Source organism: Candidatus Pelagibacter sp. PS_06, from assembly GCF_059418045.1.
On record NZ_CM182078.1, the window covers coordinates 403,701 to 517,671 of the forward strand.

Sequence of the window (113,971 nt, forward strand, 5' to 3'; positions counted from 1 at the left end):
CCTTTGATAATTGTCAGAGACAAAGATCTTAATATTAGGGTATTTCATAATGTCTGCAGCCACAGAGGGTTTAAGCTAATAGATAAACCATGTACTTTAAAAAATGTAATTCGATGCCCTTATCATTCCTGGGCATATGACTTTAAAGGAAATTTGGTCGCCACACCTCATATAGGAGGTTTAAATGTTCATAGCTCAGATCAATTTGAAAAGAATCGTAGCAATCTAAAAGAGGTCAGATCTAAAATATGGATGGATATTATTTTTGTAAATATTAATGCAAATGAAATTGAGTTTGAAGATTATATCAAACCACTTGAACAAAGATGGTCAAAATTTATTAATCAGGAAGATCAAAAATTATTAATTCATTCTAAAGATTATGGTTCTTTTGATTTAGAGGTTAAATGTAATTGGAAATTTGCTATAGAAAACTATTGTGAAAGTTATCATTTACCAACTATTCATCCAGAATTAAACAAAGTATCAAATATTAATGATCATTATCATATTCAAGGTTTACCTAATCGATTTGCAGGACAAGGAAGTGAGAAATACGAGCAACCTGTAAAAGGTAATAATAAATTTGATACATTTAAAAACTGGGAAAAAAGTTCACTTAAAAACTCTGAATATATCGCGTTGTTTCCTAATGTAATGATTGGTTTGCACTTAGATCATTTTTATGTTTTTTGGTTGGAACCACTTACAATTAATAAAACTAGAGAACATATGGAAATGTATTATATTGGAGATAAAAGTGCTAATGGAGAAGAACTTAAAGAATTGAGAAAACAAAATGCAAGATTTTGGAAAGATGTAATGTTAGAGGACATTAGTGCAATTGAAGGAATGCAAAAGGGAAGAGGCTCTCCTGTTTATAATGGAGGAAACTTTTCACCAGTGATGGATCAACCAACTCATCAATTTCATAAATGGGTAGCAAATAGTTTATTATAAAGATGAAAATTATTTTAATAATGGGCCTGCCAGGATCTGGCAAAACAACTCTAGCAAATGAACTTGCCCCAATGCTTAATGCTAAAAGATTAAATGCTGATGAAGTTAGAAAAGAAGCCAATGATTGGGATTTTTCTGAAGAGGGAAGAAAAAGACAAGCAAAAAGAATGGCAAATTTTGCTATTAAGCTAAAAGAAGAAGGAAATTTTGTTGTAGCAGATTTTGTTTGTCCAACACCTGAAGCAAGAGCTTTGTTTCCGGCAGATTTTGTTATTTGGGTAGATACAATTAAAGAAGGAAGGTTTGATGACACCAACAAAATGTTTGTAAAACCAGATAAATTTAATTTTCAGGTTACCTCTCAAGATGCAGTTCTATGGGCGCCAAAGATCCTTTTAGAAATAGAAAAAAAATAAGTTTTTTTTATTTTATTTTTGACCAAAATTACATTTTCTTAAAATACAAACAAAAATTGAAGCTGTGGCTAACATAATTAAAGCATAAGCTGCAGTTGGAACCATATAAACAATATTGTCAAATAATTGAGTTCCAACAAAAACTGCTAATGTTCCATTTTGTAAACCACACTCAAGAGAAATGGCTCTTTGTTGAGCTACACCAGATGCAAAAAATTTAGCAACATAAAATCCTACAATCATCATTACTACATTCAAGATTAAAGCTATTGTTCCTGCTCTAGTTAAAAAGCTTACGATATTATTCCACTCTTCAATATAAATTGCGGCAAAAACAACAAAAAATAAGGCTATCGAAGATCTTTGTATTATCTTCAAATTTCTTATCATTAAATCGCCTGTTAAATGTCTAATAATCATTCCAATAATTACTGGAACTGTGACTACAAAAAACATTTTTAAAGAGATCCCTATCATTGAAATTTCCTTAGCCACATAAGAGATTTCAAATAAATCTATTGCAAGAGCAACTATGATTGGAACAGAAATAATACTAACCAAACTCATAAATGCTGTAAGGGTTACTGAAAGAGCAACATCACCATCTGCAAAATTTGTTAAAACATTTGAAGTTACACCTCCAGGTGCAGCAGCAATCAACATTACTCCTAAAGCCATTTCAGTTGGAACTTTTAAAATAATAATAAGTAGATAAGCAACTAAAGGTAAAACAAATAACTGACAAACAAAACCAATAAAAAAATCTTTTGGATTTTTAATTACTCTTGAAAAATCACTTAACGTTAAGGAAGCACCCAGGCCTAGCATAATGATAGCTAATGCTATTGGAGCTATTGATGTTACTATTCCCATAATTTACCGATCTTAATTAGTGCTTATTAAATTAATTTGGTTAAATACTCTGTGCAAAAAAGAACTCAACGAGATCATATTTTTATCTTGTAATTTTTTAATTATTTTAAATTGTTTGGTTTTTATGTTCATTGAAAAAGAATAAAGTTTTTTCTTATCTTTATTTAAAAATTTATTTTTAATTAAAAATTCTAATTTTCTAACAACTGTTGCTCGAGGAATTCCTGTTATATCTGATATAGAAAACGCATTTATTCCTACTTGATTATTTTTTTTAACTTCTTTGAAAAATATTTCTCTATCAAAGTCTTTATTTTTAAAATTTTTATTTTGCACAGTATTTATTAATACAATAAATCCTACACATATAGTTTCTAAATCTAGAGTTTTAGTGTCTGTTTTCCAACGATTAGTAAAAACAAATAAAAACTTATAAAAATGATACCAGCAAAAAGAAAAATTTTCTTTAATTGAGTTTGAAATTTCACTTACATTAAAAGCTTTATTGGATATTTTTTCAGATGCTAATATTTCACTAAACTTACTCACCAAGATGCTAAATTCTTCTAAAGTTTTTTTGGCTTGTGTTGTAACGTAAGCAGATCTTTCTATAAATATTTTTTTTCCAGTTTTTTTAATTACTCTTTCTTTTTCTAATGCTTCGATCTTTCGTCTTACACTTTCTTTGGGTATCAAAAGATCTCTTGAGATATCACTAATATTAATTTTTGGAATTTCTAATGATTTATCTTTATAGAATGTGTCGTAATCAATTATTATTCCATTTTTCCTAAACAATATTAAATCTTTATTAATGAGATAAATTAAAATTATAAATTTTTCGATATTTCTATACTCACTATATGATCGGATAAGCCAATTGGTAACTAATGAGAAATATGCAGGTGCTAATTTACTAAAATTTTTATTAATAATTTCAAAAATTTTGTCTTCGTTTATTTCGTTAGATATACTTGGTATTGATTTCATGATTGCTAGTAAATTCATGATTTTAATAAACCCATTTTGGTCACTTATCAAGATATCAATTTAAATACTTTAAATGAGGCTATAGCTAGCTTATTTTATTCATTTTGGGCACCAACACAGTTGTATTTATCCCAATTTCATTAATCTGCTAAGGTGAAAAAAATTCTCAAGACATCATTTTTTGTATTTAGCTTTTTAGCATTATTTTATTCTAATGCTTTTGCTTTTTTAGAATTTAAACAAGAAAAAGATATTTCTTCAGACACTTCAGATATTAGAGGAATAACTTTTAAACCAGATGGTACAATAATGTATGTCACTACTGATGAAACAAAACCTACAGTCATACAATATTCTTTAAGTTCTGCATTTGATATTAGTACCGCTACTAAAATTTCAGAAAATGATTTAGAAGGCGAGGGAGATGATTTTGACAAACCTCATGCAATAGAATTTAAACCAGATGGAAAAGTAATGTATGTTATCCGAAGTGAGTCAGGCAAGGTAGGTGTGCAACAGTTTAACCTTTCAACCGCTTGGGACACAAGCACAATCAGTTATGCCACAAGAAAAATTATAAATGGAGCTGGAGATTGTAGTACCAATGTTCAAGCAAGAGCCCTAGCTTTTAAACCTGATGGAACTCGTATGTTTGTCTCTCAAGAAGGTGCTGAAGTTGTTAGTCAATATGATTTAACTACAGCATGGGATGTTTCGAGTGCAACAAATAATGTGTGTTCAAATAGTTTTGGAGGGGAAGAGTCTGATATGAGAAATATACAATTTAATTCAGATGGAACCATAATGTATCTCGGTGGAAGTAACGGACATGATATTAATAAGTATAATCTGCCTACTGCATGGGATGTAAGTACAATTACACATGTAACTAGTTATTCAATTGTTTCACAAACTGGTAAGATGAGAGGATTTAAATTTACATCTAACTTTACAAAACTATATGTAACGGGAGATAAAGGCAGTGGCACGGGAACAAATGTTGTTTATGAGTATAATCTAGCTTGTGCGGGCACAATTACTTGTATTGATGCCTCAAATAATAATGATGTTAAAGCAATCATAGAAGCTAATGTAGAATTATCAAAACGTATAATTAAAAACAATACTCTTCCAATCTTTCATCGAATTGAGTGGTTAAGAAGACATAAAAATAAAGACAATCTATCAAATCTTAATGCAGAAATTGATTTCACAAATGAAAAAATATCAAAATTAGTTAGTGCTCTTAAAAATTCTAAAAAAGAAATTGATAGAAGTTATGATAGTGAGGATTGGTTTAAATGGAGCGAAGGTAGAGTTAGTTTAGGTAAAAACAAATCTATAAATTCATCATCAAGAGATTTTCACAGTTATGGTATCTCAGTCGGTGCAGATAAAATTAAAGATGATGACAGAGATGCCATGCATGGATACGTTTTTCAGTATGCAAACGATAATGTTGATATTGGAAGTAGTGGAACAAAATTAGAGACTGATGCTTATAGTTTTGCCTTATATGATACTAAACTTAGAGAGGATCATGTTTTTACAGATGCTCTAATTGGAGTTAGTTTACTAGATATAGATCAAAAAAGGGTTATTTATGGCAATACTTTACATGGTAATAGAGAAGGTCAACAGATCTATGGATCATTTAATTTTGGAAAAAGAATTGTTGATGAAGATTTAAATATCAATCCAGGAATTAAATTAGATTTAGGATACACTAAACTTAAAGCATTTAGAGAAAGAACTGTTGTTGGAGATAGTTTAGCTGATGCATTACTTTATAAAGAGCAAAATATTAAATCAGCATTAATAACACTCGGTGTCCTTTTAGATAAAACGGATAAAGATAAAGAAGAAGATGAAATCATTAATCACCATGGTCGATTAGAGTATATTGCCGATCTAAGCCCATCATCAGATGCAGAATTTTATTATCTAAATAGTCAAAGTACAGTTTACAATTATAATGTAGACAACAAATCCAAACACAATTTTCGAATAGGTTATGGTTTTGATATAACTTCCATATCAGGCTGGTCATTAGTTGGAAATTTTGAAAGATTTAAAGCTAATGGAAGAGGTTATAGTAATGAAATTTATTTATCAGTAGGTTATGTTCCAATTGATGAAATGAAATTTATGTTTAATGTGAGTAATTTTGAAAACACCAGTTTATCATTAACCAATAACATAAATGGATTTGATTTAAAGATGAGTTCTAATTACAATTTTTTAAGTGATATACCTGACTATGGTGCAAAAATAGAAATTTCAAATAAATTTTAATTTAACAATTATTCTATAACTTCAATTTCATTAATAATGCTTACAATTTTTCCACCTTTAAGGACGGCGTTCACTCTTGCGCATTCATAGTATGCAAAGGAGCTCTCTTCTGCTGTTTGTCTCATTTCCAAACACCTAGATTTATTCTTAGTTAATAAATGTTCATATAATTCTGGTGGGTCGCCCAAGTACATCATAAGACCAATTACTTCACCTTCTTTTTCAAAATCTGCTTTTTCTTCTATAGCTGCTACTCTGTCATCAACACCAATTTCAAAATGCAACAAAGCCTTTATAAAAAATAAAAGCTAAAGCTAAGTAGAAAACTATTTTTATTTTACTCACTAAAATTTACTTAATAGAGATAAGTTGACATTATGGTTTTCTTGATTTGAAAAATTATTTTCTAAATCAAATTCTAAATCAAACACACCCAGTGCTTTAGAAATTTTAAAGCTCGAAGTCATTTCTTCATCAAGACCAAGTGCAAACTCTGTTTCTTTTCTATATAAAAAGCCTGCTGATAATGTAAATTTATTAATATAACCATGACCCTTGATTTGCTGTCTTTCGTAATCAGTACTAATTGTTAACCCTTGGTCATGCTTAAAATCTAAACCAAGTCCTGCTGTGTATATATCTCTATTTTTGTTATCAGCTTGATATTCAAAACTTTCACTGTTTGATACGTAGCTTGTTACCACCTTAGAGCTTGAGGCAAACTCTTTACTGTATTCAAGATTAATTCTAGATCTTACAGTTGAATTTTCTAGATCAAAATCTTGGTCTATTAATACTCCTAAAGAAGCCATTAAAGATTTAATGTCTTGATCATTATAACTAAGTGCTGCAATGCCACTTTCTGTATAACCATTAAGTGCTGTATAACTTCCATCGATACGACCTGTTGGAGTAATAATTAAATCACCATTTTCATACTCTCTTCCAAAATTAAGTGAACCAAAAACCTGCTTACCTTCACGGTCACCAATATTTATGTCGGTATTTCCTTCATATTTTCTTACAATATCACTATCTAAATAACTAACTCCAAAAACGTGTTTTAAAAAATTACTGTTTTCTAAACTATTAATTCCATAAACAGATAAACTTAATGCATTTGTATCAACTTTAGAACCAAAGGTTCCAACATCAACATCAGTGCTACCCACTCTTAAAGCAACTCCTAATATTTGGTCATCATCCATTTTTGTATCAACTCCCACGGTTATACCAAGGCTATCAATATCTTGAGCAGAACTTAAGGAGCTCTCACCAATTTTTCCAAAACTAATGCTACCTTCAGACCATACCTCCCAATCATCAGGTAAAATTTGATCTAATTTTTGAAGTGGGTTTAATTTAGCTTGTGCAGAACTTAAAACATTATTGGATACTTTCTTTAATAATTCATTTTGAAAGTTTAACTCTATATTTTGTGCACTTGCGTTGTAGTATTTATTCGCTCTTAAAATAGATAATCTTTTTAAAGCAGACTGACTTGAGTCTTTAGCAAAATTTTTAGCAGTATTAATTTGTGCATCAACTACACCCCTTACATCTTTATTTTTTTGTGGTGCGTCACACGTTGATGAACTAGTAACTTTAAAAGGACAAGTTAAGCTATACTCTCGAACTTCATCACCATTCCAATTTATGTGATACATTTTTGTTCCAGAACCATTGAAAGCTATGCCACTTAAGTATTCAGCACTGGAATGAGTTGGTGAGAATGTACCAGTTAATGTTGCGCTTGAGCTTGATATATCGAAAGCAGTAGATAAAGCGTATTCATCAATTTTATTATCAGTGTTAGAGCTACCTCTTGATTTTACTACAAACATTTTTGATCCATCAGCATTGAAGCCTAGTCCTTGATGAAAATTACTACTTGTTGCATTAGTAAGTGTGTTGGTTAAAGTTTTAGTATCAGGGTTATATGGTGTTGAAAGATTATATTCTTCTACCCGCTTATTTGTCTGATTCAAAACAAACATTTTTGTTCCATCATTATTAAAAGCTAATCCTCTTGGATCACCACCAATTTCAGTATGATCGCTATCTGCTGCAGTGATCGATCCAATATCATAGGGTGTACTTAAAGACCATCTATCAATCCCATTACGACCATTTTGAGTTCCTAAAATAAAAATTACAGTTCCATCTGAATTAAATTTTACATCTTCTGGTTTACTCTCTCGTGCTCCGATTGCCACAGACTTTTCTAAAGTTGCTGAAGTAATATCAAAAGCTGTCGTTAGATTATATTGTAATATTTTAGCAGCACCAATTCCTGTAATATACATTTTGGTACCATCAGGTTTAAATGTTATCCCAGTAGCGCTTCCTTCATCGCTGCTGATATCAAGATTAGCAATAAATGTAGGTTCAGCTAAAGAGAGTGATGAGAAAAAAAATCCAAATAAAATAATAATTATTTTTAGTTTAAGAGCACTTTTTATAATTAATTTTTTACTTTTTTTTATTAAATTAAGCATCTTGATTTATTAAAATTTATATATTTGAATTTATGGTGAAGATTATTTTATCTTCGATAAAACGCACGCCCATAGTAGAATTTCTGCCCGGTTTGAGCACAAACTAGAATAGGTTAAGTAATATTATAAATTTTATATGTTAATTTACACTATGCGATTTATTTTAAGAAAATTAGCTGTTGGTTTACTTGTGTCATCATTTTTTATTTTGATGCAAGCACAAGCTGGAATAGTTGAACTGATAAATAAACAATTTAAAGACCTGAGTATTAAATTGTCAGCAACATTTTAATCTTATGAAATTTATAAAAAACTTTATTCTAATTTTATTATTTATATTTCCTATCACCAATTCGTTTGGAGAAGCAACCCTTACACACGTGCAAACTATAATATTTGATGATCAGTCAAGTGCAAAAAGTCAAATTAGAGGTGTAGCTGGTATTGAATTTAACAAAGATGGAACAAAACTTTTTATGAGTTCCACTCAGGCACAAGAAACTGCAAAGGATACTGTTCTTGTTTCTGAATTTAATTTAAGTACACCTTACGATATAAGCTCAAGAACTTATGCAGGTGATAGTGAAAGATGTGCAATGAGTGAAGTTCCAATTGATGGTGTCCGAGCTGTATATGATTTAGAATTAAGTCATGATGGAACAAAATTATTTGTTGCGAGCAGAACGCGTAGTAATAGTGCTGATAGTGATAACCTTTTTAGATATGATTTAACTACACCTTATGATATTTCTACTTGTCAGTTTGCACAAGAGACTGACCTTGATACCATTGCTAATTTAAGTGGTAGTGCAGCTGGAGATTTTTCAGGGGTTGATGAAAGTTATGAAGGACATGAAAACATTAGGCTTCAAGGTTTTGAATTTAACAACACCGGTACGAAATTATTTTTGAGTTGGTTTGCTAATGATAGTTCTGCTAAATTATTAGAGTACACACTTTCAACCCCGTACGACACAACTTCAATTCAACTTGTAACAACGGCCGGAATTGAGATGGGTACAGGTACTACTGCTGATGTAATCAACTCAGCAGGAATTAGGTTTAGCGCTAATGGAAAAAGAATCTTTATTATTAGTCACAACACTAATAATGAAGGCATTAGTCAGATTTCCCTTACAAATGCTTTTGATACTTCATCATTTGTTATGGATGGTAAATTTAATCTCAGAACTGCATCTCAAACAAATCTTCAGCCTAGAGGAGTTGCATTTAGCTCAAGTGGTTTAAAATTATACATTGGAAACGATTATGGGCAAGATAGTTTTGATCAGATAATGGAATATGATTTAGTCTGTCCATTTACTATTTTTTCTGGATCATGCCCTTCGATTACAGAAAATAATGAAAGAACAGGAATAGCCATTGCACAAATAGAAGTTGCAACAAGAACTATAGAACACTCAACGGACACTGCTTTAAATAGATTGAAGTGGATTAGAAGAAATAAAGATAGTCAAAACTTAACTAATCTTAATTTAGATTTTAATTTTACCAATCAAATGCTTGCCTCTCTTACTAAAGTTGTAAAAACCTCAGCTACTACAAAGAAAAAAGAGGAAAAACAACAAGATGTATTTTATTGGAGTGAAGGAAGTATTGCAGTTGGCAGAGTAGGAGAGACAAATGTTTCTTCATTTAAAAATGTTAAAACTAATGCAATTACAGTTGGAGCAGATAAATTTACTAATAATAATGGCATAAGAGGACTAGCCTTTAGATTTGGTAAAAATGATATTGATGTTGGAACAGCTGGAAGCAATTTAGATACAGATACTTATAATTTAACCCATTATACCTCATCCCCAATTGAAGATGATACAAAATTTATAGACACAATTATTGGAGTAGGTGTTCTTAACTCGGATATTTTATCAGTGCTTGATGGTCAACGTGTAACCGCTGATAGAAAAGGTAGACAAATATATGGAACAATTAAATTAAAAGATGAGATCAAGAAAAATAATTTAATCCTCATTCCTTCAGCACAAATAGATCTTGGTTACACTTTATTAAATGATTATCAGGAAAGTGGCTCTTCTGCCATGAAATATGAAAAGCAAAGTATACAATCAAGGAATGCAAGGCTTTCAATTGCAGCAGTTGATGAATTAGAGAATGATAAATATAAAATTAGAAAGCATGGAAAATTAGAATACAAAGCAAATTTACGTCGGTCTTCAAATATAAAATATTCTTATGTCTCTGATGCAACAAGTGGTGAATTTGATACCAAGCTAAATTCAGGTGCTTTACACAATTTAAATGGTGAAGTTGGTATAGATATAATTTTACCTGATAGTTTTAGCATCTTTTTAATCTATGAAAGAAATCAAGCATTAGGAGTAGGGCATACTGATAAAATATATTTAGCGATAGGATATCTTCCTAATAGAAAAACTAATTATGCTTTTAAATTAGTAGGCTCAGAAAATTTAGGATCTGAATTTAAGATAAGTAAAAATATCAATGATTTTGAAATTGATTTTAAATTAAACAATCAAGATGTTTTAAAACCAAATATAATTGATGAAGCAATGATTAGTTTAAAGAAAATCTTTTAGTTTATATTTTTAATAAATTCTAAAAGCTTAATAAAATCATTATAAAATTTACTAAATTAACGCCCGGTTTGAGCACTAACAAAGATATGTTAGTTAATAAAATAAAATTTATAGGCTATTTTCCACTATGGGATTTTTTTTAAGAAAACTAGCTAGATATATTTATAGCTTCTTTTTTTTGACCATCTTTTTTAGTTCAAAAATAGTTTATTCAGGAGAGGTTACTATGCCTACATCATTAACTGCTGATACAACTGATTTTGTTTTATTATCTAGTTCTGGTGTTACCCCAAGTATTTCAGGGTATACAGGAACTCTTTTAGTTTCTGCTACTGCTTCTGCTGGGAACATCAAAATAACAAGTACTTCAAATACTGATCAGGCTAATGGTTATTGTGGCTACACTAGTGATGGAAGTAGTGCACCTGTTCAATGTACCGGCTCCTCTCTTACCGAAATAGGATTTAGAGGAACTCAAGCTTACATTAATAATGCATTAGCTACACTCTCATTTAAAGGAGATGGCTCAACAGGGACAACAATAATTGTTTCTGTTACTCCGGCTGGTAATAATTATAACCCAGCTAATGGTCATTATTATCAGTTAGTACCTAGTAGTTCTGTTGAATGGGCAGCAGCAAAAACTGCAGCTGAAGCTTCAACATATGAGGGTTTAACTGGATACCTAGTAACCGTTACTTCTGAATCAGAAAATAATTTTTTAAAATCTAAAATTTCAACAAATACTTGGATGGGTGCTTCTGATAATTCAACATATACATCCACCTCTTATAGTACAGGTCAACCAACTGAAGGTACTTGGCAGTGGGTATCGGGTCCTGAAAATGGAAAAACCTTTCATTGTCAAGTTGAGGTTCTTCTTGGAAATGGCAATGTAAAAGCTCCAGCTGCATCAAATGAATGCTCAGTTGCAACAGGTTATTCCTATGAAGATTGGAAAAATGGTGAACCAAATGATCATCCTGGCGAGGGTGGAGGGGATGAAGATTGTGCCCACTTATATGGTAATGGCGTTGGGTGGAATGACTTGCCATGTGATGACGAAGGTGTAGACGCTTATATTATTGAATATGGAGGGACAGCTGGAGAAACTGCTACTGCTTCAGGTCTAACTACGCTGTCAATTAATTCAACTGAGTCAGATGATTACAATGTATTTGACGATAAAGAATTAGTTGGGATAGTTGAAGGACAATCAGAAAGTGCAAAAAGGTTTATTTATAGCTCAACTTATCCTGTTTTAGAGAGGATGGAATGGCATCGAACCACAAAAAAAAATGACAATATTAAATTTCAAGATCTTGGCATAAGTCTTGATATGACAAGTAAAGGTACCTATCCATATGCAAAATTATTAGATGCATATCTTTTAAAAGGTGATGTTGATAAGGAACAAAAACTTTCTAACAAGAATATTAAAAAATTTGTAAGTGAACTGCCTCTTTCACAATATTTAAAAAATGAATATGGAACATTTCCTCAAGAGTGGAAAGTTTGGAGCTCTGGATACTTTAAAAAAGGTAAAATCAAACTTAAATCAGGTAGCGTAAACCAAAAGTTCGACTCAGATGCCTTAACACTTGGAATAGATAGAATTATTAAGAAAAATACTCTTTTTGGTATAGCCATTAGATTGCAAGATGAAGATACCGATGTAGGAAAATTAGGTACTAAAATTAAGTCTAATGCAAAAAGTGCAACATTATATTCAAGCTGGCATAACAATAAATCAACATTTATTGATGGTTTGGTAGGTTATGGATATATTGAAAATGATCTTACAAGAATAGAGGAAGCTAATACTTCCAATACTTTAACCGGAAATAGAGATATTAAGCAATATTTTGCTTCAATTAAATTGAACAAAATATTTGATAAAGATAACTTTACATCATTATTTTATGGAAGAGTTGATTATGGATTGTCTAAATTAGAAAGCTTTTCAGAGTCAGGCAATATTCAGGCATTAAAATTCGAAGAACAAAAATTAAAAAATAGATCTATTTCAATTGGTGCTTTAACAAAATATAAAAAAAAAATTAAGAAAGGGTATTTTTTACCCTATGGTAGAATTGAATTTTTTGAAAATTTAACTCCTAATTCAGAAGCTCAGGCATCATATATTTCTGATCCTAACACCAAATACAATTATACTGTAAAAAAAAACTATTTAAATTCTGTAAAATTAGAATTAGGCTTTGAGTTAAATTTAATTGATAGTTGGTATCTTTCAACTTCTATCAGAAGATTAATCAAAAATAATAAAGATTATGAGAATGAGTTTGCAATTAAAGTAAGTAAACCATTTTAACAATATCTATAATCTTTAATTATTTATTCAATGACTTTAATTTCAAAATTTATTAATTTAAATAAATCAAATAAAGTCTTTTAATTTAATTTTTTAAGAATAAACTCAACTGTAAAGGAGTAAATATGAGTTATCAATGGGACAATAAAAAACCAACTGCACAAATGCTAGGAAGATGGCAGCCTTTTCATGATGGCCATTATACTTTGTTTAAAGAAATTATTAAAAAAACGGGCCAAGTTTGCATTCAAATTAGAGATGTACAAGGTGTTGATGATAATCCCTTTGATTTTGAGACAGTTAAAAAAAATATAGAAGAAAAATTAAACCCTGAATTTAAAGGTCAATTTAAAATAATGATGGTGCCCAATATTACCAACATTTGTTATGGACGCGGCGTTGGTTACAAAATTGAAGAAATAGAATTATCAAAAGAAGTTCAGGAAATTTCTGCCACAAAAATAAGAGCAAAAATGAGAGAAGAAGGCAAATTAAAATAAACCTTAATGAGTAGCAATATTAAGATTAAAAAAATTAACAGTGAGATATCTTCAATTATTATTGACGAGCAAAAAACTTATAATTCATTATCGTTTAAAAATTTAACTGATTTACTTAAAGCTTTTAAAAAACTCGATGCTGACAAAAAAATAAAAGTTATTATTTTAGAAGGTGCTGGCAAAGGCTTTAGCGCTGGACACAATTTAAAAGAAGTTAGAGGTTTAAAAAAAAGAGATAAGTACCAAAAGTTATTTAATCTTTGCTCTAAAGTAATGCTCCAAATTGTTGAAGGAAGAAAGCCAGTTATTGCTAAAGTTCATGGAGCTGCGTTTGCTGCAGGATGTCAACTAGTTGCAAGTTGTGATTTAGCTTACAGCACCAATGAAGCATTATTTGCTACCCCAGGTGTTAATATAGGATTGTTTTGTAGTACTCCGATGGTTGCTGTTAGTAGAAAAATTCATAGAAAACCAATGATGAAAATGTTGTTAACTGGAGAACCCATTAAAGCAAACTATGCAAAAGAAATTGGATTAATTAATAACTGTTATTCAAAATCAAAATTAAATAATGAAGTTTTAAAAGTTGCAAAAACTATTGCCTCAAAATCAAATTTAACAATTAAGATCGGTAAACAAGCTTTTTATAAACAATTAGAAATGCCATTAAATAAAGCTTATGCATATACTAGTAAAATGATGACAATCAATATGATGGCTATGGATGCTAAAGAAGGAATTTCTGCTTTTTTAGAAAAACGAAAACCAAATTGGAAACATAAATGATGAAAAACAAAAAAAATATTTTAATTATTATTTTTGTTATTTTGGGTATGTATTTTGCTTTAAGTTTTAAAGATCATAATTTCAAAAGAGCTGTTGATGCTTGCCTTGCTGGAAGTCAAAAATTATCAGAATCAAAAATTACAGATTTAGACAAAGCTCGTAAATTTTGTGAAGATCAGATTAAAAAGAATAAATAATTCATGTCTGAGATTAAAGATATTCTCTCAAAAAATAAAACTATTGCAATGATAGGTGTGAGCAAAGATCCTACTAAACCATCGACTATAGTAATGAAATATATGCAAAAATATGGATTTAAAGTTATTCCAGTTAATCCGAGAGCAAAAGGAGAAAAAATCTTAGGAGAAGAGGTATATGAAAAAATAACAGATATCAAAGAACCAGTTGATATAGTTGATGTATTTAGACCTTCAAAAGAAGCATACGGCATAGCAGAGGATACAGTAAAAATTGGTGCAAAAGTTTTATGGTTACAACTTGGTATAAGGGATGAAAAGGCCAAAGACTTAATGAAAAAAAATAATATTGAGTATATTGAAAATAAATGCACAAAGATGGAATATCAAAAATATTTTTTAGGAAAGGTGCAAGCTTTTCCAGTTTTGAGTAATTAATGAATATAGTAAATTTTACACCAATAACTGCTACTTTTGGCGGGATGATAATAGGCCTAGCAGTAGTTATTTTTTTTTTATTTAATGGAAGATTAGTAGGAATAAGTGGAATAGCTGCCAATGCATTGTCAGAAAAAAATAATAGATTTGATAATTTGTTGTTTTTAATTGGTTTAGTAATAGGCCCCATACTTTATACAGTTTTTACTAACAAACAGATCAATATCACAATTTCAAATTCACTAATCTTGTTAATTTGTGCTGGCTTACTAGTTGGAATGGGAACTAGAGTTAGTGGAGGATGCACTAGTGGTCATGGAATAAGTGGTATTGGAAGATTTTCTTTAAGATCTATTATTGCAACCATAACATTTATGATTGTTGGAATATTAACTGTGTTAATCAAAAATTATATATGAATAAATTGATTTCTCTACTTGCAGGTATAATTTTTGGTACTGGATTAGTTATTTCAGAAATGATTAATCCCGAAAAAGTTTTAAGTTTTTTAGATGTATTCGGAAATTGGGATCCATCATTAGCTTTTGTAATGATAGGAGCTCTAATTATTTCTTCACCATTATTCCATTTAATAAAAAATAATAAAAAACCTTTGCTTGCTGATAGTTTTAATTATTCAAAAAATAAAGATATAAATAAACGACTAATTATAGGAGCTGCTTTATTTGGAGCAGGTTGGGGACTTGGAGGACTTTGTCCTGGTCCAGCTATATCATCTATTGCATTATTGAATATAAACTCTATTACATTTGTTGTTGCTATGTTTGTTGGTTTTTATTTGGTAAAATTTTTTAAATTAAGTTCTTAAGATATATTTAAAATTTATGAGTAAAATTTTTTTAGTTTTTGGTCATTATAATCAAAATTCTTTTAACGCTGCAATTCGAGATATTTTTAAAAAAACAGCCGAAGAAAAAGGACATTCAGTCGATGTTGTAGATTTATATAAAGATAAATTTAACCCAGTGTTTGCTGGAGAAAAACCAGATGATGAAGTTCTTGATCATAGAAAAAGAATTGAGAATTGTGAGACAATTGTTTTAATTGCACCCATTTGGAATTTTAGAATGCCAGCAATAGTTGAGGGATGGATAGATAAAGTGCTTTCTCCTCCTTGGGCTTACACTTTTAAAAAATTAGTTGGAAATTATGGTTATCCAATTGGAAATCTAAAAGATAAAAAAGCCATTATTTTTTGCACCTATGGATCACCAAGGCTAGCAATAACCACTTTCTTTTTAAATCTACCGATTAGAAGATTAAAAAGAGGGGTGTTTCACATGTGTGGCATATATAACATTGTCTATAGAAGATATTTTGCAGTACCCTTTGTTAGCGATGCAAAGAGAAAAGAATTTTTAGATGATGTTAAAAAAACTGCAAACAATATTTAAAGCCCTAATTATCTATTCAATTCTTTTATCTTCATCAACCGCAGAAATCCTAAAACCTAGTAGTAATATAAGGCCATCAGAAGTGGTTAAAATTCAACTAAATGGACTTAAAAAAAATGATTTAGATTTTAAAGATAGTGGCATAGAGCAAACCTGGAATTTTGCTCACCCTAACAATAAAAAAGTTACTGGCCCTTTACCCAACTTTAAAAGAATGATTAAGGGAGACGCATATCAAATGATGTTAGATCACATAAGCCACACTATAACAGAGCTTGGAAGTAGTGATAATTGGGCTCAATTTGAGGTGATAATATTAGATAAGAATAAGATCTATCATAAGTTCAATTGGCAAGTCGAAAAGTACACTCTTGATGGATTGTTAAAGGATTGTTGGTTGACCACTATGGTCTCAAACCCGATCCCACTAGGGAGTTCAATTTAATTATCCACAGATACAATTTTGTTTCGTTATTTCAAAAAATTTAGTAGGAATCGCGAATGAAAACAAAAACTAAAGTCGTTGTAGTTGGTGGTGGAGTTGTAGGAGTTAGTGCTCTTTACCATTTAGCAAAAAAAGGTTGGTCAGATGTTGTTCTTGTTGAAAGAAAAGAATTAACTTCTGGATCTACTTGGCATGCAGCAGGATTATTACCTTTATTTAATATGAGTTATTCAGTTGGACAACTTCATAAATACGCGGTTGATCTTTATAAAAAACTAGAGGAAGAAACTGGAAAAAATGTTGGCTTTAGTGTTGTATCAAATATTCGTTTAGCAAGTACCAAAGATAGAATGGATGAGTATCATCAGTACGCTGGTGTTGCCCAAACTATTGGCGTTGATGTTAAATTTTTAACTCCTGATCAAGTAAAAGAAATTTGGCCTTTGTGCCATACAGAAGATTTAGTTGGTGCAATCCAACACCCAGAAGATGGTTATATTCAGCCTGCTGATTTAACACAAGCAATGGCTACGGGTGCAAGAAATCTAGGTGCAGAGATTTATAGAAACACAAGTGTACTTTCAATGAAACAAACTAAAGATGGTTGGGTTGTTGAAACTGACAAAGGTTCTATAGAGTGCGAACATATTATTTCTTGTTCAGGAAACTTTGCAAGACAAACTGGTAAAATGGTAGGCTTAGATATTCCTGTTATTCCAGTTGAACATCAATACATTGTAACTGAACCACATCCTGAAATTCAAAAAAGAAAAAAAGATGGCTTACCAGAAATGGGAGTTCTAAGAGATAGTGATAATAGATGGTACATGAGAGAAGAAGCAGGTGGATTAATTTTAGGTCCATACGAAGATGGTGCACCAGCTTGTTATGTTAATGGTCCTTCAAAAGATTCAGAATATGAATTGTTTCAAGAAGATTTAGATAGATTAGCACCACACATAGAAGGAGCAATTCACCGTGTTCCTGCGTTTGGAGAAGTTGGCGTTAAAAAAGTTTATAACGGTGCAATTTGTTATACACCAGACGGTAATCCAATTGTCGGACCTGCATGGGGATTAAAAAACTTTTGGATTAACGAAGGACACAGCTTTGGAATTACTGCAGCAGGTGGAGCAGGATGGCAATTAGCTGAATGGATTGTTGATGGTGAACCAACTATTGATATGCTTGGAGTTGAGCCTAGACGTTATGGAGATTACGCAACTAAGTCTTATTTAAAAGCTAAAAATGAAGAAGCGTATAGTCATGTGTTTATTACACATTACCCTGATGAAGAGAGACCAGCTGCAAGACCTTTACGAACTTCACCTTGTTATGAGAGAATGAGAGATTTAGGTGCAGTTTTTGGACAAAAATTTGGTTGGGAAAGACCTAATTTTTTTGCAACAGACGGCATGGAACAAAAAGACGATTGGTCTTTTAGAAGATCTAAGTGGTTTGATGCTATTAAGAAAGAGTGTCAAAATGTAAAAGATAATGTCGGCCTTTTAGATATGACAGCGTTTGCAAAATGCAGAATTAAAGGTCCTAAGGCTGAAGAATTTTTAGATCATCTAGTTGCAAATAAACTTCCAAAAAAAATTGGAAGAATTGGTTTGTGTCATGCGCTTAATACTAAAGGTGGGGTTCATTCAGAATTTACAATTATGAGGGAGTCTGAAAATAGTTTCTATTTAGTTTCTGCTGGAGCAAACTTACGATTAGATCATGACTGGATTAAAAAATGGATGCCAAATGAAGGTGTTACTTTTGAAGATCTAACTAACAGCACAGGTGTACTAGTTGTTGCGGGTCCTAAATCAAGAGAGTTGTTACAAAAGGTATCTGCTGATGATTTTTCAAATGAAAATTTTAAATGGTTAACTGCACAAAATGTTGATGTTGGATATGCTCCTGTTAATGCCATGAGAGTAAACTTTGTTGGAGAATTAGGTTGGGAACTTCACCATCCAATTGAATATCAAAATCATATTTTTGACAAGTTAATGGAAGCTGGAAAAGGCTTAGGTATTAAACCTTTTGGTATAAGAGCAATGAATAGCTTAAGACTAGAAAAATCGTATAAACTAGTTGGTACTGAACTTTCAATTGAATATTCGCCTTACGAATCTGGGTTAGATAGATTTGTTCATCCTAATAAAGGAAGTTTTATTGGATTAGAGGCCCTTAATAAGTGGAGAGAAAAAGGTTTTGATAACAAGCTTATTACTCTTGAAATTCATAACACTAAAGATGCTGATGTTTTAGGAAATAACCCAATTTATAAAGATAAAAAGGTTGTTGGAAGGGCAACAGGAGGTGAATTTGGTTTTAGATTAGATAAATCAATTGCCCTTGCTATGGTTAAACCAGAGCATGCTAATGTAGGCGACAAATTACAAGTTGATATTTTAGGTGAAATGTATGAGGCTACTGTATTAGAAGAGAGTCCATACGATTCTGAAAATAATTTATTGAGAGCTTAATGAAAATCTTAGTCGCCGTTAAAAGAGTTATTGATTACAACGTTCAAATAAGAGTTAAAGAAGATGGAACAGGTGTTGTTACTGACAATGTTAAAATGTCAACAAATCCACCAGATGATAATGCAATCGAAGAGGCAGTAAAGATTAAAGAAAGTGGAAAAGCAACAGAAGTAATTGCTGTAACTGTTGGTGAAGAAAAAGCTCAGGAAACTGTAAGAAAAGCTTTAGCGGTTGGAGCTGATAGAGGAATTCATGTTAAAGCGGAAGGTGTAATAGAACCCATTGCTGTATCAAAAATTTTACAAAAAATTGTTGAGAAAGAAAAACCAGATTTAGTCTTCATGGGTAAACAAGCGATTGACGATGATTGCAATCAAACAGGACAAATGTTGAGTGCATTATTAAATTGGCCTCAAGCAACTTTTGCCTCAAAAATTGAAGTGAAAGATGGAAAACTTGAAGTAGTTAGAGAAATTGATGAAGGTTTAGAAACTATCGAAATCAATACTCCAGCAATAGTAACTTGTGACCTAAGATTAAATGAGCCAAGATATGCCTCACTACCAAATATAATGAAAGCGAAGAAAAAACCTATTGAGCAAATGAATGCATCAGATCTAGGAGTTGATACAGCACCTAAAATACAACAGATAAAAGTTGAAGAACCCCCTAAGCGTAAAGCTGGAATTAAGGTTTCAAGTGTTGCTGAACTAGTTCAAAAATTAAAAAATGAAGCAAAGGTAATCTAATGTCAGTATTATTAATAGCAGAGCATAACAATAAAGAGCTAAAATCGTTTACTTTAAATGCCGTAACGGCAGCTTCTCAAATAGATAGCGACGTTCATGCATTAGTTATTGGAAATAATTGTGGGGATGCTGCAAAAGCTGCCTCAGAACTACCCTTGGTTAAAAAAGTAATCACAGTTGAAGCTGCTTATTACGAAAATTTTTTAGCAGAAAATTTTGCTCCAGCTGTTACAAAACTTGCAGATAATTATTCACATATAGTTTGTTCAGCAAATACATTTGGTAAAAATTTAATGCCAAGAATAGCTGCTAAATTAGATACATCACAAGTTAGTGATATTATTAAAGTAGAATCTCAAGACACTTTTGTTAGACCTATTTATGCAGGAAATGCTTTTGCAACCGTTAAAAGTTCTGATGCAAAAAAATGTATTACTATTAGACCAACTTCTTTTGATCCATGTGAAAGCTCTGGGGGATCAGCACCAATTGAAACTGCTGAAGCAGGAGAAGAGTTTTCGTTAACAAAATTTGTTAAACGAGAAGAGGTCAAATCAGATAGACCCGAGCTTGGCACAGCAAGAATAGTAGTATCAGGTGGAAGAGGGATGCAAAGTGGAGATAACTTTAAATTAATTACTTCTATTGCAGATAAATTAAATGCAGCAATAGGAGCTTCAAGAGCAGCGGTTGATGCGGGATATATTAGTAATGACCACCAAGTTGGCCAAACAGGTAAAGTTGTTGTGCCAGATTTATATATTGCGGTTGGAATTTCAGGAGCTATTCAGCATTTAGCAGGTATGAAAGAAAGTAAAGTAATTGTTGCAATTAATAAAGATGGTGAAGCACCAATTTTTAGTGTTGCAGATTATGGTTTAGAAGCAGATCTGTTTGAAGCTTTGCCACAGTTCTTAGAAGAGCTGAACAAATTAAACACTATACAAAAATAATTCTTAAAGATAAAAATATCATATGGCTAGAGAGTCGATGGAATATGATGTTGTAATAATTGGAGGTGGTCCTTCTGGATTATCTACAGCTATTAAACTTAAACAACTTGATCCAAACTTAAATGTTTGTCTATTAGAAAAAGCCTCAGAAATTGGTGCTCATATTTTAAGTGGGAATGTTTTTGAAACACGAGCATTAGATGAACTTTTACCCAATTGGAAAGAGCTTAATTCACCGATTAAAACCAAAGTTTCAAAAGAAAAATTTTTATTTTTAGGAAAAACTAAATCATTAAGTTGGCCAACCTGGCTACTTCCTAAGGTTCAGCAAAATCATAACAATTATATAATTAGTTTAGCAAATTTATGTAGATGGCTAGCAGAACAAGCTGAAGCCTTGGGTGTTGAAATTTTTCCAGGATTTCCTGCAAGTGAAATTTTATATAACGAAGATGGATCGGTAAAAGGTGTTGCAACGCAAGATATGGGTATTGATAAAGATGGAAATCAAAAAGATAGTTTTGAGCCTGGGATAGAATTATTAGGAAAAGTAACTGTATTTGCAGAAGGTTGTAGAGGTCACTTAGGAAAACAATTAATTGAAAAATTTAATCTCTCAAAGAATAAAGACCCTCAACAGTATGGAATTGGTTTTAAAGAAATTTGGGAGATAGAAGAAAAAAATCATGAAGAAGGAATGGTAATGCATACTGCTGGATGGCCATTAGATAACAATACTTATGGAGGCAGCTTCATGTACCATGCTGAAAATAAGCAAGTATTTTTAGGATATGTTATTGGCTTAGATTACAAAAACCCACATCTTTCTCCATACGATGAGTTTCAACGATTTAAAATTCATCCTGCAATTAAAAAAATTATTGAAGGTGGAAAAAGAATTTCTTATGGAGCGCGTGCATTAATTGAAGGAGGTCTTCAAAGTTTACCTCAAATGTTCATGCCTGGAGCATTACTGGTTGGTTGTGATGCAGGAACGTTAAATATGCCAAAAATTAAAGGTTCTCATACGGCAATGAAAAGTGGAATGATTGCTGCTGAAGTAATAATTAAAAATATTAAAGAAAAAAAAAGTTTATCAATTTATGAAGAGGAATTTAAAAAGAGCTGGGTTTATGAAGAGCTTCATGCGGCTCGTAATGTAAAACCTAGTTTTAGCTGGGGTTTATTACTTGGAATAATATTTACTGGAATTGATCAAATTTTATTTAAAGGAAAGCTGCCTTTTACTTTAAAACACAAACATGCTGATCACGAAACATTAAAACCAGCAAATGAAATGCCTAAAATAGAATACCCAAAATATGATAATGTTATAACTTTTGATAAAACAAGCTCTGTTTATCTTACCGGTACAAACCATGCTGAAAATCAACCAGTTCATTTAAAGCTTAAAGATCCTAATTTACCAATTAGTTACACTTTAGAGAAATTTGATGAACCTGCTCAAAGATATTGTCCAGCAGGAGTTTATGAGGTTCAAAAAGAAAATGATCAAAATAAATTTGTAATTAATTCCCAAAATTGTATTCACTGTAAAACTTGCGACATCAAAGAGCCTTCGCAAAACATTACTTGGGTTACACCAGAAGGTAGTGGTGGACCCAAATATGGAAATATGTAAATTAAGATAAATCTATTGCAAACTTTTTTAAAGTTTCAATAGGCATGTGTTTTAAAGTATTTTTATGAGTCCTCTTTAAAAATATTGGACAACCTTTTCCAGCATCAACTGCTTTTGCATACCAGCTTGCACAAACACACCATCCGTCTCCATCTTTTAAACCAGGAAACCCAAATTCTGGATGCGGTGTAATTAAGTCATTACCTGCAATTTTTAACCATTCTAAAAATTCAGTTGTTACTTTTGCACAAACTGTATGAATACCATGATCATTTTCATCTGTATTACAACAACCATCACGGTACCAACCTGTTAAAGGATTGTTGGAGCACTCTTCTAGATCTTCACCTAGAACATTTTTTTGTTTTTCACTCATTTAGATTTTTGTTGGGTTAGGTTGACCTTTATAAACTTCTTCTGGATCAAACTTTTTTTCTTTTTCTAAAAATTTCATTTCTATTTCTCGACCATTATCAATTGGTCCCATTGGGATTGATCTATAAAAACAAGATCTATATCCAACATGGCAACTTGCACCATCACCTATATCAACAGTCATCCAAATTGAATCTTGATCATCATCAATTCTTAGTTCAGTTACTTTCTGAGTAAAACCACTAGTTTTGCCTTTGTGCCAGATAGCCTTTCTAGATCTACTAAAATAATGAGCTTCTTTGGTTTCAATGGTTTTTTTAAAAGCTTCAACGTTCATATACCCATGCATTAATACGTCTTTTGTTTTAGAACACATGGTAATTACAGGGATTAGTCCATCATTATCAAACTTAGGCGATAGAAGATTTCCTTCTTCTATTTCTAGGACATTTTCTCTCTTTTTGAACATATGGATTGATTATTTAGCATAAATCTAGATATATTAAATATTTTAAAAATGAGTATTTACTGTATAAAAAGGCGCTATGAAATTAGTTAAAGACAATGAAGGTAAAATATTAGATGCAAACAATGTTTCTGATAAAGAAGCTGAAGAAGCATTCAAGACTATTTTAACTTGGTTGGGCGAAGACCCGACCAGAGAAGGTTTATTGGAAACTCCAAAAAGAGTAATGAAGGCCTATAAAGAATATTTTGCTGGCTACAAAGTTGATCCAAGTAAGATTTTAGATAAAACTTTTGGAGATGTAGATGGTTATGACGACATGGTAATTCAAAAAAATATTTCTATTCAAAGTCATTGTGAACACCATATGGCTCCAATTATTGGTAAAGCTCATGTAGCATATATACCAAAAGAAAGAGTTGTTGGATTAAGTAAACTTGCTAGAGTTGTGGAAGTATTTTCAAAAAGGTTACAAACACAAGAAAGACTAACAATGCAAGTTGCTAAGACATTAATGGAGTCATTAGATGCAAAAGGTGTAGCAGTAACAATCGACTCAACTCACCAATGTATGACAATGAGAGGAATTAAAAAAGAACAAGCATCGACTGTTACAAACTACTATTTGGGACAATTTAAAGAAGATCTAAGTTTTCAAAATAGATATTTAAGATTCATAAGTATCACAAAAGATTAAAGTGTCAGATCAATTCAAAGCATTAATTATCAATCAAGAAGGTGATAATTTTACTAGAGAAGTAAAATCAATTGATAAAAGCTTTTTAAAACATGGCGATGTAACTATTAAAGTAGATTATTCAGATCTTAATTTTAAAGATGGAATGATTCTAAAGAATGGTGGAAGATTAGTTAAAGAGTTTCCTCATATTCCAGGAATAGATTTTTCAGGTACTGTTTTAGAAAGTGAAAACTTAAAATTCAAAGAAGGTGATGAAGTAATTTTAACAGGCTTTAGAGTTGGCGAAGTTTTCTTTGGTGGATATTCACAAATAGCAAAAGTTAATGCAGATTTTTTAGTTAAGAAACCTAAAGATCTAACGAGTAAACAAGCAATGATATTAGGTACAGCTGGATTTACTTCTTTAATGAGTGCTTTTGCAATTCAAGCAAGAGAAAGTATTTTATTGGGTGAAAAAGTTAACGATGTGTTGGTAACAGGTGCTACAGGTGGTGTAGGTAGTGTAGCGGTTATGGCCTTATCAAAACTAGGTTACAATGTTACTGCTGTTACAGGAAAAGATTCTAAATCTGATTACTTAAAGTCACTAGGTGCTAAAAATGTTGTAAATAGGTCTGAATTTGACAAGGACCCAAGATTAATTGATAAAGGTTTATGGGATGGTGTAGTCGATACTGTCGGTGGAAAAATTTTAGCAAACGCAATAGTTCAAACAAAACCGAGTGGTATTATTGCAGTTTGTGGGAATGCAAATAATAATGAACTTAATACAAGCGTAATCCCTTTTATGTTAAGAGGAATTAAACTTTGGGGAATGGACTCTGCAAATTGCAGTATTAAAAGAAGAGAATTTATATGGTCAGAAGCTTCTAAATTAATTGATTTTGATTTACTTGAAAAATCAATTTTAACAGTTAGCTTAGAAGAATTGATTGAAACTTATCCAAAAATTTTAAAAGGTGAAATTTCTGGTAGAGTTATAGTTGATTTAAACAAATAATGGATTGGGATAAATTAAAAATTTTTCATGCAGTAGCTGAAGCAGGTAGTTTTACTAATGCAACAGTCAATCTAAATCTAAGTCAATCTGCAATTAGTCGACAAATTCAATCACTAGAGCAAGATCTAAAAGTTCAATTATTTGAAAGACATGCTAGAGGATTAACTCTTACTGAAAATGGTGAATATGTCTTTAAAACAGCACATGAGGTAATCAGCAAACTAAAAGAAGTTGAAACATCATTAGGAGACCAAAAAAATAAACCAACAGGAAAATTAACTATTACAACTGTTAGAAGTTTTGGCACACACTGGCTAACACCTAGAATTCAAGAGTTTATGAGATTAAACCCTGAAATAGAAATTGAATTAGTATTTGATGACAAAGAATTAGATTTAAGCACACGACAAGCTGATATTGGTATTTTTATGAGAAGACCAAAACAATTAAATTATATTCAAAAAAAATTAGTTGATATTAAATATTATGTTTATGGATCTAATAAATATTTGGAAAAATTTGGAATGCCAAAAACAATTGCTGATTTAAACAAACATAATTTTATTTCTTTTGGAAAAGGTGCGCCGTCTCCAGTTTATAATCCAGATTGGGCATTAAAACTTGGAATGCATGATGGTAAAAAAAGAAAAACTGTTATGAAAGTAAATAGTGTTATGGGTCTACTTTTAGCGGTAGAATCTGGAGTGGGGCTAGCTGCTTTACCAGAGTATTTGGTGTCAAATTCATCAAATGTAATTAAAGTATTACCTAAATCTGAAGGACCGATTACAGAGTCTCATTTTGTTTACCCTCAATCACTTAAAAATACCGCTAGAGTTCAAGCTTTTAGAAATTTCTTGTTTAGTAAAATTGGTGACTGGAAATAAAAAGTTTCCTAACTAATTTTTATCTTTCATATAAAAAAACCTTTACAACTGCGACAATATATGCGATTGATAATCATTCGCAATGAGAATAATTCTCAGTCGCAAATCAATAAGGGTAAAGAAAAGGATAAAATGAAAAAAAAAAGTTTATTAGTACTAGCTTTGGTTTTCTTTACCAATATGGTTTTTGCAGCTGAAGTTAATGTATTTAGTGCAAGACATTACGACTCAGATATTCAGCTTTATGAAAAATTTACTAAAAAAACAGGCATAAAAGTAAACGTTGTATCGGGAAAAGATAAAGCTCTTCAAAAAAGAATAATAGAAGAAGGAGCTGACTCTAAAGCAGACATTTATATTACTGCAGATGCAGGAAGATTAGGCGCATTTGATGCTAAAGGAATGTTTCAAAATTCAATGACTTCAACTATCAAGGCCGCTGTTCCAAAAAACTTTAGATCTAAAAACTGGACTGGAATAGCTAAGAGAGCAAGAATTATGTATTACTCTCCAGAAAGAGTTAATGCCAATGAGTTAAATGGAATGACTTACGAAGGTCTTGCAGATCCTAAATGGAAAGGCAGAGTTGTTATAAGAAAATCAAATAATATTTATAATCAATCACTTGTTGCTTCAATAGTAAAAAATAATGGAAAAAAAGCTACTTGTGAATGGTCAAAAGGTGTTGTTGCTAATATGGCAAGAGACTCAAAAGGAAATGACAGAGCTCAAATATTAGCAGTTGCAGCAGGAGAGGCTGATTTAGCTGTAGCTAATACTTATTACTTGGCATTAATGTTGTCTGGAAAAAAAGGAGCAGAACAACAAGCAGCTGCTAAAAAAGTATTGCCATTTTTCCCAAATCAAGGTGATAGAGGAACTCATATGAATATTAGCGGAGGTGGAGTATTAAAAAATGCACCAAATCCAGAAAATGCAAAAAAACTTCTTGAGTTTTTATTAACAAAAGAAGCACAAGAGCATATTGTTAATAACACATTTGAGTATCCAATGATTGATGGTGTTGAACCACATGATCTTGTTAAACAAATGGGTCTTGGCTTTAAACAAGATTTGAATACTAAAGTTATTAATTATGGAAAAAATCAAGCAATAGCATTGGAGTGCATGCTTGCTGCTAAGTGGAAATAAATAATAATGGAAAAAAATTTATTTAATTTTGATAAAAATAATTCTTCCAATGTAAATGGTTCTCAAGTGGGTCAGATAACATGTGAACCATGTGCAAATGAATGTAAAAAAATTGAAATTAAAATAAATAATAGAAAATTATCTGATATTAAAAACGAAGAGATTGATCGTCTCATAAGTGTTTTTAACAAAGTGGATTAATTTTCAAAAAAAAGTGAACATAATTTAATAGTCTTTACCCTTCTATTAATTATGTTCACTTAATTATAAAGGGTAAGTATGTATTTAAGAAAAATAAATATTTGGTATTTAAGTTCTTTTTTAATTTCAGTTGTTGTAGCAATACCAATTGTTACTGTATTTTCTAGCTTTTTTGATAGCACTGGTGAATATTCTTCTATTATCAAGAATACATTTCTTTACGATTATATATTTAATTCTTTAACTCTTTTATCTGGGGTATTATTTTTAACTTTTATAATTGGAGTGTCGAGTGCTTACTTAGTTTCCTTTTATAAGTTTACAGGATCAAATTTTTTTAAATGGGCATTAATCCTATCTTTTGCAGTGCCAGCTTACATTTACGCTTATTCATTAACAGCTTTTTTTGAAAATTATGGAACAGCCTTTTCAATTTTAAAAAATCTATTTGGAGATGGTGATTATAACTCCCAAATACCTAAGTTTGATGGAATGTTGGGAGCGATAGTTGCAATTTCGTTTTCATTATTTGGGTATGTCTATGTGTTAACAAGAGCTTCTTTCCACCATCAATCTCAAAATTTAATAGAACTTGGAAGAAATCTTGGTTTTAGTAAACAAAAATCTTTTTTTAAAATAATTTTACCTTCTGCAAGACCTGCAATAGTTGCTGGATTATCACTTGTTGCAATGGAAACTTTATCTGATTTTGGTGCAGTATCATTTTTTGGAATATCCACTCTTACTACTGGAATTTATAATGCATGGATTTCATTTGATGATCTTGCTTTAGCAAATCAGCTATCTTTTTATCTGTTAATTTTTATACTTGGATTGTTTGTATTAGAAAATCTATCTAGAAGAAAAGCTCAATATCATTCTCCAACCAAAGGGGGATTTAAAAAGAAATCATTAACTACTTTAAGAGGTTATAAATCTTTATTAGCTTTTTCTTTTTGTTTTTTAATTTTTTTTGTAAGTTTTTTATTTCCTGTTCTTCAAATGCTTTATTGGACAATTGTTTTTCCAAAGCATTTAATTGATTTAGATCTAATTAATTTATTTTCCAATACTATAATCTTAGTTTTATTATCAAGTATTGTTTTAATTAGTTTTGCCTTTATTTCTAATTATGGAAATAGATTGTCTAAAAGTAAATTTTTAGAAATGTTAACTACTTTTTCAATATCAGGTTATGCTATTCCTGGGATTATTTTAGCTGTAGCATTTATTACTTTTATCTCTTGGTTTGATAAAAACATTATTAGTTTCTTCGATCTAAAAAATATAAAATCAATTTTTATTGGATCTATTTTAGGTCTGGTTATAGTTTATTTTATTAGGTTTTATTCACTTGCAAATAATGGAATTAAATCAGGTTATTTAAAAATAAGTTATTCAATTGATGAAAGTGCTTATTTACTTGGTTACTCAAAATTAAAAACTTTTAAGAATATTCATATACCTTATTTAAAAAATTCTATTCTATTGATAGGCATTTTGATCTCTATCGAAATTATTAAAGAGTTACCCATAACATTAATAATGAGACCGTTTAATTTTGAAACTTTTGCAACTCAAGCCTATATTTATGCTTCTCAAGATTTATTAGAAGCTGCTGCAGCTCCCTCGTTATTTCTTATTCTTATTGCAAGTTTCTTTATTTTAATTACATCTAGATATATTCTTAAGGATTAATTGATTTATGGCACAAAACTTTTTAGAAATCGAAAATGTTACTTTTGCTGCTAGTGATAAAAATAAAGTCAATAATGTTACGCTTAATATAGAGAATGAAGGAGATATTGTTTGTCTGCTGGGCCCATCAGGTATTGGTAAGACAACTATATTAAGAACTGTAGCTGGTTTAGAAAAAATTCAATCAGGAAGAATTTCTTTAAAAAATAAAACTTTATCTTCTAAAGATGTGCATGTTGAACCTGAGAACAGAAATATTTCTCTAGCATTTCAGGATAATTCATTATTCCCACACTACAATGTACTTCAAAATATTCAATTCGGAGCAGAAAGAAATAAGAAAAAGAAAAAAAGCTTAACCATTAATGAAGTTATTCAATTTCTTCATTTAGATCATGTCAAAGATAAATTTCCCCATCAAATTAGTTCTGGAGAAGCTCAAAGAGCAGCGTTAGCAAGAGCATTACTTTCTAAACCAGATTTACTTTTGTTAGATGAGCCTCTATCAAATGTGGATCAAAGTTTTAAAGAAGAAATTCAAGTTAAACTAAAACAAGTTTTAACTGATTTAAAAATTACTACTATTATAGTTACACACGATTCTTATGAGGCATTTTATCTTGGAAGCAAATGTGGAATAATTTTAGATAGCCAATTAAAACAATATGATGACCCTTATAACGTTTATCATTTTCCAAATTCTGTAGAAGTAGTGAATTTTTTAAATAGAGGGATTTTAATTCCAGCAAAAGTTACAGGTGAAAATAGTTTAGAAAATAAAGATCTTGGAACTATAAATGGGAATTTCACCAAACATTATCCAAAAGGTTCTGATGTTCAGTTATTATTACAGCCAGAAGATCTTGAGCATGATGATCAGAGTAATTTGAAGCTAGAGGTTGTAGATAGAAAATTTAGAGGTACCAACTTTATCTACACTTTAAAGACTGGTAGCAATTTATTGATACCAGTTTTTGTACACTCTCATCATATGCATCAACATGAAGTGGATGAAAAATTTGGTATTAAAAGACCAATTAATATTGATCACATAGTTTGTTTTTAATAAAAGAAGCTGATGCTTTCAAAAAAACAATTATTTACCAAGGGGATGATGGATATTTCTCCACACATGTTATCCGTAATTCCTTTTGGTATTATTTGTGGTGCAATTGGAGTTGAACTTGGCTTTAGTCCATATTTAGTCTATGCAATGTCATTTATTATTTTTGGAGGAGCTTCACAAATTGTATTTCTGCAGGTACTTTCAGGAGGGGCATCCAGTTTAGTTGCTGTTACATCAGTTGGAATTATCAACTCAAGACATTTATTGTATGGTGCGGTTTTATCAGAATATTTAGAAAAATTATCTTTTTTAAAGAAGTTATTAATTTCTTACATCGTTGTAGACCAGGGTTTTGCAGAATCTAATAAATTTTTTAAAAAAAATAAATCTGAACAACATCTACATTACCATTTAATTGGAACAGGTTGTACCATGTGGATTTGTTGGCAAGTTGCAACATTATCAGGAATTATTTTGGGATCATTTTTACCAGCGGAACTTGGGCTAAAATTTACAATACCACTTACTTTTATAGCAATTGTTGTACAAGATTTAAAAAAGATTGATCATTTAATTGTTATGATCACTTGTGGCTTAAGTTCTTTATTATTTTTTGATGCACCATTTAAGTCTTACATAATTATTGCCCCAGTCATTGCACTTTTTGTAGCCTCAATAATAACGAGGTTAAAAAAATGACCTGGGTATCAATTATCATTGCAGGAATATTAACTTATTTGACTAGAATGACTATGATTGCTTTAGTTGATAGAGAAATGCTTGGAGATAAGATTAAAGCAGTATTGGAATATGTTCCTTCAGCAGTATTTCCTGCAATAATATTTCCAGCAATTTTTATCAATGATTATGGGGCATTTATAGAAATGAATGATCCTAAAATTTTTGGAGCTATTGTTGCAATTATTGTTGGTTATTTTTCCAAAAATATTATTGCAACTATTTTATCTGGATTGATTTCTTATTGGTTTTTAATATTTGTTGTATTTAGTTAGCACCTAATTGAATATTCTTACTAACATTGTTATCCATCATTTCAGGTTTAGATAGATTAAGGTTGGACATAATTTCAATATATTCATCAACGTTCTTTACTTGCAATCTAGGATTAAATTTTTTTTCTTTTTCAATAGTACTTACTTTTTCACCATTATAATCATGACCAGGGTAAAGAAGTGTTTCTTCTGGCAATTTTAAAAGTTTATCAAATATAGAATGATAAGAGTCTTTTGAATTTCCATTTTGAAAATCTGTTCTGCCAGTTCCATTAATTAAAAGCGCGTCACCTGAAAAAAGATAATTATCTAACAAAAAACTATAGCTTTCTGCTGTATGTCCTGGTGTATAAATAGATCTAATGTTTAAACCATCAATATTTATTAGTTCATTATCCTTTACTTTGATTTCAACTGCATCAGCGGGGGTATGCTCTCCCATAAGTGTGGCACAATTTGTGACTTGTTTTAATTTAGAGGCACCCGTTACATGATCGGCATGAATGTGAGTATCAATGACTTTTACAAGTTTTAGATCAAGATCTCTTAACAGCTGAATATAATCATTAACATTTTCTAAAACTGGATCAATTATTACAGCTTCGCGACCTTTTGCCGAAGCAATTAAATAAGTATAAGTTGAAGTTTTTTTATCAAATACTTGTTTAAAGATCATTTAATATTAGTATCAAATTATTATGAATACCTCCACATTTGATTGGACTTGTAAGCACACTTGGAAAACAAGTGCAAAAAATACTATGTGGTGTGTGATTGGTTGTTCCATTGGAGATTTTGGTACAATCTTATTTTTTCAATTATCAAACATCTCATTTCCAATTTTGGGTATAATGATTTTAGCAATTATTAATGGCTTAATTACTAGTATTATTTTGGAAACTTTTATTTTGATGAAACAAAATATTGAATTTAAAAATGCACTTAAAACTGCAATGGGCATGAGTTTTATTTCGATGATAAGTATGGAAATAACAATGAATATTACAGACTATCTGCTAACAGGTGGGGCCTTGTTAACATGGTGGGTGATACCAATCATGTTAATAGTAGGTTTTTTAACACCTTGGCCATATAACTATTGGCGATTGAAAAAATTTGGAATTGCTTGTCACTAACATCACAAAAAAAATTTTAAACTAATGCCTAATAAAAATTTAATTATATTAACTATTTGCCAAGTTTTTTCATTTACGGCACCACCAATTACAGTTTTTATAAGTGGGATTGTTGGGTTAAAAATTTCTCCAATAGCTTCATTAGCAACACTTCCAACATCGTTATCAATTGTTGGTACAGCCGTATTTTCATTTTTTGCAGCAAAAATAATGAGTAAAATTGGAAGAAAAAAAGGTTTTATATTGTCATCAACGTACTCGAGTTTAGCATCATTACTTGGTGCTTATTCAATTTATACAGAAAATTTTGTTCTGTTTTGTATATCGTGTTTTGTAATTGGTACTGGGATTGCTTTTACCCATCAGTATAGATTTGCAGCAGCAGAAACAGTTAACAAAAATGAAAGTTCTAGAGCTATTTCTATATTGTTACTTGCAACAATTCTTTCGGCTTTAATAGGTCCTAATGTTGCAAACTTTACAAAAGATATAATTTCAGATCATCTTTACACAGGATCTTATATTTCTTTAGCTGTACTAACTATTATACCAGTTTTTTTATTATTTTTTTACAGAACAGACAAGAATCCAAAACCTAAAGAGAGTGCCAATGGCAATCAAAGATCCTATTTTGAATTAGTACAAAATCCAATAATTCTTCAAGCAATTGTTACCGCTGCGTTTGCATATTCAATAATGTCATTCATTATGACTGCAACTCCAATTAGTATGTATAAAATGCATGGATTTACATTAGGCTCAACAAGCATTGTTATTCAATCCCATATAATAGGAATGTTTTTACCATCTTTGATTACAGGAACATTAATAAAAAAATACGGACATTCTAAAATAATTTATTCTGGAACTTTAATTTATTTAATTTGTATCTTTTTAAGTTTTTATGATCAAACATTCATAAATTATTTAATCGCACTTGTATTATTAGGTATTGGATGGAATTTTTTATTTATAGGAGGAACTAGTTTGTTGGTACTCTGTTACAAAGAAAGTGAGAAATTTAAAGTACAAGGTTTTAATGATGTATTAGTTTTTTCAATACAGTCCATAGCAAGTCTTACTGCAGGTTATTCAATTTTAAAATTTAGCTGGAATGAAATTAATTTAGCATGCATCCCTCTAGTTATATTGATTATATTAGTTTCGATAAGATCAGATATATATCAAAAAAAATTAGCTGTTTCTAAATCTTAGGTAGATTTTATCTAAATAGTAAAAAAGAGAAATAGCTCTTAAAATCATAAAGATACAAAGTGAAATCCAAATCCCATTATTAAAAATTAATTTTGTTAAAATTATTGAAATTATTAAATAACTCAAAACTGAAAACACCATTGCATTTCTTAATTCCTTAGTTTGAGAAGCACCAATAAAGATGCCGTCAAATTGATAGCAAAAAGATGAGATTAAAGGCAAAATGATTAACCAAATTACATAGGATGAGCTTAGCTCTCTTATCTCTTCTAAATCAGACATAAGGTTTATTACATACTCATATGCAAAAAAGTAGATTATTGAAATTATTAATCCAGATATAGAGCTTAATATAAATGAATTTTTAACAATATTTTTAAAAAGACTTAGATCTTTTTTACCTAATGAATATCCTACTATTCCTTCAGTAGAAAATGCATATGCATCCAGTATAAAAGCCGATAGAAAAACAAGATTTATTAGTATGGCGTTTGCTGCAACATAATCCTCCCCAATTTGAGTACCGAGATAAGTAAACCATAAAAAAGAAAAAGTTAGCAATACTGTTCTTATAAAAATATTTAAATTTATATTAAAAATATTATTGATCTTTCTTAAATTAAATATTTGCTCAAAATCAATTTGAATTTTAGTAAATTTAGATAAATAGTAGAACGTATAAATCAAAAAAATTGTTGAAGTTATTAAGGCTGAAAACAAAGTACCATAAGCCACACCTTTAATATTTAGATTAAATATTGTGACGAGAACAATGCTTATTAAGATATTTAATATAGAGAAAAATCCAACTGCAAAGCTAGAAGTCTTAGTTTTTTGTAAGCCAATAAATAATCCAGTTATTATATATAAAGTTAATTCACCTGGCGCTGAATAAACTCTAATTCTAAAATATTGCTTATAAATATCTCTAGTAATTTCAGATAAATCAAAAACTTTTAAGCTTAAATTTAATATAAAATTTTGAAGTAAAATTATTATTATTGAAATGAATGTGACAAATAAAAGATTTCGAATAACAATATTTAAGATTTCTGAATAATCATTTCTTCCATTCGCTTGAGACACCATTCCAACTGTACCCATTCTTAAAAATCCAAAACTCCAAAAAATCATTGAAAATAGATTTGCTGCAACCGATGTTGCTGATAGGTAGGAGAGATTTCCTAAATTTCCCATTAAAGCAGTATCTATAATGCCAACCATTGGAACTGCTAGATTGGCAAAAAATATGGGTATTGATAATTTTAAGATGTATTGAATTGAGGATTTTTGCATTAGTTTAACTTTAATACTTTATTTAAATAAATTTACTAATGATTTAAATACATAATATGGCTCCTTTAAAAAATTGGGATAACAAAACTTGGTTATCATCTAAAAAATATATTAACTCTTTTAATAGATTTTTATTAAAGCAAATAAAGCTAAATAAAAATTCTAGAATTTTAGATATTGGCTGTGGAAGAGGAAAAATCTTAGATGATTTATCAAATAAACTAAAATTATTAAACAAACCTATTGGCTTAGATATAGAAAACCATAAAGACAAAAGTAAAAAGATAATTTTTAAAAAAATTGATGCACTATCTTATGTGTCAAAAACAACAATTACTTTTGATTTAATATTAATAAAACAAACAATTCATTTATTGAAAAAAAAACAAGCCATAAAACTATTATCTATTTGTAAAAACAAACTAAATCCTAATGGAAAAATTATCATTTTAAGTCTAGATCCTAACAAAAATGAAATACCCACATTTCAACTAATGAACAAAAAGCTGAATATTTCATTAAAAAAAGATGAAAAACTATTCAATTTGATTTTAAAAAATCAAAATAAGTTCGTTATTAAAAAATTCACTTTTGATGTGAAAATTTCAAAAAAAAAATATCTTCATATGATCAAAAAAAGATATATTTCCACTTTACTTAATTTCAATGATAAACAATTAGAAAATGGTTTAAATGAAATTAAAAAAGATTATGGAAAAGTATTAAAATTTAAAGATAGATTAATTACTTTTATTATAAAAAAATAATTAAAGCATCTTCTTTAATAAATTATCATCAAAAAATAATTTATGAACAATTACTGCAAGTATATGAATTATAATCAGACCTATTAGTACATAGTTTGAAACAACATGAATGTCATAAAATAATTCACCTAACTCAAAATTGTCTTGAATTTGAATTTTTTTATAAAAGATTGTCAGTGTCTCACCATTAAATAATTTTTTTAAAATCCCAGATATAGTGATTGATAGAATTGTCACATACAATAACACATGATTTAGTTTGGCTAAAAATTTTTGACCTGTAAAAACGCTTGGTCCAAGCTTAGGAGTTGGATTTAATGACTTATAAAGTAATCTTAAAATTACTAAGTAAAATATAGATAAACCAATGGTGATATGAATATTTTCTAAATTTATTCTTTCAGTTCCAAAATCTAAATCTACTAAATAAAATCCAAGAGGAATTTGCACAAAGAGTAGTAGAGCACTTATCCAGTGTAATAATTTTGAAATTAAACCATACTCTGCTAAAGTATTTCTAACATGCATAGTTCAATTAAACATATTGTTAAGAATATTGGAATTAGTTTATTTCTAATAATTTCAATACTTATTAGTACTCATGCGAATTCAGAACAATCAGCTGAGGAAATTATAAAAAATAGAAAAGCTTTATTCAGCAAAAACTATAGTACAGCTAAAAAAGTTCAATTTTTGTCTTCAAAAAGTGAATTTGATGATGCAAAGAAACTAATGTTAGAAATGAGTGAAAATTACAAAACCTTAATTGAGTTGTTTCCTGAAAATACTAAAGAGGGATTTAAAACTGAAGTAACACCTTTAATATGGGAGGAAAAAGATAAATTTAATTCTTTGATGAAAAAATCTTCAAATGACATGATTGAACTTGCATCAATTATTGAAGAGACAGATAATATTAGAGGTGTAATTGGAAAACTAATGTGGGGTAATTGCAAAGCCTGTCATTCAATGTATAGAGTAGAACATTAAATTTCTTAAATTTTAAACTTACATAATAATGATACCCCTAAAAATCAAAGAACACCTAGATAATTATATTCATCAAGAAGTTTATGTTCAAATAGCTGTGATTAAAGGTAAGGAAAAAGTATCCACTAAAGCTGCAATTGAAGGTTATTTTAATTCAAATCATTTTAGAGATTTGTCTGAAGGAAGACCTTATGATCATTTTATTGATGGACTGAATGATAAATGTTTAATCAAGTTATTAAATTCACCCATGAAAGATAAAGTAACTGATGATGAGGTAATAAATGGACTTCAAAAAAAACTTAAAGAGCTAAATAATGAAGAGTTAGAAAATACTTTTTGGGAAATTGAAACTGGTGAGTTTGTTAACAACAATCAGATTAAAGATCTTGAGCAAGAAAGAGATCAAATGATTGAAAGTTTAAATCTTAATAATAAAGATAACGTACACAAAGTTTTAATGGATTTTTGTAAAAAATATGAAGAATTATGCATTATTAAATATCCTGACGCACCACTTCCATTGGAGATATTGAAATCTACTGGTTCCTAATCATTGGATAAACTTTAGGATTTAGGTATTTTAAATTTGTAATCATTATTAATGCTAAGGTAACCAATCCAATACTCAATCCTAAGTTAAATAAAACTTTAAAATCAAAAGCCCAGACTAATTCAAAAATATTCTCCATAATAAATTTAGAGGCAGTTACCGCAAAAAAGGTTGCTATCAATATTACAGAATTAAAGATTATTAAAAATTCGATTAAGGAAGATAAAATAACTTCTTTTTTTGAAAACCCTAAAATTTTAAATACTAAATTTTGATATTCTTTAACTTTTCCTTGAACCATAATAGCGCTAGAAATAACAATTAATCCTATAATAATAGTGACTGCTGAAATAAGAGTAACTGCTATGAAAACTTTGTTCAAAACATCGGTTACTTTATTCAAATAATCTGCAATCTTAATCATGGATAAACTAGGTAATACATCTAACATTGAAGTCTCATCAAACTTTTCAATTGTTTCAAATTTTGCAGTTGCTAAATATTCATGAGGAATATTATTTGCAAATTGAGGATTAAATAACATAGCAAAATTAATACTGAGATCACGATAATCAACCGCTCTAAAATTAACTATCTCTCCATCAATTTCTCTACCATAAATATTTAGCGTGAATACATCGCCTAATTTAATATTTAAATTTTTTGCAACTTCATCATCTAAAGAAATTTGAAGTTGGTTAGGTTTGGTAATATCCCACCATTTACCTTCAGTTAATGGATTATCTTCTGGAACTTCATCTACCCATGAAGATCTTCTATCACTACCAATTACCCAGTAACTATCATTGTCAGGTTTTATATAAGTATTTGGATTAATCCCGTTAATCTTAATAATCCCAGATGACACCATCGGCACTACTTCAATTTTTGCATTAGCATCCATATTAAGTATGTTTTTTTCAAAAATTTCTTTTTCTCCCTTTTGAATACCAACAAAAAAATAATCAGGAGCAATATCAGGTATGGATTTTGCAATTTCTCTTTGAAAATTAGTACCAACTAACGCTAGTGTAAGCAGTAAAGTAACTCCTAAACCTAAAGACATAATTGTAATTGGAGTAATACTTTTTGTCTGGGTTATATTTTTAATGGATACTTTTAAAGATATATTGGAAGTAGATTTAAATTTTTTTAAAAAATAAATGATTATTTTTGAAAGTAGAAAAAAAACTATTAAACAAACAAAAAAAGCAACAAAATATCCAAGACTATAAATAGGTCTTTCAGATCCAAAACTAAATAATAATACCAAAATTGATAATAAGATTAGGCTTAAAGCTGTAGATTTTTTTGAATAATAAAATTCTAAATTTTGAAAAACATTTCTAAATAAATTTGAGGCTTTTACTTGATCGATTGAACTAATGGTTGGGATTGAAAAAATAATAAGAACTAATAACCCAACTAAAAATATTTTAATAAAATTTATAATCGAAAATACTGGGGAAACATTTAGCCCTAATCCATCAGATAAATATTGATCGACAAAAGGTACAATTAAAAAACTTGAGCCATAAGCAAAAGTTGTGATCACCAAAAGTAAGATAAATAATTGAAGATAATAGAGTGTTTTAATATTACCTGAATAAAATCCAACTGCTTTTCTAACTGCAATAGACATATTGTTTTGATTAATAAAAGAGAGAAGAGTATTTGCTATCCCAATTCCTGCAATCAACATTGCACTAATTGAAACTAGTGATAAGAACTGTGAAAAATTGTTGATTATTCTCTTTAATCCACTTGCAGAATTCTCAGGATACCTAAGTTTAACTTTTTGATCATCTTTAAATATATTCTCTATTTTTTTTTCTATTTTACCAGCATCATCTGTTTCATTGAATTTTATTTTGTATTCATAATTTAAAAAGCTGCCAATTCCATTAAGTTTCAAAATTTCTAATGTTTGATCTCCTGCAAGTGCCCAATCACCAAAAGCAACAAACCCACTGACATCAGGGACGGATTTTACAATTCCTATAATTGTAAATAATTGATTTTGAACTTTAATTTTTTCATTAATTTTTAAGTTTAAATTTTTTGATAAACTTTCATTTATTAACAAAGTATTGGGTTCATTATGCATTCTATCAAATGCGCCAGCAGGCTCATAATCAACAGAGCCATATAAAGGATATTTAGTATCTACAGTTTTAATTCTAGTAAACAGAGATTTGTTTTTGTCTCTACCAATGGTTGAGATCATTGTACTAAATTCAATCATTTGAGAAACGGTTGCAAACTCTTTAACTTGATTGACTAGTTTAAGACTTCCTTCATTACGATTATAGTCAATTTCAAGGTCGCCACCTAACAGGGCTTTAGCATTATCATTTAATTCTTTTTTTAAACTATCTTCAATGGTGAAGATGGCACTTAAAATGAAAAGACTGATAAAAAGAGTTACAATAATACTAGTTAATTTTTTATAATTTCTGCTTAAATCTTTTAAAGCATACTTAATAATTAGATTAAATTCAGACGGATTATTTAATTTTTCCATCTTTAATTCTAATTTTTCTTTTAGCTTTGTTAGCTAATTTTGGATCATGAGTTACCATAATGAGTGAGGAACCTTCTTCTTTCACGTATTTAAATAATATATCGGAAATCATTACTGAATTTTCAGTATCTAGATTTCCAGTAGGCTCATCCGCTAAGATTAATTCTGGTTTCATCGCAATCGCTCTTGCTATCGCAACTCTTTGTTGTTCTCCGCCAGATAGTTGGCTTGGTAAATTATTAAATCGATGATTAAGTCCAAATCGATCTAATAATAGTTTTGCTTCTTTTTCTGGGTTTTTGAATTTATTCAGTTCAAGAGTTAAGGCTACATTTTCAACTGCTGTGTAATTGGGGATTAAATAAAATGACTGAAATATAATTCCAATATTTTTTCTTCTAATTTCTGAGACTTCATCTTCGCTTAATTTTGTAATCTCATGATTTTGAAAAAAAATTTTTCCAGAAGTAGCTTTTTCTAAGCCTCCAATTAACATAATAAGACTGGTTTTTCCTGATCCACTTTCACCAACAATAGATATTGTCTCTTTTTTCTTAGTAGTTAAGTTAACATCTTTTAAAACTCTGATATTATCTTTACCTGTTTGGTATTTAAGATTTACTTTATTTAATTTAAGAAGAATGCTCATGAATAAAAGTTTTATTATTAAAATAATCGTACTCTGTCTAGTCACCATAAAGGTAAGTGCAATAGAAAAAGTAATTTTGTTTGGAGATAGTTTAATGGCTGGCTATGGATTGCCTAAGGAACAACATTTATCAGTAGTTTTACAAAATAGTTTAGAGGTAGAAGGACATAAAATTAAAATCATCAATGGCAGTGTTTCAGGGAGTACATCAGCAGGTGGATTAAATATAGCTGAGTGGACATTATCCCAATCTAATATCGATCTAATGATCTTATGTCTTGGAGCTAACGATATGTTAAGAGGCATTAATCCTAAGGAAACTAAAAATAATTTAGAAGAAATAATTCAAATCGCAAAAAACAAAAAAATAAAAATAATCATTACAGGAATGATTGCACCTACTTCGTATGGTTCTGAATATAAGGAATCTTTTGATAAAATTTTCTTTAACTTATCTAAAGAATATAATTTGCAATTAATTCCATTTCTACTTGAAGGTGTAGCACAAAAACCTGAATTTAATTTAAGTGACGGCATGCATCCAAATGACCAAGGCACAATTATCATTGGTAACACACTAAAAAAAGCTATCTTAAAAAATCTATAAAGACTTAATATTATTTTTTTGTTATCGTTTTTTCATGAAAAAGATTCTATCTATTATTATTTTATTTCTTTCAACCTCACCCTTAATTGCAAATGATAGAAATATTGAGTTGGATAAATTATTCTTAGAATTAAAAAAAAACATTCCATCTTTATCATCAGGAATAGCCCAACAAATTTGGATGTTATGGAGTACTCATCCTACAGATCAAAAATTGACATCTCTTTTAGATGAAGGATCAAGGTTAGTTCAAGATCAACAATTAAATAGAGCGATCGATGTTTTTTCAGAAGCGATTGAATTAGATCCAGCTTGGGCTGAGGCTTGGAATAAAAGAGCAACAGTATTTTATATGGTTGGAGAATTTCAAAAATCCCAAGATGATATTGATAAAGTTTTAGAATTAGAAGAAAGACATTTTGGAGCTTTAGCAGGGCAAGGAATGGTCAATATAAAGTTAAAGAATTACGATAAAGCAAAGAGAAGCTACCAAAAAGCTCAAGAAATTTACCCTGCAATGAAATCATCCAAGGTAATGATTGAACAAATTGAAGAGTTAATTAAAAGACAATCAATTTAATTAATTAAAAATTTTAAAATCAATCACTAGATGAAAAAAACCACACCTCCGTCTAAGGCAATGTTGACGCTTGCAAGATCTTTAAGTTTTAATGCTCAGAACTATATTCCAAAAGGTGGGGTATCCTTTTCTTTATTTAAGGTAGAAATTTTATCAGGATTAACAGTTGCATTAGCATTGGTGCCAGAAGCGATAGCTTTTGCTTTTGTTGCAGGAGTTGCACCTTTATCTGGTTTGTATGCTGCATTTATTGTTGGATTAATTACTGCTGTATTTGGTGGAAGACCTGGAATGATATCAGGTGCAACAGGTGCTCTTGCTGTAGTGATGGTCTCATTGGTAACTGAACATGGTGCTGAATATTTATTTGCAACGGTTGTTTTAATGGGAGTTTTACAATTATTAGCTGGTGTTTTTAAACTAGGAAAATTTATAAGAATGGTACCTGAGCCTGTGATGTTAGGTTTTGTCAATGGACTAGCAATCGTAATTGGCATTTCTCAACTAAGTCAGTTTAAAACTATAAATGATCTTGGACAATCAGTTTGGATATCAGGAGATATATTACTTTATTCTATTGTTTTTGTTTTACTTACTATGTTTATCATTTGGTTCTTGCCCAAGCTTACAAAAGTAGTTCCATCAACTTTAGTTGCAATACTTTTAACAACAGTATTAGTTCTTGCTCTTAAAATTGATATTCCAAGCGTTGGAGATTTAGCTAGCGTTAAAGGAGGATTGCCTTATTTTTCAATTCCAAATGTTCCATTAAATCTTGATACATTAAAAATTATTTTTCCCTATGCATTTATCTTAGCATCGATTGGATTAATAGAGAGCTTGTTAACTTTAAACTTAGTAGGAGAGATTACTAATAAAAGAGGTGGGGCCAGCCAAGAATGCTTAGCTCAAGGATTTGCAAATTCAGTAACTGGTTTTTTTGGAGGAATGGGTGGTTGCGCCATGATTGGTCAATCAATGATCAATGTAAGATCAGGTGGTAGAACGCGTTTAGCTGGTATTGCCGCTGCAGTATTTTTATTAATTTTTATTTTATATACCTCAAATTATATAGAGATGATCCCTATTGCAGCTTTAGTAGGGGTAATGTTTATGGTGGTGATTGGAACTTTTGCATGGAATTCAATTAAGTTTTTAATGATGGTGCCAAAAAGTGACGCCCTAGTCACGGTGCTTGTAACGGTTGTAACAGTGTTAGAAGATTTAGCAGTTGCAGTGATTGTAGGGGTTATTGTGTCAGCTTTAGTTTATGCATGGAAAACTGCTTCAAGAATTAGAGCTATCGAGAGACCTTCAAAAACAGATAAGGGTGCTAAAGTTTATGAAATTGAAGGACCTCTGTTTTTTAGTTCAGCTAATAGTTTTTTAGAATTATTTACTCCTGAACAAGATCCAAAGTTAGTGATTGTTGATTTTGCAAAGTCTAGAGTAATCGATCAGTCTGCATTAAAAGCAATTGAAGATGTTGCTCATAAATATAATAGTTTTGGAAAAAAAATTAAATTAAGACATTTAACTAAAGATTGCCATAAGCTTTTGAGTAAAACAGGTCAGTTGGTAGTTGATAGTGATGACGATCCTGATTACAGTTTAGCTGTTGATTATGGAGTTAAATTGAAAATATTTGGTAAATAAAACTCACTATTAGTTATGAGTATTCAATACGATGTAATTATAATAGGAGCGGGTGCAGCTGGCATGATGAGTGCTATTGAAGCTGGCAAGCGTGGTCGTAAAGTCTTGTTAGTTGATCATTATAAAAAAATAGGCGAGAAGATTAGAATTTCTGGAGGAGGTAGATGTAATTTTACTAATATCAACACTAATCCAAGCAAATTTCTCTCTCAAAACCCAAAGTTTGTAAGATCAGCTCTAAGTCAATATACCCAAAACGATTTTATCAATTTAATAAATAAGTATGAGATTAAATTTCATGAAAAAAAATTAGGACAATTATTTTGCGATCATAGTGCTCAACAAATTGTTGAAATGCTACTTAAAGAATGTGAGTTGGCAAATGTAACTGTTTTAAAAGAATTTATTATAAAGAATGTTGATAAAGATAATGATCAGTATCTTGTATCAACGGAAAATGAAGAATATTCATGCCAATCTTTAATTGTTGCAACTGGTGGATTATCAGTTCCTAAAATTGGTGCGACTTCATTTGGTTATGAGGTTGCTAAGAAATTTGATCACAACATTATTGAAACCTTACCTGCTTTAGTGCCCTTAACGTTTAATGAAAAGATATTAGAAATCTGTAAAGAGTTAACTGGTCTTTCTGTTGAAGCGATAGTCTCATTTAATAAAGTTTTATTTCAAGAAGGAATGTTATTTACGCATAGAGGTTTAAGTGGTCCTTCTATTTTACAAATTTCATCTTACTGGAAACAGGGTGATAATATTAAAGTTAATCTTTCACCAAAATTAAATGTTTACGATTTATTAGAAGAAAAAAGAAAGTTAAATCCAAAATTTGATATCTTAAATATCGTAAGTGAAATTTTACCCAAAAGATTAGCTCAAATTATTTGCAACGAAAATAAAGTAACTGGAAATATTTCTGAATTATCTAATAAAATATTAAAACAACTAAGTGAGAATATAAATTCTTGGTTAATCAATCCAACAGGATCAGAAGGGTACAGAACAGCAGAAGTCACTTTAGGTGGGGTTAATACTAAAGAATTATCATCAAAAACAATGATGTCTAATAAACACAAAAATTTATTCTTTATTGGTGAAGTAGTTGATGTAACTGGACATTTAGGTGGGTATAATTTTCAATGGGCTTGGTCTTCTGGTTATGTTGCGGGCCAATATGCTTAAAACCACCGTATCGACTTAATCTATTCTATTTGCTAAAATAAAACTATGTGTGGAAGATATGTGGTTAAAAATCCGGTTACTAAAACTAGCAAATTAGTTAAATCTGCAATTCAAGTAGAAGATACCGAAAATTATAACGCTCATCCGTATCAAAAGCTTCCAGTTATTAAAAAATATAAAAATGGGAACACATTAGAATCTCTTAAATGGGGCTTAATTCCAGGTTGGGCTAAAGATAAAGATTTTAAAGCTTTAATTAATGCAAGATTAGAGACCATTGATGAAAAAGTTTCATTTAAAAAACTAATTAAGAACAATAGATGTGTTGCAGTAGCCGATGGTTTTTATGAATGGAAAAGAGAAGAAAAAGAGAAAACTCCTCATTATTTTACAAGAAAAGATACTAAAACAATATTCTTTGCAGGTATTTATGAAGAGGATCAATTTTGTTTAATTACAGAAGAAGCAAAAGATAACAATACTGAAATACATCACCGTCAACCAGTTATCATTAATCAAACAGATGTTAATCGATATTTAAATTTAGAGTTACAAGGTTCAGTATTTTTAAAGGAATGCAGTAAACCAGATCTTATTTTTCATGAAGTTTCAAAAGATGTTAATAAACCTACCAATAACAGTACTTCATTGGTTCAAGCTGTTTAGAAAATTAGACACTTGTTACAAGTTTAAGTACTCTTAAATAAATGAACAATTTATATCATTCAGATATTTATAAATTTGATACTCCAGTCAGTAGTTACTGGGAAGATAATTCAAACGAAAATTTACAAATAGATAAACTTACAAAAGATACTAATTCAGAAATTGTAGTGATCGGTGGAGGATACACTGGATTACTTTGTGCAATTAATTTAATAGAAAATCATAACTTAGATGTGATTTTAGTTGAAGCTGGAAAAATAGGTTGGGGTGCATCTTCAAGGAATGCTGGATTTAACTGCTTACCTCCAAGCAAGATGTCTTTTAAAAAAATGCAATCTATTTATGGGGTAGATGAGACAAAAAAGTTTTTTAAAAATTCAGTAGAGGGCTCAAACCACACTAAAGATATCATTAAAGAATATAATATTGATTGTGATGTAACCGGAGACAGTAACTATGTCGTTGCTCATCATAAAAATAAATTTGAGCAAATTAAAGAACAAGCTGAGGTTTATAAATCTGAGTTTGGTATTGAAACTAAAATTTATTCAAAAGAAGAATTTAATGAAATTGGACATGTAGGAACTGAACAATATGGAGCATTTTCATATAAACCAGGATTTGCAATCAATCCTCTTAAATTTGTAAATGGTATTGCAAAATATGCTTTATCAAAAAAATTAAAAATATTTGAACACACTAAAGTTGATAAAATAGACAAAGAAAATGGATCTTATATCTTAAAAACTAAAGAAGGATTTATTCGATCTAAGAAAATAGTAGTTGCAACGAATGGTTTTTATCAAGAAGGGTTAATTCCTCAAATGGATGGAAGAGTACTTCCTGTCATTTCAAATGTAATAGTAACTAGAAAACTTAATGAGGATGAACTGAATGCTCATAACTTTAAAACATTTTCACCCATCTCTAACACTAAAAACCTTTTGTATTATTATAGAAAGTTGCCTGATAACCGAATTTTATTTGGAACCAGAGGAGATTTAACAGGAAGCGACCAGTCAAATTTAGCAATGTCCATAAAAATGGAAAAGTTTTTAAAAGATATTTTTCCGAAGTGGTCCAATGTTACAATTGATTATAACTGGCGTGGGTTAATTGCCTTATCTCAAAAGCTTGCCCCATCTATTGGCAAAATTGAAAATGAAGAGATATATTATGGATTTGGCTATAACGGGGTAGGGGTTAGCGCAGCCCCTTGGACTGGAAAACAATTATCTAAGCTAGTTTTTTCATCCAACAGTAAAGATCTTAATATCTCAAAGATTTATAAAGGATTACCTAAAAGGTTTATTTTTCCTCAATTAAGGACATTTTATTTTAGATTAGCTGTGTGGTTTTATGCAATTAAAGACAAGTTAAACATTTGATATATTGATTTATATTAATAAAAATTATCTAAGATAAAGAATTAACAGTAAACAGGAGAAAAAATGTTAAAAGTATATTTAGCGGGTGAAATTCACACTAATTGGCGTGAAGAAATAATTGAAAATTGTAAAAAACAAAATTTAGATATTCAATTTTCATCTCCTGTAACTGATCACCCGTCATCAGATGATTGCGGTGTTGAAATATTAGGCGCTGAAGAAAAAAATTTTTGGAAAGATAGAAAAGGTGCCAATATCAATTCAATTAGAACCAAAAAGTCTATTAAAGACAGTGATGTGGTCGTTGTAAAATTTGGCGAAAAATACAAACAATGGAATGCAGCTTTTGATGCAGGATATGCATCTGCATTAAATAAATCAATTATTGTTATACAAAATGAAGATCATCAGCATGCTTTAAAAGAAATAGATGCTGCAGCCTCAGCTGTTGCCTCAGATCAAATGCAGGTGGTAAGAATATTAAAGTATGTTTTAGAGGGAACTTTAAAATAAAAATTTTTGATCTTAATTAATATAATTTTAATATGACTGAATTTATAAACTTGTTCTTTAATCAGTATTTAAGAATATTTGTTGGGGTAATATTAGTAGGTTTGATCTGCTTTTCTTTATATTATTCTTATAAAGATAAAATTAAAAAACTTTTTGGGATTAATCATGACAATAAAAGTTAATAAAAATTTAGAAGAACAAGTTACTTATCTCCAGCAAGAATTATCAGACTTAAGTAATGAGCTTTATTCTCAACAAAAAGAGATTAAAGTTCTTAAAAAAGAAATTACTGATTTAAATAAGAGAATTATAGAAATGGATGGGGAGATTGCATCAGGGGTCATTAAAGAAGATAAAAAACCACCTCATTATTAATATTAATGAGCACAGATAATAATTCAAAAGGAATTGTTTTAATCCTTATCGCTATGAGCTTGTTTTCAATGCAAGATGCATTGATCAAGTTTATATTTGAGCAATCTGCTCTTTATGAAATATTCTTTTGGTAATGAGGGGTTGAGAATGTTTCAATATTCATTTAAAATATAGATTATGCTAACTTATATTATTCCATTCATTATCTTGATTTTAGTTGTGGTATTTATCCACGAATATGGTCATTATTATTTTGCAAGAAGATATGGGGTAGGGGTCACTGATTTTTCTATAGGATTTGGTAAAGAAATATTTGGTTGGAATGATAAATCAGGTACCAGGTGGAAGATCTGTTGGATCCCACTTGGAGGATACGTCAAGTTTTTTGGAGATAGAAATGTATTTTCACAAGCTGATCATGAAAAAATATTAAAACAATACAATAAAGAAGACCAAAAAAAGTTATTTGTTATAAAACCCTTATATCAAAGAGCTTTAATAGTATTTGGTGGGCCTTTAGCTAATTTCATATTAGCGATAGCAATATTCTTTTGTATTTATACTTTTGTAGGTAAAGATTTTACCCCAGCAATGATCACTAAAGTTCAAAAAGATAGTCCAGCTATGGTTGGTGGACTTCAAGATAATGATATTATTTTAGAAATTGATGGCAGTAAAGTTGAAAGCATTATGGATGTTGCAAAATTTATCACAACATCAACAGGGGACATAATCGATTTTAAAGTTGAACGATTGGATCAAGAATATTTAATAAAAGTTAAACCTAATATTGTCTTTAGTGAAGATAATCTAGGCAATATGATTAATAAAAGAATGGTCGGCATTCAACTTGGAGCAGTTAATAATGAAATTAACCATGTAAAATTAGGACCTGCTCAAGCAATAATTCATTCATTTAAAGAAGTGTATTTTGTTAGCGCTTCTTCTCTAAAATACATAGGAAGTATGATTAAAGGGAGTGGGGACACTTCTCAATTAGGAGGCCCTATTCGAATTGCAAAAATTACAGGACAAGTTGCTGAAATTGGTATCTTACCTTTTATCTCAATAATGGCTTATATTTCAATAAGCCTTGGTTTAATTAACTTATTTCCAATACCAATGTTGGATGGAGGACACTTAATGTTTTATGCATTTGAGAAGGTTTTAGGACGTCCTTTATCACAGAAAATGCAGGAAGGTTTTTTTCGAATCGGAATGTTTTTGTTGATATCATTGATGTTTTTTACAACCTTTAATGACCTAAAAGACCTAGGTTTATTCAATTAATTTAATATTTCTAGAAGTCTAAAAGATAAGTAAAATCAACACTTATTTATCTTTATACAAGATATTGTATCTAAAAAAAATTTAGACACTAAAAAAAAGCTTGATTTATCAACCTTTATAATAAATATGAATATTAACCAACATAACCGGAGCTAAAATGAACAAAAAACAATTAATTGCACAGCTTTCAGGCTCTCTAAATTTGAGTAAAGCCGATGCTGAAAGAACATTTGATACAATTACCAACACTATTTTAGATGCACTAAAAGGTGATGATTCAGTAAAAATTGCTGGATTTGGTACTTATAAAGTGGCTAAGAGAAAAGCTAGAGTTGGAAGAAACCCGAGAACAGGTGAGCAAATTCAAATCGCCGCTTCTCAAAAAGTAAAATTCTTACCAGCAAAAGCTTTAAAAGAAGTATTCAATAAATAATTATTTTTTTTAACAGCCCTAACGTCTTTAAAAAACGTTTAGGGCTGTTACTATATGCAAAAACTGCATACCCATTTTTCCTAATCAGCGTTAGTTTTTAAAATTAATAAAATTATAAGTTATCTCTACAACAGGAGGTCTTATGACTAAATTAATAAAGAGAATAACTGCACCATTACTAAGTTTAGTGTTTTTACTAAACATGAGTAGTGCAGGTATGGCAGAGACAACAGTGTCTGCTGAAGTGGGGTTTATTTTTAATACTCTATTATTTTTAATTTGTGGTTTCCTTGTCATGTTCATGGCGGCAGGTTTTGCAATGCTAGAATCTGGTATGGTAACTTCAAAAAGTGTTTCAGTAATTTGTGCAAAGAACATTGGGCTTTACGCAATTGCTGGAATTATGTTTTGGCTAGTTGGTTACAACTTAGCTTATGGTATTCCAGAAGGTGGATATATTGGAACATTCACACCATGGTCAGATGCAAGTGCAATTGATACTGGTTATGCAGATGGTTCTGATTGGTTTTTCCAAATGGTATTCTGTGCAACAACAGTTTCAATTTGCTCAGGTGCTATGGCAGAAAGAATCAAGTTATGGCCGTTCTTCTTATTTGCGGCTATTTTAGCTGGAGTAATTTATCCAATCGTAATGGGTTGGCAGTGGGGTGGAGGCTGGTTAGCTGAAATCGGTTTCTCTGACTTTGCTGGTTCAACTTTAGTTCACTCAACAGGTGGTGCAGCTGCATTAGCAGGTATTATTTTGTTAGGTGCTAGATCTGGAAGATTTGACAATAAAGGTCAACCAAAAGCGTTACAACCATTTGCGGCATCTTCTATTCCTTTAGTAACAATAGGTGTGTTTATCCTATGGTTAGGTTGGTTTGGATTTAATGGTGGATCTCAATTAGCATTAGGAACTTTTGATGATGCGGTTGCGATTTCAACAATTTTTATCAATACAAATCTTGCAGCTTGTGGTGGTGTATTAGCAGCAGGTGTGATTACAAGATTAATGTTTGGTAAAACAGACGTAATTCAAATGTTAAACGGAGCAATTGGTGGCTTAGTAGCTATCACCGCAGAACCTTTAGCACCATCACCATTTGCAGCAATTTTAATTGGAGCAATTGGTGGATTGATCGTAGTGTTTGGAACTAAATTATTATTTAATTTTAAATTAGATGATGTTGTAGGTGCAATACCAGCTCACTTATTTGCTGGAATTTGGGGTACACTTGCAGTTCCACTAACTAATACTGATGCAAATTTTAGTGCTCAGCTAATTGGTGTGCTTTCAATTAACATTTTTGTATTTGTGGTGTCTTACATCGTGTGGTCGATAATGAAGGGCTTATTTGGTATCAGATTAAGCAAAGAAGCTGAAATTAAAGGTACTGACGTTACTGAAACAGGTGTAATTGCTTACGCGATACGAGACTAATTGTATGCAATAAAGAGGCTCTTCGATCTCCATATTGTTATCTCATTGGAGAGCCTCTAAAAAAGAATAACTATCTCTCTCCTATAGTTACAAAAGGCCCCTTTTTGGGGCCTTTTTTTTATACACATGTTCTATCGTCATAACTCTTTTGATTAATCAGCAATTCTTAAAATAAAAAACTTTAATAAAAGTACCATCATAACAAGGAGAGATAATGATTAATTTATTTAAAAATTTAACAATTAGTTCTGTAATCTTTTTCAGCATTACAGGTTTAGCCTCAGCAGAAACTACTATATCAGCTGAAGGACAATATATTTTTAACACTCTAGGTTTTTATTTAGGTGGTGTATTAGTTGCATTTATGGCTGCAGGATTTTGTATGCTTGAGTGCGGTTTAGTAACGACTAAAAGTGTATCAACAATTGCTGCAAAAAATATTGGTAAATTTGCTATAGCGTCAATTGTATTTTTTCTATGCGGTTATAATCTTGCATATGGAATACCTGAGGGTGGGTACATAGGAACATTCAAAATTTGGAGCGATGCTTCAGAAATTGGAACTGGTTATTCAGATTATTCTGATTGGTTTTATCAAGCAATGTTTGTTTGTGCGACGGTATCTATAGTATCTGGTGCTGTTGCAGAAAGAATTAAAATTTGGCCATTCTTTATTTTCTCAGCAATTATGGCTGCATTTATTTATCCAATCTCTATGGGTTGGCAGTGGGGTGGTGGTTGGTTAGCTACTGCTGGTTTTTCTGATTTTGCTGGATCTACTTTAGTTCATGCTTGCGGTGGTGCTGCAGCATTAGCAGGAGTAATAGTTTTAGGTGCAAGAGCTGGTAGATTTGGAAAAAAAGGAGAAACTAAATCTTTAGTTCCTTTTGCTGCTTCTAGCATTCCTTTAGTTACACTTGGAACATTTTTATTATGGTTTGGCTGGTTTGGTTTTAATGGTTTCAGTCAATTAGCAGTTGGAACTTTTGATGATGTTACAGCAATTAGTAAAATTGCAGTTAACACTCATTTAGCAGGTGCAGCTGGAACAGTAACTGCAGCGTTAGTTACTCGATTAATTGGTGGTAAAACAGATATCATTATGATGCTAAATGGTGCTTTAGCTGGTCTTGTTGCAATAACTGCTGAACCTTTAAACCCAAGTCCAATCCTTGCAATGGTAATTGGTTCTATCGGAGCCATCATAATGTACTTTGGAACTAAGTTTCTAGAGTCGAAACACATAGATGATGTAGTCGGTGCAATCCCAGTTCATATGTTTGCAGGTATTTTTGGAACAATGGTTGTTCCAATTTCAAATCCAGACACAACATTTGGAACACAGTTTACAGGTGTACTAGCAGTTTGTGTATTTAGTTTTGTACTTTCTTATATAGTTTTTAAAACGCTCAAAGAAACTATTGGCTTAAGAATTAGTGCTCAAGCAGAAAAACTTGGAACTGATGTTGCTGAAGTTGGTGTTAAAGCTTACGCGATCAGAGACTAAAAAATTATCTCTCTATAACGTTAAAGGTCCCTTAGAAATAAGGGGCCTTTTTTATTTTTGTGAAAGGTTTTTAAGGAATTCCAAGACTTCTTTTGCGTGATCCTTAACTTTAACGTTGTCCCAAATCTTTATAATTTTACCCTTTTTATCTATTAAAAAAGTAGTTCTAAGGACGCCCATAAATTCTCTGCCCATAAACTTTTTTTTACCCCAAACTTTATATTTCTTAAGAACTTTTAGCTCTTCATCAGCCAATAAATCAAATTTTATCTTATATTTATCCCTAAATTTATCATGACTTTTTAAATTATCTTTAGAAACTCCATATACTTCACATTCTAATTTTTTAAATTTAGTAAGTGATTTATTAAAATCATTAGTTTCAATAGTGCATCCTGGGGTGTCGTCTTTTGGATAAAAGTAAATAACAATATATTTACCTATTGAATTTTTTATTGAGTAATCATCTTTTGAAGTTGATGGAAGTTTAAAATTTGGAGCTTTAGTGTTAATTTTTAACATAATTGTCTAGCAATATAATGTTTTTGATATAATTTAAAATAAAAATTATGACTATAAAATCAATTCAAACTTTAGTTTCAGAAGCGATGCAAGAAATAAAAACAATTAATGCTAATGAAGCTTTAAAAATGGTTGAAGATAACAATTGCAATTTAATTGATATCAGAGATGCTCGTGAATTAGAAAGCACTGGTAAAGTAGAAAATTCAGTTCACATACCTAGAGGAATGTTAGAAATTTATTTGGATCCTAACAGTGCTTTGTTTCAACAAGGTGTTTTAGATCAAAATAAAGAAATGGTTTTATTTTGTGCTGGTGGTGTAAGATCTGCTTTAGCAGTTAAAGCTTTAAAAAATATGGGATATGAAAAAATATCACATATAGAAGGTGGTTTTGGCTCAATTAGTCAAAGCAAATTTAAAATAGTTTAATTTAATTCTTCAAGAGCATATTCAAGACGATCTTGTCCCCAAAAAATTTTATTATTAACAATAAACGTCGGTGCGCCGAATACTTCTTTTTTAAAAGCATCACTAGTTAATTCTTTTAATTCATCTTTTGTTGATTGTTGTTTAATTTTCTCAAAAAAGATTTTACTATCTATTTCTAAGTTTTCTAACAATTTTAAAAATTCTTTCTCAGATGATAAATTTAAATTATCTTTCCAATAAGCATCAAAAAAAACATTTAAGTATTTATCTTTTTGATTATCATTAACTGATAAATAGCCACGCATTATTGAAAGAGAATTAATTGGAAATTTTGAATTCCATATAAAAGAAATATCATTTTTTTTTGAAACTAATTCACAATCATTTTGCATATTTTTCATCTTATATTTATTAAATGCAGGAGCGCTTATTCCTGCTAGATTATGAAGTCCACCTAATAAAATAGGTTTGTAATTAAAAATAACTTTTTTATTTTCTTTAATTTTTTGTATTTTTTTGTGAGCTATGTAAGAATAAGGGCTTATTATATCAAAATAAAAATCAACATAACTACTCATACAAATTCATTCTTTTTGCGTAGAAAATTCTAATAATCCAATAAAAAAATAAACCAATTGGCCCAATTAAATAAGTAACGATCAAAGGGATTGCTACCAAGATTTTATGTATGTAAAATTTTTGAGAGTCTTTAACGATCCACCCACCTATAAATAAATTGATTGCAATAAAATGAGTCCAAAAAAGCATCAAATATAAATGATCCTCAAACAATATAGAAAGTTCATCCAACCCTAGATATAACGTAAAATTACCAACAAAATCGTAACCAAGTAAATAAGATTTATATAAAACAAAAATATAAGCACCACTTAAAATAAATATTGGAAATATTGAGGCTACAAAAATTCTAGCTAAATGAGACTGTGGAAAAAAAATTAGTATAAACCAAAAAGGTAATACACCTATATTGATCCACATATAAAGTGTCTCAATAGTAAAATAAGTATAAATTTGTTCGATCATTTATATATATTATATAAAATCTACCCATGATTCCTATAAGAAATAGAAAAAAAACACTCCAAGTAACAGTGGAAGAGATGAGAAACTTTGCATTTGCTTATGTTGAAAAATACGCACCTTCAAAACAACAGTTAAAAACTTATTTACTTAAAAAATATATGAAACTCTCTTCTTCTGATGTTAAAAAAAAAGACGTCAATAAATTGATTGATATTGTTTTATCAGATCTAGAAAAAAATAAATTTATAAATGATCAATTTTATTCTGAAAGCAAAGCAAAAAGTATGATCCAAAGAGGAAATTCTATTAATAAAATCAGAAATTATTTAATAGGAAAAGGAATTCATGGTGAATTTATAAAAGATACTGTTGATAAGATCAAAGAAGATAACTCTGACCAAGATTTTTTCTCTGCTATAAAAATTTGTAAGAAAAAAAGAATAGGGCCAGCAAGAGCTGAAGATAATAGAACATTATTTTATAAGAAAGATATATCTTTATTAGCACGAAACGGATTTGATTTTGAAACCTCAAGAAAAGTAATGGATATAGAAAAAGATGAATACCTTAAAATAATCAATCTACTTTAGTTTTTTTATCTTTTTCGTCTTCAACTAAATTATTAATTTTTTGTCTTACATAGTTTTTAACAAATACAAAAACTAATAAGCCAAAAATTGAAACGGAAACTATTATAATAAGTATAATTCTTAACTGCTCATCCATTATAATATATTTTTACTCTTTAAAATTAAGCTTGGGTTTTTTAAATCTTTTTTCCCATAAAGTATTTCATCTCCATTAAAATCAGTAACAGTACCACCCGAATGTATTAATATTGCATGACCTGCTGCTATATCCCATTCATAAGCTCTTGGTTCAGCAACATAGCCATCATATTCACTTGCTGCAACCACACAAAACTTAAGTGAACTTTTCATTCTCACATTTTCAACCACACCAATATCTTGATAGATTTTTTGAATTTCAGGTTTAATTTTATTTGAGTAAGAAATAAATTTAATTGGTCTAGTAACAGTATCCTTTTCATTTAGTTTTGTTGTTTTTCCGTCACTTAATTCATAAGCATCACCTTCACCATAAGAATAAAACATTCTTTTTTTGGCAGGAGCATAAATTAATCCTGCAGCAGGTTTATTGTTAATAATTAATCCAGCGTTAATTGTGAACTCTTCTAAGTTATTAATATAATCGTATGTTCCATCTATAGGATCAACCAACCAAAAATCTTTTAATTTAGTATTATCTTTATTGTCAGATGTTTCTTCTGATATACTTGGTATATTTGGTGTAATTTCAGATATTTTTTTTGTTATAAACTTATTAACTTCAAGATCACCATTACTCACAGGTGTGTTGTCAGATTTAATTTCTTTTTTTAATCCTTTTTCTCTTAGGGAAATTGATAGGTCTCCAGCTTTTAAAAAAGGATCAATTAATTTTTCTACTATTATTTTAATATTCATTTCAAATTTATTTAATTCGTTTTAATTCAACATTTTTAGCATGAATTACTTTTTTCCCAGCATTTTCAAAATTAACTGTTACTTTGTCATTGATTATGGATTGAACCTGTCCAATACCCCAGTCTTTATTGTTTGGATTAGTGACTTTGTCACCTGGTTCGTAATCTAAAATCATTTAATTTAACTTATATTGTAAATAAGTATAAATACCACCTTATGAATAAAGAATTAAACTCTATTGGAATTAATAAAAAACCCGAGGATACTACAGTAGTAGTAGCCATGTCTGGTGGAGTAGACTCTTCAACTGTAGCCGGGATTATGAAAAATGAAGGTTATAAGGTTATAGGAATAACTTTAAAACTTTATGATGATGGAAAAGAAGTAGCTAAATCTAAACAGTGTTGTTCTGGACAAGACATCATGGATGCAAAACGTGTTGCTCATAAACTAGGAATTGAGCATAAAATTTTATATTATCAAGATAAGTTTAAACAAGGTGTAATAGATAACTTTGTTAATAGTTATTTAAATGGGGAAACCCCAATACCATGTGTTCAATGCAACCAAACTGTAAAATTTAAAGATTTATTTGAAGTTTCTAAAGATCTCAAAGCTGATGCATTAGTAACGGGTCATTATGTAAAAAATATTACTGCAAATAACTCCAACAATATGTACAGAGCAATTGATGAAAATAGAGATCAAAGTTATTTTTTATTCAATACAACTCGTGAACAATTAGATTATTTAAGATTTCCGTTAGGGGGAATGTTGAAGAACAAAACAAGAGAAATTGCAAAAGAGTTAGATTTAAATGTTGCTGATAAACCAGATAGCCAAGACATTTGTTTTGTACCCAATGGAGATTATGCATCAGTGATTAGAAAATTTAGACCAGACTCTTTTCAAAAAGGAAATATTAAGAATTTGGAAGGTAAAGTAATCGGTGTTCATGATGGAATTATTAATTTTACAATTGGTCAAAGAAAAGGGATTAAAGTTTCAGATAAAGAGCCTTTGTATGTTCTAAAAATAAATTCAGAAAATAATGAAATAATAGTTGGGCCAAAAGAAAATCTTGGAAAAAAAAACATATCCCTTAAAGATCTAAATTTATTAACTGACAAAAAAGATCTAGATAAAAATATTTTTGTAAAAGTGAGATCTACCGGAAATCTTCTTGAAGCAAAAGTTGAAGTAAAAGCTGATAATACAGCTCAAGTAAATTTACTTACTCCCGAAGATGGTATTTCACCAGGACAAGCATGCGTATTCTACAGCAAAGACCAATATGGCCATAAAGTTCTTGGGGGTGGGTGGATTAAAGAATAGAAGAATTATTTCTTCTTATTTTTTCTCTTAGCTCTTCTCTTTTTAGAGCCTTGTTTTCTTCTACCTCTATGTTTCTTCGGGTAACTCATTCAGTCCTATTTATTAATTTATTGACGTTTTTTACGGGATATAGCATTGTCTTCTTAACATATCAAATTTTATTATGAGCAATTCTTTTAAAACCTTTTTAAAGCACACGGCAAAAGACTTTCATAATCAGTCTGTTAATCCACCAATTGTACGAGCTTCAACGATTATTTTTAAATCGATGCAAGATATTAGAAAAACACAAGATAAAGCAAAAAAAAACCCCACAGGAGGACACTTTGATTATGGAAGACAAGGAACTTCAACTACTCATATTTTACAACAAATTTTATCCAAACTAGAGGAAAGTTATTTTACTTTTTTAACACCAACAGGTTTTGGAGCTGTTTTTCTTGCAATTTTTAGCGTCACAAGACCTGGTGATGAAATTGTAGTAGCTGATCCAGTTTACAGTCCAACTCGATTACTTTCACAAGATTTTTTAAAAGAATTTAATATTAAAACAACTTTTTATGATCCACATGATCTTAAAACATTAGAAAAAGCTATTACAAAAAAAACTAAATTAATTTTTGTTGAAAATCCAGGAAGTAATACTTTTGATTTTCAAGATTTAGGCAAAATTATCTCTATTGCAAAAAAAAATAAAATTTTAACTGCAATTGATAATACATGGGGAACTCCATATTTTTTAAAACCTATTAAGCTTGGGTTTGACATGTCGATTGTGTCGGCTACAAAATATTATTCTGGACACTCTGATGTTATGGGAGGAAGTTTAGCAGTTAACAAAAAAGTTTTCGCAAAAGTAAAAGCAGCAGAAAGAGTGACGGGTTTAAGGTTAGGACCCGACGATGCTTATTTAATAACAAGAGGATTAAGAACTTTAGATGTTAGGTTGGATAGACATAGGGAGAATGCAAAAAAAGTTGCAGGGTTTTTATCCAAATTTAAAAATATTACGTTGTTATATCCATATAAAAAAGATTCTTATAATTTTAGAATGTGGAAAAAATATTATTCTGGAGCTTCAGGTTTGATGGGTTTAAGAATTAAAGCTAAAAGTGAAAAAGTGGTTGTTAAATTTGTCAATAATTTAAAATTATTTGGACACGGTTACAGCTGGGGAGGGTTTGAAAGTTTGGCATTGCACCAAAATGTAAGAGAACAAGGAAATAGAAAATATCTCAAGTTAGAAAAAAATGAACATATTGTTAGATTACATATAGGTTTAGAGGATCCTAGCGACCTTATCGCTGATATAAAGCAATCACTAAAACATTTAAAGTGATCTTTAAATGTCATCTGAAAAATTTATTAAAAATAAAACCGTCTTAGTCACTCTGATTTCAGCCTGCGCAATTGTAATTGTGTCTCTTGGAATTAGACAAACGTTTGGGATGTTTTATTTTGATTTTTCAACTGACTTAGGAATTACTCTTTCACAATTTGGATTTGCACTAGGTCTGCAAATGCTTCTTTGGGGAGTTTTTGGTCCTTGGTTTGGTGTCATTACAGACAAGTATGGTGGACATATAGCTGTATCTATTGGTTTTGTTTTTTACTTAGCAGGTATCTTATTACTTTATTCACAGTACAATACAGGACTATATTTTGTAACTGCAATAGGTGTGTTAATTGGTGTTGCACTTGGAGCAACAGCAATAAGTATTCCAGTTTCAGTTGTCGCCAAACATTTTCCCCAATCTAATAGAACTTTAGCAATGGGAATTGTTACAGCTTCAGGCTCGTTTGGATATTTTATATCACCAATATTTGTAAGATACTCACTAGTAGAAAATGGGTGGGAAAATACTCTTTTAATTTTTGCAGCATTTATTGTTATAGGATTAATTTTAGCTTTCTTTCTAACCACGCCAAAAAATGTTGTTGGAGGGAAAATAAATGACAACCAAACAGCTTTAGAAGCCTTAAAAGAAGCTTTTGATAATAAAAGTTTTATTTATTTAACCCTAGGATTCTTTGTTTGTGGATGGCATATAACATTAGTTGCAACACATATACCCGTTTATATAAGTGATAGGGGCTTACCCGAATGGTGTACAGTAACAATCTTATCAATGATTGGTTTATTTAATATATTTGGAACATTAACATCGGGATATTTAGCTCAAAAATTTAGCAAAAAAATAATTCTTAGTATAATTTATTTTGCAAGAGGCCTGGTAATTGCTATATTTATTTTTCTACCACCTAGCCCAATCATAGCTATATTTTTTGGTATGGCTTTTGGTTTTCTTTGGCTTTCAACGGTTCCTCCTACCATGGGGTTAGTGGGCTTTATATTTGGCACAAAATATATAGGACTATTATATGGTATTGTTTTTTTGAGTCATCAAGTTGGTTCTTTTTTTGGAGCATACCTTGGAGGAGTATTTCATGATTTATATGGTTCATATGATTATGCTTGGTACATATCTATTGCTTTATCAGTCTTTGCAGGCTTGATACATCTACCCATAATAGAAAAACAAGTTCCAAGACTTCAAACAGCTTAGAAAATTGATTAGAGAAAATTACTTAGATAGAATTAATAATTCAAATAAACCTTTTGTAATTTACAAAAAAAAAAAAGGTTTTGACCTTTATACTGATTTCTCAAAAAAAATAATTTTGAATAATAGAAATATTAAAGATTTTTTAGATACAAAATTTAAGCTTAAAAAAAATTATAAAAATACAGATTTATTAATAGGTTTCTTTGGGTACGAACTATTGAATAATCTTATTGGGATTAAATTACCAAAACAAAAAAGTATAAATTTTCCTAAAGGTATTTTTTATAAGCCAGAATCTAAAATAAGCTTAAAAGAAGACCTTGTTTATAAATCAAATAAAACCAGTAAAATAGCTAAAAGTTTTAAGATAAATATAAACCAGACTGCATACACAAAAATTTTTAATAAGTTTAAGAAAAAGATAAGATCAGGAGAAACTTATCAGATTAAAATATGTACAAAATATAAGAATAAATCAAAAATAGATCCTTTAGATTTTTTTTGTAGACTTGCTAAATCTAATTTAGCACCTGAAGCTTTTATGATTAAAGATAAAAACTTTTCAATTATCAGTTGCTCCCCTGAAAATTTAATTACAAAAAATGGTATGAATATATCAACCAAACCAATAGCCGGTACCTTGAGAAAGACATCAAAAATCAATAATAAAAAAGCTTTAACTTTTTTTAGAACCAATATTAAAGAGACCAAAGAGCACAACATGATTGTTGATATGGAAAGAAATGATCTTTCAAGAATATGCCAGCCAGGAACTGTAAAATTAAAAAAAGAAAAAACAGTTGAGGAATATAAAGACTTATATCATTACGTAAGTTTAATTACTGGCAAACTAAATAAAGGTGTAAAAAATATTGAAATTATAAAAGCAATGATGCCTGGTGGTTCTGTTATTGGATGTCCTAAAATAAGTACTCTTAATCTTTTAAACAAACAGGAAAAAGAGAATAGAAATATTTATACAGGTAGCTTTGGTTATATAAAATTTAATGGTGACATGAAGTTCAATATTATTATTAGATCAATTTTAAATTATAAAAATATATCTGAAATTTCAGTCGCATCAGGTGTTGTAATTGACAGTAATGCAAAACACGAATTTAACGAGAACTTTATTAAAGCTAAAGCATTAATAGATTTATTTAAATGATATATGTTATAGATCATAAAGACTCATTTACACACAATGTGGTGCATCAATTATCTTTATTTGATAAAGTAGAATGTGATGATTTTTCAAAGATTAATAAATCAAAATTAAATAAAGCATCTACGATTGTTTTTTCACCAGGTCCTGGATCACCAAAGAATTATCCATTATCTTCAAAAATTTACAAACAATTTAAAGGTAAAAAAAAAATAATTGGAATTTGTCTTGGTTTTCAACAAATACTATTTAGTGAAGGAGCTAGTATAATTGAACAAAATAAAATTTATCATGGATTTCAATCTGAAGTACTAGTTAATAAATCTAGTAAGTTGTTTATTGCTGGTAATAAATTTAAAGTGGGTAGATATCATTCTCTAAAACTAAAAGAACCTTTTAATGCAGAAAATTTTGACATAACGATGAGATGTGTTATTTCAGGAGCCGCAATGTCATTTGAAAATAATGTTGATAAAATATATGGATTTCAATTTCACCCAGAATCATTTCTTACTATAAATGGTAAAATACTTATTAAAAAAATCTTATCGACTTAAAGACCTCAAGGAAATTAAATTCAACGATTTATGGGGCGGCCATGGTGTATTTACTACAATGTGGATTTATGGAGCTCCACCAAAAATTCTCTTTTTAAAAGATCATATTAATAATTTAGTTAAATCCACTAAATCTTATTCAATTGTAAAACCAACTATCAAATCTGATATATTAAGATCAATTAAAGACAACGTAAATTTAACAAAAAAATATAATCATTTGTTAAGAATAGCACTTAATAAAAACACTTTATCAATTTCACTTAGAAAACGTATTAAGCCAAATTTAAATTTTGATTTAAAATTAGTTAAATTAAAAAGACAAAAACCTGAGTTTAAAAATTTAAAATATAAAGAAATTTTAAAACATTTGTCAAAACTTGATAATTCAAGATCAGACATTGGATTGTGTTCAAATAATAAGATTTTTGAAACTGGAACTTCTAATTTACTTTTTATAAAAGATAATAAATTCTTTTCACCAAAAGAGAAATTTTATAAGGGAATTACTTACAAATTTTTTAAATCAAAAATAAAAAAAATTTATAAAAAAGATATCTTAGTTAATTCTTTAAAAGAGTTTGATGAAATTCTTTTAATTGGATCTGGAAAAGGTGTTGCTTCAGTACAAACCATTAATCAAATAAAGTGGAAAAGAAAAAGTCTAAAATTTTACAATATTCTTTCTCAACATTATAAATCTGCTGTAAATAAGTGTGCTAAATATAGATAAATATAATGAGAGATCCTAATAACCCATGTTTATTTTGTAACTCTAAAGCTAGTGGTATAGCTCATGAGAATAATTTAGCTTATGCAAGTTATGATACTTATCCTGTTTCAGAACAACATTGTTTAATTATACCTAAAAGACATGTGGCAGATTATTTTGAATTATCTGATGATGAGATCATCGCATGCAATGATTTGATTAAAATTGTAAAACAAGAGGTTCTTAAAAAAGATAAAAATGTAAAAGCATTTAACATTGGAACCAATGCTGGAAAAATAGCCGGTCAATCAATCATGCATTGTCATATTCATTTGATTCCAAGAAGAGAAGGTGATGTTGACAACCCCCAAGGTGGTGTTAGATCGGTAATACCTAAAAAACAGCATTATAAACGTAAAATATAAATTATAGGTTGTGATTAAAGACACATTGACCAATAGTTAGGGTTGAACTATAGAATTAAGTAGATTAGAAAACTTTCTAATTTTACTATAAAATTTTACATAAGGGTAACATGTTGCAAACAAATCCATTTTCTATTTTAGCTGAGACCGTATCACCATTCGCTATGCAATCTTTTATTTTAGCAATGATTGCATTAATTGCGCTAGGTACAATCATCCAAATGATACATCATAAAAATTTGACGTATTTTTTAAATAATGCAAAAAAAGCGAAGCTTCAGGCAACTAGAGAAATAGGAGCGGGTGAAAAGGTATCCATAATTGCAAAAACAACTGTTGTAGATATCGGAACTACAGCTGAACTTGGATTTGGAAAGCGAAGATTATCTCATGTACTTGGAATGTATGGAACAATTATATTCTGGGTTTCTTCAGCAGTGTTAGTATTTTGTTATACAGGTGCTGATAAATCATCATCATCTATGTGGTCAATGTTATGGCATGTTGGTGCTATTTTGACATGCGTTGGTGGATATTGGTTCTGGTTTTTCTTAAGGGTTGATGTTTCGGCAGAAGCTCATCCTTGGTATAGAATAATTAAAGCAGATTTATTTGTGTTAGCATTATTAGCATGCTCAACTTTTGGACTTGCTTGGTCATATACCCAATCTAGTGGTCAGACAGAACTTTCTTTCTTATTTTTAGCTTTATTTGTTGTTTCAAATTTAGTTTTATTTGGAGGAGTTTACTGGTCAAAATTTGCACACATGTTTTACAAACCTGGAGCTGCAATACAAAAAAATCTAGCTGAAGCTGATGGTTCAAGAGATAACTTGCCACCACCAGCAGATGCACCTGAACAGTTTGGTTTAGGAATTAAAAGAGAACAACCTAAACATTATTAATTATGAAAATTTTAAATAAGGAGAGAAAATAATATGTCAACATTTGTATACATGACTAGATGTGATGGCTGTGGTCATTGCGTAGATATTTGCCCATCAGATATAATGCACATTGATGAAAATATTAGACGTGCAAAAAACATTGAACCAAATTTTTGTTGGGAATGTTATTCTTGTGTAAAAGCTTGTCCTAATCACGCTATTGACGTTAGAGGTTATGCTGATTTTGCTCCAATGGGTCATAGTGTTAGAGTAAGAAGAGAAGAGGAAAAAGGAACCATTTCTTGGAAGATTAAATTTAGAAATGGAACTACTAAAGATTTTGTATCTCCAATTACCACAAAACCATGGGGAAAATTTATTCCAAAACTTGCTGATGGTGACAAACCTAATCAAGGTGAAATTAATTCTCAAAGATTGTATACTGAGCCTGAAGGACTTAATATTGATGGTGAGTTGCCAGTTGTTCCAAAAGACTCATTTAAAAAAGGAGTTTACTACTAATGGCAAAGCATAAAACACATTACGAAGATTGCGATGTACTAGTTGTTGGTGGTGGTATGGCGGGAACAGGTGCTACTTTTGAAGCTAGACACTGGGGTAGAGACATGAAGATTATTTGTGTTGAAAAAGCAAATATCGATAGAAGTGGTGCAGTTGCTCAAGGTCTTTACGCTATTAACTGTTATATGGGAATGCAGTGGGGTGAAAACCAACCTGAAGACCATGTAAGATATGCAAGAAATGACTTAATGGGAATGGTTAGAGAAGATTTAGGTTACGATATGGCTCGTCACGTTGATTCAACAGTTCACATGTTTGATGAGTGGGGCCTTCCAATGATGAAAAATGAGGAAACTGGCAGATACTTAAGAGAAGGTAAGTGGCAGATTATGATTCATGGAGAGAGCTACAAACCTATCGTTGCAGAGGCTGCAAAAAAATCAGCTGATAAAATTTACAATAGAATTATGATCACTCATCTACTTATGGATGAGTCTCAAGAAAATAGAGTGGGTGGTGCTGTTGGATTTAATATGAGAACTGGTGACTTCCATGTATTTAGAGCAAAAGCTGTTATAGTTGCAGCTGGTGGTGCTTCTCACATTTTCAAACCAAGAGCAGTTGGTGAAGGAATGGGAAGAACTTGGTATGCCCCTTGGAGTAATGGTTCAGCTTATGCATTACCGATTGCTGCTGGAGCAAAAATGACACAAATGGAAAATAGAATTGTGTTATGTAGATTTAAAGATGGATATGGTCCTGTTGGGGCATATTTCTTACACTTAAAAACTTATACCCAAAATGCTAATGGTGAAAACTATGAGAAAAAATGGTACGATCAAACCAAAGAGCTTGTGGGTGAATATATTGATCATCATCCAACTCCAACTTGTTTAAGAAATCATGCTTTTATTCAAGAAACGATGGCTGGTGGCGGACCAATTCACATGGTTACTACTGAAGCTTTCCAAGACCCTCATTTAGAAACTGTTGGTTGGGAAAATTTCTTAGGTATGACAGTTGGTCAAGCAGTTGTTTGGGCATCTCAAAATATTGATCCAAAATATACAAATCCAGAATTAACCACATCCGAACCATATGTAATGGGTTCTCATGCTACATGTTCAGGAGCTTGGGTAAGTGGTCCTGAAGATTTATCCCCACCAGAATATTTCTGGGGATATAACAGAATGCTTACAATTGATGGATTGTTTGGAGCAGGTGATACTGTTGGTGGAAGTGCTCACAAATTTTCATCAGGTTCATTTACCGAAGGTAGACTAGCTGCAAAAGCTGCAGTTAAATATATTGAAGATAAAAAAGCCGAAGGTTTAAAAGTAACTGATAAACAATGCGAAGATTTTAAAGCTAAAGTTTATAAACCACTTGAAACATATACAGTCGGTCAAAATGAAATTACTGGGGGAACGGTTTCTCCAAGTTATATTTCACCAATTCAAGGTTTACAACGTCTTCAGAGAATTATGGATGAATATGTAGGTGGAATAGCAACAAATTACATGACCAATGCTAACATGCTAAAAAGAGGTTTAGAACTTTTAGCTTGGTTAGAGGAAGATCTTGAAAATGTTGGAGCCGAAGATTATCACCAATTAATGAGAGCTTGGGAGCTTAAACACAGAGCTTTAACTTCTCAGTGTGTAACAGAACATACTATGTTTAGAGAAGAAACTAGATGGCCAGGCTATTATTATAGAGGAGATCATATGAAACTTGATGATGACAACTGGCATTGTTTAACAGTTTCAAGACGAGACCCTAAAACTGGTAAGTTTAGTATGGAGAAAGTTCCTGTCTACCATATAGTGGATGAGAACGAGAAGAAAAAAGCTTCTTAATAAAATATCAGGTCAACTTAATGGATATATTGTCAAAGACAGACGATGAGGTTTATCAAATAGCCAAACCTATCTGGGATAATTTGGTTAAATCATCAAATTTGAAAGATTATGGTGGTTTTACCAAAGATTTTTCAACTCAAATGTTGTTTGGAGCCAATGAAGTAGAACTTGGTAAGCAATGGGCTAACAATAAAATAATAACTAATTTAAAAGAAACATTCGATCCATTTGGCTGTCTTAGAAGAGGAGTTCATGTCACTGTCTTAATCAAACAGACCAATAAAGAAATCTCAGGAGAATTTCTTGGTAGACTTGTTTTAGGTGAAGAAGATGGCGTAGTAAAAGTCTTTGGAGCAACCATTTATTAATAAAAAATAAATAATCTAAAAATTAAGAATAATGTTTGACAAATATTTGTACGGGTGTAATGACGCAGTTAATGCAACTTTCAAACATAAAAATCATAAATAAGATTATTGAGTTAAAAACTGTTTTGATAAAAACAGGTATATTTATGAGCCTTGCAGCTTATTGGGGTGTTATTTTAGTTGGAACTTTTATCACATTTAGCTAAGCTTTTTTTAGATAAAGTTAATTTTTTTTATGGAAGTATTTTTACCAATAGCACAAGTTTTTGTTAATCCAATCGAGATACTTTTATTAAGTGCTATAGTTGGAATTCTTTCAGGATTGTTTGGAGTTGGTGGAGGTTTCTTAATGACACCATTCTTAATTTTTTTAGGCGTACCACCAGCATATGCTGTTGCAAATGAAGCTAACAATATTTTAGCCACATCTGTATCAGGATCTACAACTCATTATTTAAAAAATACTTTAGATTACAAAATGGGATTTATGATTGTTATTGGTGGAACAATAGGAACATCATTAGGAATTTTAACTTTCACATATTTTAAAGATTTAGGAAAAATAGATACAGTAATTTCATTAGCTTATATGTATATACTTGCAATAATAGGAACATTAATGCTTGTCGAAAGTCTTAGGGAGATAGATAGGGCTAAAAGAAATATTGTAATTAAAAAAAAATTACATGTTCATTATTGGATACATGGACTTCCGCTAAGAATGAGATTTCCAAAATCAAAATTATATGAAAGTATTTTTACTCCAATTTTAATTGGTTTATTAGTCGGTTTTATAGCTGCTATAATGGGAATAGGAGGTGCTTTTATTTTAGTACCAGCGATGATTTATATTATAAAGATGCCGACAAGACTAGTTCCAGGAACATCCTTGTTTGTAACTATTTTTGTAAGTGTCATTGTAACATTTTTGCACTCATTTAATTATGGTTCAATAGATCTATTGTTAGTAGCGATGTTAGTCGTGGGGTCTATTATTGGTGTTCAAATTGGACAAAAACTAGGTGAAAAAATTGACAGCTCAGGACTAAGAGCGTTATTAGCTATCTTACTATTAATAGTTGGTATAGCAATTGCCTACGAAACTTTTTTTGCTGAAGAATCTATTGTAGAGATATCAAGTGTATCTAATTCAGATTTAAACTTTTTCTCAAAATTTATTAAAGAATTTTCAAACGATATGCCATTCTTTTATGGATTATTTTCAATTATGTTTGCTATTCTTTTAGGTGTGGGTGCAGCTTTTATTAGAAAGTTTTTTTCTAATTTTAAGAAAAAAATTTTACTTAAGTCTTAACTTAGAAAATTGATATAAAATTCAATAGATATAATACTAACAACACCAACTGTTGCCATCCCAATAAATCCAACTAAAAATGGTTTGTAACCCATACTTTTTAATTCTTTTAAATTAGTAGATAGTCCTATTGCTGCCATTGCCATCGTTAAAAATATTTTTGAAGAGGATTTAATTGCTGTTATTGTATCAAGCCATAAATCATTATTTGTACTTAAAAAAAATTGGTCTCCAACATTTCTAAAAATTATCATACCTACAAAACCCAAAACAAAATAAGGAAATATAGCTATTATAGAATAATCTTTTTTAACAGTATTACTTCTGTTGTATAAAAACGCAAATAAAGGGATCATAATAACAAGAAAGGTATTTCTTATTAACTTTGTAACCGTTGCTACGTTTAATGTCTCCGGGCTATTGAATTGTTGATCATAAATAAGACCAGCAGCAGCTACTTGTGATGTTTCGTGTATAGATGTTCCTAAAAATAGCCCAATAAATAAAGGCTCAGCATCAAAATAATAATTTGCGAAGTAAGGATATATAAGCATTGATAAAATTCCAAATAATGTGATGTTTGCAATTGCATAAGAAATCTCATTTTTTTTTGCTCCAATCACAGGTGCTGTTGCCATTATAGCCGTTGTACCACAAACAGTTCCACCAATTGATATAAGATAAGCCATTCTTGTTGGTATCTTAAATTTTCTAACCAAAAGTTTTACAACTATTAAAACACTGACTATACAAATAATAATTAGTGGTATCGCCACTGTACCAAATTCTAAAAACTCAAATGGTTTCAATTGAATACCAAGACATATTATTCCAAGTTTTAGGATATATTTTTGTGTAAAATCTAAACCTTTTACAAAGTTGTCTCTCATTTGAAATATGTTTCCAAAAAACATACCAATTAAAATAGCAATCATTGCTGTAGATATTGGGCTTTTATCATAACCCAAAAGCTCAATGCCAATAATGTTATTAAAACCTTGGGAAAGTGTATAGAGAACAAATGCCAAAACAATACCAGGTATTACTACCAGGTATTGTTTGTAATTCATTAAAGTTAGATTTGATTAAGCACTTCTGTAAAGTTTAGTCATCACAAATTCTTTATGACCTAAAGCTTCAGCACAAGTTAATCTTCCATTTGCTACTCTTAGAGTAGTTTTAATTAATTCATCTCCTGCTTGAGACATATTCATTTCACGAGTTAATATTTTTGAAACATCGCAATCAATATGTTCACCCATACCTTTAACAGTTAATGGATTTGCAGTTAGTTTAACAACTGGTTCAATTGGATTACCAACAATATTACCTTGACCTGTTGGAAATAAATGAATGTTAAAACCTGCTGCAGCTTGAAGTGTTACACATTCTGCTGCTGCAGAAGAGGTATCCATAAAGTATAAACCTTTACCTTTAGTTGGTTCTTCTGCTGGCTCTAAAACATCAATAAATTTACAATTACCTATTTTTTGGAAATTTCCAAAAGCTTTTTCTTCAATAGTAGTCAATCCACCTGCAATATTTCCAGCTGTTGGCTGACTTTCTGAAAGATCATCTGTTGCTTCTTTTAAAATAAAATCATTATAAGAATTCCAAGTTTTCATGAATTTATCAGAAGCCTCAGGAGTTGCACCTCTAGTTGCACAAACATGTTCAGCACCTGTTAATTCAGATGTTTCTCCAAAACATAAATGAACACCCATTGGTTCCAATTTATCCATTAAATTACCAACTGTTGGGTTTGCAGCTAATCCAGATGTTGTATCAGACTCACCACATTTAACAGAAATCCAAAGATCACTCATTGGGCACTCTTCTCTTTGTTTCTCAGAAGCCCACATCACAAATTCTTGAGCTTTTTTAGAGGCTTTCATTGTAGTTCCAATGTCACCAGTTCTCTCAATATGAAATCCTTCAACTGGTTTTCCAGTTTTGGCAATACCATCTACAATTTTTTTAGTCCATTTAGGTTCAATACCAATAACGATTACTGCAGCAACATTAGGGTTACAACCAGTTCCAATCATAGTTCTAAAATGAAGCTCTAAATCTGCTCCAAATTGTAGTCTTCCATATGAATGGGGTAGAGCGATTGTTCCTTTAATATTATTTGCTACAGCTTCAGCACATGCATTTGAAATATCATCAACTGGTAGAATGATTACGTGATTTCTTGTACCAGCTCTGCCATTTTCTCTTTTATAACCTAAAAAACTTTTTGGAATTTCCATACTATTACCACTTCTTTGTTTTTACATTGTGAACATGAACATGCTCACCCTTTTTAATTGATTTAACCACTTTACCTATGTCATGACCATATTTAAGGATTGTGTCACCCTCATTTAGATCAGTCATTGCAATTTTATGCCCTAAAGGGATCTCGTCCATAGATTGAATATTAGTTGAACTGTCATCTTCCATTATCCAGCAAGCACAGTCTTGTTTTGGAGTTATTTTTTCAATAACAACTACTCCTACGTTGTCTTTTTTATCATGAATTATAATGTCTGTAGCCATATTTATAGTGTCGATTTGTTTGTTTGAAATTTTTAAATTCTTATATATTAATCGCATAGATTAACAAACGAATTTTAAAAAATTTTAATTTATACATTAGAGAGGTATGGTTTTATGACTAAGATGACAACAGAGGAAGCTTTTGTAAAAGTATTGCAAATGCATGGTATTGAACACGCATTCGGAATTATTGGTTCAGCTTTTATGCCAATTTCAGATATTTTCCCAGATGCTGGGATAACTTTTTGGGATGTTGCTCATGAAACTAATGGTGGGTTAATTGCAGATGGTTACACAAGAGCCACTGGTAAAATGTCAATGGTAATTGCACAAAACGGACCTGGAATTACTGGATTAGTTACACCTATTAAAACTGCATATTGGAATCACACTCCTCTTTTATTAGTTACACCTCAAGCTGCAAATAAAACTATGGGACAAGGTGGTTTCCAAGAAGTTGAACAAATGAATTTATTTAAAGACATGGTTTGCTATCAAGAAGAAGTGAGAGATCCTTCAAGAATGGCAGAAGTATTAAATAGAGTAATTGAAAAAGCAATTAGAGGATCAGCTCCTGCGCAAATAAATGTACCAAGAGATTATTGGACACAAGTAATTGATATTGATCTTCCTCCAATTGTAAGATTAGAGAGACAAGCGGGTGGTGTTGATGCAATTAAAAAAGCAGCAGATTTATTATCTAATGCAAAATTTCCAGTAATACTATCAGGTGCTGGTGTTGTAATTGGTGGCGCTATAGAAGATTGTAAAAAACTTGCTGAAAAATTAGATGCACCAGTTTGTTCTGGTTATCAACATAATGATAGTTTTCCAGGAAGTCATCCATTAGCAGCTGGCCCATTAGGATACAATGGTTCAAAAGCAGGAATGGAACTAATCCAAAAAGCTGATGTTGTTTTAGCATTAGGTACAAGGTTGAATCCTTTTTCAACTTTACCAGGTTATGGAATGGATTATTGGCCAAAAGACGCAAGTATCATTCAAGTTGATATGAATTCAGATAGAATTGGTTTAACAAAAAAAGTTTCAGTTGGAATTTGTGGTGATGCAAAATTAGTTTCACAACAAATTTTGGCTCAACTTTCACCAACAGCTGGTGACACTGATAGACAAGCAAGAAAAGATATTATTCATCAAACTAAATCAGCTTGGTTACAAAAATTATCAAGTCTTGATCATGAAGATGATGACAAGGGTACAGTTTGGAATGAAGAGGCTAGAAAAAGAGATGCAGATAGAATGTCTCCTAGACAGGCTTGGAGAGCAATCCAAGCAGGTATGCCTGATGATGTAATTATCTCAAGTGACATTGGTAACAATTGCGCAATTGGAAATGCTTACCCAACTTTTGAAAAAGGAAGAAAATATTTAGCACCAGGATTATTTGGTCCTTGTGGATATGGCTTTCCTTCAATTTTAGGTGCAAAAATTGGTTGCCCAGATACTCCAGTAATAGGTTTTGCTGGTGATGGAGCTTTTGGAATTAGTATGAATGAGATGAGTTCATGTGCTAGAGAAGAATGGCCAGCAATTGCAATGGTTATCTTTAGAAATTACCAATGGGGTGCTGAGAAAAGAAACACAACTCTTTGGTTCGATGACAATTTTGTTGGAACAGAATTAGATCCAGAATTAAGTTATGCTAAAGTTGCGGATGCTTGTGGATTAAAAGGAGTTTCTGTTAGAACGATGGAAGAAACTACAGCAGCCATCAAACAATCTTGTGAAGATCAAAAGAAAGGAATTACAACATTTATAGAGGTAATTCTTAACCAAGAGCTAGGTGAGCCATTTAGAAGAGATGCTATGAAGAAACCAGTTAAAGTTGCTGGTATCAACAAAGCTGACATGATCAAGCAACCATCTCTAAACTCTTAAGAACTTTAAAATTTTTACCATTTATCGTAAAGTCACTTCATGGAAGTGACTAACGATAATGGTTGTAGCTGGATAAAGGACTTAATACCTAGAACAAATATCAAAACTCTTAAATCGAATGATGATTGTGAGTGGCTGATTATTGGAGCTGGTTACACTGGTCTCTCTGCTGCAAGGAAGTTGGGTCAATTATATCCAAATCAAAAAATCATATTAGTAGATTCACAATTAGCGGGTGAGGGCGCTAGTAGCAGAAATTCAGGTTATTTAGTTGATACTACTCTTAACGACGGTTTTACTTCTAATAAAGAGTTAGATAATTATAAAAAAAAAACTGACATTTATGATTTAGGTATTCAAGTAGTTAAAAAATTTATAAACGAACATCAAGTTGATTGTGATTGGAATGAATGTGGAAAATATTTTGCCTCTTCAAAAATAGAAGATGATAAAATTTTAAGAAACTTTTCAGATACTCTTTCAAAATTGGATTTTAAACATGATTTGTTATCTAATACTGAATTATTCAAAAGATTGGGTACAAATTTTTATAATGTAGCACTTCATACAAAGGGTGGTATTTTATTACATCCTGGAAAATTAGTTAGAGCAATGATTGATGTATTGCCGAAGAATGTTTGTTTGTATGAAAACTCATCTTTACTAAACTGGGATAAAAACCAAGATATTATTAATTGTAATTTTAAAAATGGAAAAATTAAAACAAAGAAAATTATTTTTGCTACTAATGGCTTTTTAAAATCTCTCGGTATTAAATCAAACTATAATTTTCCAATTACCTTAACAGCAAGTATGACAAGAACATTAACTGAAGAAGAATTTAAGTCTATTGGAGAACCAAAAGAGTGGGGTGTGTTACCTGTAAGACCTATGGGTGCAACTATCAGGATGACAAAAGATAGAAGAATTTTGATACGAAATACAGCCGAGGTTCACAATCCTTTTAAAATGTCAAAATTTGATTTACAAAAAAGATCAATCAGCCAAAGAATAGGAATAAAAAAAAGGTTTCCACAATTACCAGATGATATTATTCAATCGTCATGGTCAGGGATAGTATCCAGAACAAGAAATAGCTCTCAAATATTTGAAAAAATTGATAATAATGTTTTTGCTGCTGGCTGTTATAACGGCTCAGGTATTGGTGTAGGCACCTTATTTGGTGAACAAATTGCTATTAAAGCAAGCAAAGACAACACAAAAGAAATAGAAACTATAGAGACAAGAAACAAACCAACTTGGTTACCACCACAACCCTTTTTAAATATAGGTGTCAAAACACGTTTGATTTATGAGCGTTTAAGAGCAAAATCAGATATTTAATTTTAAGAGTTTCTAGTTAGCTTTTATTTTTTGATTAATAACAAGAATTGCTCCAATTATTAAAATAGGAAGGCCTATAATTAAATCTATTTGCCATTCTAATTTTTCAAAAATTGTTGAAATCATTAATGCTAAAACTGGCATAACAACCCCAACATATCCAGCTCTACCAGGACCAACTTTTTCGAGTAATTTAAGGTAGGAAACAAAAGCAAATATTGAACCAAATATAGCAAGATAAAGTAATGAACTAATATAGCTTATACTATTTTCAAATAATAATTCAGCGCCACGAACTTGAGTAGCCATTAAGGTAACAAGAGACCCGTATAGCATTGCATATGCTATTGTTTGAATTACTGGAAAATTATTATTTAAGTTTCTTTGATACACCATGTTACCTGTTGATGCACAGAACGTCCCAATTAATGCCAAAAATAATCCAATATGAGTACCTTCTGTTAAACTAAAATTAAATATTTCATCGTTAAAAATAATTATAATTCCAATCATTCCAATTGTTGCACCAATTAGAGTTTTTAAAGAAGGTTTTTTTTTAAAGTAAAATGTTTCTCCTAAAATATTCATTATAACAACGGTTGAAAAAACAATCGCAGGAAATGCACTTATTAGAAAAGTATTCGATAGATAAAAGAAAACATAATTAATTGAATAAAGACAAGTTCCAAAAAATAGAAACCAAAAATGATGATTAATGGAAAATTTTAGATTTTTATTTTTAATTACTAAATATATAAAAATAATTATTGCCGCAATAAAGAATCTATAAAAAACTGATACTAATGGATCTACATATCCTAATTGAAATTTAATTAAATACCAAGTAGGAGACCAGCAGAAAAGTGTTATTAAAAATAATATATAATTATTCATTATTATCTATTATCTCTACTATTATTAAGAATTTTGATATATAAAATATTAAATTGTATTATGAAAGGCTATAGATTTATTACTAGTGATGATACATCAGAATTTTGTCATCGTGTCACAGAAGCTATATCAAATGGATGGAAATTATATGGTGAACCAAAAATGACATTTGATAGAAAAAGAGGTGTAATGCGTTGTGGTCAAGCTGTTATAAAAAATTCACCAAAAAAAAAGTATTCAAAAAAAATTAGCTTATCTTCAATATAAATGGAAACTATAGGACCACTAAATCTAATTTCTGCTTACCTAATCTTTCGTTGCCATTCTCTGTCACAAGATAGGTTTCTCCTAAATTCATGGCTAAATTACTGTCTGAATCCATTAATATCATGTGCATGAAGAAGACATTACCAGGAGTTATTACATAAGGATTACCAGTGTATAGCATTGGCCAGTCCATCCAATTAGGTGAAAAAGTCGATCCTAATGAATACCCACAAGCATTCATTCTTGCTTTATTAAATCCTAAATTATCAAAAGTTGTTGCATGAGCATCAAAAACCTCTCCTGCAGTTTTTCCAGGGACTAAAGTTTTTACACAATTTGTTAATGCATCAACACAAGCTTCATGCATTTTAATATGTTTGGGATCAGCTTTTCCAACAGGGATAGTTCTAAACATTGCAGAGTGATAATGTTTAAAAGTACCAGCCCATTCTAGACTTAGTTGATCTGTATCTGATAAGTTTCTTTTTTCAGCCTGATATCTACAGAGTAGAGCATTATCTCCCGAGCCAATAATATACTCATTAGCAGGATAATCACCACCACCTTCAAGGACTGCTCTTTGCATTTCAGCTAAAATTTTTGCTTCATTAACACCTGCTTTTGTGTATTTCCATGCTTCATCTAAAGCTCTATCTGCAAGCTCAGCTGCTTGTCTTACATAAACTAATTCTTCATTAGATTTAACAACTCTTAATTTTGTTATCAACTCTGATTGATCTTCAACTTTACAATAATTTTCTAATGATTTATTTAATCTTAAAGCATTACGACCTGTCATTCCATAAGCCTCATATTCGATACCAATATTTTTATTTTTTAGATCAAGTTCCTCAAGAATTACTTTAAGATCATCTGTTGGATTTATTCCATCTTTATCAACCCAAATTCTTATATCTTGAATATTCGATGTATTTTGAGCTTGTCTTAAGTCAGGTGCTCGAGTTAACAAAATAACATTTCCTTTTTGATCTAAGACCAAAGTTTGAAAAAAAACATATCCAAATGTATCGTATCCTGTTAGCCAATACATTGACTCTTGTCTAAACATTAAAAGAGCATCTAAATTCTGTTCTTTCATGGATTTTAAAACATCTTGTTTTCTTTTAGAAAACTCCTCTTTGCTGAAATGAAGCGCCATTAAGAAATAATTGCTTTTACTGAACCTAATTTATCAATTTTACCAGTGTATAAACCTTTACCAAGAATAGGAACCACACCTACCGTTGAACCTGTAAAAACATAAAAATTTTTACCTAAGTTAACTTTGTCTTTTTTAACTTTGTTTAAAACAAATCTTAGAGAATTAAGAGGGTTAATGTAAACAGCATTTGTATTTCCATTGACACTTTGTTTAACTTTTTTGTTTGAAATATTAGCTTTCAAATTTCCAATATTAATCTTTTTATATTTTTTCTTTTGTCCAATCAAAAACTTAACATTTCCCCCAAAATCACTACTAAGATCCCCAAAAGAAGTAATACCTTTTCTTTTTTGTCTATAACCAACAACTTCTATACATGGAGCCATATGAGAAATAAATTTAGTAACGTTTTTGCTTGTAATTAAACCTTTTGAAGAAAAAAAAGATTTTTTTATTAGATAACAAACCTCAAGTTCAATTCCTAAAGTTGATTTATTTATCTTAACACGCTTACCATTGTTTAAAAAATTTCTCTTATATACTGATGCATAAAAAGGTTCTTTTTCTTTTAATTTTTTTAATAAAGGAATACCTGTTCCACCAGCTTTATACCCAATTATCGGTTCTTTGATTTTACTTTCGCATAATTTTCTAAATTTATCTGCATCTGTTAATTTTTTTGTGAATTTTTTAGGTATAGCTGTGATAATTTTATTTTTTAGAAAAGCGTTAACTAATTTATCTGAAAGTTTATCTTTTAATGTTTTTTTCATATAACTTTATTATTTTAATACAGTCATAGGATCAAGTCTTGTTTGAAACCAATTAATTCTAAAATCTAAATGCGGACCAGTCGATCTTCCTGTTGATCCAACAGTCCCAATTACATCACCTTGATTTATTTGGTCGCCAACTGATACCAAAATATTTTCAAGGTGAGAATATATTGTCGAAATTCCATGGCCATGATCCATTATAATTGTTCCACCAGTATAATACAAATCATCCTCAGCCATTGTTACCACTCCTGTTCCAGAAGATAAGATCATTGTTCCTTGTTTTGCTGCAATATCAATACCATAATGTGGCCATCTAGGTTTACCGTTTAATATTCTTTGACTACCGTAGACACCACTAATAATACCTTCTACTGGCATAATAAACTTTTCTTTAAAAAATATTAGATCAGAATTGATAGCTCTAGCTTCACCAATTGCATTATTTTCTTTTTTAATTCTTTTATAAACTGACTCTGGTGGCGTAACTTTACTTTCTGCAAGCCCGTCAATTCTTTGAATATTGTATTTTCTTTTTAAAACTTTTTTAATAATTTTTGTTTTTTTATTATCTTCAATTTTAGTAAAAGTTAGGTCAAATTTTCTATCTCTATCAATTCCAAAAACAAAAAAACCATCTTGAGATACTTTTACCTTTTTTTTACCAACCAAAACTTTTGCATCAGGATTAGTTTTTCCTAATATGAAATGACCTTGTATAAATTTTCCCTGAAACTCAATTGCGTTTACTTGTGATGTTGTAAAAATAAATAATACTAAGAAAAATCTATAAATTATTGAGCTGTCCATCCGCCATCTATTACTATTGATGTACCTGTGATCATTGAGGAAGCTGAAGAAGCTAAGAAGCAAACAGTGGTTGCTATATCACTTTCTGTTGCTAATTTTCCCATAGGTATATTGCCTAAAGCTAATTTCTTAAATTTTTTATTTTTAAAGAAGTTTAAGACCATTGGTGTTGCAACAAATGTTGGTGCTACCGTATTCACTCTAATATCATTTTTTGCTAACTCAACACCCATACCTTTTGTTAAGCCCTCTATACCAAATTTGGTCATATTATATACGTTTCTACCACTCATTCCAACATGACCTAACTGTGAAGACATATTAATTATTGAACCTGGTCTTTTCTTATTTTTTAACATTTTTTTAACAACAAGTTGAGCAACGTTAAAAGCAGCCTTGAGATTAAGATCAACTAAGTAGTTCATACTTTTTTGTTTAATTTTCTCAAAAGGTTCTGGAATATTTGTACCTGCATTATTTACCAATACATCTATAATTTTAATCTTATCAATCTTCTTTTTCAAATCCTCATAGTCCATTACATCGCAAGGAACTTTGATAACTTTTCCTTTAATTTTTTTGATTTGTTTTTCTAATTTATCAAGATCAGAGGGAGTTCTACTAAGAGCAATAACTGTAGCTCCAGCTTCTGCTAAAGCAATAGAACAAGCTTTACCCAATCCTTTACCTGCACCAGTAACTAAAGCATATTTGTTCTTTAAATTAATTTTTTGTAAATACATTATAGAAATATTATTTTAATATCTGTATAAATCAACTCTACTGCAACAACTAATATTGCTAGTAATCCTGCCCACGCTATCCATTTAAATTTTTTAATCCAACCAGAAATTAAATTGGCTGCTGTAGCCATTAATATAATTGATAAAGCTAATCCAAAAATTAATAATACGTAATGATCTCCTGCAGCTCCTGCTACACCAAGCACGTTATCTAAACTCATTGTAAAATCAGCTAATAAAACTGTCCATATAGCTTTCATGAAACTTGAATTATCTACTTTTACATCCTCTTCATCTGACTGACCTTTAATTACGTCTGTATATAGTTTGTAAACTATATAAAGAAGCAATAATCCACCAACTAACCTTAGGCCTGTTATCTGTAATAAATAAGCGGTTAGCATTGTTAAGATAATTCTTAAAATAACAGCACCACCAATACCCCAAAAAATTACTTTTTTTCTTTGTTCAACAGGAAACTTTGATGCAACCATTCCAATAATAATTGCATTGTCTCCAGCTAAAACTAAATCAATAAAAATGATTTGACCTAAAATTGTTAATTGCTCTGGTGTAAATAATTCTGCAAACATTTAGTGCTCTAGTATCATATCTGCACCTTTTTCTGCAATCATTATTGTTGGTGCATTAGTGTTACCAGAGGTTATGTTAGGCATTATCGATGCATCGATTACTCTAAGATTATTTATTCCTTTAACTCTTAATTTTTCATCAACTACAGCCATATCATCTTGTCCCATTTTACAAGTACCGACAGGGTGAAAAATAGTTTGAGCATAATTTGATGCTTCTTTAACTAACTCCTCATCATCATTAATATTTATTCCAGGTCTATATTCTTCTGGCATATATTTTTTAAAAGTTTCAGATTCTAAAATAATTTTTCTAGTTAATTTCAATCCTCTCGCTGCAACCATCCTATCGTGATCAGTAGAAAGATAGTTTTGTTTAATTTTTGCGTAAGTTCTTGAATCTTGGTCTACTATGCTAACGTAACCTCTGCTTGAAGGCCTTACATTTGATACAGTTGGAGTAAACGCGTGAAAGTCATGGTTTTTAGTAGCAGCCAAGGTATCCATACTCATTGGCTGAACATGCCATTGTAAATCAGGAAGCTCTAAAGAAGGATCACTTTTTGCAAACATACATAACTGACTTGCACCCATAGTCATAGGGCCACTTCTTTTAAAAATATATTCTAGCCCAATCATTAAATTTCCGAATAAACTATTAATTTTCTTATTTAGTGATTTTATTCCATGAATTTTGTAAATTGGCCTAAACATCAAATGGTCCTGTAAATTTTCACCAACTCCTTTTAGTTCATGCACCATATCAATACCTAAGTTCTTTAATTTATCTGAATTACCAATTCCAGACACCTGTAGTATTTGAGGAGAGCCTATTGCTCCTGAGGACAAAATTATTTCTTTATTTGCTTGAACTTTTTTTAATTCATTATCTTGCCAATACTCAACTTCTTTTGCAGTTTTGTTTTCAAAATTAATCTTTTTAACATGAGCTTTAGTAATTATCTTTAAATTGTTTCTATGTTTAATTGGGTTTAAATACCCAACTGAAGTACTACATCTAAAACCATCTTTTTCTGTGACTTGAAAATAACCACAACCATGATTGTCCCCAGTATTAAAATCCTTAGTTTTTGGTATACCAAACTCTTCAGCTGCATTTTGAAACTCATTTAATAATGGTAGCTGAATTCTTTGATCAGATACAGATAGGGGGCCACCAACTCCATGAAATTCACTTTTACCTCTTTCTTGATTTTCAGCTTTTATAAAATAGGGCAATACATCATCCCAACTCCAACCAGCATTTCCTAACTGTCTCCAAACATCATAATCTCTATTTTGTCCTCTTACATATAAAAGTCCATTAATAGAGGAGCTTCCACCTAATGTTTTTCCTCTTGGATATCTAATAGAAATATTGTTCATACTTTCGTCTGGCTCAGTTTTGTAACACCAATCAACATCAGGGTTGTGCATAGTTTTAAAGTAGCCAACAGGAATATGAATCCATGGATAATTATCTTTACCACCAGCCTCAACTAATAAAACTTTATTACTTGGATTTTCAGATAATCTGTTAGCTAGGACACATCCGGCAGAGCCCGCTCCAAGAATAATATAGTCAAAAGTTTCCATTAATTAATTATATAAATTAAATTTAATTAATAATCTAATAATAAGTAGAAATATATATTTAGTCATGTTACGAATTTAAATGCTTTCTGATAGTCAAATTGCAACTTATAAAACTGAAGGTCTTACTAAAAGCTCAACATGTCTCTCAGAGGACAAGATCAAAGAATTGAATAAAGCTTTGGAAAAATATTTAGAAGAGCATAAAGACGAAAATACAGAATTTGTATCTGGGTTATATGAAAGAGATAGTGATTTTCTAAAATTTGCAATGTACCCAGAAATTGTAAGTGAAGTTAAACAATTAATAGGCGAAGATATTATACTTTGGGGATCCTCATTGTTTTGTAAAAAAGAAAAAAATGGAAAAGAAACACCTTGGCATCAGGATGGCGAGTATTGGCCAATTAAACCACTTGAATCAGTTACAGTGTGGTTATCAATTGATGAAGTGACAGAAGAAAATGGTCCATTACAATATATACCTGGTTCTCATTTAGATAAAAAACTTGCTGAGCACAACACACTAGATTCTACTAATGTTACCCTAAATCAAACACTAAAAAATATAGATGAAATTAAAGATCAGGCTAAATCTGTAATTCTAAAACCAGGAATGTTTTCAATGCATGATGTTTATTTGTTTCATGGATCTAGAGCAAATAATTCTGGAAAAAGAAGAGCAGGCCTTACTTATAGATATATGCCAGCATCATCATTTTATGATCATGCTGGGGCCAAAGTTATTGAAGATAAAATTGGTTATTCGCTTCAGAGACAATTACATTTAATTAGTGGAGTGGATAAATCCTCTAATAAGATTTACCAAAATCATACCAAATAAGTTAATTGACTCACTTTGATACAATAATTATTGGTGCTGGATTTTCTGGTCTTTATCAGCTTCACAGATGCAGGGATGATTTAAATTTAAAAACACTTGTTATTGAAGAAGGTTCAGATTTAGGAGGAACATGGTACTGGAATACTTACCCAGGTGCGCGATGTGACTCAGAAAGTCATACGTACGGTTATACGTTTTCAGAAAACATTTATAAAAACTGGACATGGAATGAAAAATATCCAAAACAATCTAAAATTCTTAAATATTTAAATTATGTGGAAAAAAAATTAAATTTAAGAAAAAATATTTTATTTAATCATAAAATTATTTCAGCAAAATATTTAGAAAGAAAAAATTTATGGCAAATAAAAACAAATAAAAAAAAAGTATTATTCTGTAAATACCTTATTTGTGCTGTGGGCTCTTTATCAGCAGCCAATATACCGAAAATTAAAGGATTAAATACGTATAAGGGAAAATATTATCACACGGGAAGATGGCCTAAAAAAAAAGTAAATTTAAAGGATCAAGTTATTGCACAAATAGGAACTGGATCGAGTGGAATACAGGTGGCACCTGAAATTGCAAAAGTTGTAAAAAAATTAGTTATTTTTCAAAGAACCCCAAATTACAGTATTCCTGCAAGAAATAAAAAATTAACTAAAGAAATAATTAATAACTATCTAAAAAATTATGAAAAAATAAAAAAACTAATAAAAAAAACACCTGGTGGACATACATTCAGTTTTCCTAATAGATCAGTTTTTGATTTTAGCAAAATTGAAAGAGACAAAATTTTTGAAAAAGCTTGGCTTAAAGGCAGTTTGGCCTTTAGAGCATGTTTTGGTGACATAACTAAAAATCTTAAAGCAAACCAAAAAGCATCTAACTTTATTAAAGAAAAAATATTAAAGATTGTTAAAGATAAAAAGATAGCAAAAATTCTAACAAACTTTGATCATCCATTTACGTCAAAGCGTCCCACACTAAATACAAATTATTATGAAACTTTTAACAAAAAAAATGTTCAGCTTGTTGACTTAAAAACAAATCCAATTATCAAAATTACAAAAAAAGGAATTAAAACAAAAAATAAGGATTTTAATTTTGATAAAATTATTTTTGCAACAGGTTATGACGCTCTAACAGGCCCACTTTTATCTTTAAATTTGGTTGGAAAAAAACAAATTAAACTTAAAGATTATTGGAGTAAAATACCAAAATCATATCTTGGCCTAATGATACCTAAATTCCCAAATTTATTTATTATTCAGGGGCCGGGTAGCCCATCAGTACTTACGAATGTACCTGTTCAAATAGAACAACATGTTGAATGGATCACTCACTGTATAAGTTTTATTGAGTTAAATAAAAAAAGATCTATTGAAGCTTCTTTAAGTTCTGCAAAGAATTGGAGTAATGAAATTAAGAAACTTGCAGATGCGTCACTTTTTATGAAAGCTAAAAGTTCTTGGTACAAAGGAGATAATATACCTGGAAAGCCAAAAGTCTTTATTCCTTATCCTGGTGGGTTGCCTAGATATAGAAATATATGTAATAAAGTTGAAAAAAATCAATATAAAGAATTCTTAATTAAATAAGCATGAAAAAATACTTTTTATTAATAATAAGTTTATTAATTTGTTTCAAATTAACAGCTGCTGAAATTGAAATCATTTCTGATAAACCTGGAGATGGAAAAAAAATAATTTACCATTCGTGGGTACAAATTGAATATACGGGATCGTTTGAAAATGGAGAAGTTTTTGACACCAATATAGGCAAAGATAGACCGCTAGTTGTTCAAATGGGAATGAAGGAGGTAATTCCTGGTTTTGAACAGGGAATAATTGGAACTACCAAAGGAACTAAAAGAAAAATTAAAATTCCAGCTGAACTAGCTTATGGAGAAAAAGGTGGTGGAGACGTTATACCACCTAACACTGATTTAATATTTGAGTTTGAAATTATTGATGTGTTAGATCCACATTATAAAATGATTAATTCTGATGAATTGATAACAAGAATAAACGATAATGCAGTTGCTTTAGACATTAGATTAGAAAACCAATGGGAAAATGGTGTTATAAAAGGAACTTTTCAGGAAACAGCTTTTAATAAAGATGGAAAATTCAACGTATACTTAATGGATAAAGTAAGAGCCCTTGCAGCTGAAGAATCTCAAAATATTGAAATTATCTTTATTAGTCATGATGGAGAGACTGCAGCAATACTTGGTAACGCCTTTGCAGAAGATCTTGGTTTTAAAAATGTTTCAGTTCTCAAAGGTGGAATTCTTCAATGGTTAAAGGAAGATAGAAAATTAGTTTCCCATAAAAAAGATAATTAATTTATATTTGTTTTTTTCTTTGAAGATTTTTTAATCTAATTTCATCATGAAATAAATCTATAACTCTTTCTTGTAAAAAAGAAGATTCTGACAGCGCTACATCATTATTTATAACTTTGGTTATTTTCTTTTTATTAAAAGTTCCCCATTTAATTAATGATTTAACTATTGGAACAGTAGATTTACCAAATTCAGTTAAAGAATATTCAGTGTTAAGAGTTTCTACTTTAGAAATTTTTTTAATTAAAAGTTTATCTTTCTCCATATCTTTTAATTGCTTAGATAGCATTTGAGATGTTATTCCATTTAAGGATCTTTTCAATTGTCCAAAACGCATATGCTTAGATAGTAAACTATCTAAGATCATTATTTTCCATTTACCACCAATTAATTTTAGAGCATTAGCTACAGGAGAATATTTCATTAAGGTATTCTTTATATACTAGTCTCTAGAATTGACCAAATAGTTTTTTAATTAAGATTAATTGCTTGGATAAAATTAAGAAATAATATTATATCTTAGAAATTAAATTTTTATTCAACTCTGAAAGAAAATATACAAATGAAATTAGAAAATAAAGTTGCCATAGTTACTGGTGGAGGGAAAGGTATTGGTGCAGAAATTTGTTTAAGATTAGCAAAAGAAGGAGCGAAGATTGTTATTGCTGAAATGGATATTGAAAGTGGAAAACATACCCAAAAAAAAATTATAGAAAATGGGGGTGATGCAGTTGTAGTGGACACTAATGTTGCAGATGAATTAAGTGCAAATAATATGGCTGATGAAGCTGTCAAAAAATTTAGTAAAATAGATATTTTAATTAACAACGCAGGTATAAGACATATTAACAATATATTAGATCATACAAAAAAACAGTGGGATGAAATGCTTTCTGTAAATCTAACTGGGCCATATCTTTGTTGTAAGGCTGTAATCCCTCACATGATTAAAAATGGCAAAGGCAAGATTGTTAATTTTGGTTCTATTGCAAGTTTTATGGGTAGGCCTGATAGAGTTGCATATGTAGCTGCTAAGACAGGTGTTCTAGGTTTAACCAGAGCTTTGGCTGTAGATTTAACTGGAAAAAATATAAACGTTAATACTATTTGTCCAGGTTTGATTTCAACCCCTTTTAATCAAAAATTTGCTGAAGATCCAGTGCATGGTGAGGCGTGGGGTAAAGAAACTATTGTTGGACGATGGGGAGTGCCTTCTGATATATCTGGTGCAGCGGTATTTTTATCAAGTGATGACTCAGATTTTATTAATGGATCAGAGATAAAAATAGATGGTGGCTGGTTAGCTGCCAAAACTAGAAAAGGTGAGTTGGAAAATTAAATGAGTGATGATTTTAAAAAAAACTTAGATTTAGCTTTAGGAAATGCAAAAAGATTATCAAACAAAATTTTAATTGATGGAAAATTAATTTCTGCAAAATCTTCAAATAAAATTAAAGTAGTTAATCCAAGTACAGGAGAAAAAATTGGTGAAGCTCCTCAATGTGATGCACACGATGTTGATACTGCTGTGGGTTCAGCCGAAACTGCTTTTCATAAATGGAAAAAAATTCCTGCACGTGAACGTGGGAAAATGATGACTGCTGCAGCAAGAAAACTTGAAGATAGAAGAGATGAGATAGAAACTTTATTAGCTTTAGATACTGGTAATGCTCTTAGAACTCAGGCAAAACCTGAGACAGCTGCTTCAATTGAATTGACTCATATGTTTGCTGGTCTTGCTGGGGAAATAAAAGGAGAAAACTATCCACCTAATATTCCTAATACAATACACTATACAACTAAAGACCCTATCGGTGTTGTTTGTGCAATAATTCCTTGGAACGCTCCATTATTTTTAACTGTTGCAAAAATTGCACCTGCAATAGTTGCAGGCAATACTGTTGTTTTAAAAACTGCTGAACAAGCTCCATTTTGTGCATTATTAGTTTGTGAAATTCTTCAACAAGAATTACCTCCTGGTGTTTTAAATGTAATATCTGGTTATGGTGAAGAGTGTGGTGAACCTTTAATTGCACATGAAAAAGTTAGAAAAGTAACATTTACAGGATCTTTTTCTGTTGGAAAAATTATAGCCTCTAAAGCGGCACCTAAATTATGTCCCGTTACTTTAGAGTTAGGTGGAAAAAATCCAAATATAATTATGAGTGATGCAGATCTAGAGATTGCAATTCCAGGAGTAATAGATGGAATGAGATACACTAGACAAGGTCAAGCGTGCACCGCAGGATCTAGAGTTTATATTCATGAAAAAATTTATGACAAAGTTTTAGATGGAGTTGTTGATAAATTAAGTAAACTTAAAATGGGAAATGCTTTAGACAACACTTCAGATATTGGAGCAATTATTTCAGAAGAACAGCTTGAAAGAACTTTGTATTATATGGATATTGCAAAAAAAAATTCTTCAACAAAAATTTTACATGGAGGAAATCAATCAAAAGGTGGAGAGTACAAAGATGGTTTTTATTATGAGCCAACTTTACTTTCAGGATTACCAGTAAGCTCTCCTGTTTGCCAAGAAGAAGTTTTTGGTCCTGTTGCTTGCGCCATACCTTTTAAAAGCTTTGATGAAGTTATGAAAAGTGCAAATGACACACAATTTGGTTTATCAGCAGTTTTATGGACTAAAGATTTATCAAGAGCTTTACAATTTGTTGATGAAATAGAAGCAGGTTTTGTTCAAGTTAATCAATGTGTTGCTCCTAGAGCAAATGTTTCTTATGGTGGAATAAAGATGAGCGGACTTGGTAAAGAGTATGCTTTTGACAGCATGATTAATCATTTTACACAAAGTAAAACAGTATTAATTAATAGAGGGAAATCGAGTATAGATGTCTAATCATATTGCTTTTATCGGAGTAGGTAACATGGGAAATCCCATGGCTAACCAATTAGTTAAGGCTGGTCAAAATGTAAAAGTTTTTGATGTTTCCCTAGATGTAATTGAAATAGCAAAACAGTCGGGTTTAAATGTAATTAGTTCTATGGAAGAGTTACTTGAAGGTGCTACTACAGTGATTTCTATGTTGCCAGAGGGCAAACATGTTCGTTCACTTTATTTAGGAGATAATGGAATATTAAAAAAAATTCCAAAAGATTGTTTGATAATCGATTGCTCAACTATTGATATTGAAACATCATTAGCTCTTGGTAGTGAAGCAAAAAAAATTGGAATTAATATGATTGATGCTCCTGTCACAGGAGGTGTAATGGGCGCAAGAATTGGAAAATTAAATTTTTTAGTAGGTGGAACTGATGAAGCGGTGGCTTTAGCCAAACCACTGTTTGATATAATGGGACAAAAAATTTTACATGCTGGCGCTCAAGGAAGTGGAGTGGGTGTTAAAATTTGTAACAATATGTCTTTAGGAATTTCGATGATAGCTTCTGCTGAAGCTTTAATGTTAGCTCAAAGATTAAAAATGGATGTAAAAAAAGTTCATTCTATTATCAAAGAAGCATCAGGAAATAATTGGGCTATGACTAATTATACACCATTACCAAATCTTACGGAAGGAGTTCCATCAAACAATAAATATCGACCAGGTTTTACAGCTGCTATGATGAAAAAAGATTTAAATTTAGCAAGAGATGCTGCAAAATCTGTAGATGCATCCACACCACTTGGTAAAGCAGCTTTAGATATTTTTTCTAAGTTTTGTGAAGATGGTGATAGTGAGACAGATTATTCTGGTATTTCTAAAATGATTGGTGGTGATGCTTGGGATTATCCGTTTGATCCAAAAGGTAAAGATTAAAACAAATCTAAATAAGAATAGTATTAAAACAATACTATAGTTAGTAAATACATCTTTAATTGTAAAAAATAAAAAAAAAGGAATAAAAAGTTTTACATTTGGGTAAATATAAGGTTAATTTCAACTCTTATTAAGACTTAATAAATTAACGAGAGGGAAATATAATGAAAAAAATCACTTCAATGATTTTAGCTTTAGTATTTGCAGTATCTCTAATTGGATCTGCTTCTGCTAAAACATTAAAAATCCAACTTACTTTTCCAAAAACTTCTTACGACGGACAAATCGTTAAGATGTGGACTGACAGAGTAACAAAATTAACTCGAGGTGAGTTAAAATTTGAACTTTTATCAAAAGGTGAAGTTGTTGGTTTAAAAGAAACTTTAGAAGCTGTTGACAAAGGTCTTGTTGATGGTGGTGCTGCTTGGACTCACTACTGGTCTAATTATCACCCAGCTGCAATGTTATTTGGTTCGCCAGTTGCAGGTGGTGGTATTGGTTTAAGTACTAAATCTTGGTTAGCATGGTATTTCGATAATGGTGGTATGGAACTTTACGACCAATTATGGGATGAAATGGGGATGAATGTTAAAGGTTTTGTAATGGCATCTTCTGGTCCTGAAGCTTTAGGTTGGTTTAAAGAGCCAATTAATAGCATGGCTGACTTTAGAAAATATAGATTCAGAACTCCTCCGGGAATTCCTGGCCAAACTTACAAAGATATTGGTGTAGCTTCTGTTTCAATGGGTGGTGGAGATATTTTACCAGCTCTTGAAAAAGGAACTATCGATGCTGCTGAGTGGTGTTGTCCAAAGCCTGACTCTGTATTTGGTTTCCAAAAAGTTTTGAAAAACTATTACCTACAAGGTTTACACCAAAACGTTGTAAATGGTGACATTTACATTAACGGTGATGTTTATAAGTCTCTAACTGACCATCAAAAATATGCAATGGAAGTTGCATCTGAAGCGATGATCACTAGAAACATTACAAACAGAGCTGTTGAAAACGGTAAAGCGCTTATCGATTTAACTGAAAATCATGGTGTTATACTTCATGATACTCCTGCTGATTATTTCACAGAGTACATGAATGCTGCACAAGCTACTATTAAGAAGAATGCTGCGGAAAATGAATTTTTCAAAAAAGTATATGACCACATGACTGCTCATGCAAAAATCGTAGTACCTTTTATTGCACAAATGGAAACATCTGATGCATCAATTGGAACTGCTTTTGCTAAGCAACAGTAAGTTATAAATTTAAAAGTGGGGATAGACTTATCCCCACTTTTTATTAATATCTAATTCAATCTAAAATTAAAAACCTTCTTATGGTCAAAAAAAAATCAGCCCCTAAAGTAAAAGAAACTTTAGATATAACAGATGAGCTGATAGCTGAAAGAAGAACAAGTTTAAAAATGCCAAAGGACATGGTTCCTTGGATGGCAAAAACAATAGAATTTATTGATGCAAAAATGCTTTTAACAGGCAAAATTGTTTGCTGGATTTGTGTCCCTTTAATTTTTTCAATGGTTTATGAAGTTATAGGAAGACATTTTTTTAATAGACCAACTTTATGGGTTTATGATGTAACTAGAATGTCAGCTGGTGCATTTTTTATGCTAGGAGCTGCTTACACTTTATCTAAAGGAATACACATTAGAGCTGATTTTTTATATAGAAATTGGAAAATTAGAAATCAAGCTAAAGTAGACTTATTTTTATACCTACTATTTTTCTTTCCTGGTTTTCTTGTATTTTTTTGGGTTAGTTTTGATTACGCTTACACGTCAATTTGTGGAAGATCTGATTTAATGGAGTGCATAGGTGGCAAAGTAAGAATTCAAAGAGCAATGGATACAACTTGGATGCCAATAATGTGGCCTTTAAAAAGTTGCATGCCTATAGGTGCATTTTTGCTGTTAGTTCAAGGTTTTTCAGAAGTTTTAAAAAGTTATTACGCTTTTGTGAAAGGTAGATGGCCATAATGGATTTTTTCAGTCCTGAATTAATTGGAGCTATAATGATTGGTTGCATGTTATTTGCAATTTTTATCGGTTTTCCAATTTCATTCACATTAATATTTTTAGGCCTTGTTTTTGGTTATTGGGGTTTTGGTAAATTAGTTTTTTACCTAATGACACTTCAATTCAACATGATTATGACCGAAAGTACTCTGGTGGCTGTCCCACTCTTTATATTCATGGGTATATTAATGGAGTCTGCAGGTTTAATGGAGAGATTGTTTAATTCTGTCCAGTTAATGCTTTCAAAGACAAGAGGTGCATTATTTTATGCCGTAATGTTTGTATCAACAATCTTTGCAGCAGCAACTGGTATTGTTGGAGCTTCAGTTACAATTTTAGGAATTATGGCTGGTAAAACAATGATTAGATCTGGTTATGATACAAGACTATCAGCGGGATTAATTTGTGCTGGTGGTACTTTAGGAATACTTATCCCTCCAAGCATCATGTTAGTTGTAATGGGTCCTGTACTTGAAATTCCAGTTACTGATTTGTTTGCAGCAGCAATTATTCCAGGAATAATGTTAGCATCTTTATATGCTGGCTACACAACATTAAGATGTTATTTAAACCCTAAACTTGGACCTGTTTTACCTGCAAGTGAAAGACCAAAAAACATGGGAAAAGTTTGGTATGAATTTTTTATGGGATTGGTCCCACCTGCAGCATTAGTATTTTTTGCATTAGGTAGTATTTTATTTGGTTTAGCAACACCTACAGAGGGTGCTGGTATGGGTGCTTTTGGCTCTATTTTATTGGCTGTTGCATATAAAAAATTTACATACAAAGGTTTAAAAGAGGCAATGATTAAAACATTAGAAATTACTGCTTTAATTATGTTTTTGGTTGCAGCATCAAATTTCTTTGGAGCAGTTTTTTCAAAACTTGGAACACCATCTTTACTTACGGATTATTTGCTTGGACTGGAAATAAATAAATATTGGATTTTAGCTATTATGATGGCAGTAATTTTTTTACTAGGTTGGCCTTTAGAATGGGTTCCGATAGTTTTAATTGTTCTTCCAATCCTTTTACCTTTAGTTCAAGAACTTGGATTTAATTTAACTTGGTTTGCAATTTTAGTTGCTGTTAATCTCCAGACCGCATGGCTTTCACCACCTGTTGCTTTGTCTGCATACTTTTTAAAAGGTGTTGTTCCTCAATGGGATCTAAAAGATATTTATCTTGGTATGATGCAGTTTATGGTAATTCAGGTTATTGGATTAATTTTAATTATTATATTTCCTCAAATTGCTCTTTGGCTTCCAAGTGTGATGTATCCATCACCTTAATCTTTTATTTTTTGTTAATATAAGGTGTAACAGTTCCTAACAAGATTATCCCCAATGATATAAAAATCTTTAAGGTAATTTCAGCATCAATTACTATCCAAGCAGAAGTTGCACCTATAGGCCCAGTGAGTGGGTACATTAAACTAATTCTACCAATTGGAACTCTTCTTAAAGCATAATTATAAAATAAATAAGAGGCAAAAGTGATAAAGGACAAGGTTAAGGCAGCCATTACTGAGGGTGTAAATTTAAGATGATAAGTGTACTCAAAACTGGAGTTTGGCCAAATAATAAATAGTATTAAAAATGATAGGACAAAACCTGTAAAATATTGAAAAGTATTAACTGATAATTGATTAACGTTTGTTTGCATGAAACGTCTTCCAATCACTTCATTGGTGGAAGCACATAAAATTCCTAAAAAAATTATTAAATCACCTAAATAGTTTCCAGAACCTGATTTTGATTGGCTAGTAAGTAAGAGATAAGTTCCTATTACTGTAATAAATGCACCAATTATAACCTTAATCTCAATTTGTTCTTTTAAAAATATTCTTGCTACAAACGGCTGTATAAGAGGCAAGGTGCTTATTATGGCAACCCCATTAACTGGACTTGTTAATAATAGCCCAACATGAAAAGATAAAGTAACTAAAAATGGATTTAATAATCCCATTAAAAAAGGTTTTAATCCAACTTGTTTTATTGAGACATCAACCCTCATTAAAAAACAAAAGATAACCATTAATAAAAAAGCAATAAAAAACCTTACTGCTAATAAGTCAAAGATATAGAATTCTTTAAGTGCTAAAGTTACAAATGGTGGTCCAGCACCAAATCCAATTACAGCTAGTAGCATTGCAAAATAACCACTATTTTTTTTCAATAAATTAATCATATGAAATTTTATAAATATTTAATAAAAAGATATTCTATCATAGTTAATTAGTTTATTATTCAATAATGAATCAGCTTAAAGTTAAATATTCACTTTCTAATTGGGATTTAATTACAGTTAACCCTAATTACAAAACTTGGAATTGGAAAGATTTGTTTTGTTTTTGGGGTGTAAACATCCAAAGTATTATTGCTTTTTCTTTGATTGCATCATTATATATTGTGTATGATTTAAATACATTTGTAGTGTTTTTTGGAACCATTTTAGGATCATTTCTAGTTTATATTTTTTCTAATTTAATTGGTAAACCATCTCAGAAATTCGGCTTACCATTTGCGGTGTTGCTGCGTTCTTCATTGGGTTTTAATGGAGCTAAATATTTAGGTTTATTAAGAGCTTTAGTTGGTATTTTTATGTTTGGTGTTCAAACATATATCATATCAAAAGCTTTTGGTTATTTAATAAGAATTTTAATTTTTACGATTGATAGCTCTTTATTAAGTAAAGATATTTTTTCTTTTTTTTTAATTGGTATTGATTTTATTGATTGGGTTTCATTTAGTGCTGTTATCATATTTCAAACTTTAATGTTTAGTGTTGGTATAAATTTTAATAAAAGATTGATTAATTATTCAGCTATTACAGTTTACTTAGGAATGATAATATTTTTCTTTGGAGTATTATTAAGTGATGTAAAACTTACCTCACAAGCATTCGTTGAATTATTAGATTATAAAAATCTTCTATATAGTGAAAATATTTTTGCCCTATTATCAGTAGCAGGAGCAATTTTTACATATTTTTCAATCATAATTGTTTCGTTTGGTGATTTTTCTAGATATGTTAAAAATGAAAGTGAACTTAAAAAAGGTAATTTAAGTTTAATTGCCAATTTAATCATTTTTTCTTTTTTTTCTGTTTTTATAGTTATTGGGTCAGATGTATTTTTGAATTTGAGATTTCTTGATTTGAGTTCAATTTTAACAAATCCAACTGATATAGTCGGTAAATTTGATAATACATCCATTACAGTAATTGCTATTTTTTTCATAATTATTTCATCAGCGTCAACCAATTTAGTTGCTAATTTTATTCCTTCTCAATATTCACTTATAAATTTTTTGCCTAACTCACTAAATTTAAAAAGTGCAAGCTACTTAATATTAATTGCAAGTTTTCTTGTGGGTATTTTTTGGCTGACTGTATTAAGTCAAATTGGTGTTTTATCATTTGTTGATACTCTTAGTTCATTTTTTGGCCCACTATTTGGTGTTATGATTGCTGATTATTATTTGATTAATTCAAAATCCATTAGCAACAAAGATATCTACTCAACAGAGGCAAAGAGCATTTATTATTTTTCTAAAGGATGGCACATAAAAGGTCTTTACTCCATGTTAATAGGTTTTATTTTCTCTGCTTCTTCAATTTGGAATCCTAACTTAATGTTTTTACAATCTTTTGCTTGGATAATAGGTGCAATTATCTCATTAATAACTTATTATCTGTTAACTAAGAAATAATCTTTATGCACAAATATGATTTCAAAAACAGAACTGCTGTAATTACAGGTGGAGGGCAGGGCTTTGGTCTTGATATTGCTAAAAGATTTTTAGAATCTGGGGCAAAAGTTATTATTTGGGATATAGACGAAGAATTACTTAAGTCTGCAGCCGCTGAAGTGAACAATTCAAATCTTAATTATAACGTTATTGATGTTTCAAATTACTCTCAAATAGAAAAAGCTGTTTCAGAAATAACATCAAAAAATAAAATAGATATCTTGATAAATAATGCGGGGATAACAGGTCCTACAGCGCCATTATGGGAATATGATGTTGAGATGTGGAATAAAATTGTGCAAATTAATTTGATTGGTACTTTTAATTGTTGTCGTGCAATTGTTCCAAATATGATCAAGAATAATTATGGTAGAATAATAAATGTAGCTTCTGTTGCTGGCAAAGATGGAAACGCTAATGCAAGCGCCTACAGCTCAGGAAAGGCAGGAGCTATTGGACTTACAAAATCGCTTGGTAAAGAGTTGGCTGACAAAAATATAGCTGTAAATGCGGTAACGCCTGCTGGTGCAAAAACTAGAATTTTAGATCAAATGAGTAAAGAACATGTTCAAAGAATGCTTTCAAAAGTACCAAGAGGAAGATTTTTAGAGATACATGAGTTTACGTCATTAATTTGTTGGCTTTCATCAGAAGAGAATACTTTTTCAACAGCAGCTGTTTTTGACATAAGTGGTGGCAGATCCACTTATTAAATTTAATATGAAAATTTTAGTAAGTTTATTAATTTCAATTTTATTTATTGTTAGTCCAAGCCAAGCAGACATAATAAATGTATTTGAATTTACTGAGATGGAACTTTTAGAATTAAAAGTTAAAAAAGTAAGAGGAGCTGAAAATAAAACAAGTTACTCGGTAGCGTCTAATGAAAATGGTAATTATTTAAAGGCTATAGCAGATAATGCAGCTTCTGGTCTTGGAAAAGAAGTTAAAATTGATTTAAATAAGACACCTTTTATTAATATTACATGGAAAGTTGAAAAAGATTTACCGGGTATTTTAGAAAATACTAAAAAAGGTCACGATTTTGCTGCCCGTGTTTTTGTAATAAAAAAAACAGGAGCAACTCCATTATCAAATAGGGCAATTAATTACGTTTTTTCAAGCAATAATGTTGTTGGATTTAACTCACCTAGCCCATATACAAAAAAATCTATCGACAATGTTTTATCTAGTACTAAGAATAATTTAAACAAATGGGTTAGTGTAAAAGCCAATGTTAAAGAAGATTTTAAGAAATTTCATAATTTAGATGTAAATGAATTGGATGGAGTAGCGATTATGTCTGATACTGATAATTCAAAAATGAAAACTATAACTTACTTTCAAAATATTTATTTTTCGACCGAATAGTTAGAGTTTTAAGTATTTTTTTAAACCAATACTTAAAAAAGATAAAAGAATTGCAATTATTACATCTGCAATAGGTAATGCATTAGGAAAACCAAAGTTCCAAAGCACAACCCCAATTAACCAAATAATATAAATTTTCATTATTAAATTTATACCTTAGTTTGTATAAAAATATTCTATAATTTGATATAATATTATTATGCATGAAAATTTTTATCATAATGTAAAAGTTTATTATGAAGACACTGACGCTGGAGGTGTTGTTTATTATGCAAATTATCTTAAGTATTTAGAGAGAGCTAGAACCGAAGCCTTAACAACTATTGGATTAAGCAACATACAAATTAAAGAAAAATTTGGTGCCCTTATTATAGTTAAATCATGCAATATAGAATACAAAAAGTCAGCTCATCTAGAAGATGAATTAAAAATTAGATCTTTTGTAAAATCAGTTACCAAAACATCCTTTTTTATGAATCAAATTATAACTAAGGGCGAAACTATTATTGTAGAAGCACAAGTTCATTTAGTTTTTGTAAATGAAAAAAGTAAACCAGTCAAAGTTCCAAAAATAATTTTTGATAATTTTAAACCCTATTTCTGTGACACTATTAAACTGTAGATATTTTTTTTGCTTTTTTGAATAAATTAATCATCATTTCTTGAGATATCAATTTTGTATTTACATTCCGAGGACTTGGATGGTAAGAGGGCATTATAATCAAATTATCTGGCATAATATAAGATTTTCCATGTTTGAAATGAAATTTTTTATCTATCTTATGCTTTCTCTTATAAAATTTTATACAATTATCAAAAGCCACCTTACCTAAAGTAATGATAATCTTTAATTGTTTCAAATTAGAAGCCTCAAAATCAAAATATTTAGAACAATTAAGAAGCTCTTTGTTTAAAGGTTTATCTCCCGGGGGAACACATTTTAGAATATTGGTGATATAAGTTGAACTAAGTTTCAGACCATCATTTAAATTTTCTGAAGTAGGTTGATTTGAAATTTTTGCTCTATGTAAACATTTAAATAAAAATTCCCCAGATTTATCACCTGTAAAGGCTCTTCCCGTTCTAGTTCCTCCATGTGCTGCAGGGGCCAGACCTAATATCAAAATTTTTGCATTAGTGTCTCCAAATCCAGTCACAGGTTTACCCCAATAAACTTCGTTTATGTTTTGCTTTCTCTTTTTAGTAGCAATTTTTTTTATAAATTTTACTAATCTTGGACATTTTTGACATTTAATAATTGTTTTATTAAGATTTTTAAATTTAATATTCATTAATGAAATTTATAAAGTTTTTATTAATAATATTTATAACTATTAATTCTCCAGTTAAAGCAGATTTAAATCAGAATTTAATTGATGAATTTAATCAAGGAGGAAAGTTAATTTTTATAAGGCATGCTCATGCTCCTGGAGGAGGAGATCCTGTAAATTTTGATATTAGTAAATGTAATACTCAGCGCAATTTAAGTGATTCAGGTAGAAAACAGGCTTATAAAATAGGTTCTTTATTTAAAAGCAATAAAATTTCTTTTGATAAAGTTTATTCTAGTGAGTGGTGCAGATGCAAAGAAACAGCATTAATTGCTTTTAATAAATTTGAAACAAAATTTTTTTTAAATTCATTTTTCAGTTCAAAGTTTGCTCAAAATAAAGATTCTCAGATAAAAAAATTTAAAAGATTTATTAGAAATTGGGATGGTAAAAATAACTTAATATTTGTAACCCATTATGTCGTCATTTATGAAATCTTAGGTTATGCACCCTCATCAGGTGAAATAATTATCTCTAATAAAGATCTTAAAGTTATTGATACAATTGAAATAGAATATTAAAATGAATTATTATGTCCTCAAAAAAAGCTATGAAGCAAGCACAAAAACAATCCTATGCAAAACACAGAAGTAATATTACCAACAGCAGATTTAATTTAAAAAAGAAAATCTTACCAAAAATAAATAAAAAGAAAGATTAGGTTTACCTATTATCTTTTTTTTCTGTTAAAAATAATCCTATCAATAGTAAAGCCGTCCAACCAATTCCTATTAAAGCTTTAGGACTTGTGTTCGCACTCCATATATCCAGAACTAATGCACCAAATATTAGTCCTGCTATATAAATTATAATTACAATTGTTGATTTACTCATTTTTTAAACTTTTTTTAAAAAGAGACATTCCATTATTAATTTTATATTCATAAGACTCATTGAAACTATCTAATTGCCAACCACTTAGTCTTTTTTTTAAATTTTTTAAATTATTTGTTTTCCACTCATCAGTAGTATCATCAAGTTTCCAAGCCTTTTTTTCCTCATTGTTTCTTCCACAGCCATAACAATATCCTGTTGAAGGATCAGTTTTACAGATACTAATACAAGGTGAAATTATCATATTTTTAAAATTAATATAAATTACAGTAGATAAATAGTTATTTTTTACTTAATTGTCATTGGACAAATAGTTTCAATAATATATAAAACCACGTAATTTGTGGGGCGATGGCGGAATTGGTAGACGCGTTGGTCTTAGGAACCAATATTTTCGGATGTGAAGGTTCGAGTCCTTTTCGCCCTACCATTAAAAATTATGAAAGTTACAATAGAAAATAAAAAAGGCCTAAATAAAGATCTTAAAGTTTTAATCGATAAAGAGACAATGAACTCTTATATGGATGAAAAATATGAAGAGATAAAAGGTACTGTAAATCTTAAGGGTTTTCGTCCAGGTAAGGTTCCAAAAGAAGTTTTAAAAAGACAATTTGGTAAAGCAGTATTTGGTGAAGTTTTAGATAAAGTTTTAAAAGATACATCAGCCAAGGCACTTGAAGAAAATAAAATTAAACCTGCAGGTCAACCAAAACTAGATTTAAAAACATATGGCGAAGATAAAGAATTAGAATATGTTTTATCAGTTACAGAATTACCAAAAGTCGAAGTTAAATCTATCGAAGGTATTAAATATGATCAATATTCAGTTAAAATAGATGATAGCGAAACAGACATAAGAATTAAAGAAATTGCAAAAAATCAGCCTAGTTTTAAAGAAGTAAGTGCAGAGACGAAAGCAAAAGAGGGTGATTTAGTTACATTAGATTATCAAGCTACAGTAGATGGCAAAGAATTTAAAGGCAGTGAAGGTAAAAATACACAATTAACACTTGGTAAAGATTTATTTTTAAAAGGCTTTGATAAACAATTAATAGGTGTCAAAAAAGATGATGAAAAAATGGTAGATGCAGTTTTACCAGAAAACTTTCCTGAAAAAGAATTAGCAAACAAAGCAGCTAAATTTAATTGCAAAATCCTAAATGTAAAAAATCCTGAAGAAGTAAAAATTGATGATAACTTTGCAAAAAATTTAGGGGCTAAAGACTTAAAAGATCTTAAAACGTTAATATCGAAACAAATAAATGATGAGTATAAAAATTCATTAGACCAACTATCTAAAAACCAAATATTAAAAGAAATTGAAAAAATTAAAGTAGACGAAATTCCTGAAAATTTAATTGAAGAAGAGATTAAGATTCTTTCACAAGGCATGGATGAAACAGAAGCTAAAAAAAATAAAACTAAATTTACTGAAACTGCAAAAACTAGAATTAAAACAGGGTTAATATTAAATGAATTTGGTGAACAAAATAAAATTCAAGTATCTGAACAAGAAATTCAAGCTGAAGTACAAAAGCAACTAAGAATGATGCCTGGACAAGAAAAGATGGTAATGGATTTTTATCAAAAAAACCCTTCAGCTGTCGCTAGCTTAAGAGGAACAGTCTATGAAGAAAAGATTTTAAATTTAATTAAAGAAAAAGCTAAACCAAACAAAAAAGAAATTACCAAAGATGAAGCGGAAAAAATTCTAAAAGAAGCGCACAAACATGATCATAATCACGATCATAATGAAGAATCAAAAGCTGAAGCCAAACCTTCTAAAGAAAAAAAATCACCTTCAAAAGCATCAAAATCAAAGCCTGCAGTAAAAAAAGTTAGCAAAAAGTAATCCCAAGTTGTATAAGTTAAGACGAATCTACTTATGACTACAAATATACCCGAATATATGAACACTTTAGTTCCAATGGTTGTTGAACAATCCAACAAAGGTGAAAGAGCTTACGATATTTATTCAAGACTACTAAAAGAAAGAATTATTTTTTTGACTGGTCAAATTAATGACAATGTTGCATCATTAGTTACTGCTCAATTATTATTTTTAGAGGCAGAAGATCCTAAAAAAGAAATCTACTTATATATTAACAGTCCAGGAGGGCTGGTTACTGCTGGTCTTGGTATTTATGATACTATGCAATATGTTAAACCAGACATTTCAACTTTATGTATTGGTCAAGCAGCTTCAATGGGTTCTTTTTTGCTTGCAGCAGGAACTAAGGGTAAAAGATTTTCGCTTCCAAATTCAAGAGTTATGGTTCATCAGCCATCAGCTGGTTTTCAAGGCCAAGTGACTGATATTGAAATCCATGCAAACGAAGTCTCATCATTAAAGAAAAGATTGAATGAAATTTATTCAAAACATACAGGTAAATCTGTAGATGAGGTTAAGGCTGCTCTTGAGAGAGATAATTTTATGACTGCTGAAGTTGCTAAAAATTTCGGACTAATAGACGAAGTAGTAGAAAAAAGATCTTAAACCACCATATATTGGATATGGTACAATCCTAACTTGATTAGTATGAGTCTTCTATAATAAAGTAATCTAATTGATTCGTTAAAAAAATTATGACAACTAATAATAAAAATATTCTCTACTGTTCTTTTTGTGGAAAAAGTCAACATGAAGTAAGAAAACTTATAGCTGGTCCCACTGTATTTATTTGTGATGAGTGTGTTGAATTATGTATGGATATTATCAAAGAGGAGAGTAAAGATACTTTTGTTAAACACCAAGATGGTCTTCCATCCCCAAAAGAAATTTGTGCAGTACTAGATGATTATGTAATTGGTCAGCCACATGCAAAAAAAGTTTTATCTGTTGCTGTTCACAATCATTATAAAAGATTAAATTATGAGAGCAAAACTAGTAAAAATGTTGAACTTGCGAAATCAAACATATTATTAGTAGGTCCTACAGGTTGTGGTAAAACATTGTTAGCTCAAACACTTGCTAGAATTTTAGATGTTCCTTTTACAATGGCTGATGCAACGACATTAACAGAAGCTGGTTATGTAGGTGAAGATGTTGAAAATATAATTTTGAAACTATTACAAGCCTCTGATTACAATGTTGAGAAAGCACAAAGAGGAATTGTCTACATTGATGAAGTGGACAAAATCAGCAGAAAATCAGAAAACCCTTCAATTACAAGAGATGTTTCTGGAGAAGGGGTTCAGCAAGCTTTATTAAAAATTATGGAAGGAACAGTTGCAAGTGTTCCACCCCAAGGAGGAAGAAAACATCCACAACAAGAATTTTTACAAGTAGACACAACAAATATTCTATTCATTTGTGGAGGTGCTTTTGCTGGTCTTGATAAAATCATTTCTCAAAGAGATAAAGGTACATCAATTGGATTTGGTGCTGATGTCAAAAATACACAAGACAAAAAAACTGGTGAATGGATGAAAACACTTGAACCAGAAGACTTATTAAAATTTGGTTTAATTCCAGAATTTATAGGAAGACTTCCTATGATTGCAACACTTGAAGATTTAGATGAAAAATCGTTAATTAAAATTTTACAAGAACCAAAAAACTCACTAACAAAACAATATCAAGAATTGTTTAAACTTGATGGAGCAAAATTAACTTTTAAAGAAAATGCACTTAAAGAAATTGCTCAAAAGGCAATCAAGAAAAAAACAGGCGCAAGAGGTTTAAGATCAATATTAGAAAATATTTTGCTTAAAACTATGTACGACTTGCCTAGCCAAGAAAACATAGAAGAAGTTATAGTTGACGCAGGTGCTGCTAAAGGTCAATCTCAGCCAATATTGGTTCACACTAAAGGTGATGTTAAATCAAAGTCTAACAAGCCATCAGCGGCTTAATATCCTTAATAACTAACAAAAACCTATTGCAATATAAAATATAATATCCATATTATAGCCATGGACGTTAAAATCACTTCACCATTATTACCGTTAAGAGACATAGTTGTGTTTCCAAGTATGGTTATTCCTCTATTTGTTGGAAGAGATAAGTCTATTTCAGCATTAAACGAGGTAATGAAGAAGGATAAAAAGATAATATTGGTAACACAAAAAAACTCAGAAATTGATGATCCAAAAAAAACAGACATTTTTATGTACGGATGTGAAGGAAGTATTCTTCAGCTTTTAAAACTACCTGATGGAACTGTTAAAGTTTTAGTTGAAGGCATTAAAAGAGTGAAAATATTAGATTTCAAAGATAATGATAAATTTATAACATGCGAGTATGCTCATTATAATGACGTTGTTACTAAAGGTGAGGATTTATACCCACTTGCAGCTACTGCTTTAAGACGACTAGAAAAATTAACCTCTATTAATAAAAAAGTTTCAAGTGAAACTATTAACACAATTAAACAGCTTAAGGATCCTTCTCAAATTGCAGACAATATAGCATCTCATATCAATGCAACTATTTCAGAGAAACAACAAATTTTTGAAACAGTTGATGTCAAAAAAAGATTAAATGCCATTATTAAGATAATGGAAAATGAAACAAGTATCATAGGAGTTGAAAAGAGAATTAGAGGCAGAGTTAAAACTCAGATGGAGAAAACTCAAAGAGAGTACTATTTAAACGAACAATTAAAAGCTATTCAAAAAGAATTAGGTGAAATTGAAGACGGTAAAGATGAAACAACTAGTCTTAATAAAGCCATTACCAAAGCTAAAATGCCTAAAGATGTTGAAAAGAAATGTCTTCAGGAGTTAAAAAAATTAAAAAACATGAGCCCGATGTCAGCAGAGGCTACAGTTGTTAGAAATTATTTAGATTGGATGACTGAACTACCTTGGCACAAGAAAAGTGAAGTTGATATTGATTTAACAAAAGCTTTAAATCTTTTAGATAAAGATCATTTTGGGCTAGAAAAAGTTAAAGAAAGAATAATAGAATTTCTTGCTGTTCAAAAAAGAATGGAAAAAATAAAAGGACCAATTTTATGTTTAGTTGGACCTCCAGGAGTGGGTAAAACTTCATTAGGAAAATCCATTGCAAAAGCAACTAACAGAGAGTTTGTAAGAATGTCAGTTGGTGGCATGAGAGATGAAGCTGAGATTAGAGGTCATAGAAGAACATATATCGGATCTTTACCTGGAAAAATTATTCAAATGATGAAAAAAGCTGGAACTAAAAATCCATTAATTTTATTAGATGAAATAGACAAAATTGGAAATGATTATCGAGGAGATCCATCATCTGCTTTATTAGAAGCCTTGGATCCTGAACAAAATACTACATTTAACGATCACTATTTAGAAGTTGATTATGATTTATCAGATGTAATGTTTGTGACAACTGCAAATACATTAAATATTCTTCCACCACTTTTAGATAGAATGGAAGTAATTAGATTAGCTGGTTACACAGAGGATGAAAAAATTAGTATCGCAAACAAATATCTTTTACCTAAACAAATTAAAGATAATGGTGTGAAAGATAAAGAGATGAAATTAGAGAACGATATTATTAAGGAAGTTATTAGAGGTTACACGAAGGAGTCTGGAGTTAGAAACTTAGAAAGAGAAATTTCAAAGCTTGCAAGAAAAGTTGTTAAAAAAATAGTTGCTGGTGAAGAGAAGGAAGTAAACATAAATAATAAAAATTTATCTGATTTTCTTGGTATAGCTAAATTTAAATTTGGTGAATTAGAGTCAGAAAATAGAGTAGGGATTGTAACTGGGCTGGCATGGACAGAATATGGTGGAGAAATTTTAAAAATTGAAACAGTAACAATGCCAGGTAAGGGCAGAATGCAAATCACTGGAAAACTTGGAGATGTAATGCAAGAGTCAGTTAAAGCTGCGAAATCTTTTGTAAGATCAAAATGTTTAGAATATGGAATTATCCCTCCATTGTTTGAAAAGAAAGATTTTCATATTCACGTACCAGAAGGTGCTACTCCTAAAGATGGTCCATCAGCAGGAATTGGAATGGTAACTTCTATAGTTTCATCAATAACTGGAATTCCAGTTAGAAGAGATGTTGCAATGACAGGTGAAGTTACTTTAACTGGACAAGTGTTACCAATTGGAGGTTTAAAAGAAAAACTTTTAGCAGCTCACAGAGCGGGCATTAAAGAAGTATTGATTCCAAAAGAAAATGAAAAAGATTTAGTTGATATGCCAAAGAAAATTATTGATGACATTAAAATAACACCAGTTGAATATGCTGATCAAGTTTTAAAAGTAGCTTTAACAAAAGAACTTAAAAGAACTGAGTGGGTTGAAGTCGATATATCTAAAAAAGACGATAAATCTCAAGCTAGTATTCAATAATAATTAATTTACTTTATTAAACTGTTGATGTAATAAGTAGCCTTATTTTGTGGGTGGTTAGCTCAGTTGGTAGAGCATCTCGTTTACACCGAGGGGGTCAAAGGTTCGAGTCCTTTACTACCCACCAAAATAACTAAAGTGGGGGTGTAGCTCAGTTGGTTAGAGCGATCGCCTGTCACGCGATAGGTCGAGGGTTCGAGTCCCTTCACTCCCGCCACTTTTTCATGAATTTTTCTGTTAATATCAATTAAAATGTGACGTATCAGCTCTTCAACAAAGGATAAAAACTGGTATATAGACTTCCATGTTATCTGAATTTTTAAAAGATTACTTACCAATTATTATATTTTTAATCATTGCCCTAGGGCTTAGCTGTGCTTTCGTAGTTGTAAATTTTATACTCTCACCAAAAAAACCAGATCCAGAAAAACTGTCTGCTTATGAGTGTGGGTTTGAACCATTTGAAGACTCGAGAATGGAATTTGATGTTAGGTTTTATTTGGTAGCTATTTTATTTATCATTTTTGATTTGGAAATTGCATTTTTATTTCCTTGGGCAATTTCTCTTGGAAATATTGGTTTACTAGGATTTACCTCAATGATGATTTTTTTATTCATATTAACTATTGGTTTTATATATGAATGGAAAAAAGGTGCACTAGATTGGGAATAAACATTTACCACAATGAATAATAAAATAGATCAAATACCCAATGAATTCAAACAGCTTGCTAAAGATTTTAGTGAAAACGGTTTTATCACAACTTCATTAGATAACTTAATAAATTGGTCTAGATCAGGTTCGTTACATTGGATGACTTTTGGTCTTGCATGTTGTGCTGTTGAGATGATGCAAACTGCTATGCCAAGATATGATTTAGAGAGATTTGGGGCTGCACCAAGAGGATCACCAAGACAATCTGATGTCATGATCGTTGCTGGAACTCTTACAAATAAAATGGCACCTGCATTGAGAAAAGTTTACGATCAAATGCCCGAACCAAGATATGTAATTTCTATGGGTAGTTGTGCAAATGGAGGAGGTTACTATCATTATTCATATTCAGTAGTTAGAGGATGTGATCGAATTGTACCAGTGGACGTTTATGTTCCCGGATGTCCACCTTCAGCAGAAGCTTTATTGTATGGAATATTACAATTACAAAAAAAAATTAGAAACAAAGGTTCCTTTATTAGGTAGATATGAATAATTTGGAAGATTTAGAAAAAAAAATAAATTCAGAATTGACAACTAAAATCAATAGTACTGAAATAAAACACAATCAGCTATACATTGAAATAGACAAAGAGGATATAATTGATGTAACTCTTTTCTTAAAAACAAATCAAGAAACTAAATTTAGACAACTAATTGATGTAACTGTTGTTGATTATCCAGAAAATACTAAAAGATTTAAGATGGTTTATTTATTTTTAAGCCATGAATTTAATCAAAGAATTATTTTGACATATTCAATAAATGAAAACGAAGTTATTCCATCATTAACAAGTATCTTTCCAGCTGCAAATTGGATGGAAAGAGAGGTTTTTGATATGTACGGGGTATCATTTAAAGACCACCCAGACCTTAGAAGAATCTTAACAGACTATGGATTTGAAGGTCATCCTTTAAGAAAAGATTTTCCTCTTACAGGTCACTCTGAGGTTAGATATAGCGAAGATCAAAAAAAAGTTATTAGTGAACCAGTGAAATTAGAGCAAAATTATAGAAACTTTGATTACGAAAGTCCCTGGGAAGGAACAAAATATATTAAAGAAGAAATAGAAAATAATGACAAAAAAAATTAAAAATTTAAATTTAAATTTTGGACCTCAACATCCAGCTGCTCATGGTGTTTTAAGATTAATTTTAGAATTAGATGGAGAAGTTGTTGAAAAAGCTGATCCACATATAGGTTTATTGCACAGAGGAACTGAAAAGTTAATTGAAAACAAAACTTATATGCAAGCTGTACCTTATTTTGATCGATTAGATTATGTTGCGCCTATGAATCAGGAGCATGCATTTGCTTTAGCTATTGAAAAAATATTAGAAATAGATGTGCCAATTAGAGCCCAATATATAAGGGTAATGTTTTGCGAGATAGGTAGAATCTTGAGTCATATTTTAAACGTTACTACACAAGCACTAGATGTTGGTGCGCTTACACCGTCTTTATGGGGGTTTGAGGAAAGAGAAACGTTGATGACTTTTTATGAAAGAGCATCAGGATCAAGATTACATGCAAATTATTTCAGAGCCGGTGGTGTTCATCAAGATCTACCTCATGGATTAGAAGGGGATATCTCTAAATTTTGTCAAACTTTCCCAAAAATTATTGATGATCTAGAAAGCTTATTAACTGATAATAGAATTTTTAAACAAAGAAATGTTGATATTGGAATTGTAACTAAAGAAGATGCGCTAGATTATTCTTTTTCAGGAGTTATGGTAAGAGGATCTGGAATACCTTGGGATTTACGAAAGTCACAACCATATGATTGTTACGATCAGTTAGATTTTAAAATACCTGTTGGAAAAAATGGCGATTGTTACGATCGTTATTTATGTAGAATTGAAGAAATGAAAGAAAGTGTTTCTATTATAAAACAATGTTTAGTAAAAATGGAAAAAGGGCCAATTAAATCATTAGATGGAAAAATAAGCCCTCCATCAAAAAAAGATATTAAACAATCTATGGAGGCTTTAATTCATCATTTTAAACTTTTTACAGAGGGATATAGGGTACCTAAAGACGAGATTTATACAGCTGTTGAAGCTCCCAAAGGTGAATTTGGTGTTTATTTAATTTCTGATGGATCAAGCAAACCTTATAAATGTAAAATTAGGGCACCAGGTTTTTCACATCTTCAATCAATGGATTATTTAATTAAAGGTCATATGTTGGCTGATGTTCCAGCTGTACTAGGTTCTTTGGATATTGTATTTGGGGAGGTTGATAGATGAGTTTAAGACGACCTGCAAAAGTACAGCCAGAGACATTCGAGTTCAATTCTTCATCTCTTGAAGCAGCAAATACTATAGTTTCAAAATACCCAAAAGGTAAACAACAGAGTGCAGTTATGGCTTTACTTTATATTGCCCAAAAACAAAACAATAATTGGATACCACTAGCTGCAATGAAACATATAGCTAAATTTTTAGAGATGCCATACATCAAAGTTTATGAGGTTGCTACTTTTTATACGATGTATAATTTATCTCCTGTTGGAAAATTTTTTGTACAAGTTTGTACTACTACCCCATGCATGATTAGAGGAGCTAATGAACTTGTTAAAGCGTGTAAAGAAAAAATTTCTGAACAAGAGTCAGAGTTATCAAATGACAAGAGTTGTTCTTGGATGGAAGTAGAATGTCTAGGAGCCTGTGTAAATGCTCCAATGATGCAAATTAATGATGATTATTACGAGGACCTTGATAAAGAAAAAACTTTAAAAATTTTAGACAAAATTTTAAGTGGTGAAACGCCAAAACCAGGTTCTTACAGAGGTCGAGTGAATAATGAACCTGAAAATAATAGAAAAACACTGATGGATTTAAAAAATGCTTAAGGATAAAGATAGAATTTTTCAAAACTTGTACAACGATTTAGGTTCAGATGTTTCCTCATCTCAAAAAAGAGGAGATTGGGTTAATACTAAAGAATTAACAGATAAAGGAAGAGATTGGATAATTAATGAGATGAAAACCTCTCAATTAAGAGGAAGAGGTGGTGCTGGATTTCCAACAGGTTTGAAATGGTCTTTTGCACCCAAAGAAGTTGGGTCAAGACCTCATTATCTAGTAATTAACGGAGATGAGTCAGAGCCTGGCACGTGTAAAGATAGAGATATCTTAAGGTTTGAACCACATAAATTGATAGAAGGTTGTCTCATTGCTTCATATGCTGTTCAAGCTCATGTTTGTTACATTTATATCAGAGGAGAATATTTTGTTGATGGTCAAAAACTTCAAGCTGCAATAGATGAGGCTTATGAAAAAAAATTAATTGGTAAAAATGCTGCCGGCACAGGGTGGGATTTAGATATTTATATTCATTATGGTGCTGGAGCATATATTTGTGGAGAAGAAACAGCTTTACTTGAAAGTATTGAGGGAAAAAAGGGTCAACCAAGATTAAAACCACCTTTCCCAGCCTTAATTGGCCTTTATGGATGCCCAACAATTATTAACAATGTTGAAACAATAGCAGTAGTACCAACTATTTTAAGACGTGGTGGAGAGTGGTTTGCTTCACTTGGAAGAGAAAAAAATACAGGTACTAAAATTTTTTGTATTTCAGGAAATGTGAATAACCCATGCAACGTTGAGGAAGAAATGAATATTCCTTTAAAAGAATTAATTGAAAATCATGCGGGAGGAGTTATTGGTGGTTGGGATAACTTACAGGCAGTAATACCTGGGGGATCTTCAATGCCACTTATTCCTAAAGAAAAATGCGAGACATTAACCATGGACTTCGATTCTTTAATGGCTGAAAAAAGTGGACTAGGTACTGCCGGTATAGTTGTGATAAATAAGGATCAAGATATCATTAAATGCATGGCCAGAATTGCTAGATTTTATAAGCACGAAAGTTGTGGCCAATGCACACCTTGCAGGGAAGGATCTGGGTGGATGTGGAGAATGTTAGAGCGTATGGCAAAAGGTGAGGCAACAAAAGATGAAATTGATATGTTAGGTGATGTAACAAATCAAATTGCAGGTCATACAATATGTGCATTTGGAGAAGGCTCTTCATGGCCTGTACAGGGTCTTTTAAGACATTTTAAAAAAGAAATAAAAGAAAGAAACAATTTAGAACTAATAGTGGAGAAAAAAAATACAATTCCTTACTTGGTAGACCAACACTTGCTAGATAAAAAAAATGCCTAAATTAAAAGTAAACAATATTGATATAGAAGTTGAAGAAGGTTTAACTGTTCTTCAAGCATGCGAAAAAGCTGGAGTGGAAATTCCAAGGTTTTGTTATCATGAAAAACTTTCAATAGCAGGTAATTGTCGAATGTGTTTAGTTGAAATGGAAAAATCCCCTAAGCCAGTTGCTTCATGTGCTATGCCTGCAGCAGATGGAATGAATATTAAGACAAATACAGCTTTTGTTGAAAAAGCAAGAAAAGGTGTAATGGAGTTTTTGCTGGCTAATCATCCTTTAGATTGCCCAGTTTGTGATCAAGGTGGAGAATGTGACCTTCAAGATCAATCCATGTTTTATGGAGTCGATAAGTCAAGATTTAAAGAGAACAAACGATCAGTTCCAGAAAAAAATATGGGTCCTTTAATTAAAACTCAAATGACAAGATGTATACATTGTACTCGTTGTGTAAGATTTGCTACTGAGGTGGCAGGTGTTCCAGAGCTTGGTGCAATTGGACGAGGTGAAGATATGCAAATAACTACTTACCTTGAACAATCAATGCAATCAGAATTATCAGCTAATGTTGTGGATTTATGCCCGGTAGGAGCCCTAACATCAAAACCTTATGTATTTGAAGCAAGACCTTGGGAACTTAAGAAGACAGAGTCTATAGATGTTATGGACGCTATTGGCTCTAATATAAGAGTTGATACTTATGACTGGGAAGTAAAAAGAATATTACCAATTATTAACGAAGATATAAATGAAGAATGGATTTCTGATAAAACAAGATATGCTTGTGATGGCTTATCAAGTCAAAGATTGGATACACCTTTTATTAAATATAACGGTAAGTTTGAAAAAGCTTCGTGGGAAGAAGTCTACAAAATAATAAAATCAAAATTTGAAAACACTTCTAAAGAAAAAGTTTGTGGGTTTGTTGGAGATCTAACAAATATGGAAACTGGTTATATTTTTAAAGAGTTTTTTGATCGTACTATTGATACACAAAATTATGAGTCTAGATCTGATAATCGATTTTCAGATATCAGTAAAAGAGAAAACTATTTGTTTAATTCTACAATAAATGGAATTGAAGATTCTGATTTAATTTTTTTAATTGGAACCAACCCAAGATACGAAGCAACAATCTTAAATGCAAGAATAAGAAAATCTTACTTAAACAATAATACTAAAATTATATCACTAAATGATTTAGGAGATTTAACTTATCCTTATCTATCTTTAGATGGACAGACTCAGACTTTAAAAGAAATTTTTGATGGAAGTCACGATATTTCAAAAGCAATTTTAGCAGCAAATAAACCTATGATAATTGTAGGTGAATCATTATTAAATTTAGGAAAATCAAGATATTTATTCAATAAAATTAAAAAATTCCTTACAGAAAATAAGAAAATTAGTGAAGAATGGAATCCATTTAATGTTTTATCTTGTGATGCTTCAACAGTAGGTAATTTTGATCTTGGTATAATAAATGAAAATATTAACTTATTGGAAAATTTACAAAATCACAAATTTGATATTGTATATCTAGTAGGACGAGACAACTTGAACTTTGATAAGAAAGATGAATTTATTATTTATCAAGGAAGCCATGGAGACAATGGTGCTGAAATAGCTGACATCATTTTACCAGGATCCGCCTATACAGAACAAGATGGTTATTTTACCAATTTAGAGGGTAGGCTTCAAAAGGCTTATAAAGCCTCGTATCCTCCAGGTGATGCAAAAGAAGATTGGCAGATAATTAATGAACTTGCTGAACTTATGAATAATAGAAAATTATTTAATGATAAAGAAGAATTAGAAAGTAGTATGCATAATCATCTTAACTTACAAAAAGAAAAACAATTAAAAGAAGATGATATAAATGTCAAAATAGATGAAAATGAATTTAAAGAAGAAACTTTAAAAGTCATTGTTAAAGATTATTATTTTTCTAACGCTATAGCTAGATCTTCAAAAACCATGATTGAATGTAATAATTCAAAGATAAGTTTAAAGTCTACAGGAACAGAGGGTTAACGTGGAATATTTAAATATTTTTTTTCAAGAAGTTTATAAAATATTATTTTTATTAGTTCCAGTTCTTGTGTCTGTTGCATTGGTAGTTTGGCTTGATAGAAGAGTTTGGGCATTTGTACAAAAACGACAAGGACCTAATGTAGTCGGACCATTTGGTTTACTTCAATCACTTGCTGATGCTTTAAAATATATTTTTAAAGAAATTATTATTCCCTCTAGCTCAAACAAAGTAATTTTTATCTTAGCGCCAATTGTTACTATGACTTTAGCTTTAATTGCTTGGGCAGTAATACCATTTAGTGCAACACAAGTTTTGGCTGATATAAATGTTGGTATCTTATATTTATTTGCCGTCTCTTCTTTGGGTGTTTATGGAATTATTATGGGTGGTTGGGCATCAAACTCAAAATACCCATTTCTTGGAGCCATAAGATCTGCAGCTCAAATGGTCTCTTATGAGGTTTCTATAGGAGTTATAATTATTAATGTTTTACTCTGTGTGGGTTCATTAAATCTAAACGATATAGTTGAGGCTCAACAAAACCTTTGGTTTGTTATTCCATTATTCCCAATGTTTGTAATTTTCTTTATTTCAGCACTAGCAGAAACTAACAGACCTCCATTTGATTTACCTGAAGCAGAAGCTGAGTTAGTTGCAGGTTATCAAACAGAATACTCAGGAATGATGTATGCAATGTTTTGGCTTGGTGAATATGCAAATATTCTATTAATGTGTGCGATGGGAGCCATTTTGTTTCTAGGTGGATGGCTGTCACCAATAGATATTTATCCACTTACATTAGTGCCTGGTGCAATTTGGCTTATACTAAAAATACTATTTTTATTTATCTTATTTGCCTTAGTTAAAGCTATCGTTCCACGATATAGATATGATCAGCTAATGAGACTTGGCTGGAAAGTCTTTTTACCTTTATCTTTAACTTGGGTAGTGCTAACTGCTAGCTACTTATTTTATTTTAACCTTTTACCAACAAACTAATCATGAAGATATCAAGATTTTTTAAAACAATATTTATGACTGACTTTGCCGGAGGTTTGTTTATTGCCATTAAAGAACTATTTAAATCAAAGAAAACAATTAATTATCCATTTGAAAAAGGTAAAATAAGTCCACGTTTTAGAGGAGAGCATGCGTTAAGAAGATATCCAAATGGAGAAGAAAGATGTATTGCTTGTAAATTGTGTGAGGCTGTATGTCCTGCTCAAGCAATCACAATTGAATCAGCTGCAAGAGAAGATGGCAGTAGAAAAACAACCAGATATGATATCGATATGATGAAATGTATTTATTGTGGTTTGTGTGAGGAAGCTTGCCCAGTAGATGCAATTGTTCAAGGTCCAAATTTTGAATTTTCTACTGAGACTAGAGAAGAACTTTATTATACTAAAGATAAGCTTTTAGATAATGGAGATAGATGGGAAAATGTTTTAGCAGCAAATATTAAGGCTGATAACCCATATAGATAAAATAATGATAGCTCATTCAATATTTTTTTATTCTTTTTCAATTATAGCTGTAGTTTCTGCAATCATGGTTACGGTTTCTAAAAATACTGTTCATTCTGTTTTTTTTTTAATCTTAGATTTTATTAGCATCTCATGTCTTTTTATAATGATAGGTGCTGAATTTTTAGGAATGATAATGTTAATTGTTTATGTTGGTGCAGTTGCAGTATTGTTTTTGTTTGTTGTAATGATGTTAAATGTCGCTCAACAAAAAAACCAATGGTTCGCATCCCAAGAAAGCTCTGGACATATTCCTGTAGGCTTAATTATTAGTACAATTATATTTTTTGAATTAATTATAGTTATAGGTGGATGGAAATATAAACCAGATTTATTTGATATAAATAATTCAGTAAATTCTTTTAATGTTAGTAATACTCATTCTCTAGGGCAGATTTTATACACTGATTATATCCATGTATTTCAATTAAGTGGTATGATTTTGTTGGTAGCAATGATTGGTGCTATTGTTTTGACTTTTAGAAAAAGAGAAGGGGTTAAAAAACAAAGTTACCTAAAACAGATATCAAGAGAAAGATCAGAAGGTGTTGAAATCTTAGAGGTTGAAACCAATAAAGGAGTTAAAATTGATGACTGAAATTGGTTTGGGGCACTATCTAACATTAAGTGCAGTTATTTTCTCAATTGGTATTATAGGTATATTTTTAAATAGAAAAAATATTATCGTAATTTTAATGAGTATTGAATTAATATTGCTTGCAGTTAATATTAATTTAGTAGCTTTTTCAATTTTCTTAGGTGATCTTGCTGGACAGGTATTCACTTTATTTATTTTAACAGTGGCTGCTGCCGAAGCTGCAATCGGATTGGCAATAATTGTAGTTTATTACCGAAATTCAGGAACTATCCGTGTTGAAGAAATAGATAAATTGAAAGGATAATTATGGAAATTTCAATCTTATTTCTTCCACTTGCAGCATCAATTATTGCAGGTTTTTTTGGAAGATACATTGGAGATAGAAACTCTGAAATTATTACCAGTGTTCTAGTTTCGATTTCTGCGTTTTTATCAATTTTTGTATTATACCAGGTTATTATAAATCAATATGAAGAAAATATTGTTATAGCAACCTGGATAAATTCAGGGTCACTAGATGTTAATTGGTCGATGATGATTGATCCATTGTCTGCTGTTATGTTGGTGGTTGTCACATCAGTTTCATCTTTAGTTCATATTTATTCTATTGGTTATATGTCTCACGATCCTCATAAACCAAGATTCATGGCATACTTGTCATTATTTACATTTGCAATGCTTATGTTAGTTACCTCGGATAATTTTATTCAATTATTTTTTGGTTGGGAAGGTGTTGGTCTTTGTTCATATTTTTTAATTGGTTTTTGGTTTAAAAAAGAAAGTGCTAATGCTGCAGCAATTAAGGCATTTGTTGTAAACAGGGTCGGTGACTTTGGCTTTGCATTAGGAATTTTTCTAATTTTCTATTTATTTGGAACTGTAAATTATTCAGAGGTTTTTCAACAAGTCCCATCAATTATAGATAAAAATTTATCATTTCTAGGTTTTGAAGTTAAAGCTATAGATTTAATTTGCCTGTTATTATTTATTGGTGCTATGGGTAAATCGGCTCAAATTTTACTACACACATGGCTGCCAGATGCAATGGAAGGCCCAACACCTGTATCTGCATTAATTCATGCTGCCACTATGGTAACAGCTGGAGTGTTTTTAGTTGTAAGATGTTCACCAATTTATGAATACTCGCCATTAATATTAAATTTAATTACAATTGTTGGAATGACAACTGCTTTTTTTGCAGCAACAGTTGCATTAGTTCAAACTGATATAAAAAAAATTATTGCATACTCAACCTGTAGTCAATTAGGGTATATGTTTTTTGCAGCAGGTGTAGGTGCTTATAATGTTGCAATGTTTCACTTATTTACACACGCATTTTTTAAAGCTTTATTATTTTTAGGATCTGGCTCAGTAATTCACGCTTTCAAAGATGAGCAAGATATCAATAATATGGGTGGTGTATGGAAGAAGCTTCCCTATACATATGCTTTAATGATCATAGGTACTTTAGCATTAACAGGTTTTCCCTTTCTATCAGGTTTTTATTCTAAAGATGCAATTATTGAATTTGCATATTTAAAAGGTAATACAAGTGGATACTATGCTGCGGGAATTGGAATTTTTACAGCATTTTTAACTTCAATATATTCGTGGAGATTAATCTTCAAAACATTTCATGGTGAATATAATAATAAAGATGTAAAAATTGAAGAAACACACGAGTCTCCTTTAGTGATGTTGATACCTTTATTTATATTATCTGTTGGAGCTATTTTTGCTGGCTTTTTATTTAAAGATATTTTTGTTGGTCATGGTGTTGAAAATTTATTCTGGGCAGATTCTATCAAATTCTTAGAACCACTAAGTACAGAGCATCCGCCTACATGGTTTTTGCTTCTGACACCTTGCCTAGTATTACTTTCTATCCCAATTGCTTATTATTTATTTATCAAAAATAAAGAATTACCAAGTAAAATAGCTAACATGAATAAGCCATTATATAAATTTTTAGTTAACAAATGGTATTTTGATGAATTGTATGATGTTATTTTTATAAATCCTTCAAAAAAATTAGGTTTATTTTTTTGGAAATTTGGCGATGGAAAGTTGATTGATGGTTTTGGACCCGATGGAATTTCTTCATTTATAAAAAAATGTTCAATTAAAGCTAATAAATTTCAAAGTGGTTTTATATATCAGTATGCTTTTGTTATGTTATTAGGGTTTTCAGCTTTACTAACCTTTTTAATAGTTAATTAATGAACTTTCCAATTCTTTCTTCTTTAATTTTATTGCCTACTATTGGAGCACTTTTTTTATTTTTTACAAAAAATGAAGATGGAAATAGTACAACAGCTAAATATGTGTCGCTTTTTGCTTCAGTAGTTAATTTTTTAATTTCAATTTATTTATGGATATCCTTTGATCAATCAGTATCTGTCTTTCAATTTGTTGAGGATAGAACATGGATAGAAGGTTTTATTAATTACAAAGTAGGGGTAGATGGAATTTCAATTTTGTTCATTTTATTAACAACATTCATTACTCCTTTATGTATTATTTCGGTCAATAATTCAGTTAAAACAAGATTAAGAGATTTTTTAATAGCAATATTAATAATGGAAAGTTTCATGATAGGAGTTTTTTGTGC

127 protein-coding genes and 3 tRNA genes (2 of these 130 only partly in view) are annotated in these 113,971 nt (G+C 30.4%); 97 read left to right on the top strand and 33 right to left on the bottom strand.

The annotated features are described in order from the left end of the window. Together AC5SLZ_RS01815 and AC5SLZ_RS01820 are read left to right on the top strand one after the other, a co-directional pair. Positions 1 to 960, top strand: partial view of an aromatic ring-hydroxylating oxygenase subunit alpha gene (locus AC5SLZ_RS01815; protein ID WP_494615920.1) — the 3' portion only. Its footprint begins 177 nt before the window's first position; only the last 960 of its 1,137 coding nucleotides appear in the window; its start codon lies off the left edge, out of view; it ends in the stop codon at positions 958 to 960. Positions 961 to 962: 2 nt separating this feature from the next. Further along, positions 963 to 1,376, top strand: a complete 414-nt coding sequence (locus AC5SLZ_RS01820; protein ID WP_028037202.1) for an adenylyl-sulfate kinase — start codon at positions 963 to 965, stop codon at positions 1,374 to 1,376. Positions 1,377 to 1,388: 12 nt separating this feature from the next. Here AC5SLZ_RS01820 and AC5SLZ_RS01825 read toward each other — a convergent pair whose 3' ends face one another. Together AC5SLZ_RS01825 and AC5SLZ_RS01830 are read right to left on the bottom strand one after the other, a co-directional pair. Continuing rightward, a complete protein-coding gene (locus AC5SLZ_RS01825; RefSeq protein WP_028037201.1) occupies positions 1,389 to 2,249 on the bottom strand; it encodes a bile acid:sodium symporter family protein in 861 nt (286 codons plus the stop codon). 12 nt (positions 2,250 to 2,261) lie between these two features. Beyond that, entirely contained in the window at positions 2,262 to 3,257 is a 996-nt protein-coding gene (locus AC5SLZ_RS01830; protein WP_494615921.1) for a MarR family transcriptional regulator, read from the bottom strand. A gap of 135 nt (positions 3,258 to 3,392) precedes the next feature. On the opposite strand from AC5SLZ_RS01830, the gene AC5SLZ_RS01835 reads away from it, so the two are divergent. Beyond that, positions 3,393 to 5,534 carry an autotransporter domain-containing protein gene (locus tag AC5SLZ_RS01835; RefSeq protein ID WP_494615923.1) on the top strand — a complete coding sequence of 714 codons (2,142 nt, stop codon included), beginning with the start codon at positions 3,393 to 3,395 and terminating at the stop codon, positions 5,532 to 5,534. An 8-nt stretch (positions 5,535 to 5,542) separates the two neighbouring features. Here the strand turns inward: AC5SLZ_RS01835 and AC5SLZ_RS01840 are convergent, their stop codons facing one another. Next, the gene (locus tag AC5SLZ_RS01840; protein ID WP_494615925.1) at positions 5,543 to 5,821 is read right to left on the bottom strand and encodes a hypothetical protein; all 279 of its coding nucleotides are present in this window, start codon (positions 5,819 to 5,821) and stop codon (positions 5,543 to 5,545) included. Between the two features lie 57 nt (positions 5,822 to 5,878). Beyond that, a complete protein-coding gene (locus AC5SLZ_RS01845; protein ID WP_494615927.1) occupies positions 5,879 to 8,032 on the bottom strand; it encodes an autotransporter domain-containing protein in 2,154 nt (717 codons plus the stop codon). 151 nt (positions 8,033 to 8,183) lie between these two features. Here AC5SLZ_RS01845 and AC5SLZ_RS01850 point away from each other — a divergent pair, with 151 nt between their 5' ends. From AC5SLZ_RS01850 to AC5SLZ_RS01920, 15 genes are all read left to right on the top strand, one after another. Then, complete coding sequence (locus AC5SLZ_RS01850; protein ID WP_196228261.1) at positions 8,184 to 8,324, top strand: hypothetical protein; 141 nt, start codon at positions 8,184 to 8,186, stop codon at positions 8,322 to 8,324. Between the two features lie 4 nt (positions 8,325 to 8,328). After that, the gene (locus AC5SLZ_RS01855; RefSeq protein WP_494615929.1) at positions 8,329 to 10,614 is read left to right on the top strand and encodes an autotransporter outer membrane beta-barrel domain-containing protein; all 2,286 of its coding nucleotides are present in this window, start codon (positions 8,329 to 8,331) and stop codon (positions 10,612 to 10,614) included. A 226-nt stretch (positions 10,615 to 10,840) separates the two neighbouring features. Then, on the top strand, positions 10,841 to 12,946 hold the full coding sequence (locus tag AC5SLZ_RS01860) for an autotransporter family protein (protein ID WP_494615930.1): 2,106 nt from the start codon (positions 10,841 to 10,843) through the stop codon (positions 12,944 to 12,946). Positions 12,947 to 13,071: 125 nt separating this feature from the next. After that, complete coding sequence (locus AC5SLZ_RS01865; RefSeq protein ID WP_028037195.1) at positions 13,072 to 13,446, top strand: cytidyltransferase; 375 nt, start codon at positions 13,072 to 13,074, stop codon at positions 13,444 to 13,446. 6 nt (positions 13,447 to 13,452) lie between these two features. Next, positions 13,453 to 14,232: an enoyl-CoA hydratase gene (locus AC5SLZ_RS01870; protein WP_028037194.1), complete on the top strand. Its 780-nt coding sequence runs from the start codon at positions 13,453 to 13,455 to the stop codon at positions 14,230 to 14,232. After that, positions 14,232 to 14,429 (top strand): hypothetical protein, encoded by a 198-nt coding sequence (locus AC5SLZ_RS01875; RefSeq protein ID WP_028037193.1) that lies wholly within the window; start codon positions 14,232 to 14,234, stop codon positions 14,427 to 14,429. The genes AC5SLZ_RS01870 and AC5SLZ_RS01875 overlap by 1 nt, the downstream gene beginning before the upstream one ends. Positions 14,430 to 14,432: 3 nt before the next feature. Next, on the top strand, positions 14,433 to 14,867 hold the full coding sequence (locus tag AC5SLZ_RS01880) for a CoA-binding protein (protein ID WP_028037192.1): 435 nt from the start codon (positions 14,433 to 14,435) through the stop codon (positions 14,865 to 14,867). Next, positions 14,867 to 15,286 (top strand): YeeE/YedE family protein, encoded by a 420-nt coding sequence (locus AC5SLZ_RS01885; protein ID WP_028037191.1) that lies wholly within the window; start codon positions 14,867 to 14,869, stop codon positions 15,284 to 15,286. Before AC5SLZ_RS01880 ends, AC5SLZ_RS01885 begins: the two co-directional genes overlap by 1 nt. After that, positions 15,283 to 15,696, top strand: a complete 414-nt coding sequence (locus AC5SLZ_RS01890) for a DUF6691 family protein (protein WP_028037190.1) — start codon at positions 15,283 to 15,285, stop codon at positions 15,694 to 15,696. The genes AC5SLZ_RS01885 and AC5SLZ_RS01890 overlap by 4 nt, the downstream gene beginning before the upstream one ends. Before the next feature lie 16 nt (positions 15,697 to 15,712). Then, positions 15,713 to 16,282 (top strand): NAD(P)H-dependent oxidoreductase, encoded by a 570-nt coding sequence (locus AC5SLZ_RS01895; protein ID WP_028037189.1) that lies wholly within the window; start codon positions 15,713 to 15,715, stop codon positions 16,280 to 16,282. Continuing rightward, the gene (locus AC5SLZ_RS01900; RefSeq protein ID WP_494615931.1) at positions 16,251 to 16,727 is read left to right on the top strand and encodes a hypothetical protein; all 477 of its coding nucleotides are present in this window, start codon (positions 16,251 to 16,253) and stop codon (positions 16,725 to 16,727) included. The genes AC5SLZ_RS01895 and AC5SLZ_RS01900 overlap by 32 nt, the downstream gene beginning before the upstream one ends. Positions 16,728 to 16,783: 56 nt before the next feature. Then, positions 16,784 to 19,213 carry an FAD-dependent oxidoreductase gene (locus AC5SLZ_RS01905; protein WP_028037187.1) on the top strand — a complete coding sequence of 810 codons (2,430 nt, stop codon included), beginning with the start codon at positions 16,784 to 16,786 and terminating at the stop codon, positions 19,211 to 19,213. Beyond that, entirely contained in the window at positions 19,213 to 19,962 is a 750-nt protein-coding gene (locus tag AC5SLZ_RS01910; protein ID WP_028037186.1) for an electron transfer flavoprotein subunit beta/FixA family protein, read from the top strand. The genes AC5SLZ_RS01905 and AC5SLZ_RS01910 overlap by 1 nt, the downstream gene beginning before the upstream one ends. After that, positions 19,962 to 20,915, top strand: coding sequence for an FAD-binding protein (locus tag AC5SLZ_RS01915; RefSeq protein WP_028037185.1), 954 nt, complete (start codon positions 19,962 to 19,964; stop codon positions 20,913 to 20,915). Before AC5SLZ_RS01910 ends, AC5SLZ_RS01915 begins: the two co-directional genes overlap by 1 nt. A gap of 22 nt (positions 20,916 to 20,937) precedes the next feature. Further along, positions 20,938 to 22,557 carry an electron transfer flavoprotein-ubiquinone oxidoreductase gene (locus tag AC5SLZ_RS01920; protein ID WP_028037184.1) on the top strand — a complete coding sequence of 540 codons (1,620 nt, stop codon included), beginning with the start codon at positions 20,938 to 20,940 and terminating at the stop codon, positions 22,555 to 22,557. A gap of 1 nt (position 22,558) precedes the next feature. On the opposite strand, the gene AC5SLZ_RS01925 is transcribed toward AC5SLZ_RS01920, so the two are convergent. Both AC5SLZ_RS01925 and hisI read right to left on the bottom strand, forming a co-directional pair. Further along, positions 22,559 to 22,933, bottom strand: coding sequence for a DUF2237 family protein (locus AC5SLZ_RS01925; protein WP_494615933.1), 375 nt, complete (start codon positions 22,931 to 22,933; stop codon positions 22,559 to 22,561). Then, positions 22,934 to 23,401, bottom strand: a complete 468-nt coding sequence (hisI, locus tag AC5SLZ_RS01930; RefSeq protein ID WP_494615934.1) for a phosphoribosyl-AMP cyclohydrolase — start codon at positions 23,399 to 23,401, stop codon at positions 22,934 to 22,936. Between the two features lie 76 nt (positions 23,402 to 23,477). On the opposite strand from hisI, the gene folE reads away from it, so the two are divergent. From folE to AC5SLZ_RS01975, 9 genes are all read left to right on the top strand, one after another. After that, positions 23,478 to 24,095, top strand: coding sequence for a GTP cyclohydrolase I FolE (folE, locus tag AC5SLZ_RS01935; protein ID WP_494615935.1), 618 nt, complete (start codon positions 23,478 to 23,480; stop codon positions 24,093 to 24,095). 1 nt (position 24,096) lies between these two features. Next, the gene (locus AC5SLZ_RS01940; protein WP_494615936.1) at positions 24,097 to 25,098 is read left to right on the top strand and encodes an MDR family oxidoreductase; all 1,002 of its coding nucleotides are present in this window, start codon (positions 24,097 to 24,099) and stop codon (positions 25,096 to 25,098) included. Continuing rightward, complete coding sequence (locus tag AC5SLZ_RS01945) at positions 25,098 to 25,985, top strand: LysR family transcriptional regulator (RefSeq protein ID WP_494615937.1); 888 nt, start codon at positions 25,098 to 25,100, stop codon at positions 25,983 to 25,985. Before AC5SLZ_RS01940 ends, AC5SLZ_RS01945 begins: the two co-directional genes overlap by 1 nt. 132 nt (positions 25,986 to 26,117) lie before the next feature. Then, positions 26,118 to 27,137 carry an extracellular solute-binding protein gene (locus tag AC5SLZ_RS01950; protein WP_494615939.1) on the top strand — a complete coding sequence of 340 codons (1,020 nt, stop codon included), beginning with the start codon at positions 26,118 to 26,120 and terminating at the stop codon, positions 27,135 to 27,137. A gap of 6 nt (positions 27,138 to 27,143) precedes the next feature. Next, positions 27,144 to 27,338, top strand: a complete 195-nt coding sequence (locus tag AC5SLZ_RS01955) for a hypothetical protein (protein WP_494615940.1) — start codon at positions 27,144 to 27,146, stop codon at positions 27,336 to 27,338. Between the two features lie 78 nt (positions 27,339 to 27,416). After that, positions 27,417 to 29,036, top strand: coding sequence for an ABC transporter permease (locus tag AC5SLZ_RS01960; protein ID WP_494615941.1), 1,620 nt, complete (start codon positions 27,417 to 27,419; stop codon positions 29,034 to 29,036). Between the two features lie 7 nt (positions 29,037 to 29,043). Then, a complete protein-coding gene (locus tag AC5SLZ_RS01965) occupies positions 29,044 to 30,102 on the top strand; it encodes an ABC transporter ATP-binding protein (protein WP_494615942.1) in 1,059 nt (352 codons plus the stop codon). Between the two features lie 12 nt (positions 30,103 to 30,114). Next, entirely contained in the window at positions 30,115 to 30,801 is a 687-nt protein-coding gene (locus AC5SLZ_RS01970) for an AzlC family ABC transporter permease (protein WP_494615944.1), read from the top strand. After that, a complete protein-coding gene (locus AC5SLZ_RS01975) occupies positions 30,798 to 31,115 on the top strand; it encodes an AzlD domain-containing protein (protein ID WP_494615945.1) in 318 nt (105 codons plus the stop codon). The genes AC5SLZ_RS01970 and AC5SLZ_RS01975 overlap by 4 nt, the downstream gene beginning before the upstream one ends. On the opposite strand, the gene AC5SLZ_RS01980 is transcribed toward AC5SLZ_RS01975, so the two are convergent. Further along, the gene (locus AC5SLZ_RS01980) at positions 31,108 to 31,791 is read right to left on the bottom strand and encodes an MBL fold metallo-hydrolase (RefSeq protein ID WP_494615947.1); all 684 of its coding nucleotides are present in this window, start codon (positions 31,789 to 31,791) and stop codon (positions 31,108 to 31,110) included. The two genes, AC5SLZ_RS01975 and AC5SLZ_RS01980, sit on opposite strands and share 8 nt — an antisense overlap. 85 nt (positions 31,792 to 31,876) lie before the next feature. Between AC5SLZ_RS01980 and AC5SLZ_RS01985 the strand changes: the two genes are divergently transcribed. Then, the gene (locus AC5SLZ_RS01985) at positions 31,877 to 32,251 is read left to right on the top strand and encodes a DUF4396 domain-containing protein (RefSeq protein WP_494616219.1); all 375 of its coding nucleotides are present in this window, start codon (positions 31,877 to 31,879) and stop codon (positions 32,249 to 32,251) included. 24 nt (positions 32,252 to 32,275) lie between these two features. Continuing rightward, complete coding sequence (locus AC5SLZ_RS01990) at positions 32,276 to 33,466, top strand: MFS transporter (protein ID WP_494615948.1); 1,191 nt, start codon at positions 32,276 to 32,278, stop codon at positions 33,464 to 33,466. Here the strand turns inward: AC5SLZ_RS01990 and AC5SLZ_RS01995 are convergent. Then, positions 33,446 to 34,762 (bottom strand): MATE family efflux transporter, encoded by a 1,317-nt coding sequence (locus AC5SLZ_RS01995; protein ID WP_494615950.1) that lies wholly within the window; start codon positions 34,760 to 34,762, stop codon positions 33,446 to 33,448. The two genes, AC5SLZ_RS01990 and AC5SLZ_RS01995, sit on opposite strands and share 21 nt — an antisense overlap. Before the next feature lie 56 nt (positions 34,763 to 34,818). Between AC5SLZ_RS01995 and AC5SLZ_RS02000 the strand changes: the two genes are divergently transcribed. Beyond that, positions 34,819 to 35,529: a methyltransferase domain-containing protein gene (locus AC5SLZ_RS02000; RefSeq protein WP_494615951.1), complete on the top strand. Its 711-nt coding sequence runs from the start codon at positions 34,819 to 34,821 to the stop codon at positions 35,527 to 35,529. Here AC5SLZ_RS02000 and AC5SLZ_RS02005 read toward each other — a convergent pair whose 3' ends face one another. Continuing rightward, positions 35,530 to 36,057 carry a cytochrome b gene (locus AC5SLZ_RS02005; protein ID WP_028037166.1) on the bottom strand — a complete coding sequence of 176 codons (528 nt, stop codon included), beginning with the start codon at positions 36,055 to 36,057 and terminating at the stop codon, positions 35,530 to 35,532. Here AC5SLZ_RS02005 and AC5SLZ_RS02010 point away from each other — a divergent pair. Together AC5SLZ_RS02010 and AC5SLZ_RS02015 are read left to right on the top strand one after the other, a co-directional pair. Further along, positions 36,052 to 36,519 carry a cytochrome c gene (locus AC5SLZ_RS02010; RefSeq protein WP_494615952.1) on the top strand — a complete coding sequence of 156 codons (468 nt, stop codon included), beginning with the start codon at positions 36,052 to 36,054 and terminating at the stop codon, positions 36,517 to 36,519. The genes AC5SLZ_RS02005 and AC5SLZ_RS02010 overlap by 6 nt on opposite strands. A gap of 28 nt (positions 36,520 to 36,547) precedes the next feature. After that, complete coding sequence (locus AC5SLZ_RS02015) at positions 36,548 to 37,072, top strand: hypothetical protein (RefSeq protein ID WP_494615953.1); 525 nt, start codon at positions 36,548 to 36,550, stop codon at positions 37,070 to 37,072. Here the strand turns inward: AC5SLZ_RS02015 and AC5SLZ_RS02020 are convergent. After that, positions 37,059 to 39,596, bottom strand: coding sequence for an ABC transporter permease (locus tag AC5SLZ_RS02020; protein ID WP_494615955.1), 2,538 nt, complete (start codon positions 39,594 to 39,596; stop codon positions 37,059 to 37,061). The two genes, AC5SLZ_RS02015 and AC5SLZ_RS02020, sit on opposite strands and share 14 nt — an antisense overlap. Beyond that, positions 39,580 to 40,245, bottom strand: a complete 666-nt coding sequence (locus AC5SLZ_RS02025; protein ID WP_028037162.1) for an ABC transporter ATP-binding protein — start codon at positions 40,243 to 40,245, stop codon at positions 39,580 to 39,582. Before AC5SLZ_RS02025 ends, AC5SLZ_RS02020 begins: the two co-directional genes overlap by 17 nt. On the opposite strand from AC5SLZ_RS02025, the gene AC5SLZ_RS02030 reads away from it, so the two are divergent. The 13 genes from AC5SLZ_RS02030 (at position 40,244) to AC5SLZ_RS02090 (ending at position 51,901) form a co-directional block, all read left to right on the top strand. Next, a complete protein-coding gene (locus tag AC5SLZ_RS02030; RefSeq protein ID WP_034412435.1) occupies positions 40,244 to 40,852 on the top strand; it encodes an arylesterase in 609 nt (202 codons plus the stop codon). The genes AC5SLZ_RS02025 and AC5SLZ_RS02030 overlap by 2 nt on opposite strands. A gap of 34 nt (positions 40,853 to 40,886) precedes the next feature. Beyond that, the gene (locus tag AC5SLZ_RS02035) at positions 40,887 to 41,432 is read left to right on the top strand and encodes a tetratricopeptide repeat protein (RefSeq protein ID WP_494615956.1); all 546 of its coding nucleotides are present in this window, start codon (positions 40,887 to 40,889) and stop codon (positions 41,430 to 41,432) included. A 30-nt stretch (positions 41,433 to 41,462) separates the two neighbouring features. Further along, entirely contained in the window at positions 41,463 to 43,088 is a 1,626-nt protein-coding gene (locus tag AC5SLZ_RS02040) for a SulP family inorganic anion transporter (protein WP_494615957.1), read from the top strand. Positions 43,089 to 43,103: 15 nt separating this feature from the next. Next, on the top strand, positions 43,104 to 44,285 hold the full coding sequence (locus AC5SLZ_RS02045; RefSeq protein WP_494615959.1) for a BaiN/RdsA family NAD(P)/FAD-dependent oxidoreductase: 1,182 nt from the start codon (positions 43,104 to 43,106) through the stop codon (positions 44,283 to 44,285). Between the two features lie 45 nt (positions 44,286 to 44,330). Further along, positions 44,331 to 44,951, top strand: a complete 621-nt coding sequence (locus tag AC5SLZ_RS02050; protein ID WP_494615960.1) for an SOS response-associated peptidase — start codon at positions 44,331 to 44,333, stop codon at positions 44,949 to 44,951. A 41-nt stretch (positions 44,952 to 44,992) separates the two neighbouring features. Continuing rightward, the gene (locus AC5SLZ_RS02055) at positions 44,993 to 46,339 is read left to right on the top strand and encodes an NAD(P)/FAD-dependent oxidoreductase (protein ID WP_494615962.1); all 1,347 of its coding nucleotides are present in this window, start codon (positions 44,993 to 44,995) and stop codon (positions 46,337 to 46,339) included. Positions 46,340 to 46,402: 63 nt separating this feature from the next. Then, a complete protein-coding gene (locus AC5SLZ_RS02060; protein ID WP_494615963.1) occupies positions 46,403 to 46,852 on the top strand; it encodes a YtoQ family protein in 450 nt (149 codons plus the stop codon). Between the two features lie 165 nt (positions 46,853 to 47,017). Continuing rightward, complete coding sequence (locus tag AC5SLZ_RS02065; RefSeq protein WP_028037154.1) at positions 47,018 to 47,227, top strand: SlyX family protein; 210 nt, start codon at positions 47,018 to 47,020, stop codon at positions 47,225 to 47,227. A gap of 5 nt (positions 47,228 to 47,232) precedes the next feature. Continuing rightward, on the top strand, positions 47,233 to 47,361 hold the full coding sequence (locus AC5SLZ_RS02070) for a hypothetical protein (protein WP_494615964.1): 129 nt from the start codon (positions 47,233 to 47,235) through the stop codon (positions 47,359 to 47,361). 43 nt (positions 47,362 to 47,404) lie between these two features. Further along, complete coding sequence (rseP, locus tag AC5SLZ_RS02075) at positions 47,405 to 48,517, top strand: RIP metalloprotease RseP (protein WP_494615966.1); 1,113 nt, start codon at positions 47,405 to 47,407, stop codon at positions 48,515 to 48,517. 157 nt (positions 48,518 to 48,674) lie between these two features. Beyond that, positions 48,675 to 48,950 (top strand): HU family DNA-binding protein, encoded by a 276-nt coding sequence (locus AC5SLZ_RS02080; RefSeq protein ID WP_028037150.1) that lies wholly within the window; start codon positions 48,675 to 48,677, stop codon positions 48,948 to 48,950. Positions 48,951 to 49,092: 142 nt separating this feature from the next. Continuing rightward, positions 49,093 to 50,394 carry an ammonium transporter family protein gene (locus AC5SLZ_RS02085; RefSeq protein WP_494615967.1) on the top strand — a complete coding sequence of 434 codons (1,302 nt, stop codon included), beginning with the start codon at positions 49,093 to 49,095 and terminating at the stop codon, positions 50,392 to 50,394. 214 nt (positions 50,395 to 50,608) lie between these two features. Further along, positions 50,609 to 51,901, top strand: a complete 1,293-nt coding sequence (locus AC5SLZ_RS02090) for an ammonium transporter (protein WP_028037148.1) — start codon at positions 50,609 to 50,611, stop codon at positions 51,899 to 51,901. A gap of 51 nt (positions 51,902 to 51,952) precedes the next feature. Here the strand turns inward: AC5SLZ_RS02090 and bcp are convergent, their stop codons facing one another. Beyond that, positions 51,953 to 52,423, bottom strand: coding sequence for a thioredoxin-dependent thiol peroxidase (gene bcp / locus AC5SLZ_RS02095; protein ID WP_494615968.1), 471 nt, complete (start codon positions 52,421 to 52,423; stop codon positions 51,953 to 51,955). Between the two features lie 47 nt (positions 52,424 to 52,470). On the opposite strand from bcp, the gene AC5SLZ_RS02100 reads away from it, so the two are divergent. Continuing rightward, positions 52,471 to 52,854 (top strand): rhodanese-like domain-containing protein, encoded by a 384-nt coding sequence (locus AC5SLZ_RS02100; RefSeq protein WP_028037146.1) that lies wholly within the window; start codon positions 52,471 to 52,473, stop codon positions 52,852 to 52,854. Here the strand turns inward: AC5SLZ_RS02100 and AC5SLZ_RS02105 are convergent. After that, on the bottom strand, positions 52,851 to 53,432 hold the full coding sequence (locus AC5SLZ_RS02105) for a 2-hydroxychromene-2-carboxylate isomerase (protein ID WP_028037145.1): 582 nt from the start codon (positions 53,430 to 53,432) through the stop codon (positions 52,851 to 52,853). The genes AC5SLZ_RS02100 and AC5SLZ_RS02105 overlap by 4 nt on opposite strands. Then, positions 53,425 to 53,898 carry an ABA4-like family protein gene (locus AC5SLZ_RS02110; RefSeq protein ID WP_494615969.1) on the bottom strand — a complete coding sequence of 158 codons (474 nt, stop codon included), beginning with the start codon at positions 53,896 to 53,898 and terminating at the stop codon, positions 53,425 to 53,427. Before AC5SLZ_RS02110 ends, AC5SLZ_RS02105 begins: the two co-directional genes overlap by 8 nt. A gap of 26 nt (positions 53,899 to 53,924) precedes the next feature. Between AC5SLZ_RS02110 and AC5SLZ_RS02115 the strand changes: the two genes are divergently transcribed. Continuing rightward, the gene (locus AC5SLZ_RS02115; protein ID WP_494615971.1) at positions 53,925 to 54,488 is read left to right on the top strand and encodes a regulatory protein RecX; all 564 of its coding nucleotides are present in this window, start codon (positions 53,925 to 53,927) and stop codon (positions 54,486 to 54,488) included. Here the strand turns inward: AC5SLZ_RS02115 and AC5SLZ_RS02120 are convergent. Genes AC5SLZ_RS02120 through AC5SLZ_RS02130 form a run of 3 tightly spaced genes read right to left on the bottom strand, consistent with a single transcriptional unit; the run spans position 54,475 to position 55,560 of the window. Further along, a complete protein-coding gene (locus AC5SLZ_RS02120; protein WP_028037142.1) occupies positions 54,475 to 54,624 on the bottom strand; it encodes a hypothetical protein in 150 nt (49 codons plus the stop codon). The two genes, AC5SLZ_RS02115 and AC5SLZ_RS02120, sit on opposite strands and share 14 nt — an antisense overlap. Next, positions 54,624 to 55,385 carry a 3'(2'),5'-bisphosphate nucleotidase CysQ family protein gene (locus AC5SLZ_RS02125; protein ID WP_494615972.1) on the bottom strand — a complete coding sequence of 254 codons (762 nt, stop codon included), beginning with the start codon at positions 55,383 to 55,385 and terminating at the stop codon, positions 54,624 to 54,626. Before AC5SLZ_RS02125 ends, AC5SLZ_RS02120 begins: the two co-directional genes overlap by 1 nt. A gap of 7 nt (positions 55,386 to 55,392) precedes the next feature. Next, complete coding sequence (locus tag AC5SLZ_RS02130) at positions 55,393 to 55,560, bottom strand: DUF3553 domain-containing protein (RefSeq protein ID WP_023648687.1); 168 nt, start codon at positions 55,558 to 55,560, stop codon at positions 55,393 to 55,395. A gap of 41 nt (positions 55,561 to 55,601) precedes the next feature. On the opposite strand from AC5SLZ_RS02130, the gene mnmA reads away from it, so the two are divergent. The 12 genes from mnmA to AC5SLZ_RS02190 all read left to right on the top strand — a co-directional run bounded on the left by mnmA (position 55,602) and on the right by AC5SLZ_RS02190 (position 67,100). Beyond that, complete coding sequence (gene mnmA / locus AC5SLZ_RS02135; protein WP_494615973.1) at positions 55,602 to 56,720, top strand: tRNA 2-thiouridine(34) synthase MnmA; 1,119 nt, start codon at positions 55,602 to 55,604, stop codon at positions 56,718 to 56,720. A gap of 163 nt (positions 56,721 to 56,883) precedes the next feature. Continuing rightward, a complete protein-coding gene (locus AC5SLZ_RS02140) occupies positions 56,884 to 58,059 on the top strand; it encodes a trans-sulfuration enzyme family protein (protein WP_028037139.1) in 1,176 nt (391 codons plus the stop codon). A gap of 7 nt (positions 58,060 to 58,066) precedes the next feature. Beyond that, entirely contained in the window at positions 58,067 to 59,287 is a 1,221-nt protein-coding gene (locus AC5SLZ_RS02145; RefSeq protein ID WP_494615975.1) for an MFS transporter, read from the top strand. Positions 59,288 to 59,291: 4 nt separating this feature from the next. Then, the gene (locus AC5SLZ_RS02150; RefSeq protein WP_494615976.1) at positions 59,292 to 60,455 is read left to right on the top strand and encodes a chorismate-binding protein; all 1,164 of its coding nucleotides are present in this window, start codon (positions 59,292 to 59,294) and stop codon (positions 60,453 to 60,455) included. After that, positions 60,452 to 61,009, top strand: coding sequence for an aminodeoxychorismate/anthranilate synthase component II (locus tag AC5SLZ_RS02155; protein ID WP_028037136.1), 558 nt, complete (start codon positions 60,452 to 60,454; stop codon positions 61,007 to 61,009). Before AC5SLZ_RS02150 ends, AC5SLZ_RS02155 begins: the two co-directional genes overlap by 4 nt. Continuing rightward, a complete protein-coding gene (locus tag AC5SLZ_RS02160) occupies positions 60,972 to 61,742 on the top strand; it encodes an aminotransferase class IV (protein ID WP_494615977.1) in 771 nt (256 codons plus the stop codon). The genes AC5SLZ_RS02155 and AC5SLZ_RS02160 overlap by 38 nt, the downstream gene beginning before the upstream one ends. 5 nt (positions 61,743 to 61,747) lie before the next feature. Next, the gene (locus AC5SLZ_RS02165) at positions 61,748 to 62,146 is read left to right on the top strand and encodes an HIT family protein (protein WP_028037134.1); all 399 of its coding nucleotides are present in this window, start codon (positions 61,748 to 61,750) and stop codon (positions 62,144 to 62,146) included. Positions 62,147 to 62,256: 110 nt separating this feature from the next. Next, positions 62,257 to 63,051: an adenylyl-sulfate reductase gene (locus AC5SLZ_RS02170; protein WP_494615979.1), complete on the top strand. Its 795-nt coding sequence runs from the start codon at positions 62,257 to 62,259 to the stop codon at positions 63,049 to 63,051. 33 nt (positions 63,052 to 63,084) lie between these two features. Next, positions 63,085 to 63,555, top strand: coding sequence for an adenylyl-sulfate reductase subunit beta (gene aprB, locus AC5SLZ_RS02175; protein ID WP_023648677.1), 471 nt, complete (start codon positions 63,085 to 63,087; stop codon positions 63,553 to 63,555). Beyond that, positions 63,555 to 65,414, top strand: a complete 1,860-nt coding sequence (gene aprA, locus AC5SLZ_RS02180) for an adenylyl-sulfate reductase subunit alpha (protein ID WP_028037132.1) — start codon at positions 63,555 to 63,557, stop codon at positions 65,412 to 65,414. Before aprB ends, aprA begins: the two co-directional genes overlap by 1 nt. Before the next feature lie 20 nt (positions 65,415 to 65,434). Beyond that, positions 65,435 to 65,785 (top strand): hypothetical protein, encoded by a 351-nt coding sequence (locus AC5SLZ_RS02185; protein ID WP_028037131.1) that lies wholly within the window; start codon positions 65,435 to 65,437, stop codon positions 65,783 to 65,785. Between the two features lie 235 nt (positions 65,786 to 66,020). After that, the gene (locus AC5SLZ_RS02190) at positions 66,021 to 67,100 is read left to right on the top strand and encodes a sulfite exporter TauE/SafE family protein (RefSeq protein WP_028037129.1); all 1,080 of its coding nucleotides are present in this window, start codon (positions 66,021 to 66,023) and stop codon (positions 67,098 to 67,100) included. Here the strand turns inward: AC5SLZ_RS02190 and AC5SLZ_RS02195 are convergent. From AC5SLZ_RS02195 to AC5SLZ_RS02205, 3 genes are read right to left on the bottom strand one after another with little or no spacing between them, the layout of a single operon-like run. Next, positions 67,097 to 68,170, bottom strand: a complete 1,074-nt coding sequence (locus AC5SLZ_RS02195) for a YeiH family protein (RefSeq protein ID WP_494615982.1) — start codon at positions 68,168 to 68,170, stop codon at positions 67,097 to 67,099. The genes AC5SLZ_RS02190 and AC5SLZ_RS02195 overlap by 4 nt on opposite strands. A 15-nt stretch (positions 68,171 to 68,185) precedes the next feature. Continuing rightward, entirely contained in the window at positions 68,186 to 69,352 is a 1,167-nt protein-coding gene (locus AC5SLZ_RS02200) for a UxaA family hydrolase (RefSeq protein ID WP_494615984.1), read from the bottom strand. 4 nt (positions 69,353 to 69,356) lie between these two features. Next, on the bottom strand, positions 69,357 to 69,641 hold the full coding sequence (locus AC5SLZ_RS02205) for a UxaA family hydrolase (protein ID WP_023648670.1): 285 nt from the start codon (positions 69,639 to 69,641) through the stop codon (positions 69,357 to 69,359). 114 nt (positions 69,642 to 69,755) lie between these two features. Here AC5SLZ_RS02205 and xsc point away from each other — a divergent pair, with 114 nt between their 5' ends. Both xsc and AC5SLZ_RS02215 read left to right on the top strand, forming a co-directional pair. Then, the gene (gene xsc, locus AC5SLZ_RS02210; RefSeq protein ID WP_435085014.1) at positions 69,756 to 71,540 is read left to right on the top strand and encodes a sulfoacetaldehyde acetyltransferase; all 1,785 of its coding nucleotides are present in this window, start codon (positions 69,756 to 69,758) and stop codon (positions 71,538 to 71,540) included. Positions 71,541 to 71,579: 39 nt separating this feature from the next. Next, positions 71,580 to 72,884 (top strand): NAD(P)/FAD-dependent oxidoreductase, encoded by a 1,305-nt coding sequence (locus tag AC5SLZ_RS02215; protein WP_494615985.1) that lies wholly within the window; start codon positions 71,580 to 71,582, stop codon positions 72,882 to 72,884. A gap of 12 nt (positions 72,885 to 72,896) precedes the next feature. Here AC5SLZ_RS02215 and AC5SLZ_RS02220 read toward each other — a convergent pair whose 3' ends face one another. Next, complete coding sequence (locus tag AC5SLZ_RS02220; protein WP_494615986.1) at positions 72,897 to 73,778, bottom strand: DMT family transporter; 882 nt, start codon at positions 73,776 to 73,778, stop codon at positions 72,897 to 72,899. 60 nt (positions 73,779 to 73,838) lie between these two features. Here AC5SLZ_RS02220 and AC5SLZ_RS02225 point away from each other — a divergent pair, with 60 nt between their 5' ends. Further along, on the top strand, positions 73,839 to 74,045 hold the full coding sequence (locus AC5SLZ_RS02225; RefSeq protein ID WP_028037123.1) for a DUF1737 domain-containing protein: 207 nt from the start codon (positions 73,839 to 73,841) through the stop codon (positions 74,043 to 74,045). 7 nt (positions 74,046 to 74,052) lie between these two features. Here the strand turns inward: AC5SLZ_RS02225 and AC5SLZ_RS02230 are convergent, their stop codons facing one another. Genes AC5SLZ_RS02230 through AC5SLZ_RS02255 form a run of 6 tightly spaced genes read right to left on the bottom strand, consistent with a single transcriptional unit; the run spans position 74,053 to position 79,725 of the window. After that, positions 74,053 to 75,204 (bottom strand): M24 family metallopeptidase, encoded by a 1,152-nt coding sequence (locus AC5SLZ_RS02230; RefSeq protein ID WP_494615988.1) that lies wholly within the window; start codon positions 75,202 to 75,204, stop codon positions 74,053 to 74,055. Further along, positions 75,204 to 75,980: a fumarylacetoacetate hydrolase gene (locus AC5SLZ_RS02235; protein WP_028037119.1), complete on the bottom strand. Its 777-nt coding sequence runs from the start codon at positions 75,978 to 75,980 to the stop codon at positions 75,204 to 75,206. Before AC5SLZ_RS02235 ends, AC5SLZ_RS02230 begins: the two co-directional genes overlap by 1 nt. A gap of 9 nt (positions 75,981 to 75,989) precedes the next feature. After that, positions 75,990 to 76,793: a M23 family metallopeptidase gene (locus AC5SLZ_RS02240; protein ID WP_494615989.1), complete on the bottom strand. Its 804-nt coding sequence runs from the start codon at positions 76,791 to 76,793 to the stop codon at positions 75,990 to 75,992. Then, on the bottom strand, positions 76,778 to 77,536 hold the full coding sequence (locus AC5SLZ_RS02245) for an SDR family oxidoreductase (protein ID WP_028037117.1): 759 nt from the start codon (positions 77,534 to 77,536) through the stop codon (positions 76,778 to 76,780). Before AC5SLZ_RS02245 ends, AC5SLZ_RS02240 begins: the two co-directional genes overlap by 16 nt. Beyond that, entirely contained in the window at positions 77,536 to 78,129 is a 594-nt protein-coding gene (locus AC5SLZ_RS02250; protein ID WP_494615990.1) for a TerC family protein, read from the bottom strand. Before AC5SLZ_RS02250 ends, AC5SLZ_RS02245 begins: the two co-directional genes overlap by 1 nt. Then, complete coding sequence (locus AC5SLZ_RS02255; protein WP_028037115.1) at positions 78,130 to 79,725, bottom strand: GMC family oxidoreductase N-terminal domain-containing protein; 1,596 nt, start codon at positions 79,723 to 79,725, stop codon at positions 78,130 to 78,132. 79 nt (positions 79,726 to 79,804) lie between these two features. Here AC5SLZ_RS02255 and AC5SLZ_RS02260 point away from each other — a divergent pair, with 79 nt between their 5' ends. From AC5SLZ_RS02260 to AC5SLZ_RS02270, 3 genes are read left to right on the top strand one after another with little or no spacing between them, the layout of a single operon-like run. Beyond that, a complete protein-coding gene (locus AC5SLZ_RS02260; protein ID WP_494615991.1) occupies positions 79,805 to 80,566 on the top strand; it encodes a phytanoyl-CoA dioxygenase family protein in 762 nt (253 codons plus the stop codon). Positions 80,567 to 80,571: 5 nt separating this feature from the next. Next, positions 80,572 to 82,167 carry a flavin-containing monooxygenase gene (locus tag AC5SLZ_RS02265; RefSeq protein WP_028037114.1) on the top strand — a complete coding sequence of 532 codons (1,596 nt, stop codon included), beginning with the start codon at positions 80,572 to 80,574 and terminating at the stop codon, positions 82,165 to 82,167. 2 nt (positions 82,168 to 82,169) lie between these two features. Further along, entirely contained in the window at positions 82,170 to 82,916 is a 747-nt protein-coding gene (locus tag AC5SLZ_RS02270) for an FKBP-type peptidyl-prolyl cis-trans isomerase (protein WP_494615993.1), read from the top strand. 1 nt (position 82,917) lies between these two features. On the opposite strand, the gene AC5SLZ_RS02275 is transcribed toward AC5SLZ_RS02270, so the two are convergent. Beyond that, the gene (locus tag AC5SLZ_RS02275) at positions 82,918 to 83,340 is read right to left on the bottom strand and encodes a winged helix-turn-helix transcriptional regulator (RefSeq protein ID WP_028037112.1); all 423 of its coding nucleotides are present in this window, start codon (positions 83,338 to 83,340) and stop codon (positions 82,918 to 82,920) included. A gap of 138 nt (positions 83,341 to 83,478) precedes the next feature. Here AC5SLZ_RS02275 and AC5SLZ_RS02280 point away from each other — a divergent pair, with 138 nt between their 5' ends. The 6 genes from AC5SLZ_RS02280 (at position 83,479) to AC5SLZ_RS02305 (ending at position 90,016) form a co-directional block, all read left to right on the top strand. Then, a complete protein-coding gene (locus AC5SLZ_RS02280) occupies positions 83,479 to 84,255 on the top strand; it encodes an SDR family NAD(P)-dependent oxidoreductase (RefSeq protein ID WP_494615994.1) in 777 nt (258 codons plus the stop codon). Beyond that, positions 84,256 to 85,776 (top strand): aldehyde dehydrogenase family protein, encoded by a 1,521-nt coding sequence (locus AC5SLZ_RS02285; RefSeq protein WP_028037110.1) that lies wholly within the window; start codon positions 84,256 to 84,258, stop codon positions 85,774 to 85,776. It begins immediately after the preceding gene. Then, positions 85,769 to 86,695 (top strand): 3-hydroxyisobutyrate dehydrogenase, encoded by a 927-nt coding sequence (mmsB, locus tag AC5SLZ_RS02290; protein WP_494615995.1) that lies wholly within the window; start codon positions 85,769 to 85,771, stop codon positions 86,693 to 86,695. Before AC5SLZ_RS02285 ends, mmsB begins: the two co-directional genes overlap by 8 nt. A gap of 164 nt (positions 86,696 to 86,859) precedes the next feature. Beyond that, entirely contained in the window at positions 86,860 to 87,948 is a 1,089-nt protein-coding gene (locus tag AC5SLZ_RS02295; RefSeq protein ID WP_494615996.1) for a TRAP transporter substrate-binding protein, read from the top strand. 80 nt (positions 87,949 to 88,028) lie between these two features. After that, positions 88,029 to 88,685 (top strand): TRAP transporter small permease subunit, encoded by a 657-nt coding sequence (locus tag AC5SLZ_RS02300; protein ID WP_028037107.1) that lies wholly within the window; start codon positions 88,029 to 88,031, stop codon positions 88,683 to 88,685. Then, on the top strand, positions 88,685 to 90,016 hold the full coding sequence (locus tag AC5SLZ_RS02305) for a TRAP transporter large permease subunit (protein WP_028037106.1): 1,332 nt from the start codon (positions 88,685 to 88,687) through the stop codon (positions 90,014 to 90,016). Before AC5SLZ_RS02300 ends, AC5SLZ_RS02305 begins: the two co-directional genes overlap by 1 nt. 4 nt (positions 90,017 to 90,020) lie before the next feature. Here the strand turns inward: AC5SLZ_RS02305 and AC5SLZ_RS02310 are convergent, their stop codons facing one another. Then, the gene (locus AC5SLZ_RS02310) at positions 90,021 to 90,902 is read right to left on the bottom strand and encodes a DMT family transporter (RefSeq protein ID WP_494615998.1); all 882 of its coding nucleotides are present in this window, start codon (positions 90,900 to 90,902) and stop codon (positions 90,021 to 90,023) included. 77 nt (positions 90,903 to 90,979) lie between these two features. Between AC5SLZ_RS02310 and AC5SLZ_RS02315 the strand changes: the two genes are divergently transcribed. From AC5SLZ_RS02315 to AC5SLZ_RS02325, 3 genes are read left to right on the top strand one after another with little or no spacing between them, the layout of a single operon-like run. Next, entirely contained in the window at positions 90,980 to 92,437 is a 1,458-nt protein-coding gene (locus AC5SLZ_RS02315; protein ID WP_028037104.1) for a cytosine permease, read from the top strand. Positions 92,438 to 92,442: 5 nt separating this feature from the next. Further along, on the top strand, positions 92,443 to 93,189 hold the full coding sequence (locus AC5SLZ_RS02320; RefSeq protein WP_028037103.1) for an SDR family oxidoreductase: 747 nt from the start codon (positions 92,443 to 92,445) through the stop codon (positions 93,187 to 93,189). A gap of 7 nt (positions 93,190 to 93,196) precedes the next feature. Then, a complete protein-coding gene (locus AC5SLZ_RS02325; protein ID WP_028037102.1) occupies positions 93,197 to 93,847 on the top strand; it encodes a DUF3047 domain-containing protein in 651 nt (216 codons plus the stop codon). Here the strand turns inward: AC5SLZ_RS02325 and AC5SLZ_RS02330 are convergent, their stop codons facing one another. After that, the gene (locus tag AC5SLZ_RS02330) at positions 93,848 to 93,988 is read right to left on the bottom strand and encodes a hypothetical protein (protein ID WP_028037101.1); all 141 of its coding nucleotides are present in this window, start codon (positions 93,986 to 93,988) and stop codon (positions 93,848 to 93,850) included. A gap of 58 nt (positions 93,989 to 94,046) precedes the next feature. Here AC5SLZ_RS02330 and AC5SLZ_RS02335 point away from each other — a divergent pair, with 58 nt between their 5' ends. Beyond that, positions 94,047 to 94,469 carry a YbgC/FadM family acyl-CoA thioesterase gene (locus AC5SLZ_RS02335; protein ID WP_028037100.1) on the top strand — a complete coding sequence of 141 codons (423 nt, stop codon included), beginning with the start codon at positions 94,047 to 94,049 and terminating at the stop codon, positions 94,467 to 94,469. Here AC5SLZ_RS02335 and AC5SLZ_RS02340 read toward each other — a convergent pair. After that, complete coding sequence (locus tag AC5SLZ_RS02340) at positions 94,459 to 95,139, bottom strand: uracil-DNA glycosylase (protein ID WP_028037099.1); 681 nt, start codon at positions 95,137 to 95,139, stop codon at positions 94,459 to 94,461. The two genes, AC5SLZ_RS02335 and AC5SLZ_RS02340, sit on opposite strands and share 11 nt — an antisense overlap. Before the next feature lie 2 nt (positions 95,140 to 95,141). On the opposite strand from AC5SLZ_RS02340, the gene AC5SLZ_RS02345 reads away from it, so the two are divergent. Further along, positions 95,142 to 95,699 carry a histidine phosphatase family protein gene (locus AC5SLZ_RS02345; RefSeq protein WP_028037098.1) on the top strand — a complete coding sequence of 186 codons (558 nt, stop codon included), beginning with the start codon at positions 95,142 to 95,144 and terminating at the stop codon, positions 95,697 to 95,699. An 11-nt stretch (positions 95,700 to 95,710) separates the two neighbouring features. Continuing rightward, a complete protein-coding gene (locus tag AC5SLZ_RS02350; RefSeq protein ID WP_494616000.1) occupies positions 95,711 to 95,839 on the top strand; it encodes a hypothetical protein in 129 nt (42 codons plus the stop codon). A gap of 2 nt (positions 95,840 to 95,841) precedes the next feature. Here the strand turns inward: AC5SLZ_RS02350 and AC5SLZ_RS02355 are convergent, their stop codons facing one another. Further along, positions 95,842 to 96,012, bottom strand: coding sequence for a hypothetical protein (locus AC5SLZ_RS02355; protein WP_494616001.1), 171 nt, complete (start codon positions 96,010 to 96,012; stop codon positions 95,842 to 95,844). Further along, positions 96,005 to 96,256 (bottom strand): DUF1289 domain-containing protein, encoded by a 252-nt coding sequence (locus AC5SLZ_RS02360; protein ID WP_028037096.1) that lies wholly within the window; start codon positions 96,254 to 96,256, stop codon positions 96,005 to 96,007. The genes AC5SLZ_RS02355 and AC5SLZ_RS02360 overlap by 8 nt, the downstream gene beginning before the upstream one ends. Positions 96,257 to 96,357: 101 nt before the next feature. Here AC5SLZ_RS02360 and AC5SLZ_RS02365 point away from each other — a divergent pair. From AC5SLZ_RS02365 to AC5SLZ_RS02460, 20 genes are all read left to right on the top strand, one after another. After that, positions 96,358 to 96,442 (top strand) — tRNA-Leu (locus AC5SLZ_RS02365). 9 nt (positions 96,443 to 96,451) lie between these two features. Then, positions 96,452 to 97,864 (top strand): trigger factor, encoded by a 1,413-nt coding sequence (tig, locus tag AC5SLZ_RS02370; protein ID WP_028037095.1) that lies wholly within the window; start codon positions 96,452 to 96,454, stop codon positions 97,862 to 97,864. Between the two features lie 33 nt (positions 97,865 to 97,897). Beyond that, on the top strand, positions 97,898 to 98,509 hold the full coding sequence (gene clpP, locus AC5SLZ_RS02375) for an ATP-dependent Clp endopeptidase proteolytic subunit ClpP (protein WP_028037094.1): 612 nt from the start codon (positions 97,898 to 97,900) through the stop codon (positions 98,507 to 98,509). An 89-nt stretch (positions 98,510 to 98,598) separates the two neighbouring features. After that, on the top strand, positions 98,599 to 99,867 hold the full coding sequence (clpX, locus tag AC5SLZ_RS02380) for an ATP-dependent Clp protease ATP-binding subunit ClpX (protein ID WP_028037093.1): 1,269 nt from the start codon (positions 98,599 to 98,601) through the stop codon (positions 99,865 to 99,867). Positions 99,868 to 99,927: 60 nt separating this feature from the next. Next, positions 99,928 to 102,306, top strand: a complete 2,379-nt coding sequence (gene lon, locus AC5SLZ_RS02385) for an endopeptidase La (protein ID WP_494616003.1) — start codon at positions 99,928 to 99,930, stop codon at positions 102,304 to 102,306. A gap of 51 nt (positions 102,307 to 102,357) precedes the next feature. Then, positions 102,358 to 102,433 (top strand) — tRNA-Val (locus tag AC5SLZ_RS02390). A gap of 13 nt (positions 102,434 to 102,446) precedes the next feature. Then, positions 102,447 to 102,523 (top strand) — tRNA-Asp (locus AC5SLZ_RS02395). An 87-nt stretch (positions 102,524 to 102,610) separates the two neighbouring features. Continuing rightward, a complete protein-coding gene (locus AC5SLZ_RS02400) occupies positions 102,611 to 102,979 on the top strand; it encodes an NADH-quinone oxidoreductase subunit A (RefSeq protein WP_028037091.1) in 369 nt (122 codons plus the stop codon). Positions 102,980 to 102,991: 12 nt separating this feature from the next. Next, complete coding sequence (locus AC5SLZ_RS02405) at positions 102,992 to 103,507, top strand: NuoB/complex I 20 kDa subunit family protein (RefSeq protein WP_494616004.1); 516 nt, start codon at positions 102,992 to 102,994, stop codon at positions 103,505 to 103,507. Positions 103,508 to 103,509: 2 nt separating this feature from the next. Beyond that, on the top strand, positions 103,510 to 104,115 hold the full coding sequence (locus tag AC5SLZ_RS02410; protein WP_494616006.1) for an NADH-quinone oxidoreductase subunit C: 606 nt from the start codon (positions 103,510 to 103,512) through the stop codon (positions 104,113 to 104,115). After that, positions 104,099 to 105,274, top strand: coding sequence for an NADH-quinone oxidoreductase subunit D (locus tag AC5SLZ_RS02415; protein WP_494616007.1), 1,176 nt, complete (start codon positions 104,099 to 104,101; stop codon positions 105,272 to 105,274). The genes AC5SLZ_RS02410 and AC5SLZ_RS02415 overlap by 17 nt, the downstream gene beginning before the upstream one ends. Then, positions 105,271 to 105,879, top strand: coding sequence for an NADH-quinone oxidoreductase subunit NuoE (gene nuoE, locus AC5SLZ_RS02420; RefSeq protein WP_494616009.1), 609 nt, complete (start codon positions 105,271 to 105,273; stop codon positions 105,877 to 105,879). The genes AC5SLZ_RS02415 and nuoE overlap by 4 nt, the downstream gene beginning before the upstream one ends. Continuing rightward, entirely contained in the window at positions 105,872 to 107,203 is a 1,332-nt protein-coding gene (nuoF, locus tag AC5SLZ_RS02425) for an NADH-quinone oxidoreductase subunit NuoF (protein ID WP_028037086.1), read from the top strand. The genes nuoE and nuoF overlap by 8 nt, the downstream gene beginning before the upstream one ends. Next, the gene (gene nuoG / locus AC5SLZ_RS02430) at positions 107,196 to 109,235 is read left to right on the top strand and encodes an NADH-quinone oxidoreductase subunit NuoG (RefSeq protein WP_494616010.1); all 2,040 of its coding nucleotides are present in this window, start codon (positions 107,196 to 107,198) and stop codon (positions 109,233 to 109,235) included. The genes nuoF and nuoG overlap by 8 nt, the downstream gene beginning before the upstream one ends. Position 109,236: 1 nt before the next feature. Beyond that, positions 109,237 to 110,235 (top strand): NADH-quinone oxidoreductase subunit NuoH, encoded by a 999-nt coding sequence (nuoH, locus tag AC5SLZ_RS02435; RefSeq protein WP_028037084.1) that lies wholly within the window; start codon positions 109,237 to 109,239, stop codon positions 110,233 to 110,235. Positions 110,236 to 110,237: 2 nt separating this feature from the next. Next, positions 110,238 to 110,723, top strand: coding sequence for an NADH-quinone oxidoreductase subunit NuoI (gene nuoI, locus AC5SLZ_RS02440; protein ID WP_028037083.1), 486 nt, complete (start codon positions 110,238 to 110,240; stop codon positions 110,721 to 110,723). 4 nt (positions 110,724 to 110,727) lie between these two features. Beyond that, entirely contained in the window at positions 110,728 to 111,360 is a 633-nt protein-coding gene (locus AC5SLZ_RS02445; RefSeq protein WP_028037082.1) for an NADH-quinone oxidoreductase subunit J, read from the top strand. Beyond that, positions 111,353 to 111,664, top strand: coding sequence for an NADH-quinone oxidoreductase subunit NuoK (gene nuoK, locus AC5SLZ_RS02450; protein WP_028037081.1), 312 nt, complete (start codon positions 111,353 to 111,355; stop codon positions 111,662 to 111,664). The genes AC5SLZ_RS02445 and nuoK overlap by 8 nt, the downstream gene beginning before the upstream one ends. A gap of 2 nt (positions 111,665 to 111,666) precedes the next feature. After that, positions 111,667 to 113,580 (top strand): NADH-quinone oxidoreductase subunit L, encoded by a 1,914-nt coding sequence (gene nuoL, locus AC5SLZ_RS02455; protein ID WP_494616012.1) that lies wholly within the window; start codon positions 111,667 to 111,669, stop codon positions 113,578 to 113,580. Continuing rightward, positions 113,580 to 113,971, top strand: the beginning of a protein-coding gene (locus tag AC5SLZ_RS02460) for an NADH-quinone oxidoreductase subunit M (RefSeq protein WP_494616013.1). 1,090 nt of this gene lie beyond the right edge of the window; 392 of the gene's 1,482 nt are visible here — the first part of the coding sequence; it begins with the start codon at positions 113,580 to 113,582; its stop codon lies beyond the right edge, outside the window. Before nuoL ends, AC5SLZ_RS02460 begins: the two co-directional genes overlap by 1 nt.

Coding starts and splice junctions, on each gene's coding strand:
- AC5SLZ_RS02080 (WP_028037150.1), top strand. CDS start 48,675: ATGAACAAAAAACAATTAATTGCACAGCTTTCAGGCTCTCTAAATTTG.
- AC5SLZ_RS02215 (WP_494615985.1), top strand. CDS start 71,580: ATGGAAGTGACTAACGATAATGGTTGTAGCTGGATAAAGGACTTAATA.
- tig (WP_028037095.1), top strand. CDS start 96,452: ATGAAAGTTACAATAGAAAATAAAAAAGGCCTAAATAAAGATCTTAAA.
- AC5SLZ_RS02005 (WP_028037166.1), bottom strand. CDS start 36,057: ATGCATGTTAGAAATACTTTAGCAGAGTATGGTTTAATTTCAAAATTA.
- AC5SLZ_RS01880 (WP_028037192.1), top strand. CDS start 14,433: ATGTCTGAGATTAAAGATATTCTCTCAAAAAATAAAACTATTGCAATG.
- AC5SLZ_RS01985 (WP_494616219.1), top strand. CDS start 31,877: ATGTGGTGTGTGATTGGTTGTTCCATTGGAGATTTTGGTACAATCTTA.
- AC5SLZ_RS02120 (WP_028037142.1), bottom strand. CDS start 54,624: ATGGATGAGCAGTTAAGAATTATACTTATTATAATAGTTTCCGTTTCA.
- AC5SLZ_RS01885 (WP_028037191.1), top strand. CDS start 14,867: ATGAATATAGTAAATTTTACACCAATAACTGCTACTTTTGGCGGGATG.
- AC5SLZ_RS02445 (WP_028037082.1), top strand. CDS start 110,728: ATGATAGCTCATTCAATATTTTTTTATTCTTTTTCAATTATAGCTGTA.
- nuoF (WP_028037086.1), top strand. CDS start 105,872: ATGCTTAAGGATAAAGATAGAATTTTTCAAAACTTGTACAACGATTTA.
- AC5SLZ_RS02170 (WP_494615979.1), top strand. CDS start 62,257: ATGTTGCAAACAAATCCATTTTCTATTTTAGCTGAGACCGTATCACCA.
- AC5SLZ_RS02065 (WP_028037154.1), top strand. CDS start 47,018: ATGACAATAAAAGTTAATAAAAATTTAGAAGAACAAGTTACTTATCTC.
- AC5SLZ_RS01895 (WP_028037189.1), top strand. CDS start 15,713: ATGAGTAAAATTTTTTTAGTTTTTGGTCATTATAATCAAAATTCTTTT.
- AC5SLZ_RS02085 (WP_494615967.1), top strand. CDS start 49,093: ATGACTAAATTAATAAAGAGAATAACTGCACCATTACTAAGTTTAGTG.
- AC5SLZ_RS02335 (WP_028037100.1), top strand. CDS start 94,047: ATGCATGAAAATTTTTATCATAATGTAAAAGTTTATTATGAAGACACT.
- AC5SLZ_RS02035 (WP_494615956.1), top strand. CDS start 40,887: ATGAAAAAGATTCTATCTATTATTATTTTATTTCTTTCAACCTCACCC.
- AC5SLZ_RS02160 (WP_494615977.1), top strand. CDS start 60,972: ATGGTAAAATACTTATTAAAAAAATCTTATCGACTTAAAGACCTCAAG.
- AC5SLZ_RS02300 (WP_028037107.1), top strand. CDS start 88,029: ATGGTCAAAAAAAAATCAGCCCCTAAAGTAAAAGAAACTTTAGATATA.
- AC5SLZ_RS02140 (WP_028037139.1), top strand. CDS start 56,884: ATGAGCAATTCTTTTAAAACCTTTTTAAAGCACACGGCAAAAGACTTT.
- hisI (WP_494615934.1), bottom strand. CDS start 23,401: ATGTTCAAAAAGAGAGAAAATGTCCTAGAAATAGAAGAAGGAAATCTT.
- AC5SLZ_RS01945 (WP_494615937.1), top strand. CDS start 25,098: ATGGATTGGGATAAATTAAAAATTTTTCATGCAGTAGCTGAAGCAGGT.
- AC5SLZ_RS02105 (WP_028037145.1), bottom strand. CDS start 53,432: ATGAGTAGTTATGTTGATTTTTATTTTGATATAATAAGCCCTTATTCT.
- AC5SLZ_RS02225 (WP_028037123.1), top strand. CDS start 73,839: ATGAAAGGCTATAGATTTATTACTAGTGATGATACATCAGAATTTTGT.
- AC5SLZ_RS01900 (WP_494615931.1), top strand. CDS start 16,251: ATGATGTTAAAAAAACTGCAAACAATATTTAAAGCCCTAATTATCTAT.
- AC5SLZ_RS01850 (WP_196228261.1), top strand. CDS start 8,184: ATGCGATTTATTTTAAGAAAATTAGCTGTTGGTTTACTTGTGTCATCA.
- AC5SLZ_RS02350 (WP_494616000.1), top strand. CDS start 95,711: ATGTCCTCAAAAAAAGCTATGAAGCAAGCACAAAAACAATCCTATGCA.
- AC5SLZ_RS01915 (WP_028037185.1), top strand. CDS start 19,962: ATGTCAGTATTATTAATAGCAGAGCATAACAATAAAGAGCTAAAATCG.
- folE (WP_494615935.1), top strand. CDS start 23,478: ATGAAATTAGTTAAAGACAATGAAGGTAAAATATTAGATGCAAACAAT.
- lon (WP_494616003.1), top strand. CDS start 99,928: ATGGACGTTAAAATCACTTCACCATTATTACCGTTAAGAGACATAGTT.
- AC5SLZ_RS01865 (WP_028037195.1), top strand. CDS start 13,072: ATGAGTTATCAATGGGACAATAAAAAACCAACTGCACAAATGCTAGGA.
- AC5SLZ_RS02275 (WP_028037112.1), bottom strand. CDS start 83,340: ATGAAATATTCTCCTGTAGCTAATGCTCTAAAATTAATTGGTGGTAAA.
- AC5SLZ_RS02185 (WP_028037131.1), top strand. CDS start 65,435: ATGGATATATTGTCAAAGACAGACGATGAGGTTTATCAAATAGCCAAA.
- AC5SLZ_RS02250 (WP_494615990.1), bottom strand. CDS start 78,129: ATGTTTGCAGAATTATTTACACCAGAGCAATTAACAATTTTAGGTCAA.
- AC5SLZ_RS01820 (WP_028037202.1), top strand. CDS start 963: ATGAAAATTATTTTAATAATGGGCCTGCCAGGATCTGGCAAAACAACT.
- nuoG (WP_494616010.1), top strand. CDS start 107,196: ATGCCTAAATTAAAAGTAAACAATATTGATATAGAAGTTGAAGAAGGT.
- AC5SLZ_RS02200 (WP_494615984.1), bottom strand. CDS start 69,352: ATGGAAATTCCAAAAAGTTTTTTAGGTTATAAAAGAGAAAATGGCAGA.
- AC5SLZ_RS02000 (WP_494615951.1), top strand. CDS start 34,819: ATGGCTCCTTTAAAAAATTGGGATAACAAAACTTGGTTATCATCTAAA.
- nuoE (WP_494616009.1), top strand. CDS start 105,271: ATGAGTTTAAGACGACCTGCAAAAGTACAGCCAGAGACATTCGAGTTC.
- AC5SLZ_RS02190 (WP_028037129.1), top strand. CDS start 66,021: ATGGAAGTATTTTTACCAATAGCACAAGTTTTTGTTAATCCAATCGAG.
- AC5SLZ_RS01995 (WP_494615950.1), bottom strand. CDS start 34,762: ATGCAAAAATCCTCAATTCAATACATCTTAAAATTATCAATACCCATA.
- AC5SLZ_RS02355 (WP_494616001.1), bottom strand. CDS start 96,012: ATGAGTAAATCAACAATTGTAATTATAATTTATATAGCAGGACTAATA.
- AC5SLZ_RS02285 (WP_028037110.1), top strand. CDS start 84,256: ATGAGTGATGATTTTAAAAAAAACTTAGATTTAGCTTTAGGAAATGCA.
- AC5SLZ_RS01970 (WP_494615944.1), top strand. CDS start 30,115: ATGCTTTCAAAAAAACAATTATTTACCAAGGGGATGATGGATATTTCT.
- bcp (WP_494615968.1), bottom strand. CDS start 52,423: ATGTTAAAAATTAACACTAAAGCTCCAAATTTTAAACTTCCATCAACT.
- AC5SLZ_RS02360 (WP_028037096.1), bottom strand. CDS start 96,256: ATGATAATTTCACCTTGTATTAGTATCTGTAAAACTGATCCTTCAACA.
- mmsB (WP_494615995.1), top strand. CDS start 85,769: ATGTCTAATCATATTGCTTTTATCGGAGTAGGTAACATGGGAAATCCC.
- AC5SLZ_RS02340 (WP_028037099.1), bottom strand. CDS start 95,139: ATGAATATTAAATTTAAAAATCTTAATAAAACAATTATTAAATGTCAA.
- nuoL (WP_494616012.1), top strand. CDS start 111,667: ATGGAAATTTCAATCTTATTTCTTCCACTTGCAGCATCAATTATTGCA.
- AC5SLZ_RS02315 (WP_028037104.1), top strand. CDS start 90,980: ATGAATCAGCTTAAAGTTAAATATTCACTTTCTAATTGGGATTTAATT.
- AC5SLZ_RS02330 (WP_028037101.1), bottom strand. CDS start 93,988: ATGAAAATTTATATTATTTGGTTAATTGGGGTTGTGCTTTGGAACTTT.
- AC5SLZ_RS02410 (WP_494616006.1), top strand. CDS start 103,510: ATGAATAATTTGGAAGATTTAGAAAAAAAAATAAATTCAGAATTGACA.
- AC5SLZ_RS02280 (WP_494615994.1), top strand. CDS start 83,479: ATGAAATTAGAAAATAAAGTTGCCATAGTTACTGGTGGAGGGAAAGGT.
- AC5SLZ_RS02145 (WP_494615975.1), top strand. CDS start 58,067: ATGTCATCTGAAAAATTTATTAAAAATAAAACCGTCTTAGTCACTCTG.
- AC5SLZ_RS02270 (WP_494615993.1), top strand. CDS start 82,170: ATGAAAAAATACTTTTTATTAATAATAAGTTTATTAATTTGTTTCAAA.
- AC5SLZ_RS02205 (WP_023648670.1), bottom strand. CDS start 69,641: ATGGCTACAGACATTATAATTCATGATAAAAAAGACAACGTAGGAGTA.
- AC5SLZ_RS02050 (WP_494615960.1), top strand. CDS start 44,331: ATGTGTGGAAGATATGTGGTTAAAAATCCGGTTACTAAAACTAGCAAA.
- AC5SLZ_RS01960 (WP_494615941.1), top strand. CDS start 27,417: ATGTATTTAAGAAAAATAAATATTTGGTATTTAAGTTCTTTTTTAATT.
- AC5SLZ_RS01955 (WP_494615940.1), top strand. CDS start 27,144: ATGGAAAAAAATTTATTTAATTTTGATAAAAATAATTCTTCCAATGTA.
- AC5SLZ_RS01860 (WP_494615930.1), top strand. CDS start 10,841: ATGCCTACATCATTAACTGCTGATACAACTGATTTTGTTTTATTATCT.
- nuoI (WP_028037083.1), top strand. CDS start 110,238: ATGAAGATATCAAGATTTTTTAAAACAATATTTATGACTGACTTTGCC.
- AC5SLZ_RS01925 (WP_494615933.1), bottom strand. CDS start 22,933: ATGAGTGAAAAACAAAAAAATGTTCTAGGTGAAGATCTAGAAGAGTGC.
- AC5SLZ_RS01845 (WP_494615927.1), bottom strand. CDS start 8,032: ATGCTTAATTTAATAAAAAAAAGTAAAAAATTAATTATAAAAAGTGCT.
- AC5SLZ_RS02155 (WP_028037136.1), top strand. CDS start 60,452: ATGATATATGTTATAGATCATAAAGACTCATTTACACACAATGTGGTG.
- AC5SLZ_RS02235 (WP_028037119.1), bottom strand. CDS start 75,980: ATGAAAAAAACATTAAAAGATAAACTTTCAGATAAATTAGTTAACGCT.
- AC5SLZ_RS01910 (WP_028037186.1), top strand. CDS start 19,213: ATGAAAATCTTAGTCGCCGTTAAAAGAGTTATTGATTACAACGTTCAA.
- AC5SLZ_RS02090 (WP_028037148.1), top strand. CDS start 50,609: ATGATTAATTTATTTAAAAATTTAACAATTAGTTCTGTAATCTTTTTC.
- AC5SLZ_RS02415 (WP_494616007.1), top strand. CDS start 104,099: ATGACAAAAAAAATTAAAAATTTAAATTTAAATTTTGGACCTCAACAT.
- nuoK (WP_028037081.1), top strand. CDS start 111,353: ATGACTGAAATTGGTTTGGGGCACTATCTAACATTAAGTGCAGTTATT.
- AC5SLZ_RS01855 (WP_494615929.1), top strand. CDS start 8,329: ATGAAATTTATAAAAAACTTTATTCTAATTTTATTATTTATATTTCCT.
- AC5SLZ_RS01870 (WP_028037194.1), top strand. CDS start 13,453: ATGAGTAGCAATATTAAGATTAAAAAAATTAACAGTGAGATATCTTCA.
- AC5SLZ_RS02125 (WP_494615972.1), bottom strand. CDS start 55,385: ATGAATATTAAAATAATAGTAGAAAAATTAATTGATCCTTTTTTAAAA.
- AC5SLZ_RS02245 (WP_028037117.1), bottom strand. CDS start 77,536: ATGTATTTACAAAAAATTAATTTAAAGAACAAATATGCTTTAGTTACT.
- AC5SLZ_RS02305 (WP_028037106.1), top strand. CDS start 88,685: ATGGATTTTTTCAGTCCTGAATTAATTGGAGCTATAATGATTGGTTGC.
- AC5SLZ_RS02100 (WP_028037146.1), top strand. CDS start 52,471: ATGACTATAAAATCAATTCAAACTTTAGTTTCAGAAGCGATGCAAGAA.
- AC5SLZ_RS02320 (WP_028037103.1), top strand. CDS start 92,443: ATGCACAAATATGATTTCAAAAACAGAACTGCTGTAATTACAGGTGGA.
- AC5SLZ_RS02055 (WP_494615962.1), top strand. CDS start 44,993: ATGAACAATTTATATCATTCAGATATTTATAAATTTGATACTCCAGTC.
- xsc (WP_435085014.1), top strand. CDS start 69,756: ATGACTAAGATGACAACAGAGGAAGCTTTTGTAAAAGTATTGCAAATG.
- clpP (WP_028037094.1), top strand. CDS start 97,898: ATGACTACAAATATACCCGAATATATGAACACTTTAGTTCCAATGGTT.
- AC5SLZ_RS02025 (WP_028037162.1), bottom strand. CDS start 40,245: ATGAGCATTCTTCTTAAATTAAATAAAGTAAATCTTAAATACCAAACA.
- AC5SLZ_RS02030 (WP_034412435.1), top strand. CDS start 40,244: ATGAATAAAAGTTTTATTATTAAAATAATCGTACTCTGTCTAGTCACC.
- AC5SLZ_RS01890 (WP_028037190.1), top strand. CDS start 15,283: ATGAATAAATTGATTTCTCTACTTGCAGGTATAATTTTTGGTACTGGA.
- AC5SLZ_RS01950 (WP_494615939.1), top strand. CDS start 26,118: ATGAAAAAAAAAAGTTTATTAGTACTAGCTTTGGTTTTCTTTACCAAT.
- AC5SLZ_RS01980 (WP_494615947.1), bottom strand. CDS start 31,791: ATGATCTTTAAACAAGTATTTGATAAAAAAACTTCAACTTATACTTAT.
- AC5SLZ_RS01825 (WP_028037201.1), bottom strand. CDS start 2,249: ATGGGAATAGTAACATCAATAGCTCCAATAGCATTAGCTATCATTATG.
- AC5SLZ_RS01965 (WP_494615942.1), top strand. CDS start 29,044: ATGGCACAAAACTTTTTAGAAATCGAAAATGTTACTTTTGCTGCTAGT.
- AC5SLZ_RS01905 (WP_028037187.1), top strand. CDS start 16,784: ATGAAAACAAAAACTAAAGTCGTTGTAGTTGGTGGTGGAGTTGTAGGA.
- AC5SLZ_RS02040 (WP_494615957.1), top strand. CDS start 41,463: ATGAAAAAAACCACACCTCCGTCTAAGGCAATGTTGACGCTTGCAAGA.
- AC5SLZ_RS02070 (WP_494615964.1), top strand. CDS start 47,233: ATGAGCACAGATAATAATTCAAAAGGAATTGTTTTAATCCTTATCGCT.
- AC5SLZ_RS02020 (WP_494615955.1), bottom strand. CDS start 39,596: ATGGAAAAATTAAATAATCCGTCTGAATTTAATCTAATTATTAAGTAT.
- AC5SLZ_RS02240 (WP_494615989.1), bottom strand. CDS start 76,793: ATGGACAGCTCAATAATTTATAGATTTTTCTTAGTATTATTTATTTTT.
- AC5SLZ_RS01830 (WP_494615921.1), bottom strand. CDS start 3,257: ATGAATTTACTAGCAATCATGAAATCAATACCAAGTATATCTAACGAA.
- clpX (WP_028037093.1), top strand. CDS start 98,599: ATGACAACTAATAATAAAAATATTCTCTACTGTTCTTTTTGTGGAAAA.
- AC5SLZ_RS02165 (WP_028037134.1), top strand. CDS start 61,748: ATGAGAGATCCTAATAACCCATGTTTATTTTGTAACTCTAAAGCTAGT.
- AC5SLZ_RS02325 (WP_028037102.1), top strand. CDS start 93,197: ATGAAAATTTTAGTAAGTTTATTAATTTCAATTTTATTTATTGTTAGT.
- aprA (WP_028037132.1), top strand. CDS start 63,555: ATGGCAAAGCATAAAACACATTACGAAGATTGCGATGTACTAGTTGTT.
- rseP (WP_494615966.1), top strand. CDS start 47,405: ATGCTAACTTATATTATTCCATTCATTATCTTGATTTTAGTTGTGGTA.
- AC5SLZ_RS02400 (WP_028037091.1), top strand. CDS start 102,611: ATGTTATCTGAATTTTTAAAAGATTACTTACCAATTATTATATTTTTA.
- AC5SLZ_RS02230 (WP_494615988.1), bottom strand. CDS start 75,204: ATGGCGCTTCATTTCAGCAAAGAGGAGTTTTCTAAAAGAAAACAAGAT.
- AC5SLZ_RS02255 (WP_028037115.1), bottom strand. CDS start 79,725: ATGGAAACTTTTGACTATATTATTCTTGGAGCGGGCTCTGCCGGATGT.
- AC5SLZ_RS02010 (WP_494615952.1), top strand. CDS start 36,052: ATGCATAGTTCAATTAAACATATTGTTAAGAATATTGGAATTAGTTTA.
- AC5SLZ_RS01920 (WP_028037184.1), top strand. CDS start 20,938: ATGGCTAGAGAGTCGATGGAATATGATGTTGTAATAATTGGAGGTGGT.
- AC5SLZ_RS02260 (WP_494615991.1), top strand. CDS start 79,805: ATGCTTTCTGATAGTCAAATTGCAACTTATAAAACTGAAGGTCTTACT.
- mnmA (WP_494615973.1), top strand. CDS start 55,602: ATGAATAAAGAATTAAACTCTATTGGAATTAATAAAAAACCCGAGGAT.
- AC5SLZ_RS02195 (WP_494615982.1), bottom strand. CDS start 68,170: ATGAATTACAAACAATACCTGGTAGTAATACCTGGTATTGTTTTGGCA.
- AC5SLZ_RS02130 (WP_023648687.1), bottom strand. CDS start 55,560: ATGATTTTAGATTACGAACCAGGTGACAAAGTCACTAATCCAAACAAT.
- AC5SLZ_RS02345 (WP_028037098.1), top strand. CDS start 95,142: ATGAAATTTATAAAGTTTTTATTAATAATATTTATAACTATTAATTCT.
- AC5SLZ_RS01875 (WP_028037193.1), top strand. CDS start 14,232: ATGAAAAACAAAAAAAATATTTTAATTATTATTTTTGTTATTTTGGGT.
- AC5SLZ_RS02045 (WP_494615959.1), top strand. CDS start 43,104: ATGAGTATTCAATACGATGTAATTATAATAGGAGCGGGTGCAGCTGGC.
- AC5SLZ_RS02220 (WP_494615986.1), bottom strand. CDS start 73,778: ATGAATAATTATATATTATTTTTAATAACACTTTTCTGCTGGTCTCCT.
- AC5SLZ_RS01990 (WP_494615948.1), top strand. CDS start 32,276: ATGCCTAATAAAAATTTAATTATATTAACTATTTGCCAAGTTTTTTCA.
- AC5SLZ_RS02015 (WP_494615953.1), top strand. CDS start 36,548: ATGATACCCCTAAAAATCAAAGAACACCTAGATAATTATATTCATCAA.
- AC5SLZ_RS01975 (WP_494615945.1), top strand. CDS start 30,798: ATGACCTGGGTATCAATTATCATTGCAGGAATATTAACTTATTTGACT.
- AC5SLZ_RS02110 (WP_494615969.1), bottom strand. CDS start 53,898: ATGATCGAACAAATTTATACTTATTTTACTATTGAGACACTTTATATG.
- AC5SLZ_RS02115 (WP_494615971.1), top strand. CDS start 53,925: ATGATTCCTATAAGAAATAGAAAAAAAACACTCCAAGTAACAGTGGAA.
- aprB (WP_023648677.1), top strand. CDS start 63,085: ATGTCAACATTTGTATACATGACTAGATGTGATGGCTGTGGTCATTGC.
- AC5SLZ_RS02060 (WP_494615963.1), top strand. CDS start 46,403: ATGTTAAAAGTATATTTAGCGGGTGAAATTCACACTAATTGGCGTGAA.
- AC5SLZ_RS02295 (WP_494615996.1), top strand. CDS start 86,860: ATGAAAAAAATCACTTCAATGATTTTAGCTTTAGTATTTGCAGTATCT.
- AC5SLZ_RS02405 (WP_494616004.1), top strand. CDS start 102,992: ATGAATAATAAAATAGATCAAATACCCAATGAATTCAAACAGCTTGCT.